The sequence below is a fragment of the Dongia sp. genome (genome assembly GCF_041909655.1).
GTDB lineage: Bacteria > Pseudomonadota > Alphaproteobacteria > Dongiales > Dongiaceae > Dongia.
This window is the reverse complement of sequence record NZ_JAYRDA010000003.1, coordinates 451,580-545,305: the sequence shown is the minus strand read 5'-3', so window position 1 is coordinate 545,305 and position 93,726 is coordinate 451,580. Positions and strand designations below refer to the sequence as shown.

Here is a 93,726-nt window from a genome sequence, read left to right as displayed (position 1 = left end):
CCCCGCCCCGCCCGCCGCGCCCCCCCCCCCCCCCCCCCCCCGGCCGGGGGGGGGGGGGGGGGGGGGGGGCCCCCCTGGGTTCGCACAACCATCGCTTTCGTGCCCCCACCCTACCCTCCCCCTGAAGGGGGAGGGGAAGTGACGTAGTGCGCTCATTCACCGTCGCCCTTCATCACATAGCCGAACCCGCGCCGCGTCTCGATGAGGTCGGGTCCTACTTTCTTCCGCACGCGCCCGACCAGCACCTCGATCGCGTTGCTGTCGCGCTCGAAATCCTGGGCGTAGAGATGTTCGGTGAGTTCGATCTGCGTCACCACGCGCCCGGCATGGTGCATGAGATAGGAGATGAGGCGGTATTCCTGGGGCGAGAGGTTGAGCGCCTGGCCGTCCTTGGTGACGCGCATCTGTTTCGGATCGAGGCTGAGCGGTCCCACCTGCAAGACGCCGGTCACCTGCCCCGCCGCGCGGCGGATGATGGCGCGGAGCCGCGCCAGCAATTCCTCCATGTGAAAGGGCTTGGGGAGATATTCGTCGGCCCCGGCATCGATGCCCTCGACGCGCTCGCTCCAGGACCCGCGCGCCGAGAGGATGAGGATCGGGAACCGCCGGTCATTGCCGCGCCAGCGCTTCAGCACCGAAAGTCCGTCGAGGCCGGGCAGGCCCAGATCCAGGATCACCGCGTCATATTCTTCCGTATCGCCCTGGAACCAGGCGGTCTCGCCATCGGCCACGTGATCGACCACATAGCCGGCCCCCTTGAGCGCATCGATGACTTCGTCGGCGATGCGCACCTCGTCCTCGACCAGAAGGATCTTCATCGGTCGAACGCGTCCTTCAGCACCTCGCCGGTCCGCGCATCGATATCGAGCTCGCGCACGCGCCCCTCGGCATCGATGAGTTCCAGATCGTAGATCCAGAGCGCGCCCTGGCGCTCCAATTCGATCTCGATCACGTCACCCGGATATTTCTCCTCGATGAGGGCGAGCACCCGGCCCAGCGGCAGGATCTCGTGCTGTTCCAGGGCCTTTCGCGCCGTCTCGTGATCGTCATCAGCTTCGATTGTGCTGGGCGGGTCCTCGGCCCGGACCGCGGGCAGCGGCAAGGCAAGCCCCAAGGACAGCAGGGCGGCAAAGATCATGAAGGGGCGTGTTTTCATCCCGCGCTCATCGCAAATTCCGGCTGACAGATCGCTGACAAGACTGGTCAGGCGGTGTTCAGGCCCCGGTTTCTATCTTGCCGGTATCGTTCCCGAACGCAACCAAAGGAGATTCCCCATGCCCCCCACCCGTTTCGCGCTCCTGCTCGCCGCAGCCTGTTTCGCCACCGGCCTCGCCGCCGCCACGCCCGCTTTCGCCGACAACAAGGATTGGGACGACCAGGCCTGCACCTTGGCCGCCGGCGCCACCCGGCTCGATGCCGGCAGGGCGATCCAGATCGGCGAGGCGCTCGGCTACACGATCGGCGATTACGAGATCGACGACGGCTGCATCGAATTGAAGGGCCACGACGCCAATGGCGCCCAGGTCAAGCTACGCCTCGATCCGGCCAGCGGCGCGGTATTGCCCTACCGCCGCTGATCCCCCGCCGCCCGTGATCCCTGATTGCCTTGAAACCGGTGAGCCCGCCCAGATAAAGGAGGCTCACCGGCAAGGTGAGGAAGAACCAGAGCGGGGCCAGATTGGCGCCCTGCAACCCGCCCACGAGGCCGACCAGAGTGGCCAGCGCCATCGCGATGGCGGGCAGCAGCGCCGCCCACCACCAGCCATGCCGGTAGCGCCGCAATGTCCGGATCTGGAGCCAGAGATAGAGCCCCAGCATGACCAGCGGCAGAATCCCGTAAAGCATATCCATGAAACCGTCCCCCTGCGTGAGAGAATACCTCAGGAAGGGGTGCCTGCCACGTGACAAAGTTTAACTCAAATGCACGCGGTTTGTGACAAGACTGCGCGGCGCTGAACCCCCGGCGCCACCCATCCGACTTCTCTCCCAAGGACGGCGGAACGCGATTCCTTGCTTTCTTTGAAGGAGAAGCACCATGTCGCTACGTGAAGCCAATTTGACCGAAACCAAGCGCCTGTTCGATTACGGCGCCTATGCCGAAACGGCGAGCCGCGCCGAACCGACGCTGAAACAGGAAAGCTCGGCCTATTTCTTCCCCGACCAGTTGGCGAGTGTGGCACCGGCGCCGGATTCGCCTTTCTTCAAGGCGACCCTGCCCGATTCCGGCCATGAGGATGACGGCGGCTTCGGCCCCGTGCTCGATCCCATTCTCGGCATCGACGATACCGATCTCTTCCCGATCTACGGCACCAACGGCGCCGATGTCATCAACGGCACCGAGAGCGGCAACATCATCGACGCTTTGGGTGGCGGCGACGAGGTCTATGGCGCCGGCGGCCATGACAATATCGATCTCGGCAGCGGCGACGATTACGCCCAGGGCCAGGCCGGCAATGACTGGATCAAGGGTGGCGACGGCAATGACGCCATCCTGGGCGATTTCGGCAATGCCTCGTTCCTCGACGGCAACGACTTCCTCGATGGCGGGGCCGGCAACGACATCCTCTATGGCGGTGGCGGCGACGATCACATGTTCGGCGGCAGCGGCACCGATTTCCTGAGCGGCGAGGGCGGCAACGACTTCATGGTCGGCTCGTCGGGCGGCACGGACGAGATGTATGGCGGCGCCGGCGCCGACACCTTCGTCAGCATCGACAACACCCAGCAGCACAATGTCTGGGATTATTCCGCCGCCGAGGGCGATCAGGTCGAAGGCGATGCCTGGTCCTATAACGCCGGGACCAACATCACCACGGTCCAGCTCGATGGCGTGAACCTGTTCCTGCTGCACGACTACAATGCCAATGTCGGCGGCATCAATCTCATCGAGTGGAACCCCGAACCGGCGGCCTAATTCCGGGGCCGAACCCGAACCCGGCACCCGGCCTTGCGGCTGGGTGCCGGTCGGCGTTATATGCCCGCCAATGGGTGGATCCCCCCACCCGACCATGGCGGGACGCGAATTTTCTCATGACCACCACAAGGGCATTGCTGCACCGGCATCTGGTGGCCGAGGCCTGGCACCGGCACGGCCTGTCGCCGGCCAACCGCGCGATCTGCGCCCTCATCCTGTTCGGCGGGATGTTCGCGGTGCTCTCGACCGAACCGCATCTGGTGGAAATCTCGCCCACCACGTTCCGCATCGTCGAACTCACCCTGGCCGCGTTGTTCAGCATCGAATATCTGGCGCGGCTCTATGCCGCCGGTGAAGAACCCGCTTATGCCGGCTGGCTCGGCCGGCTGCGCTACGTGGTGACGCCGATGGCGCTCATCGATCTCCTCGCCACGGCGCCGCTCTTTTTCGTCTTCCTGCCGACCGATTCCGCCTTGCTGCGCCTGGTGCGCCTCATCGGCATTCTCCGCTTTGTCAAATTCGCCCGCTATTCCCACGCCGTGCGCAACCTCACCGAGGCGATGAATGCGCGCCGCTACGAATTGGGCTTGAGCTTCCTCATCGGCTTCTTCTTCCTGGTGCTGACCGCGACCCTGCTCTATTTCGCCGAGGGCCCGATCCAGCCCGAAGCCTTCGGCAGCATCCCGCGCGCCATGTGGTGGAGCATCATGACGCTCACCACCGTGGGCTATGGCGACGTCTATCCGGTGACGATCCTCGGCCGCATCTGCGCCGGCGCCACCGCGGTGATCGGCATCGGCCTCATCGCCATGCCGACCGGCATCCTCGCCGCCGCCTTCAGCGAGGTGTTCCAGAAGCACCGCGAACAGGCCGCCGCCGCCCATGCCGCGGCCCTTGCCCGCAAGGCAGCACGGCTGGAGCATGAGCATGACCACGCGCACGATCATAAGCAGCATCCATGAGCGCGGCACCCGACTCACCCTGCCAAGCCTGCGGCGCCTGTTGCGAGACGGATGCTTCCTGGCCGCGCTTCAGCCTCGAACATGAAGACGACCTCGCCCTCATCCCGCCCGCTCTCATTAAAGCCGATGGCAGCGGCATGGCCTGCGAGGGCGATCGCTGCAAGGCGCTCGCAGGCAAAGTGGGCGAGATGACCGCCTGCACCATCTATGGCCTCCGCCCCGATGTCTGCCGCGCCTGCCAGCCTGGCGACGACGCCTGCAACATCGCGCGGAAGAAGCATGGGATGCCGGCGCTGTAGCAAGCGCCCCTCACCCCAACCCCTCTCCCCATTTCATGGGGCGAGGGGCTTCAATCATACTCGGCCGCTCCCTCGCCCCGCGTCAGCGGGGAGAGGGTGGGGGTGAGGGGCGCTTTCACACCCCCCAACCCAATTTCCGCATGAAGGCCTCGACCGCATCCGTATAGGGCCCGGGCTCGCCCAGTTCCCAATTGATCTCGCCATGGCTTTTATCCTGCGGCAGGATCTCGACGCTGTTGCCGAAGCCCTTTGCCTTGGCGCTGTAGGCGCCCGCTTCCCGGCAGGGATATTTCCCTTCGCGGCAGACGAAGAGAATGGGCGGCGTCGCCCCGGCTAGGCGGTGATAGGGCGAGGCGCGGTTCCATTCGGCGGGGTCCGTGCCGAAGGCCTCGTCATAGAGTTTGAAATGCCGCTTCTCCATGATCGCCGGCACGTTCAAGGCCCCGCTATCCAATGAGACGGCGCCCTTCCAGGGCTTCGCCCCCTGCGCCGTGCCGATCTCGGGCGCGGCGTTGAGGAGCGAGACCAGATGCCCGCCCGCCGAATGCCCCATCAGGATGACATTGGCGGGATCGCCGCCCAATTCGGGCGCCATCTCCTGCAGCTTTGCGAGCGCCCGCGCCACATCCTCGACCTGGCCGCTCGGCGGCAGATCGGGGATCATGCGGTAATTGACCGAGGCCACGATCACCCCCTTGGGCGCCCAGCGCGCGACCTTGTTGGTGACCACGCGGCCCATCTCCTTGTCGCCGCGCTTCCAGCCACCGCCATGGGCCATCAGCAGGATGGGTGCGTTCCGGGCATTCGCCGGCAGATAGATGTCCATGCGTTGATCATCATCCGCGCCATAGGCCACGTCCTTGCGGATAGTAACGCCGGGCGGCAGGGAATCGGCCAAAGCCGGCTCAGCCAGCACCGGCGACGCCGCCGCCAAAGCCAACAGCAGGCCGATCAAGGGATATATCCATCGTGACACGGGTTTTCTCCAGGCTGGTCTATTTCTTCCCCACCCCTTACACGCAAGCCCCGCGCCAACCCTGCGCTGCCCCGCTAAACCGCCGTGTTCCCGCCATCGACCAGCAATTGCGTCCCCGTCACAAAGCTTGCCTCGTCGCTTGCCAGGAACAGCACCGCGTTCGCAATCTCGTGGGGCTGGCCGACGCGGCCCATGGGGATGCCGGCGCCGTTCTTGGCGAGGCCCTCCGCGGCGCTGTCACCGCGATGGAGGATGCCCCCCAGCAGCATCGGCGTCTCCACATCGCCCGGACAGATGGCATTCACCCGGATGCCTTGCTTGGCATGATCGGCGGCCATGGCCTTCCCCATCTGCACGATGGCGGCCTTCGAGGTGCAATAGGCAAGCTCGCCCAACCCCGCCACCACCGCCCAGTCGGAGGCGATGTTGACGATGGCGCCACCTTTTCCCTCGGCCTCGAATTGCTTCACCATCTGGCGGAGGGCGGCGCGGGAGAAGCGGAAGGGGGCATTCACATTCACCTCCATCACCCGCGCGAAATCCGCATCCGAGGTCTCCAGCGCGTTGCCGCGATGGATGATGCCGGCATTGTTGACCAGGATGTCGAGCCGCCCGAAGGTCGCCACCGTCTGCGCCACCAGGGAATCGGCAAGACCCGGCGCGGTCACGTCGCCCGGCACGAAGACACATTTGAGTTCGCGCGCCAACCGCGTGCCCTCCTCCTCGTTGCGCCCGGTGATGAAGAGCTTCGCCCCTTCCCCCGCAAACCTTTCGGCGATTGCCCGCCCGATCCCCGATGTGGCCCCGGTGATGAGAGCCACTTTGCCTGCCAGACGATCGCCCATGACTTCCGCTCCCCACTATCCTTGATGCCGCGCTATCAAATTCCGCGCCGCTGTCATAGCATCCCCCCTCACGGAAGTCAGGTGAGGCCCGGACCATGCCGAACAACCCGACCCATCCAGGTATTTACGTGGCCGAGATCGCCACACCCTCAGCGGTGACCGGTGTCGCAAGCGGGGTCGCGGCCTTTCTCGGTCCGGTGACGCCGGAGGCGGACCTCACCCCGGCGCGCCTCACCCATCGCAACGATGTCGCGCGCTATGCGAGCGCCGATCCCGCCGCACCGCTCGCGCAAGCCTTGCGCGCCTTCTTCGAGAATGGCGGCCACCACGCGCTTGTTGTGCCCGTCGCAACAACAGCATCGGACCAAAGCGCGCTCATCGCCGCCCTCGATTCCCTCGCCCCCAGCGAAACCTTCAACCTCCTCGTGATCCCGCCGCTCCCCGATGGCAGCGACATCGAGCCGGAGATCTGGGCGGCGGCCGCGCGGATCTGCCGCCGGCGCCGCGCCCTCCTCCTCATCGATGCGCCTCTGGCCTGGGAACAGGCGGATGACCCGGTCGGCGCCGCCATCGCGGGCATCGCCACGCTCCGTGCCGCCCTCGATCCCGCGACCTATCCCCATGCCGCGCTCTATTTCCCGCGCCTCGTCGTCGAGGAGGACACGACCATCGCGCCCGGCGGCGCAGTCAGCATTGCGCCCGGCGGCGCAGCCGCCATCGCGCCATCCGGCGCAATTGCCGGCGTGATCGCGCGGAAGGATGCCGAGCGCGGCCTCTGGAAAGCCCCCGCCGGGCTCGACGCCAGTTTCGGCGGCGTCAGCGATGTCAGCCGCAGATTCACCGACCGCGAGAACGGTCGGCTCAACCCCCACGCCATCAACACGCTCCGCCGCTTTCCGATCGGCCCGGTCGTCTGGGGCGCGCGCACCCTCGCCGGGGCCGATGCGCTCGCCTCGGAATGGAAATACATCCCGGTCTGCCGCCTCGCCTGGTTCATCGAGGAGAGCCTGCGCACCGGCCTCGCCTGGGCCATCTTCGAAGCCAATGACGCGCAGCTCTGGACCCGGATCCGCGCGCGCGCCGAAACCTTCCTCACTAGTCTCTTCCGCCAGGGCGCCTTCCAGGGCATCAAGCCCGAAGAGGCCTATTTCGTCACCTGCGATGCCACCACAACGACACCGGAGGATATCGCATCCGGCCGCCTCACCCTCCAGATCGGCTTTGCACCCTTGAAGCCTGCGGAGTTCATCATCGTCACCGTGCCCCTCACGGCGCAAAAGCCGGCGTGACGTTGGTCGCGTAAGCTTGGCCGCGTGAACCTGGCCGCCTCGCCGTAAGAACGCGGCGGAACCAATGCCGCCGTCACACTCTCTCCTTGCTTCTTGTCATTCCCGCGAAAGCGGGAATCCATCCCACCGCCGCAAGAGCCATCCCGCCCTATCCCGTCATGCCCGGGCCCAGCGTTGATCCGACTGGCCGGGCATCCACTCCATCCGCCCCTCATCATCATGCTTGGCGCGCGCCGCTCTCCCCGCTTGTCATCCTCCGCGAAGGCGGAGGATCCACGAGTTCCTTTCTTCACACGGAAGCAAACTCGTGGATGGTCGGCCTTCGCCGACCATGACGTAGGTTTAGGATTTTCAACGTCAATCATTTGAAAATTCACGACGCAAAGATAGCCGAGTTTAATCAATCTTCGATTGCATTAACTAGACACACAGCGCACTATTTTAAGCTTGTCGACAATACACGGCGGATTGGGGCCAGCAGTAAGTCATGTCGGAAATTGCCTGCGATATTGTAACTAAACTCACTCCGTTTATTGCAACTGGCGTAGGCGTTTTCTTGGCGGCGTGGTTGGCCCTAGCAAAATTTTATCAGGAGAGGCTGTGGGAGCGTAAGTCACTAGCTTATTCTGCAATTCTGGACGCCCTACATCACATAAAAAGGTATTGGGATTTTCAGTTTGAGCTTTTGCGATACGAAGGCCACGCGGCTGAGAGTTATGAAAAAAAGCACGCCAACTTGGTCGAGCAGAATAACAAGGCCTTCGCGGAACTCCTCCGTTGGCGTGACGTGGGCGGCGTGATTATTTCCCCGGCAGCAGTTAATGCCCTTGAAGAGTTTAGAAGCGATCTCGCGGAACTAAAATATGAGAGCCACTCATGGGCTGACAATGTTGTGAGAAGCTGTGAGATCACGAACTTTTGTCTCGCGGCCATGCGAACGATCGCCTCAGACGAACTCGCTCCCATTTCTGTGATTCCTCGTTGGCAAAAGAAAGCTAACCGAAGTTAAGCTGATTCAACGCTACGAAGTATTTACTCGGGGAGTTCGGAAACGGTGCTGCGCTCAAATGGTGGCAGTTGATCAACTTCGAACCAGTGCATAGGCGCAATCCTTTTCCGTTCAGATAGGCCTAGAAGCACCCGAGCTTCTTTTTGTTAATCCTCGGTTATGGGCGCGCTCATTGTAGCCGTGTAATTTTGAAGAAAAGCCGCTTCAACTCTTTTGAAGGGAAAATTGTTTCCCCCGTTTAACAGAACACACCTCATGATTTCCGAGCATCCGAGAGGAGAGCTTTACCTCTACGCAATTGGCCATAGAGCCAAAAAAAAACAATCTCCACTACCTGAATTCTCGCACTTTTAGGTTCTTCCGAGACCTCGAACTCGCTGCCAACAACCTTCTCAAGGACGATGAGCACCCCCTACCCCCGCCCCATTCGCTTGATCGCCGCCGGCGGCTGACCGAAGGCGCGCAGGAACGCGCGGCGCATGCGGTTCCTATCGGCGAAGCCGGTCTCGCGGGCCACCACTTCGATGGGGTGGCGGCCTTCCTCCATCATCAGGCGTGCTGCCTCGACGCGGAGGTTCTCGATCGCCTTCGCCGGTGACTGGCCGGTCTCGGCCTGGAAGGCGCGGCTGAACTGGCGCGGGCTCAGATTCGCGGCGGCCGCGAGTTCGGCGACATCCAGCTTTTGCGCGAGATGGGATCTCGCGAAAGTGAGGGCCTTCTGGATGCGGTCGGATTTTGCATCGAGATCGAGGAGGCCGGAGAATTGCGACTGGCCGCCGGCGCGGCGGTGATAGAGGACGAGCGACCTCGCGACACGCCGGGCAAGTTCCGCGCCCAGATCGCGCTCGACCAAAGCGAGGGCGAGGTCGATCCCGGCACTCATCCCGGCCGAGGACCAGATGCCGTCATCCTCGATGAAGATGCGATCGGGTTCCACCTTCACCGCCGGATAGCGCGCCTGCAAAGCCTGGGCCTGGGCCCAATGGGTGGTGGCGCGGCGCCCGTCGAGGAGCCCCGCCTCGGCCGCCGTGAAGGCGCCGATGCAGATCGCCGCCACGCGCCGGCTCACCTTCGCCGCGCGCTGCACATAGCGGATCGTGGCCGCGCGCGCGTCTTTTGCCGCCGCATCCCCCATGCGATCCGGCGTGAGACTGGCCGGCGTGAGGCTGCCCGCGATCAGCAGCGTGTCCGGGCGGTAGCGGCCGAAGGGCTGGGTGGCGACGGCAAAGCCGCTCACCGTGGGGACCGGCCCGCCCTCGGCCGAGAGGATGCGGATCTCGTAATGGGGCTTTCCCAGCAGGGAATTCGCCATTTCGAAGGCCGCCAGCGGGGCAAGGCCCATGGAGGAGGCGCCGGGCGAGAGGACGAGGCCGATGCGGTGCATACGCGGGGCTTTCCGTTGTCATGTCCTGAAATGATGCTTCTTTGACATTTAAGACAAGACGGCCCGGTTGTAAATATCCATCCACCCCACCACCCTCAACCGGAGCATTGCCATGAGCACCCCTTCCGCCACCGCCACCACTACTGTCTCGACCGGTACCGGCCCCCTCGGCATCGCGCTGGTGACCGGCGCCTCGACCGGGATCGGCGCCGTCTATGCCGAGCGTCTGGCCCAACGCGGCTATGACCTCATCCTGGTGGCGCGGAACGAGGCGCGCTTGCGCGAGGTCGCCCAACGCATCCGCGCTGCGACCGGGCGTCAGGTCTTTGCGCAAATCGCCGATCTCAACAATGCCCGCGACCGCGCGCAGATCGAGGAGACATTGCGCAGCAATCCCGGCATCACGCTGCTGGTCAACAATGCCGGTGTGGCGGCGAGCGCGCCCTTGGGGGCGGCCGATGCCGATGCGATGGAACAGATGATCGATCTCAACGTCACCGCGTTGACGCGCCTCACCTTGGCGGCGATCCCCGGCTTCACCGCGCGGGGCAAGGGCACCATCATCAACATCGCCTCGGTGCTGGGCATCACGCCCGAAATCCTCAATGGCGTCTATGGCGCCAGCAAGGCCTATGTCATCGCCTTCACCCAGGCCCTTGCCAACGAGCTCAAGGAAAAGAATTTGCGCGTGCAGGCGGTCCTGCCCGGCGCCACGGCGACGCCGCTCTGGGATCTCATCGGCGTGCCGCACAACACTTTGCCCACCGAATGGGTGATGCCGGTCGAGGACATGGTGGACGCGGCCTTGACCGGCCTCGATGCGGGCGAGGTGATCACCATCCCGCCGCTTCACGACAAGGCATTGTGGGATGCCTATGAAGGTGCCCGCCAGGCGATGCGCGACAAGCTCTCCACCTCGGCCCCCGCGCCCCGTTATTTGCGCGCGAGCTAGTTCCGCTTCGCCACCGATTCCCGCACCACCAGTTCGGCGGGGAGGATGATGCGCTGACGCGGGCCGGGAATGCCGATCTCGCTCCAGCGGCCGCGCAGCAGATGGAAGGCCTGGGCCGCGAAATCGGCGACCGGCTGCCGGGCGATGGTGAGGCCGGGGCGGAAGGCGCCGGCCCAGGGGAAATCGTCGATCGAGGCCACCGAGATGTCCCCCGGCACGTCGAGCCCGGCATCGTGGAGCGCGCGCATCACGCCGATCAGCATGTTGTTGTTGGCGACGAAGATCGCGCTGGGACGGGGGACGAGATCGAGCAATTCGCGCGCTGCCCGATAGCCGCCGCTTTCGCGGAAATCGCCATGGCGGATGAAATCGGGATTGAGCGCGAGGTTTGCCGCCGCCATCGCGCGTTCGAAGCCGGAGAGGCGCTCGTCGCTGGTGCTGTTGCCCCAGGGTCCGGCGATGATGGCGATGTCGCGATGGCCCTGCGCGACGACATGCTGCGTCACCATCATGCCCGCCCCCACATTGTCGAGGGCGAGGCTGTCGAAGGACGCCTCGGGCCAGACATTGTCGACCAGCACCATCGGAATCCCTTTCGGCCAGCGGCGGAAGGCGTAATCCTCGCGCCTTCCTGCCGGGCAGAGGATGATGCCGTCGACCTTCTGCGTGCGCAGGAGCGAGAGCAGGCGCAGTTCCGTCGCCACGTCGAAATTGCTGTCGGCGAGGATGGTGGCGAAGCCGCCGGCCTTGGCATTGGCTTCGACGTCGCGCACGAATTCGGTGAAGAACGGGTTGCCGATATCGGGAATGACCAGGCCGATGAGATCGCTGCGGCCCTTCCTGAGTGAGCGGGCGATGCCGTCGACCTGATAGCCGAGATCGTCGATCGCGCGCTCGACGCGGGCTTTCAATTCGGGGCTCACGAAGCGCTTGCCCGAGAGCACGGCCGAGACCGTCGCCTTCGAGACCATCGCCTCTTCCGCCACTTCGTCCATGGTCGCCATGCGCGGTTACTTCCACCAATCGCTGGTCGCACCCGGCGCCCTGGCCGATTGCAGGATCGCCGCACCCGCCGGGACCGGCTCGATATCGAGGAAATAACGCTGCACATCGTCGAGGCGCTCATAGGTCGCCTGGGTGAGATGCTGGCGCTGCACCAGTTGCTGCGGCAGATCGCGGCGCGTGTAGGTGAGATGCAGCACGCGGCGGCGATCGCCCGAGAGATTGCGCGTGCCGCCATGCCAGATCGAGGAATTGCAGATGATGAGCGAGCCCTTGGGCGCTTCCACCAGCACCTCGCCGGGATAGGGGGCGGCGAGATCGGTGGGGATCAGTTTCTCTTCCGCCGGCGAGAGCGGTTTGGGCGACCAGTCGAAGCGGTTGACGGCGGCGACGTTCAGGGGCGGCCAGTGATGCGAGCCGGGGATGACACGGGTGGGACCATTGTCGAGGCGCATGTCGTCGAAGGTGACGATCACGTTGAGGACCCACCAATCCTCCGGGAAGTGCTTGGGGACATCGACATGGAGATCCTGGTGCCCCTGGCCCTTCATCGGCTCGCGGAGATTGGCGCCATGCACCTTGATCTCGCCCAGGAGGTAATGGGCGGCGGCGAGGACCGGCTTGATCCCCAGGCAGCGGTCATAGGCGGCGGTCTTGTTGAAGATGTTGGAGACGCGGGGGGCGCCTGGCTCGACATGAACCTCGTGCCCGCCTTGCGCGCCCTCGATGCTTGAGAGCCGGTCGAATTCCGTTGCCATCTCTTCACACGCGGCGGGCGTGAAATAGTTTTTGCGGATGTAGAACCCCTGCCGGTCGAGCTGATCCTGCTCGGATTCGGTGAAGTCGGCGCCGGTCACGCCGAGCTCGAAAAGTGCCCGTTTCGTGTACATCCCTGACCCTCCCAAAAAATGGCGGAAATCCGCCAGCTAATCGATTAGCTAATCGATTAGCTAATCGATTAGCTGGAGTGAAACACAGGCGGAACAAAGGGCGCAAGAGGCATGCTTTTTTGCGTCCCCCGATTGCGTTTCTGGTCTGACTTATTAACTTCTGAAATCATGCTGCATGTGCGAGATTGGCGCACATGACCCAGCCCGTTCCGACCCGCATGCCCCTCACGATCCTGGCCCTCGCCGCCGGTTGCTTTGGCATCGGCACCACGGAATTCGTGGTGATGGGCCTCCTTCCCGACGTGGCGCGGGATCTCGGTGTCGACATCCCGAATGCGGGGCTGCTGGTGACCGGTTATGCGGTGGGCGTCATCATCGGCGCCCCGATCATGGCGATCCTCACCGCGCGTTTGCCCCGCAAGGGGACGCTGATCGGCCTCATGGGCATCTTCATCCTGGGCAATATCGCCTGCGCGCTCGCGCCCACTTACGGCCTGATGATGGCGGCGCGCATCTTCACCGCCTTCGCGCATGCGGCCTTCATGGGGATCGGCGCGGTGGTGGCGGCCGATCTCGCCCCGCCGCACAAACGCGCGCAGGCCATGGCCCTCACCATGACCGGCCTCACCATCGCCAATGTGCTGGGCGTGCCCGGCGGCACCGCCTTCGGCCATTGGGCCGGCTGGCGCATGACCTTTCTGGCCGTGGCCGGGATCGGCGCCATCGCCGGTTTGGCCGTGCTGCTGATGGTCCCCAAAATGCCGAAACTGCCGGCGCAATCCCTGTTCCGCGAATTCGCCGTGCTGAAGCGCCCGCAGGTGATGCTGGGCATGGCGATGAGTGCCCTTTCCGCCGCCAGCCTGTTTTCGGTCTATACCTACATCACGCCCTTGCTCACCCAGAATGCCGGCATGAGTGCGGGCACCATCACGATTACGCTGGTCCTCTTCGGCGGCGGCTTCACGGTGGGTGGGCTGCTCGGTGGGCGTCTGGCCGATTGGAACCAGATGCGCGCGATGCAGGGCGGCTTCCTGACCTTGGCCGCCCTCCTCGCCCTCTTCACCTTGACCTCGGCGGGCGTGGCCACCGCGATCGTCACCATGATCCTCTGGGGCATCGCCTCCTTCGCGGTGGTGGCCCCCTTGCAGATGCGCGTGATCGACAAATCGGTGGGCGCACCCAATCTCGCCTCGACCCTCAACCACGCCGGCTTCAATATCGGCTGCGCCTCGGGGGCGTTCCTGGGCGGGATTCCCATCAGCCTCGGCGCCCCTTATGCCAGCGTGCCCTGGGTCGGCGCAGCGGTGGCCTTCGCCGCCTTCCTCACCGCGCTTTACGCCGCATGGCTCGACAAGGTGCGGCCCACACCCCAGCCCGCCGTCGCGGAATAAGTCAGCACTAGCCAATCTTCCCATCGCCGGGCCTTCCCGTTCACGGGCCGCATTGCGCCTTTACGTTGTGGATGCTACTCTCTGCTCTCATTCGTTGAAGGGGCTTGCCATGCCGCACAACGACCCAGCAGACAACCGGCCTACCAGCGATACGCCCAGCGAACGCAGATCGCCGATCAACCAGGCGAAGGCCGAACGCGGCCCGGAACCGGGCATGGCGCTCGCCCTGTCGGGCGGCGGCTATCGCGCCATGCTGTTTCATCTGGGTACGCTGTGGCGTCTCTACGATGCGGGCCTGCTGAAGGAGTTGCAGCGCATTTCCAGCGTTTCGGGCGGATCGATCACCGCCGGTCAATTGGCCCTGCAATGGCACAAGCTGAGTTTCGTACCCGGCAATCTGCGCCAGGATTTCGAACCCCTGGTGGTGAATCCGATCCGCGCTTTGGCGCGCCACACGCTCGATGTCAAATCGGTCCTGGCGGGGATCTTCCTGCCCGGCACGATCGGCGAGAAGATCGCCAAGGCCTATCGCAAGCATCTTTACGGCGATGCCACCTTGCAATCCCTGCCCGATACGCCGCGCTTCGTCATCAACGCCACCAATGTGCAATCGGGCGTGCTCTGGCGTTTCTCCAAACCTTTTATGGGCGATTACCGGGTCGGCCTCATTGAGAAGCCGACCTTGTCGCTGGCGACAGCAATTGCCGCCTCCTCGGCCTTTCCGCCGATTCTCTCGCCTTTGGTCATTGAGGTCGATCCCGCGAGTTTCGGGCCGCCGGAACCGGGCGTCGACCTCAACCATCCGCCCTTCAACCGGCGGATCGTGCTGAGCGATGGCGGCGTCTACGACAATCTCGGGTTAGAGACCATCTGGAAACGCTATCAGACGATCCTGGTCAGCGATGCCGGCGCCAAGATCGCCGATGAAGGCAAGCCGTCCGAGGATTGGGCGTTTCATTCGCTGCGCGTGCTCGATCTCATCGACAATCAGGTGCGCAGCCTGCGGAAGCGGCAATTGATCGGTTCCTATGTCGACGGCCTCCGCACCGGCGCCTATTGGAGCATCCGCGGCGACATCACGCATTACGGTGGGTCGGCCGAGGAATATCCGCCGGCGCGCACCCTGGAACTGGCGGCGACGCCGACGCGGCTCGAGGCGATGCCGGACGAGCGGCAGGAGCGGCTGATCAATTGGGGCTACGCCATCGCCGATGCCTCCTTGCGCAAGAATTTCATGCCGGAACTGCCGTCGGGCGCTCTGCCCTATCCGAAGCGGAAGGTGTGAGCCAAGGGACGGTGTCACGCCCCTCGATCCTGTATTATTTTACCCGCGTCACCTTCCCGACGTCACTTTTTTGGCACTCAACGGCACGGCCAGCATCAATGCGCCCACCAGCGCAAAGGCGATGGCGAGGCCGGTCACGTCGGCAACGAAGCCGATGAAGGCGGGGCCGATCAGGATGCCGGCATAGCCCAAGGCCGTCACCGCGGCGATGGCATGGCCGGGCGGCATCACGCGCTGATGGCCGATGGCGAGATAGAAGACCGGCACGATGTTGGAGGCCCCGAGCCCGATGAGCACGAAGCCGCCGAGGGCCGCGAGGCCGTGCGGCACCAGGACCGCGAGCGCAAAGCCCGCCATCACGACAAAGCCGCCCACGACCAGCACGCGCATCCCGCCCAGCCCTGCCACGATGCGGTCGCCGGTCAACCGTCCGATGGTCATCGCAAGCGCGAAGGCGGCATAGCCGGTTCCCGCCTCGGCCGCGCCGAAGCCGCGCAAGGTGGTGAGGAACAAAGCGCTCCAATCCAGCATCGCACCCTCGACCAGGAAAACGATGAAGCAGAGCGAGCCGATGAAGAGCACCAGCCCGCGCGGCCGCACGAAAAGCGGCGTGCGGCCACCATCCGTATTGCCGTAAGGGAGGAGATGCCGCGCCGAGAGGACGAGCTGCAGCACCACCAGCGCCGTGACGATGATGGCGATGGGGAGAGGCGTGAGGCCGAACCAGATGAGCAGACTGACCCCGCCCGCCCCCACGATGCCGCCCACGCTGAAAAGGCCGTGAAAGCCGGAGAGGAGCGGCTTGGGCGCCGCCTTTGCCACAATGATGCCCTGGACGTTGACGCCCACTTCCGCAAGGCCGATGGCAAAGCCAAAGAGAAAGAGCGTTGCGGCGAGGAGGGGTGCGAAGGCGATGAGCGAGAGCAGCGGAAAGATGAGCGAGACCGCGATGCCGGAAGCAAGGATCGCCGCGCGGCAGCCGACCCGCGTGGTGATGGCACCCGCGAGCGGCATCGAGATGAGCGAGCCCAGGCCGAAACAGAGCAGCATCAGCCCGAGGCCGCTCTCATCCAATCCGGTCCGCGCCTTGGCGTAGGGAATGAGCGGCGCCCAGGCCGCGAGCACGAAGCCCAGAAAGAAGAACATGACGCGCGTCGAGATCTGCTCGGCGCGTCCAGGGATGGGATGGCCGGGGGTGGGATGAGGCTGGGTCACGGGGGTCGGGTTTCTGAAGGAATGCAGGGCCGCGCAGTCTAGTGAGACGAAGCAGCGGCGGCAATCCCGCCTTGTTTCACGCCGGCATGAAACCAAAGGCGGTGGCGATCCGTATCGGTGTCATGATCATCCTGCGCCAGTTCCGTGACCTGTTGCTCGCCTGCATGATGGCGAGCTGCGCCGTCGCCGCGCCAGCTGCGGAAACGCGGCGTATCATCGGCGCCTTTGCGGCCGGCGATCTTGACGGCTGGAAGATTGAGAGGTTCCAGGGCGAGACGCGCTACCGGCTGGAGACCAGGGAAGGCCTGACGGGATTGGCAGCGCGTGCCGATGGCAGCGCCTCGGGCCTCTACCGCGAGATCGAGATCGACCTCACGAAGACACCCGTCGTTACCTGGTCCTGGGCCTTGGGCGAGGGCCGCGCCGGGCTGGACCCGCGCGTCAAAGCGGGTGACGATCATCCGCTGCGGCTCTATTTCGTGGTCAAGCGCGGCTTCTTCAACCTCGACACGATCGCCCTGCAATATGTCTGGTCCCTGTCGCAGCCCGCGGGGACCCATTGGACCAACCCCTTCGCCGATGGGGTGAAGCAGATTGCCATCGACAGCGGCACGGGCGATGCGGGCACCATCCGCAGGCACCGCCGCAATCTGCGCGAGGATTTCAAAGCGTTGTTCGGCGAGGACATCACCCGCATCGACGTCACCGCCCTCATGACCGATGCCGACAATGCCGGCGGGGTGAGCCAGGGCTGGTATGGCGACATCACCTTCGAAGCCGAGTGAGCCACGCTATCCTTCCCTAGCCGGCAATGTAATCACCGCCTCGAGGCGGTTGCCGTCGGGATCGGTGACGAAGGCGGCGTAATAGTGATCGCCGTAAGAGGGCCGCAGGCCAGGGGCGCCGTTATCGCCGCCGCCTTGTGAAAGGGCGGCTTTGTGGAAGGCATCGACGGCAGCGCGGCTGGGAGCGGTGAAGGCGAAATGATAGCCCGCACCCGGCACGAGGCTGCCGGCTTTCAGGACCTCGGCCTTCACCTGCTTCAAGGCGAGCTTGTCGCCCCCGCCGGGCAGGCCATACCCCACCGCCTGATCCCCTTCCCCGGGACGGATGTCCGACCACACGCGCACATAACCCAAGGGCGCCAAAGCTGCGTCGTAGAACGCAGCGGCACGGGCAAGATCGGTGACACCGAGGGAGATGTGGTGGAGCATGGGCACCGCAGTCTTTCTCCGCATGGTCAGTACATTGGCTTCGGTATTTACTCTACCGTCATCCCCGGGCGAAGTCCCGGGGATCCACTGGTGCAGTTGAGAGAGTGGATGCCCGGGTCAAGCCCGGGCATGACGAATTTGGGTCGATGCGATTGCCCCCAAAGGGGACGACAGCGCCTCCCTCACCCCACCTCGATCGAATCCACCCGGTCCGGGTAGAAGGCGAGGTGGCCTTTGATGTCGGCCACGGCATCGTAGGGCGTTTCGTAGCTCCACACCGCGTTCCGGCCCAGCTCGCTGCCCTTGATGCTGAAATAGCTGCACGGGCCCTTATAGGGGCAATAGGTGCTGTGGCTGCTGGGCTCGAGGGAATGCATGTCGGCGTCTTCGCGCGGGATGTAATAGGCGGGTGGGTATTGTGCTTCGCGCAGGACCAGGGCGTTCGTTGAATCGGCGATGACGCGGCCGGCGGCTTTGACGACCACGCGGCCGGAATGGCGGGCGATCGTAATCGGGTGATCGGGGCCGGGGATTTTCATGGCATGTGCGGTGCTGGTCATGAGCGGCGCTCCTGAAACGGGGTGAGATACCGCCAGGATAGCAGAAGATCAGAAGGTCTTGCGGCCGAGCTTGATGCGATGGGGGTCGAAGCCTGCGGAGGGCATGTAATCCTCGATGGCGACGCATTGCCGGATGAGATCGCCCGGCGCCTCCGGGGCCAGGGGGCAGATCAGGTATTCGACATCCATCACCTGGTTCTCCTCGAGTGTCGCGAAGGCGATGCCGAGACCGGGCGCGCAAGCGGCGCGGATTTCGCGATAGGCCTTGTAGAGATCCTCGGTGGTGCAGACGTCGAAATCGAGCTGGTCGAGATAATGGCCGGTGAAATCGAGGCCGGAAAATTTGGCGACCGCCGTGCCCACGAGCCGGTAGCGGACGCGGAAATCCGCCTCCCCTTCGAGATCGATGATCATCACATAGGGGAGCAGCGGGCGCATATCGGCGGGATCGAGTGCTGCGCGCGGCGGCAGGCCGCCGTCACGGCCGAGGCCCAGCCAATAATCGTGAAACGCGGCGACACGTTCCGACCGGAAACCGGGCCGCTCGCCGGGTCCGAGCACGCGGAAACTGGCTTTGAGCTCCATCCCCGCAGGTTAAGCGGGAAAAGGTAAAGGAATTACTACCGCTAGGTGCGCGCTTATTCCTTTACCGCCCCGGTCCCCTATTCTTTGACCGCCCCGGTCATGGACGAGACGTAATGCTCGACGAAGAAGGAATAGAGAATGACCACGGGGAGCGAGCCGATCAGGGCACCCGCCATCAGCGAGCCCCATTCATAGACGTCGGAGCGCACCAATTCGGTGAGGACACCCACCGGCACGGTCTTCACCTCGGAGGACTGGATGAAGGTCAAAGCATAGATGAACTCGTTCCAGGAGAGGGTGAAGGCGAAGATGCCGGCGGAGATGAGGCCGGGCACCGCCAGCGGCAGCACGATCCGCGTCAGGATCTGCCAGCGCGTGGCGCCGTCGATCAAAGCGCATTCCTCGAGCTCGAATGGGATCGAGCGGAAATAGCCCATCAGCAGCCAGGTGCAGAAGGGAATGAGGAAGGTCGGATAGGTGAGGATGAGGGCAAAGCGCGTGTCGTAGAGCCCGAGCTGGAACACCATCACCGCCAGGGGAATGAAGAGGATCGAGGGCGGGACCAGATAGGCCATGAAGATGGCCAAGCCCACCTGGCGCGAGCCCTGGAACCGGAGGCGCTCGATCGCATAGGCCGCGAAGACGGAGGCCGCCAGCGACAGCACCGTCGCCGCCACCGAGATGATCACCGTGTTCCACAGCCAGCCCGGATAGGAGGTCTCGAAGAGCAGGTATTTGATGTGATCGAGGGTCGGTTCGATCACCCAGAACGGGCTGAAATCCTTGTAATTGGTGAGCTCGTTATTGGGCTTCACCGCCGTCACCGCCATCCAGTAGAACGGGAACAGCAGCACGAAGACGAAGACCGCCAGCGGCAGATAGATGGTGACGATGCGCCGCGGCAGGCGGTTCAAGTATTTCATCCCGCCTTCGTCGCCGGCTTTCATGTCGACATATTGCACGGACATTAATTGTCTCCCCCGCCTTGCTGCCAGCGCCGGCGCTGGAGGCCGAAATAGCTGAAGAGAATGGCGGCCAGGAGGAAGGGGATCATGGCGACCGCGATGGCCGCCCCCTCGCCGAGATTGCCGCCGGAAATGCCGCGCTGGAAGGAAAGCGTTGCCATGAGATGGGTGGCATTCACCGGCCCGCCGCGGGTCAGCACATAGATGAGCTGGAAATCGGTGAAGGTGAAGAGCACCGAGAAGGTCATCACGATGGCGATGATGGGGGTGAGCAACGGAAAGGTGACGAAGCGGAAACGCTGCCAGGAGGTGGCGCCGTCGAGCGTCGCCGCCTCGTAGAGCGAGGGCGGGATGGTTTGGAGGCCGGCGAGCAGCGTGATGGCGACGAAGGGAATGCCGCGCCAGACATTGGCGGCGATCACCGAAGCCCGCGCATTGGTAGGATCGCCGAGGAAATTGATCGGCGTGTCGATCCAGCCCCAATCCATCAGGACCCAGGAGAGGATCGAGAATTGCGCGTCATAGATCCACCAGAAGGCGATTGCCGAAAGCACCGTCGGCACCACCCAGGGGAGGAGCACGATGGCGCGGAAGAAGGCCTTGAACGGCAGATGTTCGTTGAGGATGAGGGCGAGCCACAAACCCAGCGCGAATTTCAGCGCCGAGGCGACGCTGGTATAGAGAATGGTGTTGAAGACCGAGAGCCAGAAGACGTCGTCGTCCCAGAGATATTCGTAATTCTCGAGGCCGATGAAGATGCCCTCGCGGCCGATCCGCTCGTCGGTGAAGCCCAGCCAGACGCCGAGGCCCAGGGGATAGGTGAGGAAGAGCAGCAGCAGCACCGCCGCCGGCAGCATGAACAGAAAAGCCAGCGCACCGCGGCTTTCTTCGATGCGGGCGAGGAGCGGTTTGCTGCTTGTGGTGGTTGCTGTCATTGGAATCCGGTACCTGACTTCGTGGAGAGACCCCTCACCCCAACCCTCTCCCCGCAAGCGGGGCGAGGGAGTTTCGAGCGAGCTTGCTTCAAAGCCCCTCGCCCCTTTGGGGAGAGGGGTTGGGGTGAGGGGTACTTGCTTCCCTAATCGTCAAACTCTCTCTCGAAAAAACCGGCCGGGCGGGCCGAAACCCACCCAGCCTTGTGCGACGTGTTAGACGCGGTAGTAGCGGTTGATGCGCTTTTCCGCCTTTTCGATGGCTTCCTGCGGGGTGGCGGCGCCGGTCACGGATTCGGCGAACATGTCGACGAGCACGTAATCGGCCATCACCGCCGCCGAGGCATAACCCAGCGGACCCGCGTAACCATTGGGGCGCAGGGTCGCCGAGGCCTTGGCGTAAGGCGCGTAATTGGGATCCGAGGTCCAGATCGGATTCGAATCGTAGGCCTTCAAGGTGTTGCAGCAATAACCCGAGGAACCGGCGATCCAATTGTCCATCTGGGCCGCCTCGAACATGAAGCGGAGATATTCGCGGGCCGCGTTCGGATACTTCGTGTATTTGAAGATCACCGACGAGGTCACCTGATAGAGCTCGATCGACTTGCCGACGGGGCCGATGGGGAGCGGGCAGGTGCGGATATCGGCCGCGATTTCCTGCTGCGCCGGATCGTTCTTCGGCGTGTAATAGGCCGAGATGCCGTTGGCGATGACGGACAATTCACCGGCGAGGAAAGCGCGGTTGTTGTTGACGTCGAGCCAGCCTTCGGTGCCCGGGATGAAGGTCTTGTAGAGCGCCTGGGCGTATTCGATCGCCTTCATCGTTTCCGGCGAATTGATCGTGCAATTGCCGTCCTTGTCGACCATCTGGCCGCCATGGCTCCAGAGCAGCCAATGGGCATAGTTGTTGCCGTCGCCCACACCATGGCCATGGGTGAAGCCGACCGGATGGCCGCTCTTCTGCAACGCCTTGCACAGCTCGAGGAAGTCGTCGGTCTTGGTCGGGAATTCCGACCAGCCCGCTTCCTTCACCCAGGAATTCCGGTAGACGATGGCGTTGCCGATGGTGGCGGTGGGCAAAGCGATGAACTTGCCGTCGCGGGTCGCGTATTCCTTGGGGCCTTCATGCCAGCCGCCATATTTGTTGCCGAGGTAATCGGCAAGCTCGCTGACGTCCAAAAGCTTGTCGGGATATTGATGGGGATCGTCGAACCAGACCATCATCAGATCCGGGCCGGAGCCGACATTGGCGGCGACCGCGGCTTTCGGGCGGATGTCTTCCCAGCTTTCCTTGTCGACGCGGACTTCGACACCGGTCGCCTCGGTGAATTTCTTGGTATTGGCGAGCCAGGCATCCTCGTCGCCCTTCACGAAAGGCGACCAGCGGAGCATGCGCAAGCTGGCACCCTCTTCCGGCTTGTAGGAGAGGTCCTGGGCGAAGGCCTTGCCGGCGCTCAAGGGTAGCATGCCGGCGGCACCGATGCCCGCCGTGGTCTTCAGAAGATCGCGTCTGGTAAAGCTCATGGTCGATTTCCTCCGTTTGGGTCGCTTTGTTTGATCAAGCTTGGTGATTATTAAGACCGCGCCGCGCTCCCCAGCACGGCACCGTTCCTTTTTAGAGTCTTTCCCCCGATGTACCGTCGAAGAGATGGGTGAGGCCCGGCATCGGTTTCAAACCGATCTTCTCGCCGGGCTGGAACAGATGCCGCTCGCGGAAGACGGCGACGATTTCCTCGCCGGAAGCCAAGCGCGCATTCACCTGCACCTCGGAACCGGTGGGCTCGACCACCACCACCTCGGCCGGCAAAACGCCCACCGCATTCGCCTCGGCAAGCTGGAGATGTTCCGGGCGCACGCCCAGGGTGACGGCGCGGCCCTGATGGGCGCTGGCGAGGTTTTCGAGCGGCAATTTCACGCCATTGCCGCCGGCAAAAGCAGGACCCGCTTCGATGCGGCCCTCGACAAAATTCATCGCCGGCGAGCCGATGAAGCCGGCCACGAAGCGATTGCCCGGCCGGTCGTAAAGCTCCAAAGGCTGGCCGATCTGCTCGACCTTGCCGTCATGCATGACGACGATCTTGTCGGCCATGGTCATGGCCTCGATCTGGTCATGGGTCACATAGACCGTGGTGGTCTTCAGGCGCTGGTGCAGCTCCTTCACCTCGGCGCGCATGGCGACGCGCAATTTGGCATCGAGGTTGGAGAGCGGCTCGTCGAAGAGGAAGACTTGCGGGTCGCGCACGATGGCGCGGCCCATGGCGACGCGCTGGCGCTGGCCGCCCGACAATTGCCGGGGATAGCGGTCGAGATATTGGGTGAGGCCCAGGATGTCGGCGGCCTTGGTGACGCGGGAATCGATCTCCGCCTGCGGCGCTTTTTTTAGCTTCAGCGAGAAGGCCATGTTGGCGGCGACGGTCATATGCGGATAGAGCGCATAATTCTGGAACACCATGGCGATGTCGCGTTCCTTGGGCGGGACGTCGTTGACGACGCGGTCGGCGATACGGATCTCGCCCCCGGTGATGCTCTCCAGCCCCGCGATCATGCGCAAAAGCGTGGATTTGCCGCAGCCGGAGGGTCCGACCAGAATGACGAATTCGCCATCCGCGATATCGACCGACACACCATGAAGAATCTGCGCCGGCCCGAAGGCCTTGCGCACGTCGCGGATTTCGACTGACGCCATTCCCGAATTGTCCTCCCGTCTTTCAAACGCTTCTTTTATCGCGGCCCTAAGGCCGCTTAACCCAGATCAAGCTGGTGATTAAGTATGACAATAGAGGGATGAAAATGACAGCGCAACCAAAGAAGGGATTGACGTCAAATTTTGCTGCAGTGCGGTGGAGGGGGGGGTGGCTTGCTGAAGTGGCTGGTGTTCTGATCAGTCAAATTCTGCAGGAGAAGTACCAATGTTATCCAAACATCTCATCCATGGTGAAGTGCATGACGCTGTTTGAGGAATTTATCGAATTTGAGCGCCGCGATGCCCAGCGACAAATCATTCAAGCTGGCCTCGTGCGTGGACCTACGGAGTTACTGACATTAAACTTCGATCGCTTTGATCTCATGATAGATAGGATAAAAAATACAGTAACTATCATCGATGTTTTATCTCTCGGAGATCCGCCTTATGAGCAGGTGGTTCGTATGGAAGACTTTCTGCGCGCGTTGGATTTGAAGCTCTGAACTGGCGAAAGCGCCCCTAAATAACTCACAGGAACGTCGGGTGGGGGCGGTTGCGCCACAATGGCGTAACGCCCACTAACTTCGCCGACTTTCTTATACAGCAGCGCCCGATTGACACCCCATCTTCCAACAACCTTCACTTTCGCCCCCACCCTACCCTCCCCCTGAAGGGAGAGGGTTTTGCAGCGAGTTTGTTGGCGTGGGGCGCTACTCCGCCTTCGATACTACACCGACCCACCCGCACACACCTCGCGCACGCAGTCGCGGAGCCAGTGGTGGGCGGGGTCGGAATCTTGGCGGGGGTGCCAGAGGAGGGAGATGGTGACTTCCGGCACGTCGAAGGGGAGCGGGAAGGTATGCATGCCGGCGCGCAGGATTCCGGTGTGGCGTTCGGGGACGCTGGCGACGAGGTCCGAACCGCGTGCGAGAGCGATGGCGCCGGAGAAGCCGCCGACGGTGACGGCGAGGTCGCGGGCAAGGCCGAGGGATTCCAGAGCGAGATCGACCGGGCCTTTCTCGACATCGCGCCGGGCGATGCCGACATGGCGGCAGGCGGCGTAGCGCGCGGGTGTCAAGCGGCCGCGGGCAAGCGGATGGCCCTTGCGCACCACGCCGACGAAGCGGTCGCGCATAAGCGCCTGGGCGCGGATTTCCGGTCCCGTCACCTTGGCGATGACGCCGGTTTCGAGATCGACGCTGCCCTCGCGCAAGGCAACGCTGTCGCGGTCGACCTTGGGCACGAAGCTGAGCCGGAGGCCGGGGGCCGCCGCCTGAACAAGTGCCACGAGGGCGGGGCCGAAATTTTCGACGAAGCCCTCGCCCGTGCGCAAAGTGAAGGTGCGCGAGAGGCGCTTCAAATCGAGCTTCTTCGCCGGGCGCAGGATTGCCTGCGCGGCACTCACCACATCGCCCACCTCGGCACGGAGTTCGAGCGCGCGGGGTGTGGGCACGAGACCGCGCCCGGCGCGGACCAGGAGCGGATCGCCGGTGGCTGCGCGCAGCCGCGCCAGCGCGCGGCTCATCGCCGAGGGGCTGAGGCGGAGATGCCGGGCGGCGCGGGCCACACTGCCCTCGCGCAACAGCACGTCCAAGGTGACCAGCAGATTGAGATCGGGCGTCGACATGGGGCGAGATTAGCACGATTTTGGCCCTGATGTGGCGTCAAACGCACGAATGGAGTGCAATCGCTGCGCCTTCCGCCCTGTGACGCGGGGGTCTAGGTCTTCAAAGAACGCCCTCCCTTCGCGGGACGGACTGGAAATGGAGACCAAATTGAAGACCCTCAGCGCCCATCCGGAAGCCGCCGCGGTAGCGGCACCCCATCGATCCGTCACCGGAGCACTCGCTGCCCTGTCGCTGGCCATGCTGCTGTCGTCGCTGGGCACCAGCATCGCCAATGTCGGCCTGCCGAGCCTGGCAACGGCCTTCGGCGCCAGCTTCCAGGCGGTGCAATGGATCGTCATCGCCTATCTGCTGGCCATCACCACGCTCATCGTCAGCGTGGGGCGGTTGGGCGACATCATCGGCCGGCGCCGGCTGCTGCTCTATGGCCTGCTGTTGTTCACCTTGGCCTCGGGATTGAGCGGGATGGCGCCGCAATTGGGATGGCTGATCGCCGCGCGGGCGCTGCAAGGCCTGGGGGCGGCGATCATGATGGCGCTGGCCATGGCCCTGGTCGGCGAGAGCGTGCCCAAGGCGAAGACCGGCAGCGCCATGGGCTGGCTCGGCACCACCTCGGCGATCGGCACCGCGCTGGGGCCGTCTTTGGGCGGTGTGCTGATCGCGGTTCTGGGCTGGCAGGCGATCTTTCTGGTCAATCTGCCGCTGGGCATCGCCGCCTTCTATCTGGCCTGGCGCTATCTGCCGGCGGATGACCGGAAACCGGCGGGTGGGCGCGTGGCCTTCGACCGTCTGGGGACGTTGCTGCTGGCACTCACTTTGGCCGCCTATGCGCTGGCCATGACGCTGGGGCGCGGCGATTTCGGGGGGCTCAATCTGGCTCTGCTGGCGGCGGCGGCCCTCGGCGCCGGTCTTTTTCTGTTCAGCCAGGCGCGCCTCGCCTCGCCCCTCATAAAGCTGGCGGCGTTCCGCCAGGCGGGGTTGAGCGCCAGCCTGGCCATGAACGCGCTGGTCTCGACCGTGATGATGGCGACGCTGGTGGTGGGGCCGTTCTATCTGGCCCGCAGCCTGGGGCTCAACGCGGCGCTGGTCGGTTTCGTGCTGGCGATCGGCCCCATCGTCTCGGCCCTCACCGGCGTGCCGGCCGGGCGTCTGGTCGACCGGATGGGGGCCTCCGCCATCATCCTCGGCGGCCTCGGCGCCATGGGGATGGGCGCGCTGGGCCTGGCCTTGCTGCCCGGGTTGTTCGGCCTTGCCGGCTATGTCGCCGCCATCGCGATCCTGACGCCGGGTTATCAACTGTTCCAGGCGGCCAACAACACCGCCGTCATGCGGGATGTCGACCCGGCACAACGGGGTGTCATTTCGGGCATGCTCAATCTGGCCCGCAATCTGGGGCTCATTACCGGCGCCTCGTTCATGGGCGCGGTCTTTGCCTTGGCATCTGGGGAAGGCGACGTCGCCATCGCCGATCCCGTTTCGGTCGCGGGCGGCATGCGCATCACCTTCCTGGTGGCGGCGGGGATGACCGTGGCGGCGCTTGGCATAGCCCTCGGCGGGCGCGTGTTTCGACGTCGCGGCGCCTGAGCGGGGATCGTGCGGTGGAGGGCCCGCTGCCGGGCCCTCTTTGCCGGTCTAGATCGTGTGCAGATTGCCGGTCAGCCAGAGCACGACCAGGACAATGAGCACGAGGCCCAGCACGCCGCCCAGCCCGGTGCCGCCGAAATTCCGGTGCGCATAATAGCCGCCGCCACCGCCGAAGAGGACGAGCAGCAGGATGATGATCAAAAGCGTGCTCATGGGTTCTCTTTCAAAAAAATTGTTTCAAGACGACAACCGGGCTCAGCCGTCAAAGGTTCCCGTCGCTGCGGGGCGCCGGGTGGAGGGGGCCGGCGAGAACGCCACAAGAGATTTGATAACCCAATGATAAAGCTGTGATTTTCCGGAACTAACCGATCCCCGCCCCGCCCGTTAGGGGGTTGTTAAGATGCTCAAGGGACAATTTACCCATGGAGCGAATACTGGAAACCACACGGGTCCTGGACGAGGTACCGGCGGCTGCCGGCGCGGAAGCGGCGCAGATTGCCGAATGCCATGACAGTCTTGTGACCCTCTATACCTACTGGAACGAGAAGCGGGCCCTGCGCGAGATGCCGGGGCGCGCCGATATCGATCCGGCGGATCTCAAAGCGCTGCTGCCCCTTCTCTGCCTCATCGACCTGGTGCCGGACGAGCGGCGCTATGTCTATCGCCTGGTGGGGACGCGCGATGTGGAGATGCGTGGCAAGGACCCGACGGGCAAGGCCGTGGGCGAGGCCTATTACGCGGAATCGGCGGAATCGACCACGAATTATTTGGACCAGGTCGTGAGCACGCGCCGGCCGGTGCTCTATCGCGGCACCTACCAGCCCTTTCCGACGCGGGTCGAGACCGGCGAGGTTTTGTTCCTGCCGCTGTCGCAGGACGGCAGCGCGATCAACATGATCATGCTCTACAGCCACACCTTGTGGTTCAAGGACGAGCGCCCGCAGCCGATGATCCGCAAAAGGGCGTAAGTGCGAGCCGTCAATTGCATTGTCATCCCCCCATACCGTCGGCGTAGGCCGACATAGATCGGCTGGGGCGGGGGATCCACGAGTTATTTTCATCGCTTGCCGGCAAACTCGTGGATGGCCCGACTAAATCGGGCCATGACAACAAGAGCAGTTCCATAACAATAATAGCGTCGACGGGACGAGCTAGTTAATCGATCCATGGATCCCCCGTTCAGGCCGGGGATGACAAGCGAGGAGTGGTGTTACTCCGTGACCACCGGTTCGAGATCACGCAGGGCCCGGGCCATGCGGGTGACGCGGTCAGCAACCGAGCCGTTGGGCGTTTCGAGATAGGGGGCGTGGGTCGCATCCCAGCCGGGCACACCCTTCATGTCGGGAAGCTGATGGGCGATGCCCTTGTGGCAATCGATGCAGGTCTTTTCCCCCGAGGCGAGATAGGTGGAATGGGCGGATGCCGCGCGGGTGTTCTGGCGCGTGAAATCCATATATTCGAAATCGTGGCAGTTGCGGCATTCCAGCGAATCGTTGGCCTTCAACCGCGTCCATTCGTGTTCGGCGAGTTCGCGGCGCTTATCGAGGAACTTCTCGCGGGTCGAGATGGTGCCGAAGATCTTGCCCCAGACCTCCTTCGAGGCCTGCATCTTGCGCGCGATCTTGTCGGTCCATTTATGCGGCACATGGCAATCCGGGCAGGTCGCGCGCACGCCGGAGCGGTTGGTGAAATGGATGGTCGATTGCAGCTCGGCATAGACGTTGTCGCGCATCTCGTGGCACGAGATGCAGAAGGTCTCGGTATTGGTGAGCTCGAGGGCCGTGTTGAAGCCGCCCCAGAAGACGATGCCGGCCAGGAACCCGCCGATGGTGAGGAAGCCCAAGCTGTAATGCACGCTGGGGCGCAGCAGGACGAACCAGATGTCCCTGACCAGCCGCCAGCCCCAGTTCCAAAGACGCCGGATCATGGCAGGGGCGATCATGGGTTGGGCTCCTCGCCTTCCTTCTCACGGAAGGCACGCAGGATCTCCTCGATCGGCATGAACTGGTTCTCGACCAGATCCGGGGCTTCCGATTGCGTCACATGGCATTGGGTGCAGAAATAGCGGCGCGGCGTCACGGTTGCCAGGACCTGGCCCTCGCGGTCCATGAAATGGGTGATGCTGATCATCGGCGCCTGGGATTGCGCGGTGAATTCGCGCGTGTGGCAGGTCATGCATTTATTGGCGTTGAGCGTAATCGGATAGTCGCGGATGTTGTGCGGGATCACCGGCGGCTGTTCCGGGTAATTTCGGGCGCGCCTTTTGTCGTCGTTCACTTCCTTGTAGACGGGCGGGGGTGCCGCTTCCTCGGTGGGCGCCACGGCGCCGCGCAGTGGTGTCACCACCGCATCCTGTGCCAGAGCAATACCGGCAAGGCCGCAGATGGCAGCCGCCAGCGTTATGACAAGACGCGCCCTCATGACATCACCTTTTCGACACGGACCGCGCATTTCTTGAAATCGGTCTGTTTGGAAATGGGATCGGTCGCGTCCAGCGTCACCTTGTTGATGAGGCGGCCCTCGTCGAACCAGGGGACGAAGATGAGTCCGCGGGGCGGCTTGTTGCGCCCCCGGGTCTCGACACGGACACGGATCTCGCCGCGCCGGGAGATGACCTTAACCTCGTCGCCACGCCGCACATCGCGCTTCTTGGCATCCTCGGGATGCATGTAGCAGAGCGCGTTGGGAACGGCGCGGTTAAGCTCCGGCACGCGCCTTGTCATCGAGCCGGAATGCCAATGTTCGAGCACGCGCCCCGTGGAGAGCCACATGTCGTATTCCTCGTCGGGGGCTTCCGCCGCCGGCTCGTAGGGGAGCGCGAAGATCAGCGCCTTCTTGTCCTTGTAGCCGTAGAACTGAACCTCGCTCCCCGCTTCCACATAAGGGTCGAGGCCTTCGCGGTAGCGCCAGCGGGTTTCCTCGCCATTCACCACCGGCCAGCGCAAGCCGCGCACCTTGTGATAGGTGTCGAAGGGCGCGAGGTCATGGCCATGGCCGCGGCCGAAACCGGCATATTCCTCGAACAGGCCTTTCTGCACATAGAAGCCGAAGGCCTCGGATTCGTGATTGCCGTAGCCTTCCTCGATCTCGCTCACCGGATATTTATTGGTGGTGCCGTTGGCAAAGAGCACGTCGAAGAGCGACTTCCCCTTGAATTGCGGGTTGGCATCGAGGAATTCCGCCGGCCAGACCTCCTCCATCGTGAAGCGGGTGGAGAATTCCATGATCTGCCAGAGATCCGAGCGGGATTCGCCGGGCGCCGTCACCAATTGGTGCCAGAAATGGGTGCGGCGTTCGGCATTCCCATAGGCACCTTCCTTCTCGACCCACATGGCGGTGGGAAGGATGAGATCGGCGGCCATGGCGGTCACGGTCGGATAGGCATCGGAGACGGTGATGAAGTTTTCCGGGTTGCGATAGCCGGGCCAGCCTTCCTCGTTCATGTTGGCCCCGGCCTGCATGTTGTTGTTGACCTGGACCCAATAGGCGTTGAGCTTGCCGTCCTTCAGCATGCGGTTCTGCAGCACGGCGTGATAGCCGGGCTTTTCCGGGATGGTGCCGTCGGGAAGCTGCCAGATTTCTTCGGCATGTTTCCGGTGCTCAGGGTTGGTCACCACCATGTCGGCGGGGAGGCGATGGCTGAACGTGCCCACCTCGCGCGCGGTGCCGCAGGCCGAAGGCTGGCCGGTGAGGGAGAAAGGCGAATTGCCGGGCTCGGAGATTTTACCGGTCAAGAGATGGATGTTGTAGACCATGTTGTTGCACCAGACACCGCGCGTGTGCTGGTTGAAGCCCATGGTCCAGAAGGACATCACCTTGATGCCGGGATCGGCATAAAGTTCGGCCAGTTCGAGGAGGCGTTCCTTGGGCACGCCGCTCATTTCCGCCACCTTGTCGACATCGTAATCGGCGACGAAGGCGGCGAATTCCTCGAAAGTCATCGGCACCGAATCATTGGCGTCCTTGGCATGCGTCGCCGGCGCTTCGCGCGGATGATCCGGGCGGAGGCCATAGCCGATATCGGTAACGCCGCGGCGGAAGGTGGTGTGCTTCTCGACGAAGGCCTTGTTGACGCGGTCGGTCGAGATGATGTGATGGGCGATGAAATTGAGGATGGCGAGATCGGTCTGCGGCGTGAACACCATCGGGATGTCGGCGAGATCGAAACTCCGATGCTCGAAGGTCGACATGACCGCGACCTTGACATGCGGGTTGGAGAGGCGCCGGTCCGCGACACGGGTCCAGAGGATGGGATGCATCTCGGCCATGTTGGAGCCCCAGAGCACGAAGGCATCGGCGGCCTCGATGTCGTCATAGCAGCCCATCGGCTCGTCCATGCCGAAGGTGCGCATGAAGCCCACCGCCGCCGAGGCCATGCAATGGCGCGCATTGGGATCGAGATTGTTGGAGCGGAAGCCGGCCTTCATCAGCTTCAAGGCCGCGTAACCTTCCCACACGGTCCATTGGCCGGAACCGAACATGCCGACCGCCGTCGGGCCTTTCTCCTTGATGACGCGCTTCCATTGCGCGGCCATTTCGTCGAAGGCGCGTTCCCAACTCACCGGCTGGAACGCGCCGTCCTTGGCATAGACGCCGTCCTTCATGCGCAGCAAGGGCTGCGTCAGGCGGTCGGCGCCATACATGATCTTCGAGAGGAAGTAGCCCTTGACGCAATTGAGGCCGCGATTGACCTCGGCATGGATGTCGCCATGGGTGGCGACCACCTGGTTGTCGCGCACCGCCACCATGACGCCGCAGCCGGTGCCGCAGAAGCGGCAGGGCGCCTTCGACCATTCGAGCCTGGCCTCGTCGCCGGGGATGATACCATTGGCCGCCTGGACGGCGGGGATGCCGGCGACGGTCGCGGCGATGGCGGCGGCCTTGGCCTTGATCGCCTGACGGCGGGTGAGTTTCAACATCTTAAGTCTCCTCTGGCGGAGATGAATCGATCTCGTGATAGATCAGCGAGGTGGCAACGATGCCCGGCATCTCGTTGATCGCCGTGATATGGGCGAGGATGTCGCCCTCGGAGGGTGTCTCCAGCACGACGACGAGCTTGCCTTCGCTGCTCTCGCCGTGAATCTCGGCGCCGGCCAGGGCGGCGATGCGCGCAACGGCCGCCGCCTGACAATCCGGGCGCACATGCACGACAATGCTGGAGATGTGAGTCTCATGCGGCATGCGTGGATTCCGTCATTACGAATGCGATAGCCTCGGCGGGACAGGGCGCCTGGCAGGCGCCGCAGCCGGTGCATAGATCAAGATCGATCACGGGTTGCGCCACGCGGGCCGCGCCATAGGTGAAGTGAATGGCGTTGTCGCCGCAGGCATCCTTGCAGCTTTGGCACATCACGCCTTCATGAGTGAGGCAGGTTTCCTTCACCAAAGCGCGCCAGGTCCAGGACGCGGCGGCGTTGCGATCTTCGGGGGCGAGGAAAGCAGGCTCCGCGCAGCTTTCGGCACAGGCGCCGCAGAAGGTGCAGGCATTCTGGCCCTGGGTGAAATCGACCGTCGCCAATTGATCGGCATCAAGCTTGAGGATGGATTCCGGACAAGCGGTGAGGCAATCGCCGCAGCCGGTGCAGGCGGCGGCGAAATCCATCTCGCCCAGCGACCAGGGCGGCCGCATGGCACGCGGACGCAAAGCGGGCGCGCCGAAGAGAAAGGCGCGGCGCGATCTATCGATGCCGCTCTTGTTCATGACATTACGCTCACGACCCCGGCGGGCCGGTGAAGATCTGATAGATCCAGATCAGGAAGCCGTAGCCGCCGACAAAAGCCACGGCCAGAAAGGGTGCGAGGAAGATGGTGAGAAAGAGAAAGGTGAGCGTTTCGCTGCGGTGACGAGAGCGCCCCGCGGGGGTGGGCGCATGGCCGGCCGGATCCGAAACACTCATCTGGCTCTCCTGACAGTCACAGGTTGGCGCGATTTTCTCGGCTTTTCTGTTAATCAGTATATTAGATGCAGCTAATTAGTAAAGATGCCTTGCCTTCTCGCGCGTGCGACGCAATAGCGCTGCGGCCTCGTTTTCCGAGCGTTCAGCCGGCGAAGGCCTGATCGATCGCCGCCAGCAATTCGGCGCGGGTAAAAGGCTTGGCGAGGACGGCGCGGGCACCGAGATGCTGGGCGCTCAGCAGCACATCCTTGCCGACGGCATGGCCGCCGCCCGACATGGCGACGATAGGCAGATCGGGAAAGGTGTTGCGGACCGACATGATGATCTCCATCCCTTCCACATTCGGCATCAGGATATCGGTGATAAGCAGATCGACCGGCTCGGCCAGCAAATGATCGATGAGGTTCACGCCCGAAGTCAAGGCGGTACAGCGATAGGCGCTGCCATCCAGCATCCGCGTCACCATCAAACCGATGGCGGCATTGTCATCAATGACGATCACTTTCTTCATCTTTAACCAAACCTTCGCGTTTTCGACATTTATTCCTTCATTGCTCTGCGTCCAAGAGTGCACGCAGCCGGCGCGCAAGATCGGCCTTGCGGAACGGCTTCAACAACAGATCGAGCCCCTCGATGTCGTGGAAGCCGTTGGCCGCGGCACGCGCGGTGTAACCGGAGGTCAACAGGATCTTGATGCGCGGATAGAGCCGGTGCGCCTCGCGCGCAAGCTCGGTCCCGGTCATGCCGCCCGGCATGACGATGTCGCTGAAGATGAGCTGGATCTCGGGATGCGCGGCCAGCATGGCGAGCGCACCCCTGGCATTCTCCGCCTCCAGCGTCCGGTAGCCGAAATCGGCGAGCTGCTTCACGGTGACGGCGCGAAGATCGGCGCGGTCCTCGACCACCAGCACACATTCGGCGCCGGCGGGCGGTGCCTCGGTGGCGGCATGGGCGGCCGTCATGCTGGGCGTGCCGGCGCGCGGGAAATAGAGCTTCACGCTGGTGCCGTGGCCGAGCTCGCTATAGAGCTTGATATGGCCGCCCGATTGCTTGACGAAGCCATAGACCATGCTGAGGCCGAGGCCGGTCCCCTTCTCGACATCCTTCGTGGTGAAGAAGGGCTCGAAGCAGTGTTCGATCACCTCGGGCGACATGCCGATTCCGGTATCGCTGACCGCCAATTGCACGTAATCGCCCGGCACGATTTCGGCGTGGTGGGCGGCGTATTCCGCGTCGAGCGGGGTGTTCATCGTCTCGATGGTGAGCTTGCCGCCCTTGGGCATGGCATCGCGGGCATTGATGGCGAGATTGAGCACCGCCTCGTCGACCTGCGCCGCGTCCGCCATGGCCGGCCAGAGATTGTCGCCGGGATGCAGCTCGACCTCGATATGATCGCCCAGAATCCGGCGCAGCATGGCGGCGATCTGCGGCAGGCTGTGATTGAGATCGATCGAGGTGGGCTGCAGTGGCTGGGTGCGCGAAAAAGCCAGCAGCCGCCGGGTGAGCTCGGCCCCCTTCAAGGCGCCGTTCAATGCCTCGCCGATCAACTCGCGCTGCGCGGAATCGAGGGCCGCGCCTTCCAGCGCCATATCGAGATTGCCGATGACGACACTCAGGAGATTGTTGAAATCATGCGCGATGCCACCGGTCAATTGACCGATCGCCTCCATCTTCACCGCCTGGCGGAGCTGCTGCTCCATCGTCTTCTTCTCGGTGATGTCCTCGGAGAAGCCCAGCAGATATTCCGGCTTTCCGTCCGGATCCATCACCGGGACCTTGATCGTGCGCAGGATACGCTGGCCCTGGTAGCGCGTGTCGATCGGTTCCTCGGTGGTCAAGGCGGGAATGCCAGCTTCCAGCACGGCGCGATCATTGGCGACGAAATGGTCGGCCTGTTCCCTGGGGAAGAAATCGTAATCGGTCTTGCCGAGGAATGTTTCACTGGGATAGCCGAGCAATTCCTCGCCGGCGCGGTTGAACAGCACGAAGCGGCAATCGGGATAGGATTTCACGAACAGCATGCCGGGGAGGTTGTCGACCACGGCGTCGAGAAAGCGCTTCGTGCTGCGCAATTGGTCGATGATGCCCTGCTGACGGCGGATGAATTCCTTGCGGTCTTCGCCTTCCGCCTGCAGGCGCATGGATTCGGTTACGTCCTCGACGCGGTGAATGAGCCAGGCGATCTCGCCCGCGGCGTTGAGGACCGGCGTATTGAGCGGCGCCCAATAGCGCGTCTCGAAGCCGTCGCCCTCGGCATCGGGACGGCGGATGTCGTATTTCTGGATCGGCATCACGTCGGGGCGGCGGAATTGCAGCGCGCGCACCAGCGAGGCCCGGAGATTGCGCACGCCATCGGCCGCCGGGTCGTCGGGATTGTCGGGGAAAACGTCAAAGAGCTGACGCCCGATGACGGCATCACGCTGGATCAGTGTCGCCCGGCAATAGGCATCGCTCGCCGCCACGATGCGCAGGCTGGGGGTCAGCACCAGATAAAGATCGGGCGCGCCTTCGAAAAGCGCACGGAAATCGAGAACAGGTGCCGCCGGTTCCGCGACAGGCATCGTGACGGCAGGCATCGCGACGCCAGGCGGGGCGACAGGAAGGTCGTCTGTCATCTGAACCGCCTCGCGAGCAGTGGGATGGGCAGAGCGCAACTATCGGTGACCCTGATTAGGACCCAAAATTGGTTAACAAAAGATAACGATTTAACAAGCGAGCGGTTCCATCTCTTGACGTGACGCGGCTCGCGGTCCTATCACTCGACCTGATGGTTCCCCGACGGATGAAGTCCAGGGGATTAATAGGGAACACGGTGCGGACGACCCAGATAGGGGCCAAAACCGTGACTGCCCCCGCAACTGTAAGCGGATAGCGATGCGCCGCCCATAAGCCACTGGATCCAGAAGACCGGATCCGGGAAGGCCGGTGCAAAGCCAAGACCCGCGAGTCAGGAGACCTGCCATCGAGACGTGATGATGCAACCGGGCGGGGTGCCCGAAGGGAGCATTGACGATGGCTATGTCCTTTTCACGCCGGGAAACCGGCAATCCTGCCTGCAATCCATCAAAACGTCCGGTCCCGGGCCGGCGCCCGTGATCCTCACATCCGGCATCGGCCAAAAGCTGCGCAGCAGCCGGTTGATATCGTTCTATTATATATGTAATGTTATAACATTACATAATCATTCAAGGGGATTGCAGATGAAGAAGATCGTGTTCGGCGGGGCGGCTCTGGCCGCCGGCCTGTTCGGTGTCGTCCAGCCGGTATTGGCGGAAGCCACGCAATATCCGCTGACCCTCACCAATTGCGGCGAAGTGGTGACCTTCGAGAAGGCGCCTGGCCGCGCCGTCACCATCGGGCAGAACAGCACCGAGATCCTGATGTGGCTGGGTCTCTCCGAAAAGATCGTCGGTACCGCCGTCTGGTTCGGCAAGGTACCGCCGGAATTCGAGGCGGCGAATGCCGGGATCCCGCGCCTTGCCGATAACGATCCCAGCTTCGAAAGTGTGATCGCCCGGCAGCCGGAATTGGTCGCGGCGCAGTTCGAATGGCATGTCGGTCCCAATGGTGCCGTCGCCAAGCGCGCGCAATTCCACGATCTCGGCATCCCCAGCTATGTCTCGCCGGCCGATTGCACGGCGAAGGACAATAGCGTGGGCGGCGACGGTGTCCGCGTCGAGATGTTCACGATGGACCTCATCTATCAGGAGATCACGGAATTAGCGGCGATCTTCGACGTGCAGGATCGCGGCGCGGAACTGGTGCGCGAATTGAAGGCGCGCGAAGCGGCGGCGAAGGCGAAAGTGGCCGGTGCCGCGCAAGACATCACCATGGCCTTCTGGTTCTCGAGCCCCGAGGTGAAGGGCGAAGCCTATATCGGCGGCAAGAACGGTGCGCCCGCCTATATCATGGAGACGCTGGGCGCTCGGAACGTGATCGAGACCCAAGAGGAATGGCCGCTGGTCAGCTGGGAAACCATCGCCGGCAAGAACCCGGCCGTGCTGGTGCTGGGCGAGATGGATCGCCGCCGCTACGGCGCCGACGATGTCAATGTGAAGATCGACTTCCTGAGAACCGACCCCGTGGCGCGTGAACTCGATGCCGTCAAGCAACAGCATTGGGTCGTGCTGCCGGCGCAATCCATGAGCACCACGATCCGCACCATCGACGGGATCGAGATGCTGGCCGATGCGATCCAGCGCTTCGGGTTGGTGAATTGAAAGCGACTCCTTCATACGCGATCGGCGGGTGGCATCAAAGGATGCCACTCGTCCTCGTCATCGCCGGCGCCTTGATGGCGCTGGTGCTGGCGGTGGCGCTCGCTGTCTCGATCGGCGAGGTGGCGGTGCCCTTTGCCGACGCCTTCCGCGCCATCGCCAACCGCGCCCTTGGGACCCATTACCCGGTCGCGCCGATTCACGAGGGCATCATCTGGGATTACCGCCTGGCGCGCGCGCTGGTCGCCGCCTGTTGCGGGGCTGGCCTCGCTTTGTCCGGCGTGATCCTGCAGGCGCTGCTTCGGAACCCGCTCGCCGAACCCTATGTGCTGGGGATATCGGCGGGTGCTTCGACCGGTGCCGTCGCCGTGGTGATCCTGGGATTGGGCGGCGGCGTTCTCACCCTTTCCACCGGCGCCTTCGGCGGCGCCGTCATCGCCTTTGTCCTGGTGGCACTGCTGGCGGCAGGTTCCGGCGGGGCCGATCGCATCATCCTCGCCGGTGTGGCGGGCTCGCAGCTCTTCCATGCTTTGACCGCCTATATCGTCACCTCCTCGGCCAATGCGGAACAGGCGCGCGGCATCATGTTCTGGCTCCTGGGCAATCTCGGCGGCGTGCGCTGGTCGGATGTGGCGCTGGCGGCGCCCGTGGCGCTGGTCGGATTCCTCGTCTGCCAGGCCCATGCCCGCGCCCTCGATGCCTTCACCTTCGGCACCGATGCGGCGGCGAGTCTCGGCGTCAAGGTGATGCGGGTGCGCCTTATCCTCTTCGGCACCAGCGCCGCCATGACCGCGGCGATGGTGAGTATGGTGGGCTCGATCGGCTTCGTGGGCCTGGTCATTCCCCATGCCGCGCGCTTCCTGGTGGGACCGCATCACGGCCGATTGCTGCCGGCATCGATGATGATCGGCGCGGTCTTCATGGTGCTGGCCGATATCGTCAGCCGCACGATCATCCCGCAGCAGGTGCTGCCCATCGGCGTGGTCACTGCCCTCATCGGCGCGCCGGCCTTCGCCCTCATCCTCTACCGCGCCCGGAGAACACATACATGAGCATCACGACGACGGATATAAGCTGGGGCATCGGCGGCAAGATGATCGTCAATGGCGTCTCGCTCGCCGTGGCACCCGGCAAGACCCTGGGCCTCATCGGCCCCAACGGATCGGGGAAGTCGAGCCTCCTCAAACTCATCTGCGGATTGCGGCAGGTGGCCGGCGGCATCGTGACCCTGGGCGAGATCGATCTTCGGCAGATGCCGCGCCCGCTCATTGCGCGGCGCATCGCCTTTGTCGAGCAGCAGGTGAATACGGAAGCCGCCGTCACGGTCGAAGATGTCGTGCGCCTCGGCCGCACACCGCATCGCGGGGCACTCGCCGCCTGGAATGCCCGCGACGACGCGGCGGTCGAGGGTGCCCTGCGGCAGGTGGGCCTCGCCGCGAAGCGACATCAATCCTGGCACACGCTCTCGGGCGGCGAGAAACAGCGGGCGCAGATCGCGCGGGCACTTGCGCAGACGCCCAGCGAATTGCTGCTGGATGAACCCACCAATCATCTCGATGTGCAGCATCAGCTCGAAATCCTGCATCTGGTGGCGCATTTGCCGGTCACCAGCATCGTGGCGCTCCACGATCTCAACCTCGCCGCCATGTATTGCGACGAGATCGCGGTGCTGCAGGCGGGACGTGTGGTGGCGGCGGGATTGCCGTCGCATGTGCTGACGCGGAATCTCATCCGCGACGTCTTCGGGGTGGAAGCGGTGATCGGCAGCTCGCCCTTTCACAACCGGCCCCATGTCTATTTCGCGCCGGCGCGCGCCGCGACGCCGCAGGCTTTGGAGTTGGCCTCATGAGGCGCGACAATTACTCGCTCAAGGAAGATATCCGCGCCTATTGGTCGAACCGCGCCGAGACCTTCGATCTCGCCTTCGGCCACCGCATTCCGGAAGGCCCCGAGGCGGAGGCCTGGGCGCAGGCGATCCGCGACGGCATCGGCGAGAGCCCGCGCGATGTGCTGGAACTCGCCTGCGGTACCGGCGAGGTGACAAACCTGCTGCTCGCCCTCGGCCACCGGGTGACGGCGCTGGATTTTTCCGAGGCCATGCTGGCGCGAGCGCGCGCGAAACATGCGGATAAAAGCGAGAGAGTGCGCTTTCACCTCGCCGATGCGGAAGCGACCTATCTGCCCGATGCCGGTTTCGACGCGATCATCTGCCGCCATCTGGTCTGGACCCTGACCGATCCGATGGCAGCGTTCCGGGAATGGCATCGGCTGCTGAAACCGGGCGGCGCGCTGCTCTTTTTCGACGGCGATTGGGCGCGGCCCAAGCCGACCGGCCGGATCGCGCAACGCCTTATCTCGCTGATTGATCGCGTGGCAGGCCAGGACGTCCATTACGACGGCGCCATGAGCGAAAGTCACGGCGCCATCATGGCAGCGCTGCCCTTCGGCAAGGGGCTGCGGGCCGAGGACGTCACACCTTTGCTGGAAGAAGCCGGGTTCGGCCAGATTCAACTCTCGTCACATGCTCCGATTGCCAAGGCCCAGCGCAGAACCGCCGATCTCCGCAACAAACTGCGCACCCTGGTCTATCGGCGCTTCATCCTCAAAGCGGTGAAGCCGGGATCCTCCTCATAGCCGATCTGAACGCCGGCCCTCTTCATGGTGGTCAGGCGCCGAAGGCGGAGACGAGAAAGGCCGAGAGCAGCAAGGCCGCCGGCAGGCCGAGATTGCGGGCGAAGTCGGGGAGGCGGTGGCGGGGTTCCTCGGCGGCGAGGCGGCGGACGAGTTCGGCCTGGCGTGCCTCGGCGGCGCGGATTTCCAGAATGCGGATATTGGACATGATCGGGTCTCCTCGAAGATCTGAGCTTTCGCTCTTGGATGAGGAGATAGGGGTCCGGGGTTGATTTCCGAATATCGGGAAGTGGCGGATGCTTGCCTAATCCTCGAAATCGCCGAAGGGATAGGCAAGCGTCTTTAAGGGTCACGCGGCGGTCAGCTTGAGCCCGGCGACCCCGCCCACGATGGCGATCGCCGAGACGATCTTGGCGGCGGTCAGCGCCTCGCCCAGGAACAGGAACCCAAAAACCACCGTGCCCAGGGTGCCGATGGCGGTCCAGATCGGATAGGCGATGCTGACCGGGAGCGATTTCAGAGCCAAGGTCAGAAAGCCGATGCCGCAGATGACGGCGATCGCGGTCACGATGGTGGGGCCGAGCCTGGTGAAGCCCTCGGCATATTTCATGGAGAGCGCGAAGATCACCTCGAAGATCGCAGCGGCACCCAGATAGACCCAGGCCATGACGTGTTTCCTTCTCATTATGCGTGAGTTTCAATCAGCGATGAGATGGATATGGCCTTGACGATGGCGGCGACAAACGCGAACTTCTCAGGCTATGGATGATTCAGTCTCAGCTATAAACCGATGAGCCGGCGCCTGCCCCCGCTCTCCTCCTTGCGTGCCTTCGAGGCGGCGGCGCGGCAGGAGAGTTTCAAGCGCGCGGCGGCCGAACTCGGCGTCACCCCCACCGCGATCAGCCATCAGATCCGGCAATTGGAAGAAGGGCTGGGAATCGCCCTCTTCGAGCGCCAGACCCGGCGGGTGGTGCTGACGCCGGCAGGCCAAGGTTTCTATCCCGAATTGCGCCAGGCCTTCGACCAGATGGCGGGGGCGGTCGAGAAAGTGCAGAAGCGCTCCGCGCGGCAGGTGGCGACCCTTTCGGCCACCGTCGCCTTCACCGCCAAATTGCTGGTGCCGCGGGCGGCGAGCTTTCCGGCCTTGCATCCCGGCTGGGATCTGCGGCTCCATGCCTCGGATGCGGCGGTCGATCTTGCCGCCGGCGAAGCGGATGCCGCGATCCGCTATGGCTTTGGGCGTTACCCCGGTCTCATTTCCGTGCCGCTGCTGACCGATCATTTCGCGCCCCTTTGCAGTCCGCATCTGGGCGTTCGCGAGGGCCGCGATCTTGCCCGCGCGACGCTCATCCATTTCGAATGGGGACCGAGTGCGACGAAGGTAAGCGTCCCTTCCTGGCGCGCCTGGGTGGGACGTGCCGGCAATACCGAGATCGATCCCGAATCCGGTATCACCTTCAATGACGAGAACAGCGCCATCCAGGCGGCGATCGCCGGCCAGGGTGTGGCATTGCTGAGCGTCGCCCTGGTGGCCGCGGAACTGCAATCGGGCGCGCTCATCCAGCCTTTCGGGCCGGTGCTCGACGGCTTGCGCTATGACCTGGTCTATCCAATCGGCGCCGAGAACCGCCCCGCCATCGCGGCCTTGCGGCGATGGGTGCGGGAGGAGATCGTCCCTCATCTTCCGATTTGAGGCCCTTGTCGAGTTGTCTCGCTTCTACCTCATTCTGTCATGGCCCGCTTCAGGCGGGCCATCCACGACTTTCCCGGCCGAGATATAGGAACTCGTGGATCCCCCGCCTTCGCGGGGGATGACAGATAGGACACTGACCAAGAATCGATCCGGTCAGGAATCGAGCTGGGTCTTCAGCCGTTCGAGCTTGTCGGGATTGCGCGTGATGTAGATGGTGTTGATGCGGCCGTCTTCGGCGATGTCGAAGGCAGTGGTCTGGATCATGCCGTCCTTTTCCACCGAGACGAAACCCGGCAGGCCGTCGATCAAGACGTAGCGCAGGAAGGTGGAGTTCGCGAAGGCGTCATGGGCGGCAAGACCAGCGAAGAAGCGCGTCACCTTGTCGATTCCGTAGATGGGGTTCAAGGCGGCGAGGCGCTTGCCGCCGCCATCGGAATAGACGATCGCGGCATTGGCGAGCATGGCCTGCAGGGCGGAAACATCGCCACTGCGCGACGCGGTGAAGAAGGCGGCGGCGATGCTTTCCCCCTCGCCTTCCGGCAGGGGAAAGCGCGGCTTTTCGGCACGCACATGATTGCGCGCGCGCGAAGCCAATTGCCGGCAGGCGGCCTCGTCGCGGTCGATCGCCTTTGCCACTTCGTCGAAACCGAGGCCGAAGACGTCATGCAGCAGAAAGGCAGCACGTTCCAGCGGCGAGAGGCGTTCGAGGGCCAGCATCAAGGTGAGGGTGAGGTCGTCTTGCGCCTCGGTTTCGGATTCGGGCATGACGATGGGTTCCGGCAGCCAGGGGCCGATATAGGTCTCGCGCGTGACGCGGGCGGATTTCAACTGGTCGAGGCAGAGCCGCGTCACGATGCGCGTCAAAAACGCCTCGGGTTCGCGCACGCCGGTGCGGTCGGCACCGAGCCAGCGCAGGAAGGCTTCCTGCGCGATGTCCTCGGCCTCGGCCATCGAGCCCAGCATGCGATAGGCGACGCGCACGAGCCGCCGGCGATGCGGCGCGAAGGTCGCGGCGGCCTCGGCGGCCGCCGCATGTGCCTTCGCGTCAGACATCGTCTGCATCAAGCGCTCTTCGCAGCGCTTTCCTCGCCGAGCGGGTGGATGGCGCGGAAACCGACCGCGAAGCGGTTCCAGCCATTGATGGTGACGATGAGCAAGGTGAGCTCAACCTGTTCCTCCGGCGTGAAATGTTCCTGCAGCAGGGCGTAGTCTGCGTCCGGAGCCCGGGTCTGCGCAAGATTGGTCAGAGCCTCGGTCCAGGCCAAGGCCGCGCGCTCACGCTCGCTGTAGAGCGGCGATTCGCGCCAGGCATTGAGAAGGTAAAGCCGGGCCTCGGATTCGCCGGCCTTGCGGGCGTCCTTGGTGTGCATATCCAGGCAATAGGCGCAGCCATTGATCTGTGAGGCACGGGTCTTCACCAATTCCTGCAGGCTGAATTCCAGTGGGCCAGCGCTGACGCGCTTTTGCAAAGCCAGCATGGCTTGCATGGCATTGGGGTTGGCTTGCCAATGGTTCAATCGCGCTTGCATGACACATCTTCCTTATGGGTTGTGGTACGAGGAAGACGAGCCAGCCCCGGCCGGTGTGACACGGGATCCGGAATTCTTTTTGGGCGCCGGCCCCGAGGCCGGATTTCGGCTGATTGGGCCCTGTTTCACGGCTATTATCACGCCAAACGCAATAATGGGGGCTCGGGTCATGGACCGAATCGAGGCCATGCGCGTCTTCGTGACGGCCCTGGATGAAGGGAGCCTCGCCGCGGCGGGCCGCCGCCTCAACCGGTCGGCGGCGGCGGTGACGCGCGCCATTTCCTTCCTGGAAGCCCATGTCGGCACCCAATTGCTGCACCGGACCACGCGCGCGATCAAATTATCGGAAGCCGGCGAGCGCTATGCCACAGCCTGCCGCCGGGTGCTGGCGGAACTGGAAGAAGCCGATCTGCTGGCCGCCGGCGAAACGGCGGCACCGCGCGGTCTCCTCACCCTCACCGGGCCGCTCTCCAGCGGTGCCCATGTGCTGCGCCCGGTCCTCGATGCCTTCCTCACCACCTATCCGGCGGTCAAGGCGCGGCTGCATCTCCTCGACCGCAAGGTCGCGCTGATCGACGAGGGAATCGATGTCGCCATGCGCATCGCCCATCTCCCCGATTCAAGCCTTATCGCAATGCGTCTCGGCGAGGTGCGCCGCGTGGTCGTGGGGGCGCCCGCATATCTCGCCGGGCGGCCGAAGATCGCGGCACCCGCCGATCTCGCGGACCATCAATGCATCGCCATGAATGTGTTCGGATCGGACAATTGGACCTTCCCGCAGGTGAAGCCCGGCGCCCATCCGCAGATCGTCAAGATCGAGCCGCGCCTGGTCGTCAACACGATCGAGGCGGCAATCGCCTCGGCCGTTGAGGGAAATGGCCTGACCCGGCTTTTTTCATATCAGGTCGCGGATGCGGTGCGCGACGGACGTCTCGAACTTGTTCTCGTCGATCCGCCATCGGCCGCCCTGCCGGTGCATCTGCTGACGCCGGAAGGGCGGCTGGCGGTTTCCAAGGTGCGCGCGTTCTTCGATTTTGCAGTGCCGCGGCTGAAGGCGGAATTCGCGCGCATCTCGCAGCTTTAGGTTTTGGCTTTCTCCGCCGCGCGGTATTCCTCGACCGGCAGGCCGCCCACGCCCCAATCCTCCAGTTCCACCTCGTCGATGACGACGAAAGTGGCGTTCAAGGGCTTGTTGAGGACGTTGAGCAATAATTCGCTCACACCCTTGATGATCGCGGCTTTCTGCGCGCGGGTCGTCCCGCCTTCGCGGGTGATCTTTATATTCACGTATGGCATCGGTTTTCTCCCCTTCTTTCCAGTGACTTCTTACCAATGTCCGGCGCTCTGGCCGCCATCGACATGCAGGATCTCGCCCGTGACGAAACGGGATTGTTCCAGATAGAGAACGCCGTCGACGATGTCGGCAATCTCGCCCATGCGGCCCACGGGATGCAAGGTGGCCAGGAAATTTCGGTCCAGCTTTTCGTTCATCGGCGTCTTGATGATGCCGGGCGAGACCGCGTTCACGCGGATGCCCTGATCGGCATATTCGATGGCGAGCGAGCGCGTCGCGGCATTGATGCCGCCCTTGGTGAGGCTGGCCAGCACCGAGGGCACACCCTTGATCGGCTGATCCACGAGGCTGGTGGTGATGCTGACGATATGGCCGCTCTGGCGCTTCGCCATTTCGGGGATGACGCGCTGGGTCACATGATAGAAGCCAGCGAGATTGGTGCCGAGGATCGCCTGGAAATCCGCCGCATTATAATCCGTGAAGGGCTTGGCGATGAAGATGCCGGCATTGTTGACCAGGCTGTCGATGCGGCCGAAGCGCTCAACGGCCGCGGCGACGACGCGCTCGGCGGTGGCGGGATCGGCGACATCGCCGGAGATCGCGACGAGATCCGCCGCATCGCTTGAGGGGATGCTGCGCGAATTGGCGACGACATTGTATCCCCGGGCGCGATAGCCCTCGACCAGAGCGGCGCCGATGCCCTGCGAGGCACCGGTAATGATGACGACCTTCTTTTCCTCAATCACTTCGTTCTCCTTTGCTGACGGGCACGGCCGGTTCGGGTGGCGGCGCCGATGGGAGAGAAGGTAGGGGACGGCAGGCCGGCGCTGTAGCGGCGCCGGCAGGAAGGCAGTCTTGCAGGGATCGGAAGGATACGGGGGCGCTAGGCCGCCGCCGCTCTCAGCCCCCGCCGGCTGGTCAGCAGCCAGAAGGCCACACTCATGTTGAGGAGGTTCCAGGCGATGCCATGGGCAAAGGCGGCTTCGTAGGAGCCGGTCCAGTCGAAGATGAGGCCGGAGAGCCAGCCGCCCAGCGCCATGCCGGCGACCGTCGCGGTGAGGACCAGGGAGACCCGGGTCCCGGCCTCGCGCGCGGGGAAATAATCGCGCACGATGAGGGCGTAAGACGGCACGATGCCGCCCTGGGAAAGGCCGAACAGGGCGGAGACGATGTAGAGCGAGACGAGACCGTCGAAGGGCAGGTAGAAGATGAGTGCCAGGCATTGCAGTGCCGAGCCTAAGATGAGGGTGCCGATGCCGCCGATCTTGTCGGCGATCACACCGGAGATGAGTCGACTGACCACGCCGAAGCCCAGCATCAGCGAGAGCATTTCGGCCCCGCGCGCCGGGCCGTAACCGAGATCGCCGCAATAGGCGATCATATGGACCTGGGGCATCGCCATGGCCACACAGCAGGCCAGCCCCGCCAGCATCAAAATCAATTGCAGATGCCGCGAGGGGAGCGGCAGGAGCGCGGGACGTCCTGCGCCGTTGCCACCCGCCGGGGCATCGAGATCGGCGCGCCGCCGCAGAACCAGCGCCAGAGGCAGCATGGTGACGAGGCAGAGCATGCCGAGGATGAGATAGGATTGGCGCCAGCCCATGTTGTCGATCATGTGCTGCAGCAGAGGCGGCCAGATGGTGCCGGCGAGATAATTCCCGGAAGCGACGATGGCGATGGCGATGCCGCGGCGGCGCTGGAACCAGTGCGAGATGTCGGCCACCAGCGGACCGAAAGTGGCCGAGCAGCCGAGGAGACCGATGAGTCCCGCCTGGATGACGACGAATTGCCAATAGCTGCTCGAGAGCGAGGCGAGACCGAAGCCCGCCGCCAGCATGACGGCGCCGGCAACGATCGGCCAGAAGATGCCGAATTTGTCGCTGAAGCGCCCCATCAACACGCCGCCCAGCGCAAAGCCGATCATGGTCGCGGTATAGGGCAAGGAGGCGCCACCGCGCCCGGTGCCAAATTCGGCCTCGATCGTGGGCAGCACCACCACCGGCGACCACAGGCCGATGCCACCCATGACGGCGATGCCGAGGGCCGCCCAGAGGCGCAGCCAGGCGTAACGGGAATCGACGAGATCGCCGGTCATTGCGGGATACCGATGAAGACTGTCAGCGCGCAGCGATGGCGGCGGCGACGCCGGCCAGCAAGCCGCCGGTGGCGCGGTTGACGATGCGCATCTGCTTCGGCGAGGCGATGAAGCGCCGCGCCCGATCGGCGAGCGCCGCATAGAACACCATGATGGCGGCGAGGATCACCGCCATCAGCACGCAGAGCTCGGCGATGGTGAAGGCGCTCATGGTCTCGACGCTGACCACCTGCGGCAGGATGGCGAGGAAGAAGACCATGGTCTTCGGATTGCCGAGCGTCATGGAGAGGCCGGACAGCGCCAGGCGCAAGCCTTCGCCCTTCACATATTGCTGACCTTCCGGCGAGGTCGCGGGTGCCGTCCAGAGCTTCCAGGCGAGATAAGCGAGATAGGCAGCACCCGCATATTTGATGATCTGGAAGACGATGTGGAAATTCTGCGCAAGGGCCGCGAGGCCGCCCACCACGAAACCGAACCAGACGAGATCACCCAGCACGATGCCGAGGATGAAGGGAAGCGTGCGACGAATCCCCGTCGCCATGCCGCGCGCCACCACGGCGGCGACACCCGGCCCCGGTGAAAAGACCGCCGCGGCGTAAATGCCGGCGAAGATGAGAAGTGCCGTGAAGGTCATGATGCTGGGCCCCTGAGTGATGGCGGAAAGAGTGCCGCAATCCAGCGCCCGTCACCAGCGCGGGCTGGGCATAGGGGTCATGCCGGAAAGCTCAAACGCGCGGATTGTACCGAGACATCAATGGCCAAGCCCGGTCGACCCACCGCCGAGACCCGTCGAACCCGGCGGCGGCACAATCGGCGTGGGCGCACGCTGGATCTGCTGGCTGGGGAGCGGCGAGGTCTTGCGCAGCCGGTCGCCGCTGGAAAGGCCGCGGCTGTCGGAGGGGCGCAGGCGATCGCCGCCGGTGCCGCCATGCCCCGTGCTTTGCGCCGGCACATTGCGGCAATTGGCGGCGGTATTGCCGCCGACACAACCGGTCGGGTCCTGGATGGCGCCGGGATCGGCAAGAACGGGGGCCGCGAGGAAAGCGAGAGCCGCGACGATCAAACCGAGACGTAAATGGGGCATGGCAGATGTCCTTTCCGGTCCCCTGCCGGCTGGAACCACCGCCCCGGGCATGGGGTGGTTTTCCCGCCAACACTCCTTAAATGGCGTGCCGCCGGGCCAGTTCCAGCCCGATGCGACACTTTCTCCGGGAATCTTGTGAAGCCCTTCACAGCCAGCGTGAACCAGCACGGGCATATCCATTGCAACGCGCCGCATGGGACGGCGCCGATTCGGATGGAGTGCAAGAAGATGAATGAAGCGATGGAACAGATGGCCCTGCGATCGCCGACCCGGGCGCGGCCCAACCGCTGGTGGCGATGCCTGACCCGGCGCTGGCGCATGGCCTGGGATAGCTGGAAGACCCAGCGCGCCCTGGAGCACCTGGACGACCGGATGCTGAACGATATTGGCGTCTCGCGTTGCGAGATCGTTAGCGGCGCCTATCGCCTGGCGCGCGACCTGCCCTTCTCGGACAGACGCTAATAGCCAGGCGTTGATGGCCAGGCGCCAATAGGCCGTCAGGTGAGCGACGCGAAGGCTTCGACCAGCTTGGTCGGGCCGGAGACGATGAGGAGATCGCCGGCGGCAATCAGCGTGTCCGGCTGGGCATAGGTGAAATCGGTCCGGGGCCGTTTCACGCCGACGATGGTGATGCCGTATTTGGTGCGCAAGGCGGATTGTGCCAGCGTGAGGCCGACGGCTTCGCGCGGGGCGCGCGTCTTGGCGATGGCGAAACCGTCGTCGAATTCGATGAAATCGATCATGCGGCCGGTGACCAGATGGGCGACGCGCTCGCCCATCTCCATCTCGGGATAGACCACGTGATGGGCACCGGTGCGTTCCAGGATGCGGCCGTGGCGCTCGCTCAGGGCCTTGACCCAGATATCCTTGACGCCGAGTTCCGAGAGCCCCAGCACCGTGAGCACGCTGGCCTCGAGATCATTGCCGATCCCTACCACGGCGCTTTCGAAATCCTGCACGCCGATGCGGCGCAGGGTATCGGCGCTGGTGGTATCGGCCTGCACCACATGAGTGAGCGTATCGGCCCAGCGTTGCACCAGTTCCGCATCTTCGTCGATGCCGAGCACGTCATGGCCGAGGCGCACGAGGGATTCGGCGACCGCGCCGCCGAAACGGCCGAGGCCGATCACGACGACGCTGTTGCTGCTGGGCTGAAAGGTCTTAGCCAACGATCGGGCGCTCCTCTGGATAGCGGAAGGGCTGCTGCCTGGGGCGCAGAGCCAAGGCGGTCGCGATGGTAATCGTGCCGATGCGGCCGACGAACATCAACAGAATGATGACGCATTGCGCCGCCGGCGGCAGCTTTCCGGTGATCCCGGTCGAGATGCCGGTGGTGGAGAAGGCCGAGATCGCCTCGAAGATGAGGAAGCTCGGCCGGAAATCGGCGAGTGCCAGCAAGGCAAGCGACGCGCAGAAGACGACCACCACTGTCAGCAGCACAACGGTAAGCGCCTGGCGCTGCACGTCGCTGGAGAGGCGGCGGCCGAAGGCGCTGGCATCGGCATCGGCGCGGATCTCGGCCCAGATAATGAGGCTGAGGATCAGGAAGGTGCCGACCTTGATGCCGCCCGCGGTGCTGGCGCTGCCGCCGCCGATCAGCATCAGGGCATAGGAGACGACGAAGGAGGACGGCGTCATCGCCGCGACGTCGATCGTGTTGAAACCGGCAGTGCGCAAAGTCACCGAATGGAAGAGCGCGTTGAGCATCCGCCCGCCCCCATCGAAAGCGCCCAGTGTCGCCGGATTGTTCCATTCATAAAAAAGGAAAGCGAGGAAACCCGCCGGCAGCAGGATCGCGGAACCCAGGAGCGTGATCTTGGTGTGGAGGCTCCATTTCACCGGCCGCCCGGGATCCCGCCGGAGATCGTAGAGCACCGGCAGACCGATGCCGCCCAGGAGGATCGAGAGCATCACCGGCACCAAAATGAGGGGATCGAGGGCGAAGCGGACGAGGCTGTCGGAATAGGTCGAGAAGCCGGAATTATTGAAAGAAGAAGCGGCGTGGAAAATGCCATACCAGAGGGCGTTGCCCCAGGTCTCGCCATAGCCGAAATGGAAGCGCAAGGTGAGGATGACGGCGACCAGGGCCTCGGTCGCGAAGGTCACCGCGATGACCATCTTCAAGATCCCGAAGACATCGCCGATGGCAAGACCGCGATTTTCGGTCTGCGCCACCAGCCGCGTGGTAAGGCGCAGACGCCGCGTCACCAGCACGCCCAGCAAGGTCGCACCACTCATGATGCCGAGCCCGCCCGCCTGGAACAGAACCAGGATCACCCCCTGGCCGAAGCCCGACCAATAGGTCGGCGTATCGACCACGATGAGGCCGTTGACACAGACCGCCGAGGTGGCGGTGAAGAGCGCCACCAGGAACGTGGCACCGCCCGATCCGGCCTTGGCGATGGGCAGCATCAGCAGAAAGGTGCCGAGCGCAATGGCGGCGATGAAGGCCAGCGGCACCAAACGCGTGGGATGCTGCAGCGAATCGCGCAATCTCGAAAACTCCCCGGTAGGTCGGGCCGGACGATGCACCGGTGGAGGAACCCTGTCCAGCCCGGCGGCCATCAGGCGAGGTAACAAATCTGCCTATCGGCGCGAAACCTTCTTACAAGCTGGATGAGGTGTCCGATGTCGATCTTGCGCCGTTCCTTCCGGTTCCTGCCGGCTGCGATTTTCTGCCTGACAATGCCGCCGGCTGCCGAGGCCGGTCCCGCGGTGGTCGAACTCTTTACCAGCCAGGGCTGTTCCTCCTGCCCGCCGGCCGATGCCAATCTCGGGAAGCTCGCCCGGCGCACGGATGTGCTGGCGCTCAGTTTCGGGGTCACCTATTGGGATTATCTCGGTTGGCAGGACACTTTCGGGAAGCCGGAATTCACCGAGCGTCAGCACGGCTATGCGCGGGCGCTGGGCAACAATTCTGTCTATACGCCGCAGATGGTGGTCAATGGCCGGACCGATCTGGTCGGGCATGATCTCGGTGAAGTCGAGGCGGAGATCGCCGCGCAAGGCGCCCCGGACGCCGCCGCCATCACGCTGGGCCCGGACAAGGTCGCGATCGGCGCGGCGCGGGAACCGGTTTCCACCGCCGAGATCGGGGCCGAGATCTGGCTGGTGCGCTATGAACCGGGGCCGATCGAGATTCCGGTGGCGCGGGGCGAGAATGGCGGCCGGGAATTGACCATCACCCATGCGGTCCGGGAGCTGACCCGGCTGGGAATCTGGCAGGGTGCGGCCATGGAAATGACGCTGCCGGCGGGCGATCCGGCCCTGAAGCGCGCGATCCTGATCCAGGGGGCTGCCAATGGCGCGATCCTGGCCGCGGCGACCGATTGACGGAACGGAGCGGCGGACCCATCATCGCGGCAACCTGTAGATTCCCGATGAGGTTGCCGTCATGACCGAGGCCGCGCTGCTGGAATTGCCCGCCACCCCGCCCCGGGGTTATCCGCCGCTGGCACAGGAACCCGAATTCGACCCCCGGCGTCATCTGGCGCTGGAGCGGCCCGGTCGCATCATCACGCTCCAGGAACTGGGCTATGGGGATGAGGAGATCGCCACCTGCCCCAGCGATTTCGGCATCACGACGCCTTTCCGTGTGCTGAGCGATGAAGGTGCCGAGGCCCTCCTTGAGGTTTGCCGCAACCTTGCCCCTTACGCCACCAGCAGCGGGCGCATTCCCAGGAAGGTGCGCGGCGCGGTCTATCAATCGACATTCCTGCGCGATCTCTGCCTCTCGCCCGAGGTCACGCATTGGCTGGCGGAGATCAGTGGCATGGGATTGCTGCCGCATTCGATCCCGCATCATCTCGGCCACATCAATTACAACCCGCTCGATCTCAGCCAGAATGTCGACAAATGGCATGTCGATACCCTGCGCATCGATTACGTCCTCTTCGTCACCGACCCGCAGGCGATAGCGGGCGGCGAGTTCGAATATTTCATGGGCACCAAGCATGAGGTGGCACAGCTTCGTGACTCCGGCCAGCCCTTGCCGGCCGAGCGGATCATGACGCCCACCCTGCCCGGCCCGGGCTATGCGGTGCTGCAGCAGGGCAATATGGTGGTGCACCGCGCCAAGGGATTGAAGGCGCCGGGCGAGCGCATCACCATGGTCAACGGCTATGTGCCGAGCGATGCCGAATTTCCCGATTACAACCGCTTCGACCAGATCTATCACGCCGATCCCGCCCATGTGGCCGCCTCGGAATATGCCCGCCACATCGCCTGGATGGGCCGCGAGCGCCTGCAGGGTTTCATCAAACAGGGCGTCTATAGCGAGGACCGCGCGGCCCTGGCCGAACGCCTGGAAAAGGTCGCGCAATACCTGGCACAGGCCGCCACCGACATCCGCAAGGCCGGCGAGAAACAGTTAGAGCATTTCGGGGACGGGTGACGTCGGCCTTGCGACCGGGCGGTGACTTATAAGGAGACGGGGGAGATCAAAATGGCAAGGCGTGCTGGCTGGTTCAAAAATGTCACGGCGATGGGATGCCTTGGTGTCCTGCTGGCGGCTTGTGCCGGCATGGAAGGCGGCAAGAGTGCTGCAACGGCACCCGGAATCTATCGCCTGGGCGGCACGCAGTTTGAATTTCCGGCAGGCACCCTGTTGCAGACCTGGCCGGATATGAGTGGGGGCCAGCCTTTGGGCTTTGCGCGGCTGGCGGTGCAGATGCCGGCCGAGCAATTGGTGCCGGAACTGGCTGGATATCAGGAGGCCGTGCAGATCGACGTGCTGCAGGCAGGGTTCATTCCCGATGCGGATGCGGCGGTGACAGCCGCCTTTGCCGATTGGAAAGGCCGCGAGGCCGCGCCGGCGCAGAGCGCCTACAAATTCCTCATCACCTCGAAACGCGGTGCCACCGGCCAGCAGGTCGCCTATCTGCGGCAGGCGCAGAAGGCGATCGGCCTTGATTCCCTGGCACCCTTCAAGCCGCAGACGGGCGCGCCGATTTATCTGATGGCGCTCGATGGCGCGCATGTGACGACGCTGATCGAATGCGCGCCGTTGCCCCTGGGCTATCACGGCGCCGATCATTGCTCGCTCAGGCGGAAGATGGGCGATGCTTACGGCTACCGCGTGCTGTTCCCGCAGGATTTGCTGAGCCATTGGCAGGCCTTCGACGCCGCCGCACGGGATTATGTGAACGCCGCCGTGCAGTAGGGCCGGATCAGGGCAGCCACTTGAAATCGGCGATGAAGCGCAGAAAGGCCCGCATCGCCGCCGGCATGTGCCGCCGGCTGGGATAATAGAGATACCAGCCGGGCAGGGTTTCGCTCCAATCGGCCAGCACCTCGACCAAGCGCCCGCGAGAGAAATCGGCGCGCAGATAGGCTTCCTGCAGGCGCGCCAGGCCGATTCCGGCGCGGGCGGCTTCAAGCGATGTGCGCGGATCGTTGATGGTGAGGCGCCCCTGCGGCGTGACACTCACTGCCTTGCCGCCCTTGCGGAATTCCCAGGGAAAGATCGCACCGCCTGGAAAGCGATGGCGGATGCAATGATGGGCGGCGAGATCCTTGGGATGTTTCGGCCGGCCCATGGCCTTCACATAAGCGGGGCTGCCCGCGACGGCATAGCGCAAAGGCGGGCCGAGTTTCACCGCGATCATGTCGCGCGCCACTTCCTCGCCGAAGCGCACGCCCGCATCGAAGCCCTGGCCGACGATGTCGGCATAGGCATTGTCGCGCATCAGTTCGAGCTCGATCGCCGGATAGCGGGCGAGGAAAGGGGCGACCAGCGGTGCCAGCAGATGATCGATCGCCGGACCCGGCGCGTTGATGCGGATGGTGCCACCGGGCTCCTGGCGGAAACTGTTCATGTGATCGATGGCGGCGCCGATATCGTCGAGCGCCGGAGCGAGACGCGCCAGCAAGGCCTCGCCCGCCTCGGTGACGGCGACGCTGCGCGTGGTGCGGTTGAGGAGCCGCGTGCCGAGGCGTTCCTCCAGCAGCCGCATCGCCTGGCTGAGGGCGGAGGCCGAGACGCCACGCTCGATCGCCGCCTTGCGAAAGCTGCCATGGCGGGCGATGGCGGCGAAGATTTCCAGATCGTCCAGGCTGCAGCGGCTCATTGATTAGATTTTCTAAGTAAATCGTTCAGGATTATCCATCTTATCGCATTCTGATGCCGATACCATGTTCCTTGTCCCGGCAATCCCCAGGCGAGGTGGACGAGATGGCGACATTAACCGTGAACGGCACGCGTTACGACGTGGAGGCGGCACCCGACACGTCGCTGCTGTGGGTATTGCGCGAGCATCTCGGCCTCACGGGCACGAAATACGGCTGCGCCGCCGGTGCCTGCGGGGCCTGCACGGTGCATATCGACGGCACCGCCGCCTATGCCTGCGCCACCACGCTGGCAGCGGTGGGCACCAGCGAGATCACAACCATCGAGGGGCTGGCGCCACAAGGCGAGCATAAGCTGCAGCGTGCCTGGGTGGCCGAACAGGTGCCGCAATGCGGTTATTGCCAATCCGGCCAGATCATGCGCGCCGCCGCGCTGCTGGCGGAGAACCCGGCGCCCGACCGCGATGAGATCGTCGATTACATGAGCCCCAATCTCTGCCGCTGCGGCACCTATAACCGCATCGTGCGGGCAATCCAGCGCGCCGCCGGGGAGGCCTGACATGACCCAGCAGAGTCTCATCCTCAACCGCCAGATTCTGAGCCGCCGTCATTTCCTGGCCGGTACCGGCTATCTTGCCCTGGCGATCAACGGCGCCGGGAGCAGCGTGCTGTTCACCCACCGCTCCGTCGCGCAAGCGGCGCCGGCCGACCTCAACAATTGGGTGACGATCACCGCCGATGGCCGCGTCACCATCAAGCTGGGAGCGGCCGAAATGGGCCAGGGCGTCATGACGGCGATCCCGCTGATCCTGGCCGAGGAGTTGGATGCCGATTGGGCGATGGTCGATGTGGAAACGGTCACCCATGACCCGAAGAGCTATGGCAACCCACTGACCGGCGGCATCCTCTACACGGCGGGGTCGTCCTCGGTCGAAGGCTATTTCGCCATCATGCGCCGGGCCGGTGCCGAGGCGCGGCGGATTTTGTGCGCCAGCGCCGCCCGCGCCTGGAACGTGCCGCTGGTGGAAGTGACGACGGAACCCCATACCGTCCTGCACGCCGCCAGCAATCGCCGGATGAGCTATGGCGCAATCGTGGCCCTGCCCGAGATCATCAACGACCTGCCGCCGCTGAACGATGCCGAATTGAAGCCGCGCAGCGCATGGCGATTGATCGGCCGGGACGTGGAGCGGCTCGACATTCCGGGAAAGACCCGCGGCGAGACGCTCTATACCGTCGATGTGCGCGTCCCCGGCATGATCTATGCGACGCTGTTGCGGGCGCCGGTCGAGGGTGAAAAGCCCAACGCCATCGATGCCGCCACGGCGAAAGCGATGGCCGGTATCATCGACGTCATCGGGCTGGAAGACGCGGTGGCGATCCTCGGCGAGACCTGGGAACAAGCTCTGGCCGCCCGCGACGCGGTGAGGGTCACCTGGAGCGAAACCTCACCCTTCCGCAGCGCCGACAGTGCCGCCGATCTGGCGGCCGAGGTGAAACGCGCCGCCGATCTCACCCAAGCCGGCACGATCTGGGCGGAACGCGGCGATGCGCCGACAATCCTTGCCGATGGCGGCAACATCATCGCCGCCGATTATACGACCGAGCATGTCTATCACGCCCAGATGGAACCCCTGGCTGCGGTCGCTGATGTCGATGCGGACGGCAAGGGCGCGGAAATCTGGGTCGGCACGCAGAGCCAGACGGTGACCCTCAACGTCGCCTTGCAGGTATTGGAAACGACACCCGAGCGCATCCGCTTTCACGCTTTGCAGATGGGTGGTGCTTTCGGCAGGCGCACCTTCTTCGCCCGCGAACTGCTGCGCGATGCCCTCATCCTCTCGCGCGCGGCGAAACGGCCGGTGAAACTGATCTGGACGCGGGAGGATGACGTCAAGAACGGCTGGTTCCGGCCGGCGACGGCGCATCATCTGCGCGCGGTTCTGGACGGGGATGGCGGAGTTTCCGCCTGGCATCACCGCATCGCCTGCCCCTCGATCTTCGCCTTCGTGGCACCGCAGCGCCTGGAAGCGAGCGAGGGCAAGGATCTGCTGGTGATGGAAGGGACCGAGCTCGCGGATTACCATTTTTCCAACATGCGCGCCGAACATGTGGTGAGCGAACGGCGTGCCAGGGTCTCCGCCTGGCGCGGCATCGGCTGGGGGCACAACCTTTTTGCCAGCGAGTGCTTCATCGACGAATTGGCAGCGGCAGCGGGGAGCGATGCCATTGCCTTCCGCCGGCGTCACCTCGCCGGCAACCCCCGCGCGCTCAATGTGCTGGATAGCGTGCTGGCCGCGGCCGATTACGGCCAGGCGCCGGAAGGCCGGGCCCATGGCCTGTCCTTCGCCGGCTATAAGGGGACGCTGGGTTGCGGCGTTGCCGAAATCTCGCTCGACGAGAGCAGCGGCGCCATCCGCGTGCATCGGTTCTGGGCCACGATCGACGCCGGCATCGTGATCCAGCCCCATGCCTTCACGGCGCAGGCGGAGGGCGGCATCATCTATGGCCTTTCCGGCCTTTTGAAGGAGCGCATCACGATCAGCGGCGGCGAAGTGCAGCAGAACAATTTTTATGATTACGATGTGCTGCGCATGGACGAGGCGCCCGAGATCAAGATCACCCTGGTGCCGTCCGAGGCAGCACCCACCGGTGCCGGCGAGATCGGCGTGCCGATGACGGGTGCCGCCATCGCCAATGCCTTCTTTGCGCTCACTGGAAAGCGGCTGCGCCAGATGCCCTTCACGCCGGAGCGTGTGATGGGTGTGCTCTCGGCCTGAGCTGTATCAGCCTTGGGCGGCGAGTTCGGCGAGGGCGTCGCGGAGTTCGGCGATGCCGCGGCCGGATTCCGAGGAGGTCACCAGGATCTCGGGATGTGCCGCGGGGCGGCGGGCGATCTGGCTCAAGAACTTCTTCTCGTTGGCTTCGAGCTCGGCGGGCTTCACCGTATCCGCCTTGGTCATCACCACCTGATAGGACATGGCCGATTTATCCAGCATGTCCATGAGTTCGGTGTCGCTCTCCTTGAAGCCGTGGCGGCTGTCGATGAGGAGCAGCAGGCGCCGCAGATTGGCGCGGCCCTTCAAATAGGATTCGATGAGGCGCGACCAATGGCCGGCCTTGGCCTTGCTGACCTTGGCATAACCATGGCCCGGCATATCCACGAGGACCAGCTCGCCGTTGAGGTCGAAGAAATTGAGCTGCTGCGTGCGGCCGGGATTCTGCGAAACGCGCGCCAGCGCCTTCCGGCCGGTGAGCGCGTTGAGGAGGCTCGACTTCCCCACATTGGAACGCCCCGCGAAAGCGACTTCAATCGGACCCATCGGCGGCAATTGATCGATCGCCGCCGCACCGGCCACGAAGACGCATTCGCGCTGGAACAGTTTCTCGCCCGGGGAACGTTCGCCTGGCTGGCGTTCGCCGCTCACGCCGAATTCCTCATGCTGCGCCGGCTTTCTGGGCCTGTTTCGACTTCGCCTTCTCCAGCTTCCACATGATGAATTTCTGCTGGGCGATGGAGAGCGTGTTGTTCCAGGCCCAGTAGATCACCAGACCGGCCGCGAAAGGCGCCAGCATGAAGGTGAAGATGAAGGGCATCACGGCAAAGAGTTTGGCCTGGACGGGATCGGGCGGGGTCGGGTTGAGACGCATCTGCGCCCACATGGTGAAGCCCATCACCAGCGGCCAGACACCGATCGAGAGGAAATGCAGGACGGCGCCCAGGATCGGCATGTGGAAATAGAGCGAGGGATCCCAGGGAATGAGGCCGAAGAGATTGAGGATGGTCGTCGGATCCTTGACCGAGAGATCGTCGATCCAGCCGAAGAACGGCGCATGGCGCATGTCGATGGTGACATAGAGCACCTTGTAGAGCGCGTAGAAGACCGGGATCTGTACCAGGATCGGCAAACAGCCGGCCGCCGGATTGACCTTCTCCTTCTTGTAGAGAGCCATCATCTCCTGCTGGAAGCGCTGCTTGTCCTCGCCGTATTGCGTCTTCAATTCGGCCATCTTGGGCTGCAGCGTCTTCATCTTGCTCATGGAGACGTAGGATTTGTTGGCGAGCGGGAACATCACCGCCTTCACCAGCACGGTCAAAGCCAGGATGGCGAGGCCCATATTGCCGATATAGCGGAAGATCCAGTCGAGGAAGGCGTGGAGCGGCTTGGTGAGGAAGAAGAAATAGCCGAAATCCACCGCGCGCTCGAACATCGGGATGTTGAAGGTATCGCGGTAATGTTCGAGCAGCGAGACTTCCTTGGCGCCGGCGAAGATCTTGTGATCGAAATCGCTGCTGGCGCCGGGTGCCACGGCGCGCATGTCGGCGGTGTAATCGACCTGATAGGAATCGTCGGCGGCACCATAGAACATGCGCGCCTTGACCTTGGCATCGGCGGGCACGACCTGTGCTGCCAGCCAGTATTTGTCGGAGAAGCCGAGCCAGCCCCCGGTGGTGGTGGCATGAACCGCGGCGGCGGCAAGATCGCCCGCGGGCGCTTCCAGCGCCTGGTCGCGCACATCGCCATAGGTATGTTCGTTGAGCGTGCCGTCGAAGACGCCGATCGGGCCTTCATGCAGGATATAGATGCCGTCGAGGCCCAGCGGCAGGCCGAAGCGCTTGACCCGCGAATAGGGCGCCAGGCTGATTTCGGCACCGCTGTTGTTGGTGACGGAATCGACGATGTCGAACATGTAATCCTGGTCGACCGTGATGCGGCGCGTGAAAACCAAACCTTCGCCATTGTCCCAGGTGAGGGTGACGGGCTTGCCCGGCGAAAGCGTGTCGGCATCGGCCTGCCAGACGGATTCGGCATCGGGCGTCTTCACGCCGGCAGCGGCGACCCAGCCGGTTTCGGTGAAATAGCCGAGCTCGCCGCGGGCCGGCGAGAGCAGCACCACGTTGGGTGCATTGGGCTCGATCGTCTCGCGGTAATTCTTCAACACCAGATCGTCGATGCGGCCGCCCTTCAGGGCGATCGAGCCGCGGATCTTGGGGGCGTCGATCTTGACGCGCGGGCTCAAGGCCAGAGCTTCATCACGCGGCAACTTCGCCGTGGCAATGGCGCCGCTCTGGTCCAAAGGCGCGCCGGTCGCGGGATCGATTGCGGCGGGTGTCGCAGCCGTCGCCGGCTGTTGCGCCTGTTGCTGGGCCTGCTGCTCGGCGATCGCGGCCTGTTCGGCGCGCATCTTTTCCATGCGGGGCATTTCGAAGAAGAACTGCCAGACGAAGATGATCGCCATCGAAAGGGCGATGGCGATGATCATGTTCTTCTTGTCGAATTGCGAATTCATGACGGTGACGTGTCCCGGAGATTTGGGTTAGCGGTGCTGATGGGCGTGATCATGGCCGCCGCAAGCGTGATCGGCGGCCTGACGATGAGGTGGTACCGGATCGTAGCCATTGCCACCCCAGGGATGGCAACGCGCGAGACGGCGCAAGGTGAGCCAGCCACCCTTTAATATCCCGTGGCGCTCGATCGCTTCGATGCCATAGGAGGAGCAGGTCGGCTGATAGCGGCAGTGATAACCCAACCAGGGCGAGAGCAACAGCCGGTAAAGCCGGATGAGGCCGATCCCGGCGAAAGCGGCGAGGTGCCCGAGCATCCGCATCAGCGCGCCCTCTCCTCTTTCGCGACCACGCCGAGCTTTTGAAGGCCGCGGGTGAAATCCTGCTTGAGGCTCTGGTAATCGCGCGTGACCGTGGCGGGCCGCGCGATGAGAACGAGGTCGGTCGGCAGAGATGGCGCCGCGACGTCTTTCAGGATCTCGGCCGCGATCGCGCGGAGGCGGCGCTTGGCGCGGTTGCGCAGGACCGCATTGCCGACCTTGCGGCTGGCGGTGAAGCCCAACTTGATCGCTTCCGGGCGGATGGGGTCAGGAGCTGACTCTGCGCCGGCTTCCACAACGCGGGCCTGCAGAACGAGGCCCGGGGCGACCCATTTCCGGTTGGCAGCGGCCGCGGCCAGGAATTCGGCGCGCCGTTTCAGGCGGCCGATGCGGGTCATCGCGCGAAAATCGATACGAAAGTGGCGGCGCCGGGTAACAAGCGACCGCGCCCGGTTAGGCGCTGAGACGCTTGCGGCCCTTGGCGCGGCGCGACGAGATGACCTTCTGGCCACCATTGGTCGCCATGCGCGAGCGGAAGCCATGACGGCGCTTGCGCACGAGCTTGCTCGGCTGGTAGGTGCGTTTCACGGGTATTCTCCACGGAATTCAGTCGGTTGAGCCTTGGCGCGGCTGTATAATGAAAGGCCACGCCAGAGTCAAACCGTCGGTCACAACAAAAGCCGCCGAAACGGCCGGAAGGCGGCGTTATAGGGGATCGGGCCGGCCGCGTATAGCCCTGATCTAAGCGATCCGAATGATCACAATAGTGTATCTTTGTTAAGGAGTTATTTCCGCCATTCCATAATCACGAAATAGGGCGCGCGGCGGTAACGCTCGGCCTTTTCGGGATCGCCGCCATGGGGGGCCGGTTCGTCGAAATGACGGAGGGTCAGCCCCGCCCCCAACAGCAGCGACATATAGCGGCTCAACGGGCGGTGCCAGTTGCGGATCCGGACATCCCGCCAGCCGACCCATTCGGCGCGTTCCTCGAGATAATGATCGATCGGGAAACCGTCGAGCTGCCCTGCGGCATCGGTCAGCCAGCCGCGCATGCCGTTGGCGGTGGCAAAGCCGGTCATGTTGGCGATGAGCAAGGTCCCGCCCGGTTTCAGCACGCGAGCCATTTCAGCAATCGCTGCGTCAAGATCCGGCATGTCGATGAGGCTGAGATAGCTCACGGCGAGATCGACGGATGAATCCTCGACCGGCAAGGCTTCGCCGCGGCCGAGGCGGTAATCGCCCTGCGGGTCACGCGCCCGCGCCACATCGAGGAAAGCCTCGGTCGGGTCCACGCCGATGGGGGCGATGCCATGGCCCCGCAACAGGCGGCAGAAGCGCCCCTCGCCACAGCCGATATCGAGGGCGGTCCGAAAGCCGCGCCCCGAGACGCGCGCCAGCATTGGCCGGTCGAGCACGAATGCGCGCGCAAAATCGCCCTTCTCGCCCATATCGGCGAGCCAGGCGGCGGCGGATTCGCTCCAGCCATCGGTCATGAAAGCACCTCCCAAAAGGCCGCGATGCTCGTAGCCTAACAGGGCCGATTGGTCTAGGGTCTGCCGCCTTGCCCCCCGCTTTCCATGACATTGCCGTGCCCGCAGCGCCCCGCCTCACCATCATCTTCAATCCCATCGCCGGCCGCCGCCGCCGGGGTTTTCTGGAAGACGTCACCGACCGCCTCGTGGCGCGCGGCTGGGCAATCGAGCTAAAAGCCACCGAGGCGCGGGGCGATGCCGAGAGCCTGGCGCGGGCGATCGCTTCCCTGCCCAAGGCGGAACGGCCGGATCTCCTCGCGGTGGCCGGCGGCGACGGCACGATCGGCGAGGCGATCAACGGCCTGATCGCAAGTGGGTCGGCGGAGCCGATGCCCTTCGGCATCATCCCCATGGGGACGGCCAATGTGCTGGCGGCGGAAATCGGCCTCGAGGTTTCAGCCGAGGCTGTCGCGGCGACACTGGATGCGCGCCATGCGCGGCCGATCTTCGTGGGGCGTGCGCATTCCGAAAGCATGGGCAGCCGCGCCTTCACCTTGATGGCGGGGGCCGGGTTCGATGCCCATGTGGTCGCGCAGGTGGATGGCGATCTCAAACGGCGCATCGGCAAACTGGCTTATGTCTGGCAATCGCTGCGGCAGATGACGCGGTTCAGATTCCCCATCTATCGCGTCTCGATTGATGGCGGCGCGGCGATCGAGGTTGCCTCGGTGATCGTCGCCAAGGGGCATTTTTACGGCGGGCATTATGTCGTGGCGCCTGCGGCGCGGCTGGACCTGGCACAATTCGAGATCTGCCTGTTCGAGAAAAGGGGCGCCTTTCACGCCCTTCGCTATGCGCTGGCCCTGGGCATGAATCGCCTGCCGCGTGCCATCGGCTACCGGATCGTCAGTGGCCGCCACGTCACGATTGAGGGGCCGCCGGGCGATCCGGTGCAGGGCGATGGCGATGTCATCGGGCATCTGCCCATGACCATCGACCTCGCCCCGCAGCCGCTTTCGCTGGTGATGCCGAGAGCGCGCTAGCAACCCGCGCTCAGGCACTGAAGCCGCTCCAGTAATGCGCCTCGTCGAGGGGTGTAAGCGATGGGAGGTCGGTTGGCATGTCGCCGGCGATCTCGGCGATGGCGAGGCCAACGGCCAACACCGCACAGAAAACCGCGAGGGTGATGCCGATCTTGTCGGCGAGGTCGATTCCGGTCCGGGCTTTCGCGGGGGTGTCGTGAGCAAGGCTGGTCATCCGGCTCATTCCTTTTCAAAGAGGGCCTTCTCAAAGAGGGCGATGACCCAGAGGTAATCCCGGACAATATTTTTGAATAACGGGTAGTTCTGATACGATGCTTTCGGAAATCAGAACGATTGAGCTCGGCTATGCGGATCACCAATCTCGATATGGACGTCTTGCGCAGTTTCGTGACCGGCACGGAATTGGGCAGTTTCGCCAAGGCGGCCGAGCGCCTGGGCCGGTCGCAATCGGCGATCAGCCTGCAATTGAAGAAGCTGGAGGAGCAGGTCGGCGAGACCCTTTTGCGCAAGGAAGGCCGCAGCCTCATCCTGACGGCGCCGGGGGAGATCCTGTTCTCCTATGCCAGGCGGCTGCTGGAACTGAATGACGAGGCGGTGGCGGCCGCGCGCGGGGTCGCGGTCGAGGGCTGGGTGCGGCTCGGCATCGTGCAGGATTTTGCGGAACATTGGCTGCCCAGCCTGCTCGGCCGTTTCGCCCGCGCCCATCCGAGCGTGCGGGTGGAAGTCACCGTCGACCGGGGCGTCAACCTCGCCGAGCAGATTGCCAAGGGCGAGCTCGATCTCGGCCTCACCTGGGGCGATTACCCGACGCCGCAAAGACGCAAGCTCGCCGATGTTTCCATCCGCTGGATCGGCCGCGCGGGCTATCGCCATGCGGCCGGCGAGCCGGTGCCGCTCATCGCCTTCCGGCCGCCCTGCACCTTCAGGAAGCGGGCGATCGAAGCCCTGGACGCAGCCGGCATTCCCTGGCGCGTCGCCTTCACCAGCCCCAGCCTCACCGGATTGTATGCCGCGGTCGAGGCGGGTCTCGGCGTCACCCCGCGCACGGCGATCGGCCAGTCATCGCGCCTGGCGCTGCTGGGGCCGGAAAGCGGCCTCCCCGATCTTGCCCCGCCCATCGAACTCTACCTGCACCGCGCCCTCGAACGCGGCACACCGGCGATGGAACGCCTGACCGAAACCCTGCTGGAAACGCTGGAGAGCGATCTGGTGACGATGAGGCAGCGCGACATATCGGCGCAATGATGCGGCGCGGGGAGCACGCTGCCTTGCCGTAAATGCAAGGCTCCGAGGGTCGTTTCCGCCAGCGCCGCCGCTATACTCCGGCCCGCGATTTGAGCGCCCGCGTTTTACAGATGCAACGCTTCCAGAATCGCGCCGGCCGCAGCGCGCTTTATACTGCGGCCTGGTTCCAAAACCATTTCCGACGCAAGAGCCCGAGAGACGAAGATGACCCAAGCCGCCACCCGCCGCCTGACGCGCCAGGATGTGAAGACCCTTGCCCTGGCGAGCCTCGGCGGTGCGCTGGAATTCTACGATTTCGTCATCTTCGTCTTCTTCACCGCGGTGATCGGGCAATTGTTCTTTCCGCCCGACATGCCGGATTGGCTGCGGCAGCTGCAATCCTTCGGCATCTTCGCGGCCGGTTATCTGGCGCGGCCCCTGGGCGGGATCGTCATGGCGCATTTCGGCGATCTCGTCGGCCGCAAGCGCATGTTCGCTTTGTCCGTCTTCCTGATGGCGGTGCCGACGCTGATCATCGGCCTGCTGCCGGTCTATGAGAATATCGGCTATGCAGCACCCTTGCTGCTGCTGGCCATGCGCATCTGCCAGGGCGCGGCGATCGGCGGCGAGGTGCCGGGTGCCTGGGTGTTCGTGGCCGAGCATGTGCCGCAGAGGCGCGTTGGTTTCGCCTGCGGTCTGCTCACCTGCGGATTGACCGCCGGCATCTTGCTGGGCTCGCTGGTGGCGACCGCCACCAATCTGGTCTTCACACCGGAAGAAGTCCTGGGACAGGCCTGGCGCTATCCCTTTATCGCCGGCGGAATTTTCGGCCTCATCGCCGTTTATCTGCGCCGCTTCCTCGACGAGACGCCGGTCTTCGAAGAGATCCGCGCCCGGAAGGCGCTGGCCACGGAGCTGCCGGTGAAGGCGGTGCTCCGGCGCCATAGCGGCGGTGTCGTCGTCTCGGTTCTGGCCACCTGGACGCTGACCGCCGGCATCGTCGTCTTTATCCTGATGACGCCGAGCCTGCTGCAGAAGCTCCACGGGTTCACCAGCGCCGAGACCTTGCCCGCGAATTCAGCGGCGACGCTGGCCCTTTCCATCGCCTGCGTGCTGGTGGGCATGGCCTGCGACCGCTTCGGCCCGGTGAAGGTGATGAGTGTCGGCGCCGTGGGCCTGGTGGCGAGCGGCTATCTGCTTTATCTCGGTGTTGCCGAGGCGCCGCATCTGCTGCTGCCGCTTTATGCGATCACCGGATTCTGCGTCGGTACCATCGCCTGTGTCCCCATCGTCATGGTGCGTGCCTTTCCGCCGGCCGTCCGGTTCACCGGCATCTCGTTTTCCTACAACATGGCCTATGCCGTGTTCGGCGGGGTGACACCCTTGCTGGTCTCGTATCTGACGCAACTCAACACCCTGGCGCCCGCGCATTATGTGACGCTGACGGCGGTCATCGGCGTGGGTGCGATTATCGCCGAACGCACGCGCCTCAGGCGCCGCGCGGATTTCGCGACCGCTTGATCCCGCCGATTTCGAGGAGAAAGCGCGCCACATCGGGCGGGCCGTTCGCATCCGCCATCTTGCCGTCGATGGCGAGATGGGCAAAGCCGTGGGCCGATGACCAGATGAGGCGCTCAAGCTCGCGGCGATCGGCCTCGGTCTTCAAGCCCAGGTGATCGGCGAAGGGCGCGCTGATCGCCTGCAATTGCTGGAAGGCGGCGGCCGCCGCTTGCTTCAGTTCCGCGTTTTCCCAATCGAGGTCGCCCTCCGAGAACATGAGGCGGAACAAGGCCGGATTGGCGCGGGCGAAGGCGAGATAGCCGCGCCCGGCGGCACGCACCTGGGCCGCGATCTCGGGCTTGGCCCGCGCGCGCGCCTTGGCCATGGCAGCGGTGAATCGGTCGAAGGCGATGGCGGCGAGTGCCGTCGAGAGCGCCTGCAAATTCGGAAAATGATGGGCGGGGGCCGCGTGCGAGACACCGGCCAGGGCCGCCACCTTGCGAAGCGTGAGGCCCGGCAATCCCTCACGCTCCAGCAGCGTCAGCGCCGCCTCGAGCAAGGCCGCGCGCAGATTGCCATGATGATAGGCCGCCTTCTTTCCCATGACGGGTTCCTAGTGCATTTCCGGTAGCTGGAATCGCTACCGTGCTTTTCTTGTCATGGCCCGCTTTAGGCGGGCCATCCACGAGTTTGGCGGCAAATAATTGAAGCAACTCGTGGATCCCCCGGCCAAGCCGGGGGATGACAAATTGTGTGGCACACGCTTCCCTCTAAACATGAACGATCTAGCCCGCCCGCTCCGAGTCCGTCAATCACCATCTTGACAGCGACAAGATTTCACTCTAGCAAATCTAGTCAGTGTCAAGATATGGGAGGGCGACATGATCTGGGAGGACTGGTTCTCAGCCGCGGGATCCCTGGCCATGCTGGGTTGGGCCAGCCTCATCCTGCTGCCGCGCCGGGGCTGGATCCTGGCGGCCTTGCGCCATGGCGCCGTCGGCCTGCTGGCGCTGCTCTATGCCGTGCTGATCCTGGGCTATTTCTTCGACGTCGAAGGCGGCGGTTTCGGCTCGATCGCGGAAGTGCGCGCGCTGTTCATGAGCGATCCCGTGCTGCTCGCGGGCTGGGTGCATTATCTCGCTTTCGATCTGTTCGTGGGATTGTGGATCGCCGAACGCGCGGATGCGCTGGGGATCCACCGCCTGCTGCAGGCGCCAGTCCTGGCCGCCACCTTCATGTTCGGGCCGATCGGCCTGTTGCTCCATCTCGGCCTTGCCGCCGGCTTGCGCCTTGGCAAAAAGGAGGCCGTCTCATGGTGATGGCAATGCCGCGTGCCGCCGGACAGAGCCGCCCGTGGATGGCGGCGATCGCCGGGGCGATGCCGCCCGAACGGATCGCCTGGATGAGTGCCGCCTTGATGCTGGTGCTGTTGCCGGTCTGCCTGGTTCTGCTGGCGATCGATCCCCGGACGATCAACGGTGTCAGCGTCTGGGCAAAGCCGATCAAGTTCCAGCTCTCGCTCGCCCTCCATTTTGCGACCCTCGCTTTGCTCCTGCGGTTGTTGATTCCGGCGGCCCGGCCCGCCTTGCGCCTCGGTTTCATCCTGGCGACGGCGGCGGCCTTGTTCGAGATTCTCTACATCACCCTGCAATCGGCGCGCGGTCGGGCCTCGCATTTCAATGCCGAGACGCCGCTGGAGATGGCGCTCTACCAGGTGATGGGTGTCGGCGCCGTCGCGATCGTGATCGTCGCCATGGCAGCCGGCTGGACCATCTGGCGCCAGGCGCGGCCGGAGATCGGACCCGGTTTGCGCCTTGGCGCCTGTCTGGGCTTGGTGCTGGGCGGTGTCGCCACCTTGGTGACGGCGGGGGCGCTGGGTTCGGGCGAGATTGCGGGGCCGACGCATCTGGTGGGCGGCATCGCCAGGGATGCGGTAGCGGCCGGGGATGCGGTCTGGCGTAGCATCGCCGGCGATGCGGCCTGGCGTAGCATCGCCAGCGATGCGGGTGGCCTGCCCTTCTTCGGCTGGTCGCAGGTGATGGGGGATCTCAGGGTGCCGCATTTCTTCGCCACCCATCTGATGCAGGCTTTGCCGCTCCTCGGCCTCGCGGCGGATCTTCGGCTCTCCGCCCGGCGCGCGCAGCTCGTCGTCTGGATCGGCGCCGGTCTCGGCCTGCTCCTCGTCGCGGCCACCTTCTGGCAGGCCGTTCTCGGCCTCCCGTTCCTCACATTATAGGTGAATCGATTCCGCCATCCGGTCGCCGACGGAGAATCGTGTGATCATCCTGACAATCGTGGGTCAGAAATCCGGGGAAAAAATTGCGACGCTTGAAAAGAATAGGAATTTTGCCTCTCACTTCTATGAACATTGACCCATTTCATTAAATAATCACACTATTATATGCTGCGCTTAACCGATTGATAAGATTCTGGGAATTATAACGGGCCAGGAGATCGGCCGATAGGTGGGGAACGCCCTGCCTGCCATCCAGGCACTGCCGAACAGAATCGAACCGACTTGAAGCGACGAGGGACGCGGCGGGGCAGATGAGCAGGCGCCAGGGCAAAAGTGTCGGACGCGGCGGTCGCTGGAAAGCGGGCATGTCATGAATGGCGGGGAGCTCATTCTGACCGATCAGCCGACGTCGCAGGCGCTCCTGGTGATCGCGATCCTCGCCATTATCGGCCTTGCCGGCACCACCTTCCTGTCCTGGCGCCAATCGCGGCTGGCCTGGGCCGCCAAACGGCAGGCGATCCTGGAAGCGCAGCTTCTGCGCACCAGCAAGCAGCGCTTCCGCCAATTGGCCGATGCCACCTTTGAAGGCATCGTCATCCACAAGGATGGCATCATCATCGACGTCAACACCGCCTTGGCCGCGATGCTGGGTTATCCCCAGGAAGCACTGATCGGGCGCAACCTCTTTGACGTCACCGATCCCAGCCTGCATGCGCGCCTGGCCGCCCACCTGGCCGCCTTGCGCGAAAGCCGCGATGTCGCGTTCGGCGACGGAATCGGCGAAACCCTGCTGCTGCATGCCGACGGCACGCGCATCCCGGCCGAAATTCATGCCCGCACCCTGCCCTTCGAAGGCGGTGATGCGCGCGTCATCGCGATCCGCGACGTGCGCGAGCGCAAGGAAGCGGAGGAGCGCATCCGGCATCTGGCGCATCACGACGCCCTCACCGGCCTGCCCAACCGCAATCTCTTTCGCGACCGCCTGGTGCAGGTGGTGGCGCGCGCCAAGCGCACCGGCACCACGGTGGCGGTGCTGAGCCTGGATCTCGACCGCTTCCGCAGCGTCAACGAAATGGGCGGCACGGAAGCCGGCGATGCCCTGCTCCGCGAAGTGGCGGTGCGCCTCACCGACAGCATCCGCGCCGACGATACGGTGGCGCGCATTTCGGGCGACGAATTCGCAGTGATCCAGGTCGGCGTCTCGCATCCCGACGGTCCGGCGATCATGGCCGCGCGCCTGATCAAGGCGATGGCGCAGCCCTTCGCTTTGCCCGGCCATGCCGAACCGATCGTGGTGGGGGCGAGCCTCGGCATCGCACTTTATCCCAGCGACGGCGAGGACGGCGACACCTTGATGCGCGCCGCCGATCATGCCCGCGCCCGCGCCAAGGAAGGCGGGCGCGGCACCTATCGCTTCTGCGAACCGGAGATGGACCGGCGCCTGCAGGAGCGCCGCGCGCTCGAAGCCGATCTTCGCCAAGCCCTCGCCACCGAGCAATTCGAGCTCTATTATCAACCACTGGCGGATTGTCAGAGCACGCGGCTGCAGGGTTTCGAAGCGCTGCTGCGCTGGCGCCATCCGGAACGCGGCATGGTTTCGCCGGCCGAGTTCATTCCGCTGGCCGAGGAATGCGGCCTCATCAACACATTGGGCGCCTGGGTGCTGCGCAGTGCCTGCCGCGCCGCCGCTGCCTGGCCCCGGCAGATTCCCGTGGCGATCAACCTGTCGCCGGTCCAGTTCCGCCAGCCGGATCTCGCCACCGAGATCCTCGGTATTCTCAAGGAAACGGGCCTCGCCCCCGAGCGGCTCGAATTGGAGATCACCGAAGGTGTGCTCATCAGCGAGCCGGAACGGACGCTGGCCACCCTCAATGCGCTGAAGGAAGCCGGCATCCGGATCTCGCTCGACGATTTCGGCACCGGCTATTCCTCGCTTTCCTATCTGCAGCGCTTTCCCTTCGACAAGCTGAAGATCGATCACAGCTTCATCCAGGGGATGGAAAGCCATAGCGGCTCGATGGCGATCGTGCGCGCGGTCATCGCACTCGGCCGCTCGCTCCACCTCACCATCACGGCGGAAGGCGTCGAGACCCCGAAGCAACTGGCGCTGCTGCAGGCCCAGGCCTGCGATCAGGCGCAGGGCTATCTGCTGGGACGGCCGCTGCCGGGCGAAGACGCCAAGCGCCTCATCGACGAGGACCAGCCGCTGGTCCGACAGACGCAGGCGGCGGAATAGCCCCCGCCCTATTCCAGTTTCGGCCCTATTCCAACTTCATCTGGCCTTCGATCAGTTTGTAGGCCACGTAGTATTTGTAGATGTTGCTGACATATTGCACCGTCTCGGCGCCGACGATCTTGGCCGCCGCCACCTCGACATGGTCGAACCATTTGTTGGGGTCGCGGCCTTCCTTTTCGGCAAGGCGCCGGAATTTCCGGAGATTGCCCGGCCCGGCATTATAGGCGGCGAAGGTCATCAGCGTGCGGCTGCGCTCATCCAGCGCCGGATCGTCGAGATATTTTTCCCTGAGCACCGCCATGTATTTGATGCCGGCATGGATGTTCTTTTCGGCATCCTGCTCGATCCCGGTGATGCCCACGACAGGATCCGCCGCCGTGGTGGGCAGCAATTGCATGATGCCGACGGCGCCGCGCGGACTGCGTACGCTCTGATCGAGCTGCGATTCCTGGAAACCCTGCGCCACCATCATCAGATAGTCGAACTTGTACTGATCGGCATATTTCTGGAACAGGCTGACGGTCTGCTTGAATTGTTCGAGTGCCGCCTCGGCATAGGCGTTGTTGAGCGCCTTGGTGCTTTTGAGATAGCGCTTCACGATGGTGTTGCCGAACAATGTCCCGACCTTGTGGTCCTCCATGAAAGCGGCGATCTCGGCCTGGAGCAGCGGGCTGTTCTTGCGCACAGCCCAGGCGATGGTGCCGCCTTCATTGACGACGAGGTCGTCGCGCACCTTGAGATCGGTCAGGACCTGGGACCAGAAGGTTCCCTTGTAACGGTCGACCACCGCCAGCGGCAGCAGGCCGACATTGACCATTTCCAGGATGCCTTCATCCTCGAGATCCTCGTCCATCACCTGGATCTCGATCGCGGGCTTGCCTTCCGCCACGAAACCATCGCTGAGCGCCTTGATATGGGTGTAGTAGCTGCTGGATTTGCGCAAGGGAATGGTCTGGCCGGCGAGGTCATCGAGGCTGTCGAGGGGTGGCGATTTCGGCCCGGTCACCACGACTTCGCGCACTTTCGTGGCGACCGGCGCGGTGAAATCGACCAGCGCTTCACGTTCCGGCGTGATGGTGAGGGCGCCGGCCGCGATGTCGCCCAGCCCTTCATTGAGTGCCGGGATCAGCCGGTCGCGCGCCACCGGCACCAGGGCCACGCGCATTTTCAACGCCCGGGTCTTCAGCTTCTCGTTGAGGGTCTTTTCCAGAGCGCGGGCATATTCGGCATCGATGCCGCGCTCGAAACCGCGATCGTGGAAATAGAGCGTCTTGCTGTGTGCCACCAGGATGCGGATCAGGCGCCGCTCGCGCATGCCGTCGAAATCGCCACGCCAGGGCGGCGGCAGCGGCAAAGCGATCGCCTCGACCTCGGCCTCCTCGGCGGCGGTAAGTTCGGCCGGCGGCAGAACAGCCTCCTCGGCCGCGGCCACACCGATGCCAATGCCAATGACGGTGACGGTAGCGAGCAGATGAAGGGCGAGAATTGCGGCGCGCAAACCCAGGCGTTCAAACATTCAGCCAACCCTTCCTTGCGAGGAAACAGTGCGAACGTCACACAACCACAGATGTCGTTAACAGATGCCGTTAACAGATGTCGTTATCCGGCGCGATGCTAGCAATGAGCGCGCTTCAGGGTCAACCAGGACAGGCGCCGCGCAAGTCGGGCCGACGCACGGCGCCGATCCTTCAGCGGGCGGCGGCCAGGTAATCGCCGGTTGAAAGCAGGGTGGCATAGCCGAAGCCCAGCGCCGCCATAAAAGCCGCGTGGACCTGCTTGGCCGGCACGGTCACGCCGTTGAACGTCAGATCAAGCGTCGCACAGGCATCGTGGATGACGGTGGTCTTGTAGCCGAAATCGACCGCGGCACGGGTGATGCCGTCGACGCACATATGGCTCATGGCACCCACCACGATCACTTCCTCGATGCCGTTCCGATCGAAGATCGCCTTCAACTCGGTTTCGCGGAAGGAGTTGATGTAATGCTTCAGCACCACCGCCTCGCCTTCGCGGTTGATGACCTTGGGATGGATCGCGGCACCAGCACTCCCCGGCACGAAGAAGGGCGCGTCGGCGGTCTTGGATTCATGGCGGACATGGACCACGAGATCGCCGCGGGTGCGGGCATCGGCCAACAGCTTGGCCGCGTTGTCGGCGGCTGCATCGGTGCCGCTCAAAGTCCATTTGCCGCCGGGGAAATAATCGTTCTGCAAATCGACGATGACGAGGGCGCGCTGGCTCATGATTGGGTTCCTTCTCGGAGGTTGGGTGGCTGTTCGATGACGAGAAGAATGCCCGTTCGGCGTCCGCCGTGGGATTGGCGGAATTGACATTAAAGATGTCAAAACTGACAATGACGCTGAAACCCCGGAAAAGAGCGGCCCATGACCGGCAAGACCCCGCATCCCCGCATGATCGAGATCGGCCTGGCGCTCTATCCCAAGGCACAACTGGCGGCGATTTACGGCCTTACCGATCTCTTCCAGGTGGCAGGAAGGCTGGCGCGGGGAAAGGGCGGCGCCCAGGCGCCGATCCTGCGGGTCAGTCATTGGCAGGTGGATGACGAGGGACCGGGACCGGAACCGGTCTGCGTGTTCGATTCCCATCCGGGCGCGAGGAACCAACCGGGCTTTATCGTGCTGCCGCCGAGTTTGGGCGCGCCACCTTCCGACGACCTTGCCCGTCGCCTCAAGCCCTGGCTGCTGCGCCAGCACCGGGCGGGAGCCGTGATGAGCTCGGTTTGCGCCGGGGCGTTCCTGCTGGCCGGGAGCGGGCTTTTGAACGGCCGCGCCGCCACCACGCATTGGAGCTATCGCGATGCCCTGGCGGCGCGCTTTCCCGAGCTCCGCGTCGATACCGACAAGCTCGTCATCGATGACGGCGATGTGATTACCGCGGGCGGCCTCATGGCCTGGACCGATCTCGGCCTCCGCCTGGTCGACCGCGTGCTGGGCTCGGCGGCCATGCTGGAGACGGCGCGCTTCCTGCTGGTGGATCCCGCCGGGCGCGAGCAGCGTTTCTATTCAATCTTCGCACCGCAATTGCAGCATGGCGATGCGGCGATCCTCAAGACCCAGCATTGGCTGCAGGCGGAAGGCGCGCGTGAAGTCAGCATCGCCACGATGGCGCGGAAAGCGGGATTGGAGGAACGCACCTTCCTGCGCCGCTTCACCCGCGCCACCGGCATGAAGCCCACGGAATATTGCCAGCATCTCAGGATCGGCAAAGCACGCGAGATGCTGGAGCTCGACAACCGCCCAATCGATCAGGTGGCCTGGGAGGTTGGCTATGCCGATACCGGTGCCTTCCGCAAGGTGTTCATCAAGGTGATGGGCCTCACCCCCGGCGAATACCGGCGCCGCTTCGGCTTGCGCCAGGCGGATGCGACCGCGTGACGCTTCCGAGGCGGGCCACTCTTTGATTGAACATTTTTTCTCGCCCATCTAAAAAAAGACGTGAACTTCATATGGGGGCAATATGTTTTCGCGTCATCTAATCTGCGCCGTCGCCGTGACGGCGGCGCTGGCTCTGTCTGCCTGCTCGGGCGCCAGCAATCAATCCGGCACCAAGATGATCGATGGCAAGGTCTGGGGCTGGTACCAGGAATATCTGCGCGCCATCGCACCGTCCAATCCCGGTGCCTTCGCCGTCTCGGAGGATGGCCACTACTCCTATTACTTCTATTGCCGGGAAATCCAGTGCCTCTCCGGCGGATCCTACAAGCGCGAGGCGCTCAAGGGCTGCCGCAACCTCGCCCGTCAGGAATGCTATATCTTCGGCTTCAAGAGCACGATCGAAGTCAGCTACAAGATCCGCGATTGAGGTGAAAGAGCGGCGGGCAGACCCGCCGCCCTTCATCCATTTACTCAACCTGCGCCGTGATGATCAGATATTCCTGATCGATCTCCGGCAAGGGCTCGTTGGCGATCGCCGCCTCGAAGGCCGCGAGGCGTTTGTAGATCGACATCAATTCCACGATCGTGGTCCAGGAATTGACCAGGAATTGGAACGACGCCTGCACCCGGCCAAAGGCACGCACGGTCTGCTGGATGACACCGAACGATATGCCGCCGGCGATGATGCTGGGGCCAAGAGCGATATAGGCCACCGGCACGCTGGCCTGCAGATAAGCGTATTTGGCGACATTGAAGTAGAGATAGTTGAGGTAGAGGTGGAAGTAGTTCTGCCGCACCCTGGCATATAATTCACGCAGGGTCGGCGGCTGCGCCCGGTCGGCGTGATCTTCACCCAGCACCAATTCCTTGCGGTAAGCAGCCTCGTTGCGCTGATTGATGAAGTAGATCCCCGGCAGCTTGACGCCCACCGCCGCGAGGGCGACGGTGCCGAAGATCGACCACAAGACCGCGACGAAGACCAATGAATGCGGCACTGGACCGATGACGGGCAATTCGGTGACGTGTTTGGAAAGGCCCCAGAGAATGGGCAGGAAGGCGATCAGCGTCATGATTGAATCGATGAAGCTGGTGCCGAGATCCTCGACGATGCGCGCAAAGCGCATAGTGTCGTCCTGCACGCGCTGCGAGGCACCTTCGATGTGCCGGACCTTGGGCCAGAGCGCGGTGTAGCGGTCGTTGAGCGCGGTGCGCCAGCGGAAGACGTAATGGCTGACGAAGAAGTTGAGAACCACGGCGATGGTGATGGCGATGACGGCGATATAGGCGAAGGTCCAGATTTCACCGTAGAAATCGGCATAGGTGATACTGCCGGGTTCGGCGACGGCACGCTGGATGAGATCGTAGAAGCGGCCAAACCATTCATTGATCATCACGTCGACTTCCACCAGATACCAGGTGGCGGCGAGAATGAGGGCGGAGCCGGCAACCGACCAGCGGCGCCAGGGATGCGGCGAACCGAAGAACCAGGCGGCGACAAAAATCGCATAGCTGAGGAAGGTGTATTGGTAGAACCAGATGTTCATCGCCGAATCTTGCGCGGTGGCGAAGGCGGCTTGGGCCGCCTCATCCGCCCCTTCCGCGAGCGGCGTCGGGAAGCTGATTCCGAAGAACTGGCCGAGGCTGAGATGGGCACCCAGATCCTGGCCGAGCGTGAACCAGAAAACGATGCAGGCGAGGGCCCAGACGGCAAAGCTCCCGAAGAAGAGCTTCGGTTTGGGGAAGAAGGAATGGAACACGGGTGGATACTCCCATAAATCGCGCCGGAATTCGGCGCCAGTCTAGGGAGTGCCGCGTTTATGGGAAAGCCCGGGATTCCGGGATAATTGTAACGTTCTGTATCGGTGGCCGCCACGACCCATGAGCAGGATCGTGGCGGCCGATTCATTCCGGCTTAGTGATTGTCGCGCGGAAGACCTTTTTCCTGGGCGATGCGCTGATACTTGATCGCGGGTTTGAGGACCATGCCTTGGTCGAGCTGGTCGACGATGTTGCGCTGGATCTCCTGCCAGGGGGTCTGATGGGCGGGATATTGATAGCCGCCGGCCTTCATGAGGGCCTCGCGGCGCGCCTTCAACTCCGCGGCGTCGACCAGCATGTCGACGCTGCCCTTCTTGAGATCGATGCGGATCCGGTCGCCGGTCTTGACGATGGCAAGGCCCGAATTGACCGCGGCTTCCGGCGAGGCGTTGAGGATCGAGGGTGAACCCGAGGTCCCGGATTGCCGCCCGTCGCCGATGCAAGGCAGCGAGGAGATGCCTTGTTTGATGAGGTAAGCGGGCGGGCGCATGTTGACCACCTCGGCCGCACCGGGATAGCCCACAGGGCCGACGCCCCGGATGATGAGGACCGAGAAGGCGTCGATGCCCAAAGCCGGATCGTCGATGCGGTGGTGGTAATCCTCCGGCCCGTCGAACACCACGGCCTTGCCTTCGAAAGCCTCCGGGTCCTTGGGATTGGAAAGATAGCGTTCGCGGAACTCGTCGGAGATCACGCTCACTTTCATGATGGCGCTGTCGAAGATATTGCCCTTCATGACGACGAAGCCGGCATGTTTCTTCATCGGATTGGCGAAGGTCTTGATGACATTGCCGTCCATGATCTCGGCATCGCGGCAATTGTCGCCGATATTCTTGCCGTTGACGGTGAGCGCATCCTCGTCGATGAGCTTCTGCTTCATCAATTCGGCCACCACGGCGGGCACGCCGCCGGCATGGTGATAATCCTCGCCCAGATATTCACCGGCGGGCTGCAGGTTGACGAGGAGCGGAATGTCGCGGCCGAGATCCTCCCATTCCTGCACCTCGAGCGGCACACCCATATGGCGCGCGATGGCGTTCAAATGCACCGGGGCATTGGTCGAACCGCCGATCGCGGAATTGACCCGGATCGCATTGCGGAAGGCCTTCTTGGTCATGATCTCGGAGGGTTTCAGATCCTCCCACACCATCTCGACGATGCGCTTGCCCGTTTCATAGGCCATCTGCTGGCGCTCGCGATAGGGGGCCGGGATCGAGGCCGAGCCAGGCAATTGCATGCCGAGGGCCTCGGCCAGCGAGTTCATGGTGGTGGCGGTGCCCATGGTGTTGCAATAGCCGGTCGAAGGGGCGGAGGAGGCCACCAATTCGATGAAGCCCTGGTAATCGATCTCGCCCGCCGCCAGCAATTGCCGCGCCTTCCAGACGATGGTGCCGGAACCGGTGCGTTCGCCCTTGTGCCAGCCATTGAGCATGGGGCCCACGGAGAGCGCGATCGCGGGGAGGTTGACGGTGGCCGCCGCCATGAGGCAGGCCGGCGTGGTCTTGTCGCAGCCGATGGTGAGGACGACGCCGTCCAGCGGATAGCCGTAGAGCACTTCGACGAGGCCGAGATAGGCGAGGTTGCGGTCGAGGGACGCCGTCGGGCGCTTGCCGGTTTCTTGAATCGGATGCACCGGGAATTCAATGGCGATGCCGCCCGCGGTGCGGATACCGTCGCGCAGGCGTTCGGCCAGCACGATGTGATGCCGGTTGCAGGGCGAAAGGTCGGAACCGGTCTGGGCGATGCCGATGATCGGCTTGCCCGATTGCAGCTCTTCCCGCGTGAAGCCGTAATTCAGATAGCGCTCGAGATAGAGCGCCGTCATGTCGGCGTTTTCGGGATTGTCGAACCAGGCCCGCGAACGCAGCTTGCGATCGGCGCGCGCGCCACCGATGCCGTAATGTGGGGTCTCTGAACTCATCGCGCGCTGCTCCTATATTTCTTCATGATCTCACTCTTTGGTTTGCGCCGCATCGAGATGCGATTGCAGCGCGGCCGTGCGATTGCGGCGGCCGGATTCGATAACGTCGGTCATGGCCCTTGCGGCGGCCGAGGCATCGCCGGCGGCGATCGCCTCGACGATGGCGCCGTGCTCGCGGGCCGAGGCGACGAGGCGGCTTTCATCCGCGATGGGTGCGGTTTCGGCGAAGGTCACCACCAAAGCGGCCTCGATGATGGCACCCACCGCGCGCATGAAAGGATTGCCGGAAGCGGCGGCGATTTCGAGGTGGAGGGCAAGGTCCACCTCGGCGAAGCTCGCTTTGGTATGGCCGGGACGGGCGAAGGAATCGATGATGGCACGCAGCCGTTCAACCTGGGCGTCGGTGCGGCGCAAGGCGGCCAAGGCTGCCGCGGCTGGTTCCACGGCGAGGCGGATCTCGTAGAGGGAATTCAGGAAGCGGACATCCATGCCGAGCTCGACCCGCCACGAAAGCAGATCGGAATCGAACATGTTCCAATCGACCTGGTTGCGCACCTTGGTGCCGACCCGGGTCTTGGAAACGACCAGGCCCTTGGCAGCGAGGGTCTTCAGCACTTCGCGGAGCACGGTCCGCGACACGCCGAAGCGCGCCATCAGATCGGCCTCGCCCGGCAGCAGGGCGCCTTCCGGGAATTCGCCCGAGATGATCGAGAGGCCCATGGCGCGCACGACCTGTTCCTGGCCCATGCGCGTCCCGCCCAGCCGGGACGTGCCCAGTGGTGGACGGGCGCCGGCCAAGCGGGCTTGCGGCGCCCGGACGGCACGGTTGCGGTTCTGGTCGGCGATCATGCTGGCTGCTCCCTGACTCCGGCAGCGCGGCGCGCCGACAGACAAGCCGGAATTCTAAGCAGCGGGAGGAAGGCGAACAAGGGCAGGCCCATCGCGCCAAGCGCCGGGCCTATCGCGCCACGCGCATTGGCGGCCGGAAGCTGCCTCGTCGGCGCCCTCGAGCTCATGCGTTTCTCCCGTGTGAGACCGCCGGATCACAGCCTCGGTCGGGCCGTTTCCTGAGCCGGCGGATGCACGAATCCATGCCATAGGCGCGGGAGATTTGGAAGATAAATTGTCATACAATATGATTTATTGCGGTCGCGAAGAGCGTTCGCGGGTGCGGTAAGGTCGGACTCAGGTTGCCGTCCCCTCCTCTTCCTGCGCCGCTTCCGCCGGCTGGCCCCAATTTATAAGCCCCTCGAGAAATTCACGTTCTTCCGGCCGAAGCTGGCTGCGGCGAGAAAATCCCCACTCGTCGGGCCCGTTGTCCTCGTATGACCGCAGCCGTGCAGCCGCAACATCTCGAATCGTTTGCAGTTCGGTGGCGTCGAGCCCATCCATCGTCAAGATCATGCCTTCGTAATGATCGCCCATGAAATCGTCGCCGAAGGCTTCTGTCAGTTCTTCCTCGCATTGCTGGATCCACCACCAGTGATCAATCACAGCCTCCGCCAAGTTCTTCATTCGACCACCCCTTTTGATAGAATATCTTTCTATTAAAGCACGAGAAGACAATCAATCAGCTCGTGGTGGCTTGTGGGAGCGCGGCAAAGGATCTAACGGCGTTCGACACGAAAAAGGGCGCGCCGCTACTGGCGCGCCCTTTCCCATCTTTGTCGGATCTTACTTCTGGATGCAGGTGTCGACCGTATCTTTCGTGCATTCGTCGAGCCCGGTGAAGACCGGATCTTCGACCTTCTTGCCTTCGATGAGGTCAATCATCACCGAGGGGGCCTTGTAGCCCATTTCGAACGGACGCTGGCCGACCAGGGCGGTCACCAGGCCTTCGCGGGCGATCGCCACTTCGTCGCCGATCGTGTCGGCGGCGGAGATCACGAAATCGCCGCTGGCGATCCGGTCGGCCAGTGGCTTGAACAGATCGCGATAGGGCTGCGGCGCGCCGAAGAGCGGCCAGCCGCCTTCGATCGCGAAGGCATCGAGATCCGGGTTGGCGGCGAGGATGTCGGTCATCGCCTGGACGCCCTTGGCACCGTCGTCATTGGTGAAGACCGGGCAGCCGTCAACTTCCGTCCAGCCACCTTCGCCCTTCAAGGCCGGGAGACCTTTCTGCCCACTCAAGGCATCGCGCGTGCCCTGGGCGCGGCGCAGAATGTTGTCGGCGCCGGGATTGCCCTGGATCGTGCAGACAGTGCCGCCATTGGGCTTCTTCTCCTTGATGTATTCGCCGATGCGATAACCCATCAGGTAATTGTCGGTGCCGAGATAGGTCATGCGCAGGGCCGAATCCTCGGCGGCGAGGTCAGCATCCACGGTCATGATCGGAATCGTGGCACCCGAGGTCTTGATCGTCTGGGCGATCAGTTTGGCGTTCGAGGGCGAAATCGCCATGGCGACGGTGTCGGGCTTGCCGAGCATGTCCTGGACGATCTGTGCTTCGCCCGCTTCATCGGAGGTCGAGGCCGGACCGGTATAGAAGCACTCATATTCGGAATCGGGGTTTTCCTTGTTCCACTTCTGGCAGCCTTGATTGATGGCTTCGAAGAAGGGGTTGTCGAGGCCCTTCACCACGATGACCAGCTGCTTCTTGGCCAGAGCCGGGCTGGCACTGAGGGCCAGAGCGGCGGCGGCGACCAATATCGACAATGTTTTCATTCATTCCTCCCATTGAGACAGACGTAGAATTCTTTTCACCACGCAAGACAGAGGCGAGTCCTTCGCCCTGCAGCCCGGCAGAACCGGTCAGCGGCGTATCGTTGCGGCGTATCGTTGTTGTCGTCCTGATCGGTATGGCAAAGCAGCCGTCGTTGAACCGGCCGCAGCACTCCCTCCCTTTCTTTCCGGTCTCGTCCACGCTTGGCGTGTGACGCCCCTGCTTGAAGCACGGAGCTTGGGCCGGAATTATTTTCTTCTCCCGCGATTAGGTAATAACGACGGTTTACGACCGTCAACAGTTTTGTCGTACAAAAGAAATCTTTTGTACGACAATATTAACGATTGAGGTGTTTGAGGGGTTTGCAGCGCAGCAACACGGGAGACCCACGGGAGATCGTTGACGCCCGTGATCGAGTTTGAATAGAGTTGCGCCGCTGTCATGCAGAATCGTGCGGCCAGAATCGCGCGGCGAAGATCAGCCCGAAAAAATACGAGCGCATAGCAGCAGAGACCGATCTAACAATAGATGCCAAGCCGGGAGAAACCGGCAGCTTGCTCGGGGAGGGCGAAGATCGCGTGCCGGTTCTTGAACTTGAGAATATCTCAAAACATTTCGGGGCCATTCAGGCCGTCAATGATGTGTCCTTCTCGCTCGAAGCCGGCGAAGTCGTCGGCCTCATGGGCGATAACGGTGCCGGGAAATCAACCCTCGTCAAAATGATCGCGGGCAATTTCCGCCCCAGCCACGGCAGCATGCGCATGGACGGTGCCGAGCTGGTCATGCATCGCCCGGTGGAAGCGCGGCGTCACGGCATCGAGATCGTGCACCAGGATTTGGCCCTCTGCGACAATCTCACAGCCGCCGCCAATGTCTTTCTGGGGCGCGAATTGCGCCGCGGCATCGGGCCTTTCAGTATTCTCGATTATGCCGCCATGTACCGGCGCGCCGGGCAGATCTTCGCCGAGCTGAAATCGGAAACCCGGCCGCGCGATCTGGTGAAGCAGATGTCGGGCGGGCAGCGCCAGGCCGTCGCCATCGCGCGCACGCGCCTCACCGATGCCAAGATCGTGCTGATGGATGAGCCCACCGCCGCCATTTCCGTGCGGCAGGTGGCCGAGGTGCTCAATCTCATCCGCCGCCTGCGCGACCATGGCATCGCGGTGGCGCTCATCAGCCATCGCATGCCGGACGTCTTCGACGTCGCCGACCGCGTCATCGTGATGCGGCGCGGCCGGAAAGTCGCCGACAAGCGCATCGCCGAAAGCTCGCCGGAGGAAGTAACCGGCCTCATTACCGGCGCCATCGAAACCGCATGAGCAGCGCCGACATGCCCAGCACGGATAAAGCAAGCAAGCCCATGGCCAATACGCTCGACCAGCCGATCGCCTACAAACAGCAGAGCCGGATCGCCGCGCTCGTCGCCAACCAGACCTTCTGGGTCTTCATCGCGGTCGTGCTGGCCTGTCTCTATCTCTCCGTCACCACGGATTCCTTCGCGACCACGAAGAATCTCTACAACATCACGCGCAATGTCACCTTCGTCGCCATTATCGCCTTGGGCATGACGTTGGTGATCATCAGCGGCGGGATCGATCTTTCGGTGGGATCGGTTTTGTGTCTGTGCAGCATGGTGCTGGCGGTGACGATGCATGCCGGCTACAGCATCGAGATCGGCATCGCCGCAGCCATCGGCACGGCTTTGGTGGTGGGTGCCTTCAACGGAATTCTCATCGCCTATCTCGGCTTTCCACCCTTCGTCGTGACCTTGGGCATGCTCTCGGTCGCGCGCAGCCTTGCCATGGTGGCCTCGAACAACACGGTCGTATTCGAATTCGGCCCGGATCATGACAAGCTGCTGGCCCTGGGTGGCGGCGCCTGGCTGTTCGGCATCGCCAACCCAGTCCTTTATATGCTGGTGCTGGCGCTCCTCACCGGCTTCGTGCTGCGCTGGACGCGGTTCGGCCGCCATGTCTATGCGATCGGCGGCAATGAGCATGCGGCGACCCTCACCGGTGTGCCGGTGAAACCGATCAAGGTCGCGGTCTATATGATCTCGGCCCTCTCGGCGGGCATTGCCGGGATCATCCAGACCGGCTGGCTGGGGGCGGTCACCACCAATATCGGCGCCGGCATGGAATTGCAGGTGATCGCCGCCGCGGTCATCGGCGGTGCCGATCTCGCCGGCGGCGTCGGCACGGCGATCGGCGCCCTCATCGGCGCGGCCCTCATCGAGGTGATCCGCAACTCGCTCGGCCTCCTCGGCATCAATGCCTTCTGGCAGGGGGCCTTCATCGGCGGCGCCATCATCCTCGCCGTCCTCTTCGACCGCATCCGCAACTTCCGCCGCGACGATTAGAAACGGCTATTGCATGTCGGGGTTGAGGGTGATGTCGACCTTGCCGACCGTGGTGTTCATAGCCTGCAGCACACCACGTTCCATCGAGCGCGGTTTCGGTCGCGACGAGGAACTGCTATTTAGTGCGGATTACAACGGTGAGCCTGTACAGAGCAAACAGTGACATAGAGAAAAAGGCAGCGATCGTGACGCCGTAGATGCTCAGCCTGAATATCGGCACGATAAAGAACAGCAGGTTTACAATGATGGTGGACCAACTGTGGGCGGCGAGCAGGCCGATCAGTACCGAAAGCGCGCGCCAAAGAAATATGGTCAGCCCGCCACGACCCAGCTCCGCCACAAATTGGCTGCGGCGTACCAAGAGATATCCAGCCCATGCCAGAGCGCTCAGAACTGTCACGTCATTGAGAACAAGAATTTCGGCATAAAACTTGAAGTCGGCGCCATCAAAATCGGGCCCGGCAAAAAGGAACCTTAGCGCCAAGCTCGCTGCAAGCTGTGCGACGGCGCAAAGGGTAAGCAAGCCTCCCATGCATCTGTCGATCAAATGCAATCGCCGGGCAAAGGCGAGGCGCAAGGTACAGACAGTGCCAAGAACGGCAACAGCATCAAACGCCAGATATCCTACCCACCGAACTGCGTTGCGTTGCCAGGCACCAACATAGGTTTCCGGCAGCAGATCCCTGAGACCGAATGCCAGCGCCGCCGCATTCAGCACGCAGCAGCCCGCCAGGAATAGCCAGAGTGAAGACTGTAACTGATGCGCAGAGGCATCGACAGGATCGGCCGGTTTCCCTATCGCCAAACCAATGCACAGCAACCCCAGAGCACCAATCGCATATGTGGCGCTCTCCGGCAGAAGCCAGAGAAACTCGCCATCGAGAGCGAACAGACCCGCAATCAGACGGTAAATGCTTTCACGCGTGATACTGAGCGATATCGCCGCAATCACCGAGAAAATCAGTACGCCAATGAGGCCAAAAGAGAGGAGCGCCCGATTTTTAACGAAATAGGGGGTGAACATTTGTGATTCCAGCCGGACAGTCGGCGGGAACATGCCAGAACTTGCTGCAACCGACAACTAAATGGTGCTTTTCTTTGCGCAGGGCGCTTGCTGCAATGACCCGTTCTCACTGCATGTCGGGGTCGAGGGGATAGATCGGGCGGCGGACGTTTTTGAAGACGAGCTGGCTGTAATCCGAGGTGCAGACGCCCACACCTTCGCATTCGACGATGCCCTTGGCGAGGTCCTGGAAGCCGGCGCGGAAATGGACCCGGCTTTTCAGCATCAAATATTTCTTGCGCGTGGGATCGATGCCCAGACTCATCAGGGTCTCGATGTCATAGGGCTCGACATGGTTCGAGATGAGGACGATGTCGACCTTGCCGGTATCCAGCACCACGCTCATCCCCATGTCGTGGAGGACACCGCGTTCCATCGGGCCCCGGTTGCGGAACTTGCCGTCGGAGATGAGCTTGACGCGGCCGCTGACGACCAGCGGCTCGCCTTTCGCTTTCACGCTGGGAAGGTCGTTCCAGCCGCCGATCGGCAGGGTCACCTGAGCGCCGATGCCGGCAGCGACCAGTTTCAGCACGGCGGCAGGATCGTGGATGGCGAAGGCCGCCACATCCTCGAGCCCGCTGGCGAGGATCGCGCGCAACACGCGGGTCGTGTCCATGGTGCCGCCCGAGGCGCAATTGTCGTAGTGATCGAGCAGGATCACCGGGCCATGGCCATCGCCAGCAGCAATTTCCTGCGCGCGGGCCAGTGATTTTTCGATCGGTTCGGGCTGATAGACGAAAGCGGCGCGGTCGCGCCAGGCCATGTCGAGAAGCTCGTCGCGAAGCTTCTGCGCCAATGCGGGATCGTTGTCGGTGACCACGATGGCGGAGAGGCCGGCATGGGAGACGTCGGCATGGGGAAACCCGGCGAAGACGGTGGCGAGCAAGGCCTCGCCTTTCGCTTCCATTTCGCGGGCGCGGGCCTGGATCTCGCGGTTCGGGAAGGCATGGGTGCCCTGGCGCATGACATGGGGCAGCATCGGCCGGTTGCCCCAGGCCTTGACCGGCGTGACCTCGCCCTTCATGGCGCGCATCAGCACATTCGCGGCCCGTGCCCCCGTCTCGTAGACATCGACATGGGGATAGGTGCTGTAGCCAGCGAGCACGGTCGCATTCTCGACCATCGCCGGAAAAAGATTGGTGTGCATGTCGAGCGAGACGGCGATGGGCGTATCGGGCGCGATTCCGCGGATGCGCGCGAGGAGCGTGCCTTCGCCATCCTCGCATTCCTCGGTCACCATGGCACCGTGAAGATCGAGGAAGATCGCGTCGCAACCCGCCTCGATCGCCCCGCAGATCTTGTCGGTGATGTGACGGTAGGCTGAAGAGGCGACCGGGCCGCTGGGGCTGGCATTGGCAGCGATGGGGATGACGAGTTCGGCCCCCTCGCGCTCGGCGATGTCGATGAAGGCGGCAAGTGCGGCGCCGGTCCCGCGATAGGCGTCATAGGCGGCACGGCCTTCGAGCGGCGTCTCGGCGCGACCGGAGAAACGGCGCAAGGGGGTCGGCACCGGCGAGAAGGTGTTGGTTTCGTGCTTCATCTGGGCGGCGACGATGCGCATGTTCCGATTCCGATCTATTCAGTTGAGACGTGATGGGTTGCTGCCATTTCGATATGCGAATAATATTTCGATATGCGAAAGAGTGGATTGAAGAAAGCGGCGCCCGAAAAGGCCGCCAAAAGGAAGAAACCCGCAGCGCGCAGCGAGCGGGTGAATTCCCTGGCGCGCGGCCTCGAGGTGTTGCTGGCCTTCGGGCGCCAGGGCGAGCCGATGACCATCACCGACATGGCGCTGGCAACCGGCATGCCGGCGGCGGCGGCGCGGCGCATGCTGCTGACGCTCACCGATCTCGGCTATGTCGAGCAGCGCGGCAAGAGGTTTCAAATCGGCGTGAGAGTGCTGGATCTCGGCTATGCCTATCTCGCCTCGATGCCGCTGTGGCAGATCGTGCAGCCGGTGACCGAGCGCATCAGCCAGCAATTCGACGTCGCCAGCAGCGCCGCCGTGCTGGACGGCACCGATATCGTGCTGGTGGTGCGCGCCAACAACCGGCAGCCGAGTTCGGTGCTGGTCAGCACGGGGACGCGCCAGCCCGCCCATGTAACGGCGATGGGTCGCGTGCTGCTGGCGCATCAGGAACCTGCCATGCTGGAGCGGATTCTGGACCGCGTCGCCTTCACCGCCTTCACCCCGCAATCGGTCAAGGACCGGCGGCAATTGGAGAAGATTCTCGCCGAGGTGCGGCGCCAGGATTACGCCATCGTCGATGAGGAGATGGAATTCGGCCTGCGCGCAATCGCCGTCCCCTTGCGCAACCGGCGCGGCGAGGTGGTGGCGGCTCTTAATGCGGCCGGACACAAGAAGCTGCTGGATCTGAAGACGCTCGAAGCCGAGATCCTGCCGGCGATGATTGAAGCCGCGCGGCAGATATCGGCGCATATCGGTTCCTGATCCCCGCTTAAACCAGGCCATTGATCCGGTCGCGCAAGGCGGCAGACCAGGTCGTCAGGCTGGCAACCGGCCGCCAGAAGCGGTGGAAGCGGATCGGCTGCAGGGGTGTCACCGGAAAGGCAAGTTCGTCCGGCGCGGCACCCCCGAGGCGCAAGGCAAGCTCGCGGCCCATCACGGTCGCCAGCGCAATGCCGCGCCCGGTATATCCCAATGCTGCCAGGAGGCCCGGCGCCAGTTCATGAATATGGGGCAAATGATCGTCGCTGACCGCGACCTGCCCGCACCAATGATGCGTCCAGCAGACATTCTTCAAATCCGGATAGAGGCCGAGCGCGCAAGCGACGAGATGACGATAATGCGCGGGATCGGCGGTTTCGCGCTGCACCCCGGGACCGCCCATCAGCAAGCGCCCCTGCGCATCGATCCGCCAATACATGACGCGCCAGGAGCTTTCATAGGCCACCTGCCGGCCCGGAAGAATGCGCGCGCGCAAGGGCGACGGCAAAGGTTCGGTGGCGGCGATGGCGCTGAAGAAGGGCACCACCGAGCGCCTGACACCCGGCCAGAGATCGTCGCTATAGCCATTGGTGGCGAGCACGACGCGGTCGGCCAGCACACGGCCCGCCGCCGTCTCGACCAGCCAGGCACCGTTGCCCGATGGCGTCAAGCGCTGGACCTTGCTCTTGCCATGGAGCCGCGCACCAGCTCGGGCAGCAGCGGCCGCGAGGCCGCGTGCATAGCCGAGTGGATTGACGCTGCCGCCGCGGCGGTCGAGCACGCCCAGCGGATAATTCGCGGTGCCCAGCCCGACCTGGAGGGCCGTTCCTTCCAACCGGTCGAGCGTGACCCCTTCCTTGGCCCAATCGGCGATGGTGCCCGCGATCATCGCCGCTTCGGATTCCCGGCGCACGACACGGATGGTGCCGTTCCGCGCCGCCTCGCATTCGATGCCGTGGCGCCGGATGAGATCGAAGACGTAAGCCGGCGCCTCGCCGGCCAAGCGCACCAGCCGCCCGCCCGCCGCGCGGCCGAATTTTTCATAGGCCTCGCCAGGTTCGATCTTGAGGCCGGGATTGACCTGGCCGCCATTGCGCCCCGAGGCCCCCCGGGCGAGCGGTCCCGCTTCCAGCAGCAGGCAATCGGTCCCCGCCTCGGCCAGATGCAAGGCGGTGGAAAGGCCGGTATAGCCGCCGCCGATGATGGCGACCGCCGCCCGCGTATCACCGTTGAGCGGCGGCGCGTCGGGGGCCGGCGGCGCGGTGAGGACATAGGTGGTGGCGGGATAAGCAGGCGACGCTTTGGGCATAGAGGATACCAATTTTTCGCAGAGCGAATTTTTATGCGTTATTCGAATGATACGGAGGGCCAGGTGGGGAAGTCAAACGGCGCCCTGCGCGGGCTCGCTCCCACGGCCGGCTCCCGCGGTCGGCTCCCCCCGGCCCGCAGGACCGGAATCTCAAAATTGGCGCGCCGCTTGCTTGCCAAGGGACAGTGCCGGCATGCAAGGCAGCGACGAGACTGAGTCAAGACCGGGAGGAATCCTTGAATATCAACAGCATATTGAGTTTGCAGGGTCAGGGCCTCAGCGTCTCGACCGGCAAAAGTGAACAGCTGAAGAAGGATCCCAGGGAGGAATTTCTTGCCTATATGGAAAAATCGCCGGCCGAGCGCATGGCGGATGCCTGGCTGAAGGCCCACGGCCTGTCGGAGGAGGATCTGAAGGCGATGGATCCGGCCAAGCGCGAAGCCATCGAAAAGCAGATGGCCGAGGACATCAAGCGCGAGATGCAGGAAGAGGCGCAGAAGCGCGCCCTCAAACAGGCCAACAACAAGACCCTCCCCATGGCGAGCTTCCTGGTGGTGGCGGGCGAACAGAGCTAGGCCGGGCGGGAAAAACGGCGGGGCGGGGATTGACGGCGACACCGCCCGTCTCCCCGCTGCGTCATCCGGACACACACACCATCTCATTTCGTCGAAACACAGCGAGACCGTTCTCACGCGCATTGCCGATGACGACGCGCTTCTCCAGGCGATCTTCGATCTGGATCACGCCACCAACGACCGACTGTGCGCGGAAAACGATCTGCGGCCCGGCATCGGCCTGGCCGAGCGGTGGAAACCTCGATCGCCGAGGTGGGGTTTCCACAAGCGCGTCGAGCTCGCGGAAGTCTCATAGGGGAAACCGGTTTCCGTCACCTATGACGATTACCTCGCCGATTTCGCCGGCAGCTTCCACGATCTCCGCGGGGCGGCCGACTTCGCCGCCTGCCTCGATCCCGGTGATTACAGTGCTTCGCAAGAACTGGCGCAGCACCTGCTCGAGGCCGGATCGCTCGGCGTCCTCTATCCCAGCGTCCGCCATCGTGGCGGTACCTGCATCGCCTGCTTCCGCCCGCCCTCGTGGGCAATGTCCGCAAGGACACGACCTATCGCGTCACGTTCGAGGGTATCGCGAAGGCGGTGGTGGAAAAGGTGGAGTAGGAGAGTGGCGTCTCAACTGGGAAACTGGCATCAGCTAGGCTCTTGCTCCCGAAACCTTCCGCCAATTCAGGGCGAGGAGATTGGTCTGGCTGACGATCTCGCCAATCAAACGCATTACGTCACTGATTTCCTCGGTAGAGGCGGCGAGTTCGTTCGTCGTTTCGCCAGCGCGTTCAACTTCTCCCGCGACGTCGCCGGCTGCGCGCGACCACTCTCCCACCTGCCGACTGATTTCCGAGATCGAGGCAGAAAGCTATTCGGATGCGGTAGCGACCGTGGTGACACTCAACGAAGCCTCGGCAGTAGCAACTATTTACACTTGCAAGACTTCTGACCCGACGACATTCGGCGCGAATTGCGCATTGGCCTACAGTTCCACGACTGAGGCGGAGACCGCGTGCACGACACCCTTAACCCAAGCCTCGAAGAAACTGGCAAGCTTCAGCGGCCGCGTCAGCGCGTTCATAGCCATATCGCCCGAAGATCATCTTGAAAGATGGTGCAGGAACATAGCGCCTCTTCATGGATGAATGCCGCTATGCATGTCGCCGAGAGAAGAGACTAGAATGCAACAAAATGCTGCATGATTATTTCCACATCTATTAGCAGTTGCAAATTTACCATTATTTGATAGTATGCTTACTCTTGGTTTAGTTACGCGGAATGTTGGCAGCCATTTAGGATTGTTAGCATGGAGCGTCCCGAGCATACACATCTCAACTTAGGAACCGTGGCAGCGTGTACGATCTTGCTGTCTGCCTTTGTATCTGCGGCCCAAGCACTGAGCGCAGATGAGAACCTTTACCGGAACCATTGTGCGATGTGCCACTCTCTGAACCAGGGAAGGCATCAGATGGGGCCATCGCTCTACGGAATTATTGGGCGTACTGCCGGTACCATTTCCGGGTTTGCATCGTCAGCCTCTTATGTTGAAGCGGGTCAGAACGGCGTTGTCTGGAACGCAGAGACCCTCAACGCATTTCTCGAGCGGCCGTCTACATTTCTTGGCCAGCGAGCCTCGCCCCCAATCACAAACAAAATGCCCATTCGTATTCAAAATGTCGAAACCCGGGCGCGCATCATCAAGTTCTTAATCCACCAACAGAACGATGGGGGATAACAATGAGGTACCGACTGACTGCAGCCGCTGTATTTATTGCAGGATTTGCGAGTCAATCGCTAGCGGGGCCGGATGTCATCGTCGGGTTTATCGACGGTGGGCGCCAATTCTCGGTGTTGCCGGACGGCGAGCTGGCGATTACCGCAGGAACCAATTCTTGCAATGCAGGAGATCAGGCCCTCAATTGGATGGCACTCCCCGATACAAATCATCCGGTGATCTCTCTCAATATGTATCAGGAAAAAGACGGGCACTTCAGGCAACTTGCGGCAACCTGGGTCAAGCACGGTTTCTATGCAACGAATGAATCGGATTGTGCGGCCGTTGCGGGAATTCCCGCTTGTACTCCAGCGAATGTCGGCAACGCACTGGGGCCAGGTTGCTCCGATCTCTATGGAGACGCCCTCAACTCCAGTCCTGAGTATTTAGGCCCCCGTAGCCGGATCAATCCATCAACAGGATCATTTGAAAGCACTGACGCAACAAAGCCACTTCCGGGGAGCCCGGTCATCCGCGACGAAGAGAAAATCATGGTAGTCGATGCCGCAACGCTTTCAGATCCAGGCGCACGCTACTTCATCGAGGCTCAATATATTACTGCAGACGACGCTGCTGCCGGCAACGCCCGCAACAACGTAACTTTTAGAGAGTTTGCCCCTCACGATGGCTCTGCCATGTTTTTTGCTCGGTATCTAGGTCCCGAAGTGCGAGGCGAGCCAGCACTTACAGCATGGCAGGGAGCATTGATCAGCGAGCGATCCAGTAAAGAAGGTGCGGCTTCGGTCACCGTAATAGCGGCTTCAAAGACGGTTGCCCTTCCCGAGGGCGGATTTCGATATAATTATACGCTCTATAATATGAACAGTGATCGTGGCCTCCGATCCTTCCGGATTGACGGGGCGACGGGTATAAGTGATGCCTCTTTTTCGGCTGCACTTGCCCGCGGTGAGCCATGGGAGACGGCGCCTTGGGCTGGAACCCAGAATGAGAGTAACTTTGTCTGGGCCACCCAGCCATTTACGGCCAATGACAAAGCCAATGCCTTACGCTGGGGTAATATGTACTCATTTTCATTTGTTTCGAACAAGGCGCCCGTGAAGGGCACGGCTATCGTCGAAAAATACAAGCCAGGGGCAGACGGCGATTCAAACCAAGAAACGTTTGAGGTCTTCGCCCCCTCCAGCGATGCTGACTAACGCGACAGTCTTTGTAGCCATACGAGTGACGCAATGCCGAACATAGCTATTGTCTGGTCCTTACTAACTGCCACAATTGGAGTAGGATTTTTTTGGCAGCCCAGCGTGGCGAAGGCGCAGACGGTTGCGCTGATCGAGATCAGATCCAGCCCTCAAACCGACGATGATTTCTTATGCTGGTCACCTGTGCCTGCTCGCGCAAAGCTGTCGCAACCAAGCTCGACTGATCTTCCCGTGACTCTGCGTAGCGCTGGTGTTGGCCCCTCCGCAGGCGTCGTGGGTTTCATGGTCAGTCCTTCGCCCGTCACGCGCGCCAATTACGCGCCGGAGAACGAGTTACAGATTGTTCTCAAAGCAGACGGTAGCTGGACAGAGTTCTATCTGATGGGTCTCAAAGCCTCAGATGGAAATAAGGACATTGCTGTTCGAGCCGAGGTGCCCGACGGCACAGCGATCGGTCAAACGATGACCATGGTGCGCGTTCGAAAGAATGCTGAGCAATTGTCGCATCGAGAACGCAACAATTTCCTGTCAGCATTAGCTCAATGGAAAATTATGCCTGGTTTGGCGCGACCAACACGTTTTGAGGACTTCTTCACTACGCACGGGGATGCCTTCTCACACGGTATACATTCTGCTTTTGGTACCAAGCCAAGTAATTTCCTGCCGTGGCATCGGGCGTTCCTTTTAAATTTTGAACGTGAATTGCAGTTCATCGATCCAACGGTCTCCCTCCCGTACTGGAAATTTGACGAGCCTTCCCCCCGCCTTTTCAATGCGGACTTTTTGGGGGCGAAAGTACTTGGATCAAACGAAGTCGATCTCGCTGCAACAAACCCAATCAGGGGCTGGTCTTCGCCCTCAGGCCAACTTTTAACGCGTGCGCGTGCAGCCGACACTTTAGCCCCAATTGCTACAGACGTTTTGCCGGCACTTGCCTGCTCCATGCATGGTTGCCCTGATGTATTCCGCCAGACTACCGATACATTCGAGATGAACTATCACAACGGCGCCCACGGCTTTATCCAAGGCTGGCTGGGTGGGGCGACCTCACCGCGAGACCCACTTTTCTTCCTGTTACATGCAAACGTCGATCGCGGGTGGGCGCATTGGCAGCAGGCTCGCGACAGGTATGACAGCGCTAGCAATCGGTCCTACTCGCCTGAGGGAGTTTACCCTGGGTCAGTACAAGGTGGGATGAGAGAAGGATTGTACGCCAACGATGAGATGTGGCCATGGAGTCAAAAACAGGGAAATTGGGGAACACCTAACGAGCCCGACGATGACTGGTTACCCTATCGCTTCTCCTTTCCCCCTGCGCTTGGACTGCCCCTGTCCGGGACAGATTACCCTACTCCCGCAAAAATGATCGACTATATGGGTGTTTTTCGCGGTGCTGATCTTGGATTCTGCTATGATGACCTACATTATATGAGTGGCGGTTCGTCCGGTGTCATTGCAGGAGAGCAGTGATGGAAAAGAGACTTTTTTCCGTTATATGGCTATCCGCTATATGGCTAACTGCGTTGTGGCCCCCTGTTGCTACAGCGGAGGAAATAGACTTTGATAGCGTGCCTGCAGAATTGCGGGACAGCTATGAAGCGCAGAAGGCAGAGATAGAAGCCTTGATTGAGAGAATCAAGGACGAGGGTCTTTCGGGCAACGTTCGTGCCGAGGAACTCGCCAATTTGCAACTGCAATTTCCATACTTGAGCCTGCCTGTCGCGAGTTCGGTAGCTCTGACCGAGTCCGAGCCACTCCAGTTGACTGCCACTCGAATATTAGTTGGCTCAGTGGTTATGATGAACCACGCGGCCAATGCTGATCATCAGATGCACAAACAATTCGCCGCGACTATGGACATCCTTGCACAGATAGTCGAGCGAGGCTCGCCAAGCGCGCGCAGCCTTGCTGCCGAAGCTGGCGCAAGCCTAGGTGACAAAGGAATTCTTGGCGAAATTGAAAACCAAAACAGCAAAGGTGTTTTTAACGATGCAGACACGGTGGGCTACTTTACCTTGGCTGATCCGGAACTTGCCGCCATTTACGTTGACAAGTACTTGAACAGCGAGAGTGTGGCGGCGCAGAAACAGGCGATCGCTTATTTAGGCTCGTTGACAGATTACCAAAATACCATTCGTCAGGACTACTTATTCGATTCCAGGAAGCCCACTGAGTTGCAAGCGGCGGCTGCGAGAGTTCTCGCTCGGACGGATGCGGATTTCGCTTTATACTCTGACAAGGTTATAAAGCGCGATGACACGCCTATAGAGGTCGTGGATGCAATCATTCGTGGTTCGATAGAAAATAAGAAGAACCCCGTTGATGCAGAGCAGATTTCAAAATACGAAACTATTTTGCAAGACTATTCCAAAGCAAACCCAGACGTCGACATTCAAGAACTGAATGCCATTCAGAAGAAAATTCAAACATTACAGTGATCTTGCGCCGAACCGTGCAAGATGCTGCGTGCGGCGACCCAGCCAACTTAAAATAGCGCCTAGAGGGCTAGATCGACAAAGCTTTGGCGTCCCCGAGAGGATTCGAACCTCCGACCTGCGGTTTAGGAAACCGATGCTCTATCCTGCTGAGCTACGGGGACGTTGCCAGTTCTTATAGCAATGCCGCCGCTTTAAGGCAAAATGGGTTTGAAGGCAAAGGGGTTGGGGCCGTGGGCCTTGCCGGGCAGGAGGAATGGCGATGCGGGATCTGGCTTTGGCCAAGGTCTATCAATTGCTGGAGCCGGGGCCGGTCGTCTTGCTGACCACGTCCCGGAAGACCAAGGGTCAGGATCGGGCCAATGTCATGACCATGTCCTGGCACATGATGGTCGAGTTCGAGCCGCCGCTGGTGGCCTGCATCGTGAGCGGGGCCAATCACAGTTTCGCGGCTTTGCGCGCCACCAAGGAATGCGTGATCGCGATACCGGCGGCGAAGCTGGCGCAAAAAGTGGTCAAGGTGGGGAATGCCACGGGTGCCGAAACCGACAAATTCGCGGCCTTCGGCCTCACCCCTTTGCCGGCCGAACAGGTGGCTGCCCCCCTGATCGCGGAATGCTTCGCCAATCTCGAATGCCGGGTCGTGGATACGCGGCTGACCAACCGCTACAACATGTTCATCCTGGAAGTGGTGAAGGCCTGGCGCGATCCGCGGCAGAAGAATCCGCGCAGCCTCCATCATCAAGGCTATGGCAGATTCGCCGTCGATGGGCGGATACTCAAGCTGGCGTCGAAGATGCGTTAAGCGAGACCGCTCAGCGCGCGGCCATCAGGGCCGAGAGCGATTGCTTCTGCCGGGTTCCGTCGAAATTCTCCGGCGCCAGCCAGGCCTCGTAGACGGCGCGGATCTTCGGCCAGTCGCGATCGGTGATGGCGAACCAGGCGGTGTCGCGGTTGCGCCCCTTATAGATCGTGGCCTGGCGGAAGATGCCCTCGAACGTGAAGCCGAGGCGCTGGGCTGCTGCCCGCGAGGGCGCATTGAGGGCATCGCATTTCCATTCATAGCGGCGATAGCCGAGCTCGTCGAAGACGCGGCGCATCAGGAGATACATGGCCTCGGTCGCCCCGGCCGTCTTCTGCAGGACGGGAGCATAGGCGATATGGCCGGTCTCGATCACACCCAGGCCCGCATCGATGCGCAGATAGCTGGCAACACCCTGGGCCTGGCCGCTTGGCCGGTCGATGATGGCATGGAAGAAGGGATCGGTGCGCGGCGCCATGTCCGCCGCCCAGGCGCGGTAGGCGGAGAGATCGGCAAAGGGGCCATAGGGCATGTAGGTCCACATGCGGCCGTCATCGGCGCTGTTGGCGGCAAAAAGCTGGTCGGCATGGCGGGCGGGATCGAGCCGCTCGATCCGCACGAAGCGCCCGTCGATGGGATCCGCCGGCGGCTGGGGGCGGGGCTGCCAATCCGGCACGTCGAAGCCGATCGGCTGGCCGAAAGCGTTGATCCTCTGAGTCATCCGGGTCACATCCCCCTTTTGCGGCCGCTTTCGACCGATTTGGGCGCCGGACCTTAACTTGCCGGCCAAACCCAGGCAATCGGCGATCGGCGGCCGATGCGCGCAGGGTACCCGATTGTGAAGTGCGTCACTTGTGGCCCGCCGGGGCATCGGCTACTTGGTAATCAAAGTGACTTTTCGCGGGGAACAGCGATCATGCGTGCGAACATCCAGTCGACAGCGTTGCATCCGAGCCGCGGCGGCACCGCGCACCGACTGACGAAATTCGGCCTCGGCGCCGCCTTGGCCGGTATCTTGCTTTCGGCCTGCGCCCAGCCGCGCATTCCGGCGCCGGTGGCCGGTGCCAGCCCACTGGAAATCAGCCAGGCTACCGAGGATGCCTTGCAGGAATACCTGGCCCTCATCGCCCCCAACCGGCGCGGCGCCTTTGCCGTCAGCGTCGACGGCAACAACTCCTATGCCTATTACTGCCCGGAGATCAGTTGCCAGAGCAATCTGTTCGGCGGCGTCGCCACAGCGCAATGCGAGGGCCTGAGCGGGATGGAATGCGTGCTGCTCTATGCCTCGCGGGAGCCCAAGATCGCCTATAGCGTCGCCGGCGATGCGGGTGTCGCCGGCAAGCATAGCGTGCGCCGGGGCCGGCCGCTGGACGAACTCAGCATCTTCAACCGCGACTGAACACGCTAGTTGTTGAAGCGGCCGAGCTGGCGGCGCTGCCTGAAGACGAGATCGCTGATCGCCGCATCGGGCGCCGCCGTGAGCACCGGTTCCGGCGCACCGGTCAGCAGCAGATTGACGCTGCGGTCATAGGCGGCCGGATCGAGCTGGCCGACGAGGCCGTCCTTCTGGACCGCCAGGGCGGCATTGACCGCCCCCAGGGCCCGCCGCAGCACCGCCGGATCGATTCCCTCGT

General features: G+C 63.2%; 101 protein-coding genes, 1 tRNA gene, 1 pseudogene and 1 riboswitch (1 of these 104 running past the window's edge). Of the genes and pseudogenes, 44 read left to right on the top strand and 59 right to left on the bottom strand.

Going from position 1 to position 93,726, the window contains the following annotated elements; genetic code table 11:
• Window positions 1-152: 152 nt before the first annotated feature.
• A complete protein-coding gene (locus ACE3PR_RS08860) occupies window positions 153-818 on the bottom strand; it encodes a response regulator transcription factor (RefSeq protein WP_374370725.1) in 666 nt (221 codons plus the stop codon).
• Complete coding sequence (locus ACE3PR_RS08855; RefSeq protein ID WP_374370723.1) at window positions 815-1,156, bottom strand: PepSY domain-containing protein; 342 nt, start codon at window positions 1,154-1,156, stop codon at window positions 815-817. The genes ACE3PR_RS08860 and ACE3PR_RS08855 overlap by 4 nt, the downstream gene beginning before the upstream one ends.
• Before the next feature lie 118 nt (window positions 1,157-1,274).
• On the opposite strand from ACE3PR_RS08855, the gene ACE3PR_RS08850 reads away from it, so the two are divergent.
• Window positions 1,275-1,577, top strand: coding sequence for a PepSY domain-containing protein (locus ACE3PR_RS08850; protein ID WP_374370721.1), 303 nt, complete (start codon window positions 1,275-1,277; stop codon window positions 1,575-1,577).
• Here ACE3PR_RS08850 and ACE3PR_RS08845 read toward each other — a convergent pair.
• Window positions 1,525-1,851 (bottom strand): hypothetical protein, encoded by a 327-nt coding sequence (locus ACE3PR_RS08845; protein ID WP_374370719.1) that lies wholly within the window; start codon window positions 1,849-1,851, stop codon window positions 1,525-1,527. The genes ACE3PR_RS08850 and ACE3PR_RS08845 overlap by 53 nt on opposite strands.
• A gap of 184 nt (window positions 1,852-2,035) precedes the next feature.
• Here ACE3PR_RS08845 and ACE3PR_RS08840 point away from each other — a divergent pair, with 184 nt between their 5' ends.
• The 3 genes from ACE3PR_RS08840 (at window position 2,036) to ACE3PR_RS08830 (ending at window position 4,175) form a co-directional block, all read left to right on the top strand.
• A complete protein-coding gene (locus ACE3PR_RS08840) occupies window positions 2,036-2,914 on the top strand; it encodes a calcium-binding protein (protein WP_374370716.1) in 879 nt (292 codons plus the stop codon).
• 116 nt (window positions 2,915-3,030) lie between these two features.
• Window positions 3,031-3,876 carry an ion transporter gene (locus ACE3PR_RS08835; RefSeq protein WP_374370713.1) on the top strand — a complete coding sequence of 282 codons (846 nt, stop codon included), beginning with the start codon at window positions 3,031-3,033 and terminating at the stop codon, window positions 3,874-3,876.
• The gene (locus ACE3PR_RS08830) at window positions 3,873-4,175 is read left to right on the top strand and encodes a YkgJ family cysteine cluster protein (protein ID WP_374370710.1); all 303 of its coding nucleotides are present in this window, start codon (window positions 3,873-3,875) and stop codon (window positions 4,173-4,175) included. The genes ACE3PR_RS08835 and ACE3PR_RS08830 overlap by 4 nt, the downstream gene beginning before the upstream one ends.
• Before the next feature lie 115 nt (window positions 4,176-4,290).
• Here ACE3PR_RS08830 and ACE3PR_RS08825 read toward each other — a convergent pair whose 3' ends face one another.
• Together ACE3PR_RS08825 and ACE3PR_RS08820 are read right to left on the bottom strand one after the other, a co-directional pair.
• The gene (locus tag ACE3PR_RS08825) at window positions 4,291-5,151 is read right to left on the bottom strand and encodes an alpha/beta hydrolase (protein ID WP_374370706.1); all 861 of its coding nucleotides are present in this window, start codon (window positions 5,149-5,151) and stop codon (window positions 4,291-4,293) included.
• A 74-nt stretch (window positions 5,152-5,225) separates the two neighbouring features.
• Window positions 5,226-5,996, bottom strand: a complete 771-nt coding sequence (locus ACE3PR_RS08820) for an SDR family NAD(P)-dependent oxidoreductase (RefSeq protein ID WP_374370703.1) — start codon at window positions 5,994-5,996, stop codon at window positions 5,226-5,228.
• A gap of 95 nt (window positions 5,997-6,091) precedes the next feature.
• Between ACE3PR_RS08820 and ACE3PR_RS08815 the strand changes: the two genes are divergently transcribed.
• Together ACE3PR_RS08815 and ACE3PR_RS08810 are read left to right on the top strand one after the other, a co-directional pair.
• Window positions 6,092-7,285: a phage tail sheath family protein gene (locus ACE3PR_RS08815; RefSeq protein ID WP_374370700.1), complete on the top strand. Its 1,194-nt coding sequence runs from the start codon at window positions 6,092-6,094 to the stop codon at window positions 7,283-7,285.
• Window positions 7,286-7,772: 487 nt separating this feature from the next.
• Complete coding sequence (locus ACE3PR_RS08810; protein ID WP_374370697.1) at window positions 7,773-8,294, top strand: hypothetical protein; 522 nt, start codon at window positions 7,773-7,775, stop codon at window positions 8,292-8,294.
• A 412-nt stretch (window positions 8,295-8,706) separates the two neighbouring features.
• On the opposite strand, the gene ACE3PR_RS08805 is transcribed toward ACE3PR_RS08810, so the two are convergent.
• Window positions 8,707-9,678 carry a GlxA family transcriptional regulator gene (locus ACE3PR_RS08805; protein WP_374370694.1) on the bottom strand — a complete coding sequence of 324 codons (972 nt, stop codon included), beginning with the start codon at window positions 9,676-9,678 and terminating at the stop codon, window positions 8,707-8,709.
• Window positions 9,679-9,790: 112 nt separating this feature from the next.
• On the opposite strand from ACE3PR_RS08805, the gene ACE3PR_RS08800 reads away from it, so the two are divergent.
• Window positions 9,791-10,630: an SDR family NAD(P)-dependent oxidoreductase gene (locus tag ACE3PR_RS08800; protein ID WP_374370691.1), complete on the top strand. Its 840-nt coding sequence runs from the start codon at window positions 9,791-9,793 to the stop codon at window positions 10,628-10,630.
• Here ACE3PR_RS08800 and ACE3PR_RS08795 read toward each other — a convergent pair.
• Together ACE3PR_RS08795 and ACE3PR_RS08790 are read right to left on the bottom strand one after the other, a co-directional pair.
• Complete coding sequence (locus tag ACE3PR_RS08795; RefSeq protein ID WP_374370688.1) at window positions 10,627-11,634, bottom strand: LacI family DNA-binding transcriptional regulator; 1,008 nt, start codon at window positions 11,632-11,634, stop codon at window positions 10,627-10,629. The two genes, ACE3PR_RS08800 and ACE3PR_RS08795, sit on opposite strands and share 4 nt — an antisense overlap.
• A 6-nt stretch (window positions 11,635-11,640) precedes the next feature.
• Window positions 11,641-12,522 (bottom strand): phytanoyl-CoA dioxygenase family protein, encoded by an 882-nt coding sequence (locus ACE3PR_RS08790; RefSeq protein WP_374370685.1) that lies wholly within the window; start codon window positions 12,520-12,522, stop codon window positions 11,641-11,643.
• Between the two features lie 194 nt (window positions 12,523-12,716).
• Between ACE3PR_RS08790 and ACE3PR_RS08785 the strand changes: the two genes are divergently transcribed.
• Window positions 12,717-13,913, top strand: coding sequence for an MFS transporter (locus ACE3PR_RS08785; protein WP_374370682.1), 1,197 nt, complete (start codon window positions 12,717-12,719; stop codon window positions 13,911-13,913).
• A 109-nt stretch (window positions 13,914-14,022) separates the two neighbouring features.
• Window positions 14,023-15,198, top strand: a complete 1,176-nt coding sequence (locus tag ACE3PR_RS08780; protein ID WP_374370679.1) for a patatin-like phospholipase family protein — start codon at window positions 14,023-14,025, stop codon at window positions 15,196-15,198.
• Window positions 15,199-15,246: 48 nt separating this feature from the next.
• Here ACE3PR_RS08780 and ACE3PR_RS08775 read toward each other — a convergent pair whose 3' ends face one another.
• Window positions 15,247-16,413 (bottom strand): MFS transporter, encoded by a 1,167-nt coding sequence (locus ACE3PR_RS08775; protein WP_374370675.1) that lies wholly within the window; start codon window positions 16,411-16,413, stop codon window positions 15,247-15,249.
• Window positions 16,414-16,454: 41 nt separating this feature from the next.
• On the opposite strand from ACE3PR_RS08775, the gene ACE3PR_RS08770 reads away from it, so the two are divergent.
• On the top strand, window positions 16,455-17,198 hold the full coding sequence (locus ACE3PR_RS08770) for a DUF3047 domain-containing protein (RefSeq protein WP_374370672.1): 744 nt from the start codon (window positions 16,455-16,457) through the stop codon (window positions 17,196-17,198).
• A 6-nt stretch (window positions 17,199-17,204) separates the two neighbouring features.
• Here the strand turns inward: ACE3PR_RS08770 and ACE3PR_RS08765 are convergent, their stop codons facing one another.
• From ACE3PR_RS08765 to ACE3PR_RS08735, 7 genes are all read right to left on the bottom strand, one after another.
• Window positions 17,205-17,627 (bottom strand): VOC family protein, encoded by a 423-nt coding sequence (locus ACE3PR_RS08765; RefSeq protein WP_374370784.1) that lies wholly within the window; start codon window positions 17,625-17,627, stop codon window positions 17,205-17,207.
• Window positions 17,628-17,809: 182 nt separating this feature from the next.
• Entirely contained in the window at window positions 17,810-18,187 is a 378-nt protein-coding gene (locus tag ACE3PR_RS08760) for a DUF427 domain-containing protein (protein ID WP_374370669.1), read from the bottom strand.
• A gap of 48 nt (window positions 18,188-18,235) precedes the next feature.
• Entirely contained in the window at window positions 18,236-18,772 is a 537-nt protein-coding gene (locus ACE3PR_RS08755; RefSeq protein WP_374370666.1) for a PAS domain-containing protein, read from the bottom strand.
• A gap of 77 nt (window positions 18,773-18,849) precedes the next feature.
• Window positions 18,850-19,740: a carbohydrate ABC transporter permease gene (locus tag ACE3PR_RS08750; RefSeq protein ID WP_374370663.1), complete on the bottom strand. Its 891-nt coding sequence runs from the start codon at window positions 19,738-19,740 to the stop codon at window positions 18,850-18,852.
• The gene (locus ACE3PR_RS08745) at window positions 19,740-20,672 is read right to left on the bottom strand and encodes a carbohydrate ABC transporter permease (RefSeq protein WP_374370660.1); all 933 of its coding nucleotides are present in this window, start codon (window positions 20,670-20,672) and stop codon (window positions 19,740-19,742) included. The genes ACE3PR_RS08750 and ACE3PR_RS08745 overlap by 1 nt, the downstream gene beginning before the upstream one ends.
• A 213-nt stretch (window positions 20,673-20,885) precedes the next feature.
• On the bottom strand, window positions 20,886-22,193 hold the full coding sequence (locus ACE3PR_RS08740) for an ABC transporter substrate-binding protein (protein WP_374370657.1): 1,308 nt from the start codon (window positions 22,191-22,193) through the stop codon (window positions 20,886-20,888).
• A gap of 91 nt (window positions 22,194-22,284) precedes the next feature.
• Entirely contained in the window at window positions 22,285-23,355 is a 1,071-nt protein-coding gene (locus ACE3PR_RS08735; RefSeq protein ID WP_374370654.1) for an ABC transporter ATP-binding protein, read from the bottom strand.
• A 104-nt stretch (window positions 23,356-23,459) separates the two neighbouring features.
• Between ACE3PR_RS08735 and ACE3PR_RS08730 the strand changes: the two genes are divergently transcribed.
• Window positions 23,460-23,855, top strand: a complete 396-nt coding sequence (locus ACE3PR_RS08730; protein ID WP_374370652.1) for a hypothetical protein — start codon at window positions 23,460-23,462, stop codon at window positions 23,853-23,855.
• 224 nt (window positions 23,856-24,079) lie between these two features.
• On the opposite strand, the gene ACE3PR_RS08725 is transcribed toward ACE3PR_RS08730, so the two are convergent.
• Complete coding sequence (locus tag ACE3PR_RS08725; RefSeq protein WP_374370649.1) at window positions 24,080-24,979, bottom strand: LysR family transcriptional regulator; 900 nt, start codon at window positions 24,977-24,979, stop codon at window positions 24,080-24,082.
• A gap of 148 nt (window positions 24,980-25,127) precedes the next feature.
• Between ACE3PR_RS08725 and ACE3PR_RS08720 the strand changes: the two genes are divergently transcribed.
• Complete coding sequence (locus tag ACE3PR_RS08720; RefSeq protein WP_374370646.1) at window positions 25,128-26,561, top strand: MFS transporter; 1,434 nt, start codon at window positions 25,128-25,130, stop codon at window positions 26,559-26,561.
• A 48-nt stretch (window positions 26,562-26,609) separates the two neighbouring features.
• On the opposite strand, the gene ACE3PR_RS08715 is transcribed toward ACE3PR_RS08720, so the two are convergent.
• Window positions 26,610-26,774, bottom strand: a complete 165-nt coding sequence (locus ACE3PR_RS08715) for a DUF3309 family protein (RefSeq protein WP_374370643.1) — start codon at window positions 26,772-26,774, stop codon at window positions 26,610-26,612.
• Window positions 26,775-26,983: 209 nt separating this feature from the next.
• On the opposite strand from ACE3PR_RS08715, the gene ACE3PR_RS08710 reads away from it, so the two are divergent.
• Window positions 26,984-27,529, top strand: coding sequence for a PAS domain-containing protein (locus tag ACE3PR_RS08710; protein WP_374370640.1), 546 nt, complete (start codon window positions 26,984-26,986; stop codon window positions 27,527-27,529).
• A 242-nt stretch (window positions 27,530-27,771) separates the two neighbouring features.
• On the opposite strand, the gene ACE3PR_RS08705 is transcribed toward ACE3PR_RS08710, so the two are convergent.
• The 8 genes from ACE3PR_RS08705 to ACE3PR_RS08670 all read right to left on the bottom strand — a co-directional run bounded on the left by ACE3PR_RS08705 (window position 27,772) and on the right by ACE3PR_RS08670 (window position 35,073).
• A complete protein-coding gene (locus ACE3PR_RS08705; RefSeq protein WP_374370782.1) occupies window positions 27,772-28,488 on the bottom strand; it encodes a cytochrome c3 family protein in 717 nt (238 codons plus the stop codon).
• Between the two features lie 11 nt (window positions 28,489-28,499).
• Complete coding sequence (locus ACE3PR_RS08700) at window positions 28,500-28,982, bottom strand: nitrate reductase cytochrome c-type subunit (protein ID WP_374370637.1); 483 nt, start codon at window positions 28,980-28,982, stop codon at window positions 28,500-28,502.
• Window positions 28,979-31,477, bottom strand: coding sequence for a periplasmic nitrate reductase subunit alpha (gene napA / locus ACE3PR_RS08695; protein WP_374370780.1), 2,499 nt, complete (start codon window positions 31,475-31,477; stop codon window positions 28,979-28,981). The genes ACE3PR_RS08700 and napA overlap by 4 nt, the downstream gene beginning before the upstream one ends.
• Before the next feature lie 4 nt (window positions 31,478-31,481).
• The gene (locus ACE3PR_RS08690) at window positions 31,482-31,742 is read right to left on the bottom strand and encodes a chaperone NapD (protein WP_374370634.1); all 261 of its coding nucleotides are present in this window, start codon (window positions 31,740-31,742) and stop codon (window positions 31,482-31,484) included.
• Window positions 31,732-32,262, bottom strand: coding sequence for a ferredoxin-type protein NapF (gene napF, locus ACE3PR_RS08685; RefSeq protein ID WP_374370631.1), 531 nt, complete (start codon window positions 32,260-32,262; stop codon window positions 31,732-31,734). The genes ACE3PR_RS08690 and napF overlap by 11 nt, the downstream gene beginning before the upstream one ends.
• Before the next feature lie 10 nt (window positions 32,263-32,272).
• The gene (napE, locus tag ACE3PR_RS08680) at window positions 32,273-32,458 is read right to left on the bottom strand and encodes a periplasmic nitrate reductase, NapE protein (protein WP_374370628.1); all 186 of its coding nucleotides are present in this window, start codon (window positions 32,456-32,458) and stop codon (window positions 32,273-32,275) included.
• Window positions 32,459-32,600: 142 nt separating this feature from the next.
• On the bottom strand, window positions 32,601-32,969 hold the full coding sequence (locus ACE3PR_RS08675; protein ID WP_374370626.1) for a response regulator: 369 nt from the start codon (window positions 32,967-32,969) through the stop codon (window positions 32,601-32,603).
• Window positions 32,970-33,006: 37 nt separating this feature from the next.
• A complete protein-coding gene (locus tag ACE3PR_RS08670; RefSeq protein ID WP_374370624.1) occupies window positions 33,007-35,073 on the bottom strand; it encodes a PAS domain-containing protein in 2,067 nt (688 codons plus the stop codon).
• A 136-nt stretch (window positions 35,074-35,209) separates the two neighbouring features.
• A riboswitch (cobalamin riboswitch) is annotated at window positions 35,210-35,437 on the top strand.
• 221 nt (window positions 35,438-35,658) lie between these two features.
• On the opposite strand from ACE3PR_RS08670, the gene ACE3PR_RS08665 reads away from it, so the two are divergent.
• Genes ACE3PR_RS08665 through ACE3PR_RS08650 form a run of 4 tightly spaced genes read left to right on the top strand, consistent with a single transcriptional unit; the run spans window position 35,659 to window position 39,309 of the window.
• Complete coding sequence (locus tag ACE3PR_RS08665) at window positions 35,659-36,678, top strand: ABC transporter substrate-binding protein (protein WP_374370621.1); 1,020 nt, start codon at window positions 35,659-35,661, stop codon at window positions 36,676-36,678.
• 41 nt (window positions 36,679-36,719) lie between these two features.
• Window positions 36,720-37,727, top strand: a complete 1,008-nt coding sequence (locus ACE3PR_RS08660; RefSeq protein WP_374370618.1) for a FecCD family ABC transporter permease — start codon at window positions 36,720-36,722, stop codon at window positions 37,725-37,727.
• Entirely contained in the window at window positions 37,724-38,524 is an 801-nt protein-coding gene (locus ACE3PR_RS08655) for an ABC transporter ATP-binding protein (RefSeq protein WP_374370615.1), read from the top strand. The genes ACE3PR_RS08660 and ACE3PR_RS08655 overlap by 4 nt, the downstream gene beginning before the upstream one ends.
• The gene (locus ACE3PR_RS08650; protein ID WP_374370612.1) at window positions 38,521-39,309 is read left to right on the top strand and encodes a class I SAM-dependent methyltransferase; all 789 of its coding nucleotides are present in this window, start codon (window positions 38,521-38,523) and stop codon (window positions 39,307-39,309) included. The genes ACE3PR_RS08655 and ACE3PR_RS08650 overlap by 4 nt, the downstream gene beginning before the upstream one ends.
• A gap of 31 nt (window positions 39,310-39,340) precedes the next feature.
• On the opposite strand, the gene ACE3PR_RS08645 is transcribed toward ACE3PR_RS08650, so the two are convergent.
• Window positions 39,341-39,514, bottom strand: coding sequence for a hypothetical protein (locus ACE3PR_RS08645; RefSeq protein ID WP_374370609.1), 174 nt, complete (start codon window positions 39,512-39,514; stop codon window positions 39,341-39,343).
• Between the two features lie 141 nt (window positions 39,515-39,655).
• A complete protein-coding gene (locus ACE3PR_RS08640; RefSeq protein ID WP_374370606.1) occupies window positions 39,656-39,973 on the bottom strand; it encodes a multidrug efflux SMR transporter in 318 nt (105 codons plus the stop codon).
• A gap of 123 nt (window positions 39,974-40,096) precedes the next feature.
• Here ACE3PR_RS08640 and gcvA point away from each other — a divergent pair, with 123 nt between their 5' ends.
• Window positions 40,097-40,999: a transcriptional regulator GcvA gene (gcvA, locus tag ACE3PR_RS08635; RefSeq protein WP_374370603.1), complete on the top strand. Its 903-nt coding sequence runs from the start codon at window positions 40,097-40,099 to the stop codon at window positions 40,997-40,999.
• Window positions 41,000-41,152: 153 nt separating this feature from the next.
• Here gcvA and ACE3PR_RS08630 read toward each other — a convergent pair whose 3' ends face one another.
• A complete protein-coding gene (locus ACE3PR_RS08630) occupies window positions 41,153-42,061 on the bottom strand; it encodes a sigma-70 family RNA polymerase sigma factor (RefSeq protein ID WP_374370600.1) in 909 nt (302 codons plus the stop codon).
• The gene (locus ACE3PR_RS08625; protein ID WP_374370597.1) at window positions 42,061-42,528 is read right to left on the bottom strand and encodes a carboxymuconolactone decarboxylase family protein; all 468 of its coding nucleotides are present in this window, start codon (window positions 42,526-42,528) and stop codon (window positions 42,061-42,063) included. Before ACE3PR_RS08625 ends, ACE3PR_RS08630 begins: the two co-directional genes overlap by 1 nt.
• 169 nt (window positions 42,529-42,697) lie before the next feature.
• Between ACE3PR_RS08625 and ACE3PR_RS08620 the strand changes: the two genes are divergently transcribed.
• Window positions 42,698-43,612, top strand: a complete 915-nt coding sequence (locus ACE3PR_RS08620; RefSeq protein WP_374370594.1) for a LysR family transcriptional regulator — start codon at window positions 42,698-42,700, stop codon at window positions 43,610-43,612.
• Here ACE3PR_RS08620 and ACE3PR_RS08615 read toward each other — a convergent pair.
• The 5 genes from ACE3PR_RS08615 to ACE3PR_RS08595 form a co-directional block, all read right to left on the bottom strand.
• Window positions 43,609-43,824, bottom strand: a complete 216-nt coding sequence (locus ACE3PR_RS08615) for a 4-oxalocrotonate tautomerase family protein (protein WP_374370591.1) — start codon at window positions 43,822-43,824, stop codon at window positions 43,609-43,611. The genes ACE3PR_RS08620 and ACE3PR_RS08615 overlap by 4 nt on opposite strands.
• A gap of 30 nt (window positions 43,825-43,854) precedes the next feature.
• Entirely contained in the window at window positions 43,855-44,568 is a 714-nt protein-coding gene (locus ACE3PR_RS08610) for an SDR family NAD(P)-dependent oxidoreductase (protein WP_374370588.1), read from the bottom strand.
• A 137-nt stretch (window positions 44,569-44,705) separates the two neighbouring features.
• Entirely contained in the window at window positions 44,706-45,917 is a 1,212-nt protein-coding gene (locus tag ACE3PR_RS08605; protein ID WP_374370585.1) for an MFS transporter, read from the bottom strand.
• Between the two features lie 22 nt (window positions 45,918-45,939).
• Window positions 45,940-46,551: a LysE family translocator gene (locus ACE3PR_RS08600; protein ID WP_374370582.1), complete on the bottom strand. Its 612-nt coding sequence runs from the start codon at window positions 46,549-46,551 to the stop codon at window positions 45,940-45,942.
• Window positions 46,552-46,668: 117 nt separating this feature from the next.
• Window positions 46,669-47,001 (bottom strand): hypothetical protein, encoded by a 333-nt coding sequence (locus tag ACE3PR_RS08595; protein ID WP_374370579.1) that lies wholly within the window; start codon window positions 46,999-47,001, stop codon window positions 46,669-46,671.
• 228 nt (window positions 47,002-47,229) lie between these two features.
• On the opposite strand from ACE3PR_RS08595, the gene ACE3PR_RS08590 reads away from it, so the two are divergent.
• A complete protein-coding gene (locus ACE3PR_RS08590; protein ID WP_374370576.1) occupies window positions 47,230-47,463 on the top strand; it encodes a DUF1127 domain-containing protein in 234 nt (77 codons plus the stop codon).
• A gap of 35 nt (window positions 47,464-47,498) precedes the next feature.
• On the opposite strand, the gene ACE3PR_RS08585 is transcribed toward ACE3PR_RS08590, so the two are convergent.
• Together ACE3PR_RS08585 and ACE3PR_RS08580 are read right to left on the bottom strand one after the other, a co-directional pair.
• A complete protein-coding gene (locus ACE3PR_RS08585) occupies window positions 47,499-48,170 on the bottom strand; it encodes a TrkA family potassium uptake protein (protein WP_374370573.1) in 672 nt (223 codons plus the stop codon).
• Window positions 48,163-49,494 carry a TrkH family potassium uptake protein gene (locus tag ACE3PR_RS08580; protein ID WP_374370570.1) on the bottom strand — a complete coding sequence of 444 codons (1,332 nt, stop codon included), beginning with the start codon at window positions 49,492-49,494 and terminating at the stop codon, window positions 48,163-48,165. The genes ACE3PR_RS08585 and ACE3PR_RS08580 overlap by 8 nt, the downstream gene beginning before the upstream one ends.
• A 135-nt stretch (window positions 49,495-49,629) precedes the next feature.
• Between ACE3PR_RS08580 and ACE3PR_RS08575 the strand changes: the two genes are divergently transcribed.
• The 3 genes from ACE3PR_RS08575 to ACE3PR_RS08565 all read left to right on the top strand — a co-directional run bounded on the left by ACE3PR_RS08575 (window position 49,630) and on the right by ACE3PR_RS08565 (window position 52,162).
• A complete protein-coding gene (locus tag ACE3PR_RS08575; protein ID WP_374370567.1) occupies window positions 49,630-50,334 on the top strand; it encodes a DUF1223 domain-containing protein in 705 nt (234 codons plus the stop codon).
• Window positions 50,335-50,395: 61 nt separating this feature from the next.
• Window positions 50,396-51,394 carry a hypothetical protein gene (locus ACE3PR_RS08570; protein WP_374370564.1) on the top strand — a complete coding sequence of 333 codons (999 nt, stop codon included), beginning with the start codon at window positions 50,396-50,398 and terminating at the stop codon, window positions 51,392-51,394.
• A gap of 51 nt (window positions 51,395-51,445) precedes the next feature.
• Complete coding sequence (locus ACE3PR_RS08565; RefSeq protein WP_374370562.1) at window positions 51,446-52,162, top strand: hypothetical protein; 717 nt, start codon at window positions 51,446-51,448, stop codon at window positions 52,160-52,162.
• Window positions 52,163-52,169: 7 nt separating this feature from the next.
• On the opposite strand, the gene ACE3PR_RS08560 is transcribed toward ACE3PR_RS08565, so the two are convergent.
• Window positions 52,170-53,069, bottom strand: a complete 900-nt coding sequence (locus ACE3PR_RS08560) for a LysR family transcriptional regulator (RefSeq protein WP_374370559.1) — start codon at window positions 53,067-53,069, stop codon at window positions 52,170-52,172.
• Window positions 53,070-53,173: 104 nt separating this feature from the next.
• On the opposite strand from ACE3PR_RS08560, the gene ACE3PR_RS08555 reads away from it, so the two are divergent.
• Window positions 53,174-53,626 carry a (2Fe-2S)-binding protein gene (locus tag ACE3PR_RS08555; RefSeq protein WP_374370556.1) on the top strand — a complete coding sequence of 151 codons (453 nt, stop codon included), beginning with the start codon at window positions 53,174-53,176 and terminating at the stop codon, window positions 53,624-53,626.
• A gap of 1 nt (window position 53,627) precedes the next feature.
• Complete coding sequence (locus ACE3PR_RS08550) at window positions 53,628-55,847, top strand: molybdopterin cofactor-binding domain-containing protein (protein ID WP_374370553.1); 2,220 nt, start codon at window positions 53,628-53,630, stop codon at window positions 55,845-55,847.
• A gap of 6 nt (window positions 55,848-55,853) precedes the next feature.
• Here the strand turns inward: ACE3PR_RS08550 and yihA are convergent, their stop codons facing one another.
• The 6 genes from yihA to ACE3PR_RS08520 form a co-directional block, all read right to left on the bottom strand.
• Window positions 55,854-56,495: a ribosome biogenesis GTP-binding protein YihA/YsxC gene (yihA, locus tag ACE3PR_RS08545; RefSeq protein ID WP_374370550.1), complete on the bottom strand. Its 642-nt coding sequence runs from the start codon at window positions 56,493-56,495 to the stop codon at window positions 55,854-55,856.
• A gap of 10 nt (window positions 56,496-56,505) precedes the next feature.
• On the bottom strand, window positions 56,506-58,359 hold the full coding sequence (yidC, locus tag ACE3PR_RS08540; protein WP_374370547.1) for a membrane protein insertase YidC: 1,854 nt from the start codon (window positions 58,357-58,359) through the stop codon (window positions 56,506-56,508).
• Between the two features lie 27 nt (window positions 58,360-58,386).
• The gene (gene yidD, locus ACE3PR_RS08535; protein ID WP_374370544.1) at window positions 58,387-58,677 is read right to left on the bottom strand and encodes a membrane protein insertion efficiency factor YidD; all 291 of its coding nucleotides are present in this window, start codon (window positions 58,675-58,677) and stop codon (window positions 58,387-58,389) included.
• A complete protein-coding gene (rnpA, locus tag ACE3PR_RS08530; RefSeq protein WP_374370541.1) occupies window positions 58,677-59,072 on the bottom strand; it encodes a ribonuclease P protein component in 396 nt (131 codons plus the stop codon). The genes yidD and rnpA overlap by 1 nt, the downstream gene beginning before the upstream one ends.
• 55 nt (window positions 59,073-59,127) lie before the next feature.
• Window positions 59,128-59,262: a 50S ribosomal protein L34 gene (rpmH, locus tag ACE3PR_RS08525; protein WP_133613592.1), complete on the bottom strand. Its 135-nt coding sequence runs from the start codon at window positions 59,260-59,262 to the stop codon at window positions 59,128-59,130.
• Window positions 59,263-59,459: 197 nt separating this feature from the next.
• On the bottom strand, window positions 59,460-60,167 hold the full coding sequence (locus tag ACE3PR_RS08520) for a class I SAM-dependent methyltransferase (RefSeq protein ID WP_374370537.1): 708 nt from the start codon (window positions 60,165-60,167) through the stop codon (window positions 59,460-59,462).
• 95 nt (window positions 60,168-60,262) lie between these two features.
• On the opposite strand from ACE3PR_RS08520, the gene ACE3PR_RS08515 reads away from it, so the two are divergent.
• Window positions 60,263-61,189, top strand: a complete 927-nt coding sequence (locus ACE3PR_RS08515) for a diacylglycerol kinase family protein (RefSeq protein ID WP_374370534.1) — start codon at window positions 60,263-60,265, stop codon at window positions 61,187-61,189.
• Window positions 61,190-61,199: 10 nt separating this feature from the next.
• Here ACE3PR_RS08515 and ACE3PR_RS08510 read toward each other — a convergent pair whose 3' ends face one another.
• Entirely contained in the window at window positions 61,200-61,403 is a 204-nt protein-coding gene (locus ACE3PR_RS08510) for a hypothetical protein (RefSeq protein ID WP_374370531.1), read from the bottom strand.
• Between the two features lie 131 nt (window positions 61,404-61,534).
• Here ACE3PR_RS08510 and ACE3PR_RS08505 point away from each other — a divergent pair, with 131 nt between their 5' ends.
• Together ACE3PR_RS08505 and ACE3PR_RS08500 are read left to right on the top strand one after the other, a co-directional pair.
• The gene (locus ACE3PR_RS08505; RefSeq protein WP_374370528.1) at window positions 61,535-62,434 is read left to right on the top strand and encodes a LysR substrate-binding domain-containing protein; all 900 of its coding nucleotides are present in this window, start codon (window positions 61,535-61,537) and stop codon (window positions 62,432-62,434) included.
• 204 nt (window positions 62,435-62,638) lie between these two features.
• A complete protein-coding gene (locus ACE3PR_RS08500) occupies window positions 62,639-63,934 on the top strand; it encodes an MFS transporter (RefSeq protein ID WP_374370525.1) in 1,296 nt (431 codons plus the stop codon).
• Here the strand turns inward: ACE3PR_RS08500 and ACE3PR_RS08495 are convergent.
• Window positions 63,903-64,517 carry a TetR/AcrR family transcriptional regulator gene (locus tag ACE3PR_RS08495; RefSeq protein WP_374370522.1) on the bottom strand — a complete coding sequence of 205 codons (615 nt, stop codon included), beginning with the start codon at window positions 64,515-64,517 and terminating at the stop codon, window positions 63,903-63,905. The genes ACE3PR_RS08500 and ACE3PR_RS08495 overlap by 32 nt on opposite strands.
• A 277-nt stretch (window positions 64,518-64,794) precedes the next feature.
• Here ACE3PR_RS08495 and ACE3PR_RS08490 point away from each other — a divergent pair, with 277 nt between their 5' ends.
• From ACE3PR_RS08490 to ACE3PR_RS08480, 3 genes are all read left to right on the top strand, one after another.
• Window positions 64,795-65,232: an ABA4-like family protein gene (locus tag ACE3PR_RS08490; protein ID WP_374370519.1), complete on the top strand. Its 438-nt coding sequence runs from the start codon at window positions 64,795-64,797 to the stop codon at window positions 65,230-65,232.
• Window positions 65,226-66,149, top strand: coding sequence for a hypothetical protein (locus ACE3PR_RS08485; RefSeq protein ID WP_374370516.1), 924 nt, complete (start codon window positions 65,226-65,228; stop codon window positions 66,147-66,149). The genes ACE3PR_RS08490 and ACE3PR_RS08485 overlap by 7 nt, the downstream gene beginning before the upstream one ends.
• A 370-nt stretch (window positions 66,150-66,519) precedes the next feature.
• The gene (locus ACE3PR_RS08480; RefSeq protein WP_374370514.1) at window positions 66,520-68,385 is read left to right on the top strand and encodes a putative bifunctional diguanylate cyclase/phosphodiesterase; all 1,866 of its coding nucleotides are present in this window, start codon (window positions 66,520-66,522) and stop codon (window positions 68,383-68,385) included.
• Between the two features lie 25 nt (window positions 68,386-68,410).
• Here ACE3PR_RS08480 and ACE3PR_RS08475 read toward each other — a convergent pair whose 3' ends face one another.
• Both ACE3PR_RS08475 and ACE3PR_RS08470 read right to left on the bottom strand, forming a co-directional pair.
• Window positions 68,411-69,901, bottom strand: coding sequence for a transglycosylase SLT domain-containing protein (locus ACE3PR_RS08475; RefSeq protein ID WP_374370511.1), 1,491 nt, complete (start codon window positions 69,899-69,901; stop codon window positions 68,411-68,413).
• A 172-nt stretch (window positions 69,902-70,073) separates the two neighbouring features.
• Complete coding sequence (locus tag ACE3PR_RS08470; protein ID WP_374370508.1) at window positions 70,074-70,628, bottom strand: cysteine hydrolase family protein; 555 nt, start codon at window positions 70,626-70,628, stop codon at window positions 70,074-70,076.
• A 141-nt stretch (window positions 70,629-70,769) separates the two neighbouring features.
• Here ACE3PR_RS08470 and ACE3PR_RS08465 point away from each other — a divergent pair, with 141 nt between their 5' ends.
• Both ACE3PR_RS08465 and ACE3PR_RS08460 read left to right on the top strand, forming a co-directional pair.
• Complete coding sequence (locus ACE3PR_RS08465) at window positions 70,770-71,780, top strand: GlxA family transcriptional regulator (protein ID WP_374370505.1); 1,011 nt, start codon at window positions 70,770-70,772, stop codon at window positions 71,778-71,780.
• An 82-nt stretch (window positions 71,781-71,862) separates the two neighbouring features.
• Window positions 71,863-72,207 carry a hypothetical protein gene (locus ACE3PR_RS08460; RefSeq protein ID WP_374370502.1) on the top strand — a complete coding sequence of 115 codons (345 nt, stop codon included), beginning with the start codon at window positions 71,863-71,865 and terminating at the stop codon, window positions 72,205-72,207.
• Window positions 72,208-72,247: 40 nt separating this feature from the next.
• Here ACE3PR_RS08460 and sbmA read toward each other — a convergent pair whose 3' ends face one another.
• The 5 genes from sbmA to ACE3PR_RS08435 form a co-directional block, all read right to left on the bottom strand.
• Complete coding sequence (sbmA, locus tag ACE3PR_RS08455; RefSeq protein WP_374370499.1) at window positions 72,248-73,537, bottom strand: peptide antibiotic transporter SbmA; 1,290 nt, start codon at window positions 73,535-73,537, stop codon at window positions 72,248-72,250.
• 155 nt (window positions 73,538-73,692) lie between these two features.
• Window positions 73,693-75,519 (bottom strand): IlvD/Edd family dehydratase, encoded by a 1,827-nt coding sequence (locus ACE3PR_RS08450; protein ID WP_374370496.1) that lies wholly within the window; start codon window positions 75,517-75,519, stop codon window positions 73,693-73,695.
• 30 nt (window positions 75,520-75,549) lie between these two features.
• Complete coding sequence (locus ACE3PR_RS08445) at window positions 75,550-76,368, bottom strand: FadR/GntR family transcriptional regulator (RefSeq protein ID WP_374370493.1); 819 nt, start codon at window positions 76,366-76,368, stop codon at window positions 75,550-75,552.
• Window positions 76,369-76,704: 336 nt separating this feature from the next.
• Complete coding sequence (locus tag ACE3PR_RS08440; RefSeq protein WP_374370490.1) at window positions 76,705-77,034, bottom strand: hypothetical protein; 330 nt, start codon at window positions 77,032-77,034, stop codon at window positions 76,705-76,707.
• Window positions 77,035-77,193: 159 nt separating this feature from the next.
• On the bottom strand, window positions 77,194-78,183 hold the full coding sequence (locus ACE3PR_RS08435; protein WP_374370487.1) for a sugar-binding protein: 990 nt from the start codon (window positions 78,181-78,183) through the stop codon (window positions 77,194-77,196).
• A 576-nt stretch (window positions 78,184-78,759) separates the two neighbouring features.
• Here ACE3PR_RS08435 and ACE3PR_RS08430 point away from each other — a divergent pair.
• Window positions 78,760-79,500 carry an ATP-binding cassette domain-containing protein gene (locus ACE3PR_RS08430; protein ID WP_374370484.1) on the top strand — a complete coding sequence of 247 codons (741 nt, stop codon included), beginning with the start codon at window positions 78,760-78,762 and terminating at the stop codon, window positions 79,498-79,500.
• A complete protein-coding gene (locus ACE3PR_RS08425) occupies window positions 79,497-80,540 on the top strand; it encodes an ABC transporter permease (protein WP_374370481.1) in 1,044 nt (347 codons plus the stop codon). Before ACE3PR_RS08430 ends, ACE3PR_RS08425 begins: the two co-directional genes overlap by 4 nt.
• A 115-nt stretch (window positions 80,541-80,655) precedes the next feature.
• On the opposite strand, the gene ACE3PR_RS08420 is transcribed toward ACE3PR_RS08425, so the two are convergent.
• A complete protein-coding gene (locus ACE3PR_RS08420; protein WP_374370478.1) occupies window positions 80,656-81,564 on the bottom strand; it encodes a hypothetical protein in 909 nt (302 codons plus the stop codon).
• A gap of 106 nt (window positions 81,565-81,670) precedes the next feature.
• On the bottom strand, window positions 81,671-83,164 hold the full coding sequence (locus ACE3PR_RS08415) for a M81 family metallopeptidase (RefSeq protein WP_374370475.1): 1,494 nt from the start codon (window positions 83,162-83,164) through the stop codon (window positions 81,671-81,673).
• A gap of 72 nt (window positions 83,165-83,236) precedes the next feature.
• Between ACE3PR_RS08415 and ACE3PR_RS08410 the strand changes: the two genes are divergently transcribed.
• Complete coding sequence (locus tag ACE3PR_RS08410; RefSeq protein WP_374370472.1) at window positions 83,237-84,055, top strand: IclR family transcriptional regulator C-terminal domain-containing protein; 819 nt, start codon at window positions 83,237-83,239, stop codon at window positions 84,053-84,055.
• Between the two features lie 7 nt (window positions 84,056-84,062).
• On the opposite strand, the gene ACE3PR_RS08405 is transcribed toward ACE3PR_RS08410, so the two are convergent.
• Complete coding sequence (locus ACE3PR_RS08405) at window positions 84,063-85,361, bottom strand: NAD(P)/FAD-dependent oxidoreductase (protein WP_374370469.1); 1,299 nt, start codon at window positions 85,359-85,361, stop codon at window positions 84,063-84,065.
• A gap of 236 nt (window positions 85,362-85,597) precedes the next feature.
• On the opposite strand from ACE3PR_RS08405, the gene ACE3PR_RS08400 reads away from it, so the two are divergent.
• From ACE3PR_RS08400 to ACE3PR_RS08375, 6 genes and pseudogenes are all read left to right on the top strand, one after another.
• Entirely contained in the window at window positions 85,598-85,936 is a 339-nt protein-coding gene (locus ACE3PR_RS08400) for a hypothetical protein (RefSeq protein WP_374370466.1), read from the top strand.
• A 367-nt stretch (window positions 85,937-86,303) separates the two neighbouring features.
• Window positions 86,304-86,870, top strand: a pseudogene (locus tag ACE3PR_RS08395) (RES family NAD+ phosphorylase); the annotation flags it as partial.
• Between the two features lie 357 nt (window positions 86,871-87,227).
• Entirely contained in the window at window positions 87,228-87,656 is a 429-nt protein-coding gene (locus tag ACE3PR_RS08390) for a cytochrome c family protein (protein ID WP_374370463.1), read from the top strand.
• A 2-nt stretch (window positions 87,657-87,658) separates the two neighbouring features.
• Window positions 87,659-88,852 carry a hypothetical protein gene (locus ACE3PR_RS08385; protein WP_374370460.1) on the top strand — a complete coding sequence of 398 codons (1,194 nt, stop codon included), beginning with the start codon at window positions 87,659-87,661 and terminating at the stop codon, window positions 88,850-88,852.
• Between the two features lie 105 nt (window positions 88,853-88,957).
• Window positions 88,958-90,325, top strand: a complete 1,368-nt coding sequence (locus tag ACE3PR_RS08380) for a tyrosinase family protein (protein ID WP_374370457.1) — start codon at window positions 88,958-88,960, stop codon at window positions 90,323-90,325.
• The gene (locus ACE3PR_RS08375) at window positions 90,325-91,293 is read left to right on the top strand and encodes a hypothetical protein (RefSeq protein WP_374370454.1); all 969 of its coding nucleotides are present in this window, start codon (window positions 90,325-90,327) and stop codon (window positions 91,291-91,293) included. Before ACE3PR_RS08380 ends, ACE3PR_RS08375 begins: the two co-directional genes overlap by 1 nt.
• An 84-nt stretch (window positions 91,294-91,377) precedes the next feature.
• Here ACE3PR_RS08375 and ACE3PR_RS08370 read toward each other — a convergent pair.
• A tRNA-Arg gene (locus ACE3PR_RS08370) sits at window positions 91,378-91,454 on the bottom strand.
• A 92-nt stretch (window positions 91,455-91,546) separates the two neighbouring features.
• On the opposite strand from ACE3PR_RS08370, the gene ACE3PR_RS08365 reads away from it, so the two are divergent.
• A complete protein-coding gene (locus ACE3PR_RS08365) occupies window positions 91,547-92,095 on the top strand; it encodes a flavin reductase family protein (protein WP_374370451.1) in 549 nt (182 codons plus the stop codon).
• A gap of 10 nt (window positions 92,096-92,105) precedes the next feature.
• Here ACE3PR_RS08365 and ACE3PR_RS08360 read toward each other — a convergent pair whose 3' ends face one another.
• On the bottom strand, window positions 92,106-92,813 hold the full coding sequence (locus ACE3PR_RS08360) for a GNAT family N-acetyltransferase (RefSeq protein ID WP_374370448.1): 708 nt from the start codon (window positions 92,811-92,813) through the stop codon (window positions 92,106-92,108).
• A 195-nt stretch (window positions 92,814-93,008) separates the two neighbouring features.
• Here ACE3PR_RS08360 and ACE3PR_RS08355 point away from each other — a divergent pair, with 195 nt between their 5' ends.
• Complete coding sequence (locus ACE3PR_RS08355) at window positions 93,009-93,491, top strand: hypothetical protein (RefSeq protein WP_374370445.1); 483 nt, start codon at window positions 93,009-93,011, stop codon at window positions 93,489-93,491.
• Window positions 93,492-93,496: 5 nt separating this feature from the next.
• Here ACE3PR_RS08355 and ACE3PR_RS08350 read toward each other — a convergent pair whose 3' ends face one another.
• Window positions 93,497-93,726 carry the 3' portion of an ABC transporter substrate-binding protein gene (locus tag ACE3PR_RS08350; protein WP_374370442.1) on the bottom strand. Its footprint extends 859 nt past the window's final position, so 230 of the gene's 1,089 nt are visible here — the last part of the coding sequence; its start codon lies off the right edge, out of view — the gene reads right to left on this strand; the stop codon is at window positions 93,497-93,499.

Excerpts from the sequence above, each read along its gene's own strand:
- ACE3PR_RS08665 (WP_374370621.1), top strand. The coding sequence starts at position 35,659 with ATGAAGAAGATCGTGTTCGGCGGGGCGGCTCTGGCCGCCGGCCTGTTC.
- yidC (WP_374370547.1), bottom strand. The coding sequence starts at position 58,359 with ATGAATTCGCAATTCGACAAGAAGAACATGATCATCGCCATCGCCCTT.
- ACE3PR_RS08670 (WP_374370624.1), bottom strand. The coding sequence starts at position 35,073 with ATGACAGACGACCTTCCTGTCGCCCCGCCTGGCGTCGCGATGCCTGCC.
- ACE3PR_RS08730 (WP_374370652.1), top strand. The coding sequence starts at position 23,460 with ATGACAGCGCAACCAAAGAAGGGATTGACGTCAAATTTTGCTGCAGTG.
- ACE3PR_RS08700 (WP_374370637.1), bottom strand. The coding sequence starts at position 28,982 with ATGAGGGCGCGTCTTGTCATAACGCTGGCGGCTGCCATCTGCGGCCTT.
- ACE3PR_RS08460 (WP_374370502.1), top strand. The coding sequence starts at position 71,863 with ATGTTTTCGCGTCATCTAATCTGCGCCGTCGCCGTGACGGCGGCGCTG.
- ACE3PR_RS08410 (WP_374370472.1), top strand. The coding sequence starts at position 83,237 with ATGCGAAAGAGTGGATTGAAGAAAGCGGCGCCCGAAAAGGCCGCCAAA.
- ACE3PR_RS08625 (WP_374370597.1), bottom strand. The coding sequence starts at position 42,528 with ATGCAAGCGCGATTGAACCATTGGCAAGCCAACCCCAATGCCATGCAA.
- ACE3PR_RS08565 (WP_374370562.1), top strand. The coding sequence starts at position 51,446 with ATGGCAAGGCGTGCTGGCTGGTTCAAAAATGTCACGGCGATGGGATGC.
- ACE3PR_RS08645 (WP_374370609.1), bottom strand. The coding sequence starts at position 39,514 with ATGTCCAATATCCGCATTCTGGAAATCCGCGCCGCCGAGGCACGCCAG.
- ACE3PR_RS08475 (WP_374370511.1), bottom strand. The coding sequence starts at position 69,901 with ATGTTTGAACGCCTGGGTTTGCGCGCCGCAATTCTCGCCCTTCATCTG.
- ACE3PR_RS08365 (WP_374370451.1), top strand. The coding sequence starts at position 91,547 with ATGGCGATGCGGGATCTGGCTTTGGCCAAGGTCTATCAATTGCTGGAG.
- ACE3PR_RS08690 (WP_374370634.1), bottom strand. The coding sequence starts at position 31,742 with ATGCCGCATGAGACTCACATCTCCAGCATTGTCGTGCATGTGCGCCCG.
- ACE3PR_RS08790 (WP_374370685.1), bottom strand. The coding sequence starts at position 12,522 with ATGTACACGAAACGGGCACTTTTCGAGCTCGGCGTGACCGGCGCCGAC.
- ACE3PR_RS08710 (WP_374370640.1), top strand. The coding sequence starts at position 26,984 with ATGGAGCGAATACTGGAAACCACACGGGTCCTGGACGAGGTACCGGCG.
- ACE3PR_RS08465 (WP_374370505.1), top strand. The coding sequence starts at position 70,770 with ATGACCGGCAAGACCCCGCATCCCCGCATGATCGAGATCGGCCTGGCG.
- ACE3PR_RS08375 (WP_374370454.1), top strand. The coding sequence starts at position 90,325 with ATGGAAAAGAGACTTTTTTCCGTTATATGGCTATCCGCTATATGGCTA.
- ACE3PR_RS08835 (WP_374370713.1), top strand. The coding sequence starts at position 3,031 with ATGACCACCACAAGGGCATTGCTGCACCGGCATCTGGTGGCCGAGGCC.
- ACE3PR_RS08630 (WP_374370600.1), bottom strand. The coding sequence starts at position 42,061 with ATGCAGACGATGTCTGACGCGAAGGCACATGCGGCGGCCGCCGAGGCC.
- ACE3PR_RS08490 (WP_374370519.1), top strand. The coding sequence starts at position 64,795 with ATGATCTGGGAGGACTGGTTCTCAGCCGCGGGATCCCTGGCCATGCTG.
- ACE3PR_RS08745 (WP_374370660.1), bottom strand. The coding sequence starts at position 20,672 with ATGACAGCAACCACCACAAGCAGCAAACCGCTCCTCGCCCGCATCGAA.
- ACE3PR_RS08415 (WP_374370475.1), bottom strand. The coding sequence starts at position 83,164 with ATGCGCATCGTCGCCGCCCAGATGAAGCACGAAACCAACACCTTCTCG.
- ACE3PR_RS08735 (WP_374370654.1), bottom strand. The coding sequence starts at position 23,355 with ATGGCGTCAGTCGAAATCCGCGACGTGCGCAAGGCCTTCGGGCCGGCG.
- ACE3PR_RS08445 (WP_374370493.1), bottom strand. The coding sequence starts at position 76,368 with ATGATCGCCGACCAGAACCGCAACCGTGCCGTCCGGGCGCCGCAAGCC.
- yidD (WP_374370544.1), bottom strand. The coding sequence starts at position 58,677 with ATGCGGATGCTCGGGCACCTCGCCGCTTTCGCCGGGATCGGCCTCATC.
- ACE3PR_RS08660 (WP_374370618.1), top strand. The coding sequence starts at position 36,720 with ATGCCACTCGTCCTCGTCATCGCCGGCGCCTTGATGGCGCTGGTGCTG.
- ACE3PR_RS08520 (WP_374370537.1), bottom strand. The coding sequence starts at position 60,167 with ATGACCGATGGCTGGAGCGAATCCGCCGCCGCCTGGCTCGCCGATATG.
- ACE3PR_RS08675 (WP_374370626.1), bottom strand. The coding sequence starts at position 32,969 with ATGAAGAAAGTGATCGTCATTGATGACAATGCCGCCATCGGTTTGATG.
- ACE3PR_RS08590 (WP_374370576.1), top strand. The coding sequence starts at position 47,230 with ATGAATGAAGCGATGGAACAGATGGCCCTGCGATCGCCGACCCGGGCG.
- ACE3PR_RS08450 (WP_374370496.1), bottom strand. The coding sequence starts at position 75,519 with ATGAGTTCAGAGACCCCACATTACGGCATCGGTGGCGCGCGCGCCGAT.
- ACE3PR_RS08500 (WP_374370525.1), top strand. The coding sequence starts at position 62,639 with ATGACCCAAGCCGCCACCCGCCGCCTGACGCGCCAGGATGTGAAGACC.
- ACE3PR_RS08780 (WP_374370679.1), top strand. The coding sequence starts at position 14,023 with ATGCCGCACAACGACCCAGCAGACAACCGGCCTACCAGCGATACGCCC.
- ACE3PR_RS08600 (WP_374370582.1), bottom strand. The coding sequence starts at position 46,551 with ATGACCTTCACGGCACTTCTCATCTTCGCCGGCATTTACGCCGCGGCG.
- ACE3PR_RS08850 (WP_374370721.1), top strand. The coding sequence starts at position 1,275 with ATGCCCCCCACCCGTTTCGCGCTCCTGCTCGCCGCAGCCTGTTTCGCC.
- ACE3PR_RS08360 (WP_374370448.1), bottom strand. The coding sequence starts at position 92,813 with ATGACTCAGAGGATCAACGCTTTCGGCCAGCCGATCGGCTTCGACGTG.
- ACE3PR_RS08495 (WP_374370522.1), bottom strand. The coding sequence starts at position 64,517 with ATGGGAAAGAAGGCGGCCTATCATCATGGCAATCTGCGCGCGGCCTTG.
- ACE3PR_RS08800 (WP_374370691.1), top strand. The coding sequence starts at position 9,791 with ATGAGCACCCCTTCCGCCACCGCCACCACTACTGTCTCGACCGGTACC.
- ACE3PR_RS08805 (WP_374370694.1), bottom strand. The coding sequence starts at position 9,678 with ATGCACCGCATCGGCCTCGTCCTCTCGCCCGGCGCCTCCTCCATGGGC.
- ACE3PR_RS08480 (WP_374370514.1), top strand. The coding sequence starts at position 66,520 with ATGAATGGCGGGGAGCTCATTCTGACCGATCAGCCGACGTCGCAGGCG.
- ACE3PR_RS08860 (WP_374370725.1), bottom strand. The coding sequence starts at position 818 with ATGAAGATCCTTCTGGTCGAGGACGAGGTGCGCATCGCCGACGAAGTC.
- ACE3PR_RS08845 (WP_374370719.1), bottom strand. The coding sequence starts at position 1,851 with ATGGATATGCTTTACGGGATTCTGCCGCTGGTCATGCTGGGGCTCTAT.
- ACE3PR_RS08705 (WP_374370782.1), bottom strand. The coding sequence starts at position 28,488 with ATGATCCGGCGTCTTTGGAACTGGGGCTGGCGGCTGGTCAGGGACATC.
- ACE3PR_RS08650 (WP_374370612.1), top strand. The coding sequence starts at position 38,521 with ATGAGGCGCGACAATTACTCGCTCAAGGAAGATATCCGCGCCTATTGG.
- ACE3PR_RS08435 (WP_374370487.1), bottom strand. The coding sequence starts at position 78,183 with ATGAAAACATTGTCGATATTGGTCGCCGCCGCCGCTCTGGCCCTCAGT.
- ACE3PR_RS08420 (WP_374370478.1), bottom strand. The coding sequence starts at position 81,564 with ATGTTCACCCCCTATTTCGTTAAAAATCGGGCGCTCCTCTCTTTTGGC.
- ACE3PR_RS08795 (WP_374370688.1), bottom strand. The coding sequence starts at position 11,634 with ATGGCGACCATGGACGAAGTGGCGGAAGAGGCGATGGTCTCGAAGGCG.
- ACE3PR_RS08760 (WP_374370669.1), bottom strand. The coding sequence starts at position 18,187 with ATGACCAGCACCGCACATGCCATGAAAATCCCCGGCCCCGATCACCCG.
- ACE3PR_RS08505 (WP_374370528.1), top strand. The coding sequence starts at position 61,535 with ATGCGGATCACCAATCTCGATATGGACGTCTTGCGCAGTTTCGTGACC.
- ACE3PR_RS08640 (WP_374370606.1), bottom strand. The coding sequence starts at position 39,973 with ATGGCCTGGGTCTATCTGGGTGCCGCTGCGATCTTCGAGGTGATCTTC.
- napF (WP_374370631.1), bottom strand. The coding sequence starts at position 32,262 with ATGAACAAGAGCGGCATCGATAGATCGCGCCGCGCCTTTCTCTTCGGC.
- ACE3PR_RS08405 (WP_374370469.1), bottom strand. The coding sequence starts at position 85,361 with ATGCCCAAAGCGTCGCCTGCTTATCCCGCCACCACCTATGTCCTCACC.
- ACE3PR_RS08570 (WP_374370564.1), top strand. The coding sequence starts at position 50,396 with ATGACCGAGGCCGCGCTGCTGGAATTGCCCGCCACCCCGCCCCGGGGT.
- ACE3PR_RS08725 (WP_374370649.1), bottom strand. The coding sequence starts at position 24,979 with ATGTCGACGCCCGATCTCAATCTGCTGGTCACCTTGGACGTGCTGTTG.
- ACE3PR_RS08605 (WP_374370585.1), bottom strand. The coding sequence starts at position 45,917 with ATGACCGGCGATCTCGTCGATTCCCGTTACGCCTGGCTGCGCCTCTGG.
- ACE3PR_RS08615 (WP_374370591.1), bottom strand. The coding sequence starts at position 43,824 with ATGCCATACGTGAATATAAAGATCACCCGCGAAGGCGGGACGACCCGC.
- napE (WP_374370628.1), bottom strand. The coding sequence starts at position 32,458 with ATGAGTGTTTCGGATCCGGCCGGCCATGCGCCCACCCCCGCGGGGCGC.
- ACE3PR_RS08620 (WP_374370594.1), top strand. The coding sequence starts at position 42,698 with ATGGACCGAATCGAGGCCATGCGCGTCTTCGTGACGGCCCTGGATGAA.
- ACE3PR_RS08740 (WP_374370657.1), bottom strand. The coding sequence starts at position 22,193 with ATGAGCTTTACCAGACGCGATCTTCTGAAGACCACGGCGGGCATCGGT.
- ACE3PR_RS08425 (WP_374370481.1), top strand. The coding sequence starts at position 79,497 with ATGAGCAGCGCCGACATGCCCAGCACGGATAAAGCAAGCAAGCCCATG.
- ACE3PR_RS08595 (WP_374370579.1), bottom strand. The coding sequence starts at position 47,001 with ATGCCCCATTTACGTCTCGGTTTGATCGTCGCGGCTCTCGCTTTCCTC.
- ACE3PR_RS08820 (WP_374370703.1), bottom strand. The coding sequence starts at position 5,996 with ATGGGCGATCGTCTGGCAGGCAAAGTGGCTCTCATCACCGGGGCCACA.
- gcvA (WP_374370603.1), top strand. The coding sequence starts at position 40,097 with ATGAGCCGGCGCCTGCCCCCGCTCTCCTCCTTGCGTGCCTTCGAGGCG.
- ACE3PR_RS08855 (WP_374370723.1), bottom strand. The coding sequence starts at position 1,156 with ATGAAAACACGCCCCTTCATGATCTTTGCCGCCCTGCTGTCCTTGGGG.
- ACE3PR_RS08785 (WP_374370682.1), top strand. The coding sequence starts at position 12,717 with ATGACCCAGCCCGTTCCGACCCGCATGCCCCTCACGATCCTGGCCCTC.
- ACE3PR_RS08840 (WP_374370716.1), top strand. The coding sequence starts at position 2,036 with ATGTCGCTACGTGAAGCCAATTTGACCGAAACCAAGCGCCTGTTCGAT.
- ACE3PR_RS08750 (WP_374370663.1), bottom strand. The coding sequence starts at position 19,740 with ATGTCCGTGCAATATGTCGACATGAAAGCCGGCGACGAAGGCGGGATG.
- ACE3PR_RS08810 (WP_374370697.1), top strand. The coding sequence starts at position 7,773 with ATGTCGGAAATTGCCTGCGATATTGTAACTAAACTCACTCCGTTTATT.
- ACE3PR_RS08555 (WP_374370556.1), top strand. The coding sequence starts at position 53,174 with ATGGCGACATTAACCGTGAACGGCACGCGTTACGACGTGGAGGCGGCA.
- ACE3PR_RS08440 (WP_374370490.1), bottom strand. The coding sequence starts at position 77,034 with ATGAAGAACTTGGCGGAGGCTGTGATTGATCACTGGTGGTGGATCCAG.
- ACE3PR_RS08715 (WP_374370643.1), bottom strand. The coding sequence starts at position 26,774 with ATGAGCACGCTTTTGATCATCATCCTGCTGCTCGTCCTCTTCGGCGGT.
- ACE3PR_RS08655 (WP_374370615.1), top strand. The coding sequence starts at position 37,724 with ATGAGCATCACGACGACGGATATAAGCTGGGGCATCGGCGGCAAGATG.
- ACE3PR_RS08470 (WP_374370508.1), bottom strand. The coding sequence starts at position 70,628 with ATGAGCCAGCGCGCCCTCGTCATCGTCGATTTGCAGAACGATTATTTC.
- ACE3PR_RS08765 (WP_374370784.1), bottom strand. The coding sequence starts at position 17,627 with ATGCTCCACCACATCTCCCTCGGTGTCACCGATCTTGCCCGTGCCGCT.
- ACE3PR_RS08485 (WP_374370516.1), top strand. The coding sequence starts at position 65,226 with ATGGTGATGGCAATGCCGCGTGCCGCCGGACAGAGCCGCCCGTGGATG.
- rnpA (WP_374370541.1), bottom strand. The coding sequence starts at position 59,072 with ATGACCCGCATCGGCCGCCTGAAACGGCGCGCCGAATTCCTGGCCGCG.
- ACE3PR_RS08815 (WP_374370700.1), top strand. The coding sequence starts at position 6,092 with ATGCCGAACAACCCGACCCATCCAGGTATTTACGTGGCCGAGATCGCC.
- ACE3PR_RS08830 (WP_374370710.1), top strand. The coding sequence starts at position 3,873 with ATGAGCGCGGCACCCGACTCACCCTGCCAAGCCTGCGGCGCCTGTTGC.
- ACE3PR_RS08755 (WP_374370666.1), bottom strand. The coding sequence starts at position 18,772 with ATGGAGCTCAAAGCCAGTTTCCGCGTGCTCGGACCCGGCGAGCGGCCC.
- ACE3PR_RS08355 (WP_374370445.1), top strand. The coding sequence starts at position 93,009 with ATGCGTGCGAACATCCAGTCGACAGCGTTGCATCCGAGCCGCGGCGGC.
- ACE3PR_RS08385 (WP_374370460.1), top strand. The coding sequence starts at position 87,659 with ATGAGGTACCGACTGACTGCAGCCGCTGTATTTATTGCAGGATTTGCG.
- ACE3PR_RS08560 (WP_374370559.1), bottom strand. The coding sequence starts at position 53,069 with ATGAGCCGCTGCAGCCTGGACGATCTGGAAATCTTCGCCGCCATCGCC.
- ACE3PR_RS08550 (WP_374370553.1), top strand. The coding sequence starts at position 53,628 with ATGACCCAGCAGAGTCTCATCCTCAACCGCCAGATTCTGAGCCGCCGT.
- ACE3PR_RS08575 (WP_374370567.1), top strand. The coding sequence starts at position 49,630 with ATGTCGATCTTGCGCCGTTCCTTCCGGTTCCTGCCGGCTGCGATTTTC.
- ACE3PR_RS08510 (WP_374370531.1), bottom strand. The coding sequence starts at position 61,403 with ATGACCAGCCTTGCTCACGACACCCCCGCGAAAGCCCGGACCGGAATC.
- ACE3PR_RS08390 (WP_374370463.1), top strand. The coding sequence starts at position 87,228 with ATGGAGCGTCCCGAGCATACACATCTCAACTTAGGAACCGTGGCAGCG.